The organism is Sulfitobacter litoralis (assembly GCF_900103185.1).
Taxonomy (GTDB): domain Bacteria; phylum Pseudomonadota; class Alphaproteobacteria; order Rhodobacterales; family Rhodobacteraceae; genus Sulfitobacter; species Sulfitobacter litoralis.
The window spans coordinates 56103-164853 of the sequence record NZ_FNJD01000002.1 but is presented as its reverse complement, the minus strand read 5'-3'; the positions used below and the strand labels follow the sequence as shown (position 1 = coordinate 164853).

Genomic DNA, 108751 nt, shown 5'->3' with positions numbered 1-108751 from the left:
ACAGCCCGTGGTCACCGCCGAAGGGCTTGAGGTCGTGCCGCTGAAGGTGGTCAAAGCCGTGCTGCCCGACCCGTCTACCCTTGCGCCGAACTATACTGGCAAGACCTGCATTGGCGATCTGGTCAAAGGCACCAAGGACGGCAAGGACGTAGAGGTGTTTGTCTACAACGTCGCCGATCACAAAGACGCGTATAACGAGGTCGGCAGCCAAGGCATTTCCTATACCGCTGGCGTGCCCCCCGTGGCGATGGCTATGCTGATTGTAGATGGCACCTATGATACCGGCACGATGCTTAACGTCGAAGAGCTGGACCCAAAGCCGCTCTTTGCCCTGCTCGACACCATCGGCCTGCCGACCCGTGTCAAACTGGCGGATCAGGACACTGGCTGGGACGAGGCTATCGCCTAAGTCTGTCGCTTTAGGCACCCACGCCCACAACCCGCGCGCCCTTGCACCCGCGCGGGTTACCTCGCCCCAAAGGGCAACTCCCTATAAAATCAGACAATTAAACACAAACAGCCCAGCGCGCGATCATGCGTGCAGGGTGATCAATTTGATTTTAAAATGAGGACTAGCATGCCGCCAATTTCAAAATCTAACGATGTTTGAAAGTGGCGGACCGAGGAGGATTCGAACCCCCGACCCCCTGATTCGTAGTCAGGTACTCTATCCAGCTGAGCTATCGGTCCGTTAAGGCGGGGTTTAGTTCTGGGCGCGGGGGTTTGCAACCCCTTCTTTTGCCGAACGCGAATTTTCTTTAAACAAATTTGATAGAGCCATCGCCCTTGGGTAATGTCAGGGTAAACACGGTGCCCGAGCCGCCCGTCTCTGACAGCTCCAACGTGCCGCCGTGACCGCGCACCAGCTCTGCCGCGATGGCGAGCCCCAAACCCGATCCGCCTTTGCGTGCACCGCCTTTGAATGCTGTAAAAAGATGTTCACGCGCTTTAAGAGGCAATCCCGGGCCGTTGTCACTGATGCGGATGATCCAATCGCTCGCTTCGTCCCTTGCGGTGATCAGAATTTCGCCCTGCTGCCCGGTGCCGATTATTGCCTGACGTGCATTGCGCACGAGGTTCGCAAGAACCCTGAACAAATGTTCTGGGTCGGCGCGCACATGCAGATCAGGCGGCACGTCACAGGTGAATGTCAGATCCGCCCCGTTAACAGCCAACCGTTCGCTATCAACGACATCATCTACAATACGCAGGAGCGGCGTCACTGTCAGCGTCGGGCTTGGTTCTTCAGCGCGCCCGAATGCCAAGGTGGATTCGCATAGATGCACGGCGCGGGTGATGGAGCTTACCAGCTTGGGAGCCATACGTTTGACCGTCGGATCCTCGGACATTTCGATGCGATCCGTAAACAGCTGTGCTGATGTGAGAATATTGCGTAAATCATGGCTGATCTTGCTGACCGCCTGGCCCAGCTGAGCCAAACGTTCCTTTTGCCGCAGGGCTTGGGTCAGCTCGGTTTCCAGCTTCATCAACGCTTCCTCGGCCTCGCGGACCTCTGTGACGCCGGCAGAGGGTGAAATGATCCGCCGCGCGTCTTCGGGGGCGAGCGCGTAATTCTGCATGTGCCCCACCACGCCCTTGATCGGCTTAAGAAGGAAGGCCCGCATCGTCAGGAACAGCAAGAAGGCTGTCATCATAGAGATCGCTGCCGACAGAACGAGGATCCGGATGCCATAGTCGATCATGGCAGTACGCAGAGACGCTGCCTCCATCGTGATTTCGATAAGCAAGCCTGCATCTTGCACAGGGGCACCGATCACCCGGATCACCCCCGGCTCTGTTTCCGCCAACTGGCGAAAAGCGTCGCGAATCAGCACCCAGGCAGAGGCGTCGCGCAGATCGTAAGTCTCTTTAATCGTCTGCGACATCGGGGATGACAGCGCCAATTGGCGAATCCGGTCCCGCCTCAGCACCACATTGAAAACCTGCGCAGTACGCAGCAATTCTGCCTCAAGCTCGGGGTCGATCATATCGCTCGCCAGCACGGTGAGCGATGCGATCTGCGCCCGCTCCAACCGGTTCATCATGTATTCTTCGCGAAACCGCGCGATAGAAGGCACAAAGATCAACACTTCAGCCAGCATCACAAAGATGGTGGTCAGAATAAGAAGCCGGCCAGAGAGAGATTTAAGCATTAATGCGCGCTTTATGGGATGAACCGCTGCACCAACCGAACGACAGTCTTGACCAAATCACTTTCGAACAGCCGCGGGCTGAAATATGCCCCTGCCGCACGTTTGTTGATTTCGCCGATGGTAGGGTAAGGTGCAACCATAGAGGCAATCTGGCTCATTTTCATGTTATTTGCCAGCGCCAAAGCCCATAGGTTGATCAACTCCCCTGCTTGGTAGCCAACAATGCTTGCGCCGACGGGACGCCCCTTGACCACCATGACCTTAATCAGCCCCTTGGTTTTGCGTTCAGCAATGGCGCGGTCGTTGTGGTTATAGTGAAACCGGACAACCTCAAGCTTGTCGCCATGCTTTTCCTTAGCTTGCGCCTCGCTCAGGCCGACCTGTGACAATTCAGGATCAGTGTAAGTGGCCCAAGGGATATGCGCCGTTTTCGCCTTGGCCGGCAGCGCGAACATTAGCGATCGGATCACGACCCCCCCGTGGTAACCAGCAACATGCGTAAACTGCATCCCACCGGCAACGTCACCAATCGCATAGACTTTGCGATTGGTGGTGCGCAGGGAATCGTCTACCTTGATCCCGTTTTTGATTGGCTCGATGCCTGCTTTATCTAGCTCCAGCCGATCCATGTTCGCTTTGCGGCCAACAGCGACCAAAAGATGCGACCCTTTGAAAACGCGCCCGTCCTTGGCTTCGACCTCAATCGCGCCGATGTCGCCCCGGATTTCTGCGGCCTGTGCGCCCTCGGCAATCTCTACGCCCTCATCCTTAAGGGTTTGCAACACGATCGCCGCGAGTTCCGGATCATCCTTGGACAGAGCTTTATCGCCCTCAATCACGGTGACTTTAACACCCATGCGAATATGCGCCTGCGCCATCTCCATGCCGATGGGACCGCCACCGATGATCAGCAGATGATCGGGCTTTTCGCGCAAATTGAACAGCGTCTCGTTTGTCTCATAAGGCGTTTTGTCCAAGCCAGAAATTGGGGGCACGAGGGGTGAAGACCCCGTCGCAATGACGATGCGTCGCGCTTTGATGATCGTATCGCCGGCCTGAACTTCATCATCCGAAATGAAACGCCCGTATTCACGGATGACCTTGACACCAAAGCCTTCAAACCGCTCTTGGCTGTCGACGGGCGCGATCTGCGCGATCACATCTGCCACATGGTCCTTGGCCGCGGCATAATCGACCTCGCCGCCCGCGTTGGTCACGCCAAATTGCGCACTATGCTGCTGGCCATAGGCGGCCTTGCCCGTGGCGATCAACGCCTTCGACGGCACGCAACCAAAGTTCAAACAGTCGCCGCCCATCTTATGCCCTTCGAGCAGGACAACGTCAGCCCCCATTTGCGAGGCCCCCGCCGCGACGGACAGTCCACCAGAGCCTGCGCCAATGATCAACAGGTCGGTTTTGATGCGATTCATTTCAAAAGTTCCTTTTTGCCGGTGACAGCTTTCAACACGACGGGCAGCACCGACAAAGCGCAGAGCCCCAGAATAGGTAGTAGAATATGCGGTTCAAAGATAATGCCAAAGTCTGGCGTTGCACCCTGTGCAAACACCGTCCCCAGCCCTGCCCCGATCGAGGTGAACACCAGCGAGCCCGGGATAATACCTAACAAAGTCGAAATTACAAAGCGATGGATCGGCACGCCAAGGAATGCAGGGATAAGGTTCGCCAGGAAGAACGGCACCACGGGGACCAGCCTCAGGAAGAACAGCATCGACCATTGGTTGTCGTCAATACCTGCCTTGATCCTACGCACCAGCCCGTCCGATGCGTCCATTCGCGCTTTTAATGCGGCCCCCAGCCCCATGCGCGCGGCAAGAAAGATCACAACCGCCCCCAACGTCGCGCCGGTCACATTAACCAGAACCCCGAACACCGTCCCAAATAGGAAACCGCCGGTGATCGTTGCGATGCTAGCCCCCGGAAGAGAAAATCCGACAATCGCAATATAAATGCCCAGAAAAACGAGAACCGTAAGCCCATAGTGCGAATCGCGGAATGCGATCAGCGCCTCGCGGTTGTCGCGCAATGTCTCGAAAGTGAGGTAATCGCGCAGGGCAAAGAACCCCAACACTGCGACCACCAGAATGCCCACAAAGGGTAAATAGCGAAACCATAAAGGTTTTTCAGAGGCTTGTGCGGGCATATTGTCGGGTCACTTTCAAAACACTATAAGCTGCTCCCTATTAGATGGGTCAAATATTGCCATTCAGATAGGGTCCTCACGTGTGGTTGATGTGGAGGCGGCTTTTAGGACCATGTTACGGCAATTCCCAAGAAAACTGTAACATCGGGCAGATAAGCTGGCTTAATTTGTTGCAAAGGTCGAAATATCGGCTCCAAGGGTTTGACTTGCCCGTGCTGCAGCTTTAGGAGCAGGGCTTGAAATGACAGTGACGCGCCGAATCTGGTGGCGTGCTAAAGTATAAAGTGGAGTCGGAGCGATGAAACGCACCTATCAACCTTCAAACCTTGTGCGCAAACGGCGCCACGGTTTCCGCGCACGCATGGCAACCAAAGCGGGTCGCAAGATCATTAACTCGCGCCGTGCACAAGGCCGGAAAGAACTGAGCGCGTAATACGCGACTTCGGTTTTTAAAAGATATGACACCGTCAGAGGCACCTATGGATGGCAGATGCGCCACACCAGAGGAAACGCTTCCGGCGGTTTCTTTTCGTTTGGAAACGCTGAAAAATAGGCCCGACTTCCAGCGGGCCTCGCGTGCCCCTCGGGCAGCGATGCCCGGCTTTATCCTTCAGATGCGCAGACGTGCTGACGGTGAAGCGGAGGGAATACGCGTAGGTTTTACGTGCTCCAAGAAAGTCGGCAACGCCGTCGCCCGCAATCGCGCCAAAAGGCGCTTGCGCGAGCTTGCCCGCCTGACGCTTCCACATCAGGGACGCGATGGTATGGATTATGTGCTCGTGGGCCGCAGTGGTGCCACTGCATCGCTCCCCTTCAATACGTTGCAATCGGATTTTGTCAAAGCTTTGGGTATTCTGCATGGCAAGCAGCGCAGTGGTCCTCAAAAGTGAGCCCTATGGCACGTCTATTGGCACTGCCTATCAGGGGGTACCGCCTAATTTTCAGCCCATGGGTCGGCTACAACTGTCGATACCACCCCACTTGCAGCGCCTACGCACTAGAAGCCCTCTCCAAGCACGGTGCTACTAAAGGGGGTTGGCTTACCCTGAAACGCATCGCTCGCTGCCACCCATGGGGGAGCAGCGGCATCGACAACGTTCCTGAGTAAACTAGCGACTGTCCTATTGCCTGGCGCTAGAGTTCGCCTGCACGACGTCGTAGTATCGATAACGACGCAGCGACGCTTGATCGGCCAACACAGTTGCACTAAGCCACCCACATGCTTGATCATCCCGAAGATATCCACCCGCTTTTCCATGGTGCACCACAAAGCACCGAATTTCGGAAGCTGCGCAAACGACTCGTGCGGCTAACCCGCGAGGCGATTGAGCAATACGGGATGGTCGAACCCGGTGGTAAATGGCTGGTTTGCATGTCTGGCGGGAAAGATAGTTATACTCTTCTGGCCATTCTACACGAGCTACAATGGCGTGGGCTCCTCCCGGTAGAGCTTATCGCGTGCAACCTTGACCAGGGTCAGCCCAATTTTCCGGCAACAGTCCTGCCTGCTTTCCTCGACAAAATGGGGGTAAAGCACCGTATTGCATATCAAGACACCTACTCAATCGTTACAGACAAGATCCCCGCAGGTCGCACATTCTGTGCGTTGTGCAGCAGGCTCCGCCGTGGGCATCTTTATCGAATCGCACGTGAGGAAGGCTGCACCGCCGTGGTTCTTGGCCATCACCGGGATGACATCCTAGAAACTTTCTTTATGAATTTGTTTCATGGCGGGCGCTTGGCGACCATGCCAGCGAAGCTTCTGAATGAAGAAGGCGACCTGTTCCTATACCGTCCGCTGGCTCTTGTCGCGGAAGCCGATTGCGAAAAATTTTCAACTGCCATGAATTATCCAATCATTCCGTGTGATCTATGTGGCTCGCAAGACGGGTTACAACGCCAGCAGGTGAAAGCGATTTTAGACGGCTGGGAAGCAAACAGTCCCGGGCGCCGTCAGGTGATGTTTCGCGCACTTATGAATGCGCGCCCCTCGCATCTTTTGGATCCGGAGCTGTTTGATTTTGCGGGCCTCGAACGGGCGAAGTAAACCCCGAAACTCTTCGGAATTTGAAGCAAATTATACAGACCAAAAGGCGAACATTAACCTTTTCATCAGACATGCCCCCTATTGCCTAAACCGGTAATATGTCAGTCGGGGGCTGCTTTGAAACAAGACGATATCAATGAGTTCGCCAAATCTTTTCTGCACAAAGGGAAACGCGTTTTCGCGCCCGCAGGCTTCACAATCGGGATTGCCTTGGCATTGGCATTCCTGTGGTTCGGATGGCAGGGGTTCGCCTTCGTGGGCGCGGTCTTGCTCCCGCTAATATATCTATTCTTAGGACGGTCCCGCGCTGTCGCTCAATCAACCTATGCCTCGCGGCAAGATGCAGTGAGGCCCGTTGCAGCGCCTGTGATCAATAGCATATCACGTTCACGTCCGGCCCGGCACCAGCATGATCCAGTGCTATTCCAACCACAAATTTCGACGCACTCGGGTGAGGTAAGTGGTTTTTGCGCAATACGCGCTTCATGTGTCGAGTCGATCATACCTCATCAACAAAATGGCACGTCGATGGGAGCACCAAGTGAGACGGATAGCGAGCCACTTTTCCCTCTCTCAACAATTCTTTTGGAAGCAAAGAAGCTGCCGCGCACCTGTCGTTCTTCAGTTCAGATAATCTACAACCTCGCGCCTTCACAGATGGATGATCCACTACTATTACAGAAGGTAGAATGGGAACTTGAGCGGCTCGATCTCCCTCCCCGCTTTTTGCGCATCGCGCTCCCATCCTATCTTTGTCAGCGCCAACCCGGGCCACCGGTGATCATGCTTCTTCGGAAGCTTCATGAGCTGGGCAGCCAAACCGGACTAAATGGATTCGGCAGCGGCCCTCGTTGTGTAGAGATCGTTCAGAAATATGATATAAACGTCGTAGCAATTGATCCATCGCTAACGACCGGAGCGAACTTAAGCATCAACCGTCGTCTCATTTTGTCCACTGTCCTCGCAATGGCACAAGATCTGGGCACCGAAACTCTTGCTTGCGGTGTGCAGACCTCAGGAGAACATGAACTATTGTCCCAACTTGGTTGCGACAACGTTCAAGGTCCCGGAATCGCGCAACCTATGCCCCCGGAACAGGTCGTCGGCTGGATGCATACGCACATCAAAAAACTCGATTATTTGCCACGGGCCTTCGGTGACATTGCCTGACAATAAGATCCACTTTACGGGAAGCGCTCGGATGCAAGGGCCGAATTTACTTGACCTTTGGCACCTTACTCTGTTGAACCCACGCTGATATTACAGGCATCAGGTGACGGTCAAATGGACGATCAAAACAAGAATCTCATTTTTGCGACGGTTCTCAGTTTCATAGTCATCCTAGGGTGGTTCGTTTTGTTCCCACCTCAGGAAACCGAAACCCTCTCTGAGCCTCCGCTGCAAACCACTGATGCAAACGCGTCAGAGGCTGTTGTTCCAGCGAACGCTGGGTCGGCGAGCATACCAGCCGAAGACAGCGCGTCTTCTACAGAGGCCCTAGATACAGCGCCGCGTATTGCTGTCGAGACTGCCCGTATCGCTGGCTCTATATCGTTGCTTGGTGGCCGAGTGGATGATCTGTACCTAAAAGACTATAACACAACGATCGAGGAAGACGCCCCGACTGTAAGATTGCTATCTCCCGCAGGCTCTACCGACGCTTATTACGCGCTTTATGGCTGGGCACCCGGCGCGGGCATCTCACCCGATCAAGTCCCCGGCCCGAGCACTCTTTGGTCGCTCAGCGATGGTGAAACGCTGTCGGTTGACGCGCCTGTCACGCTAACTTGGGATAATGAGGCCGGCCAGGTCTTTTCGCGCACAATTTCGATCGATGAGAACTATATGTTCAAGATCGACCAAACCATTACAAACTCGGCTGAAAACTCGGTTTCACTTGCACCTTACGGCCTTATCGCACGTCATGGTATCCCAAGCGACGCTCAGAACTTCTTCATTCTGCACGAAGGTTTAGTCACCATGAATAATGGTGAACTGCTTGAGACCGCTTGGGACGATATCCCCGATCTAGATGTTGTAAATGGCGTGCCCTCCAAACGCATTGACGGTGTTACCAATGGCTGGATCGGCTTTACCGGTCACTATTTCATGACCAATCTTATCCCTGATCCAGCCCAGCCAACCCGCTTGACGGTCAAGTACCTGCCTCGTACAGAAATTTTCCAGACCGAAGCAGTGATGCCGACACAAGTTGTCGCCAGCGGCCAAGCTGCCACTGTCTCAACGCAGCTTTTCGCTGGTGCCAAAGAATGGGAGATCCTGCGCGCGTATGAAGCTCAGGGTGTGTATAAATTCATCGACTCTATCGATTGGGGCTGGTTCTTTTTCCTGACGAAACCGATCTTCTGGGTTCTGCACCACCTTAACCTGCTGATCGGAAATATGGGAGTTGCGATCATCGGGCTGACGCTTTTGATCAAGGCCCTGCTCTTCCCGCTGGCGTATAAGTCATATGTGTCGATGGCGAAGATGAAAGAACTTCAGCCGCAGATGGAGAAGCTAAAGAAGGATGCTGGGGACGATCGCCAGAAGCTTCAACAGGGCATGATGGAGCTTTATAAGAGGGAGAAGGTAAACCCCGCCGCAGGGTGTCTCCCGATCTTAATGCAGATTCCGATTTTCTTCTCTCTCTATAAAGTGATCTTTGTGACGCTCGAGCTGCGCCACGCGCCCTTCTTCGGTCCGTTTCAGGATCTAAGTGCACCAGACCCCACCTCGATCTACAACCTGTACGGCCTTTTGCCATGGGGCGCTCCCGAAGCTGGGACAGTCCTTGCACTTGTCTTTATCGGTATCCTTCCGCTGTTGCTCGGTGTTTCCATGTTCTTGCAGCAAAAACTTAACCCGGCCCCCACCGACCCAACTCAGCAGATGATCTTCGCATGGATGCCTTGGGTGTTTATGTTCATGCTCGGCGGGTTTGCGTCCGGTCTTGTTGTTTACTGGATAGCAAACAACACGATCACCTTTACGCAACAATATCTGATCATGCGAAGCCAAGGGTATAAGCCCGATATTCTTGGCAATATTAAAGGGAGCATAAAGCTCGGACGTAAAGGCGACCCGAAATAATGACGACGGTTGCCCAGCTTTATCGCTACCCGCTCAAGAGCCATGGTCGCGAGGAGCTGGCCCACACTACGCTCACCGCAGGGCAGTCTATGCCATGGGACCGGACCTGGGCCGTCGTGCACGACGCCGCACGCACCGACGGAACCGAGTGGGCGCATTGCGCCAATTTTAGCACCGGATCCAAAGCGCCAGCGCTAATGGCCATAACAGCCGCCTTTGACAGCGCGCACGAACTGCTTACGTTGCACCACCCAGACCGCCCCTCACTTACCTTCCATCCCGATCGTGAAACCAGCAGATTTCTGGAATGGGTCGCACCCCTTGTCCCCGAAAACAGAGCACAACCAAGTGCAATTTTCAGGTTGGATGGGCGCGGGTTTACCGACACCCCATACCCGTCTGTAAGCCTATGTAATTACGCGTCCTTGCGTGCCGTGTCGGATGCGGCAGGAACACCGGTTTCGCCCCCATCGCTGGCGCGGCAACGTCTGGTTTGACACGGGAAGCCCGTGGGACGAACTAGATTGGGTCGGTAAAGAGGTCGCGATCGGCAGCGTGGTACTACGTATCCGTGAACGCACGGAAAGATGTCGGGCGACAACCGCGAACCCAAAAACTGGCGAACGCGATATCGAAATGTTACGCATATTGAAGGGTTGGGGTCACCAGGATTTCGGCGTATATGCCGAGGTTATTGAAACGGGTCCCGTCTTTATCGGTGACCAGGTAAAGGTACTTTAACATATGCAAGTTCAGTTCAGCATCGCCGATGAGCCTGATGCGCGCGCGCTCGAAAAAGGTCGCATGCTGTTTGCAGGCGAGACCTTGTTCGTAAAGGGCGTTGTCGCCATGGACGGCCTACCCCCTGCTGACCGAATGGAAGTTTGTTTTGCAGGCCGCTCGAACGTCGGGAAATCTACACTTATAAATGCGCTAACCGGTATGAAAGCCTTGGCGCGCGCATCGAATACCCCCGGTCGCACACAGGAAATCAACTATTTCACAGCTGCCGAGGAGCATTACCTCGTCGACTTGCCTGGCTATGGCTATGCGAATGCGCCTCTGCCCATTGTTGAAAAATGGCAGCGATTGTTGAAACAGTATTTATCCGGTCGCCAGACTTTGCGGCGTGCCTTCGTATTGATTGATGCACGCCACGGCGTAAAAAAGGTTGATGACGAAATCATGTCATTGCTGGATAGCTCGGCCGTGACATTTCAATGCGTGCTGACGAAAGCGGATAAAGTTAAAGAAGTCGAACGAGAAAAAATTCTGGAACAGGTGCGCGGCGCGCTTGCCAAACATCCAGCGGCTTACCCTGAAATCGTAGTCACCTCGTCTGAAAAGGGCTGGGGCATCCCTACGCTCCGTGCCATTATCGCTACGTTGGAGTAACGGTATCTCCGCGTTCACCGAGGCAGAGAATGAGAAAACGAGAAATGAACCGCGATTGGATCGCCACCGCGCGCACCCTGAGCCAAGCGCTCCCTTATTTGCAACGTTACGCTGATGCCACCGTTGTAATCAAACTTGGCGGCCATGCCATGGGCAGCGATGACGCCATGGAAGAGTTCGCGCGTGATGTAGCACTTATGCGCCAAGTCGGCGTGAATCCCGTTATCATTCATGGTGGCGGCCCCATGATCAATGATATGTTGGGTCGGCTGAATATCACATCCGAGTTTATCAACGGTAAACGCGTCACCGATGCCGCGACGATGGAAGTCGTCGAGATGGTTCTGTCTGGGTTGGTTAATGCACGTATCGTTCAGGCCATTACGGCGCAAGGCGGGCGCTGTGTGGGTGTATCGGGTAAGGATAGCGGGCTTATCATTTGTGACCAAGAAGACCCCGAGCTTGGATTGGTCGGTGCACCGACTGAAGTGAACCCACGCTTGCTGCGCGATCTAGCGGATAAAGGTATTATTCCAGTGATTGCCCCCCTTGGTATGGGTCGGAATGGCGAAACGTTTAATATTAACGGCGATACCGCTGCAGGCGCTATCGCCGCTGCGCTAAAAGCAGATCGGTTGCTTCTTCTCACAGACGTTGCAGGCGTAAAAAATGCTGAAGGGGACGTACTGACAGAGCTCACTGCGACGCAAATCCGTCAGATGGTTTCAGACGGCACTATTGCTGGCGGCATGATTCCCAAGACACAGACCGCGCTTGACGCAATCGACGGTGGCGTACGGGCAGCCGTTATTCTGGACGGGCGAGCCCCGAACGCCTGCTTGCTCGAGCTGTTCACCGAACATGGTGCTGGGAGTATTATCCGCGGTCAATAGCGGACCATTTATCAGTGTGTTACATATCGCTACCTCCCTGCTTTAGACACTCTGCCCCCTTGTTTATGCGAACGATAAATTAAGGAAGCGTTGATGCGACGGCTTATTTTAATGCGCCACGCTAAAGCTGGCTGGCCGGCAGGGGTATCCACTGATTTTGATCGACCTTTGGATGATAAAGGGCGACAAGACGCCGTATCAGTTGGCCAGTGGCTCGTTGCAGAGGGCTACAGGCCAGATCTTGCGCTTTGCTCAGCATCTCGGCGTACGTCGGAAACGCTCTCTCTTTTGGACATCCCGACTGATGTTAAGCGAATCTTTACAGACCGCCTTTATCTTGCTCATAGGGAACGTTTGTTGGCGCACATCCATGGCGCTGAGGGCACCACTGTGTTGTTGATCGCGCACAACCCCGGCGTGAACGAGATTGCGAACCTGCTGCCCCGTGCGGGCCTCACAGCGCAATATTCGGGTGCCACGCCTCCTGGTGCTACGCTGGTGTTAGCGTTCGACGTGGACGACTGGAAGAATGTGCATTGGGATAGCGGCGAGATAGAGGCGCATATCACACCGCGTATGCTTGCAGGGTAGAAAAAAGGGCGGGAACAACTCCCGCCCTCCTAGCTTAGTGCCCTAGAATCTGGCTAAGGAATAGCTTGGTCCTCGGACTTTGAGGGTTGTTAAAGAACTCTTCAGGTTCGTTTTGCTCAACGATTTGGCCCTCATCCATAAAGATGACCCGATTGGCGACCTGTCGCGCGAAACCCATTTCGTGCGTCACACACAGCATGGTCATCCCTTCTTCCGCGAGCTCAACCATCGTATCGAGCACTTCCTTAATCATCTCAGGATCTAGGGCAGAGGTCGGCTCATCAAACAGCATGATGCGAGGACGCATGCACAAGCTACGTGCAATGGCGACCCGCTGCTGTTGGCCGCCAGACAACTGACCGGGGTATTTGTCTGCCTGATCAGGGATTTTAACCTTCTCGAGGAAATGCATCGCGATTTCCTCAGCTTCCTTTTTCGGCGTCTTTCGGACCCAAATGGGTGCCAATGTACAGTTTTCAAGAATTGTCAGATGGGGAAATAGGTTAAAGTGCTGGAAGCACATCCCCACTTCGGATCGAATTTTATCGATATTCTTGACATCAGAAGACAGCACGGTGCCATCCACTTCAATTCGGCCTTTTTGGTGTTCTTCCAATGCGTTGATGCAGCGGATCAACGTTGATTTCCCCGACCCCGACGGCCCAGCGATCACAATGCGTTCCCCACGATAAACGGTCAGGTCGATATCCCGCAGTACGTGAAACGTACCATACCATTTATTCATGTTTTCGATGCTGATCGCGACCTCGTTCGAGACATTCAGCGCTTGAGCTTGTTCAGCCATGATTAAAGTCTTTCCTTAATGGTGGTCGGTCTGGAGTTGACGTTCCAGCCATTGTGAATATTGCGAGATGCCGTAGCAAACGACGAAGAACAGAAGGGCAGCAAAACCCCAGAGTTCCCAATAAACGCCATTCCAATCCGTAGAGGCTAGGATCGGGCCGCGGATCATCCCCACGAGATCGAACATCGAAATGATCGAGACCAGCGTAGTATCCTTGAACAGCCCGACAGCCACGTTCACGATCCCCGGGATCGAGATTTTCAGCGCTTGCGGCAGGATGATCAGGCGCATCGCCTGCGCATAATCGAGCCCGAGGCTATCTGCGGCTTCGTATTGCCCCCTCGGCAACGCTGCCAACCCGCCCCGGATAACCTCGGCAATATAGGCCGACGCGAACATCGTGATCATGATGATGACACGAAGGATCAGATCAAAGTTGGTGCCAGGTGGCAGGAAGTAGGCCAACACCACGTTAGCAACAAAGAGGAGCGTGATCAGTGGCACGCCACGAATAAACTCAATGAAAACAACGCAGATCAGCTTGATGATAGGAAGGCTCGATTGACGCCCAAGCGCCAGCAGGATTCCCAATGGCAGTGAAAGGGATACACAAATGACGCCCAGTATCATGTTGAGCATAAAGCCCCCCATGTTTCGCGAGGCCACCGGTTCGAGTGCGAGCACCCCCGAGAGTTGTGGCGTGATGAAGCTGAAGACCACCCACGCCACGCCGCCCGCAAGAAGACCTGCAAAAAATGCGCCAGCAAAGCTTTTTTTAACGATTCTGCTGTAGATCACATACCCGATAAGAGCCGCCAACAGCGCCGACAGCGGCACGAAAAGGGATCCGCCCCATATCAGCCAGAATGCAATGAAAGGATATAGAACGGTAAAGAGGATAAGCCAGCGCGGCAGATTGCCAAACAGCACCGGTGCCACCGCGACAAACAACAGCACAAACGCCGCTGTCGGGCGCCAGTAACCGTCTTGGGGATACGCAATCCCGAAAAGCAGTTGGTTCCAGCGCTCAGTCAGGACGGAGAAGCACCCTGCCTGTGCCCCATCCAATACTTCGCGACATTCCCGGATATTGGATGTCGTCCAAACGCCCCCCAGTAACCAGGGCAGGAAGCCGGAAAGGATCAGATAGATGACATAAAGCGCTGCGAGCGTCAGGATTGTATAAGGGATCGAAGAAAACAGACTTTCTCGAACCCATTTGACAGGCCCCTGTGCGGTCGAAGGGGGCGCGTTCTGTGGCAACATAGTGTCCCGCACATAAGGGACAGAGGCGGCGTGTGTATCTGACATCCTACCGTTCCTTCAAGCTGACAGAATTGTTGTAAACGTTCATTATTGCCGAAATCGACAGCGAAATCGTGAGGTAGAAAAGCATCAGCAAAAGCACGCATTCGATCGCGCGACCCGTCTGGTTAAGGGTGATCCCTCCCAGCGTCGCGGTGATATCGGCATACCCAACAGCGATCGCCAAGGAAGAATTCTTGGTGATGTTGAGGTACTGCGAGATCAGTGGTGGGATAATGACCCGAAGCGCCTGAGGCAAAACCACGAGGTTCATGACACGCTTTGGACGTAGCCCAAGTGAAGACGCAGCTTCAGTCTGACCTTTAGAAATGGCTTGAATACCGGCGCGCACGTTTTCAGCGATGAATGCACCAGTGTAGACCGACAAAGCCAACCACAACGCGATCAGTGGTGCGCCGATCTGCAAACCGCCGCGGAAGTTGAACCCTTTAAGCTCTGGGTAATCTAGTGCAATGGGACTACCCATGATGAAAAATATCAAGATGCTCGGAACAAGCAGGATGGCGATTGTCGGCCAGCCCATTGGCAACAGCTTGCCTGTCCGGAATAGAAGGCTGACGGCGTAGCGGCGGTATATAATCGTCGCAACGATCGAGAGGATGAAGGTCGCCACGACGATCATTGATCCGGGGCCCCAAACGGGCGCGGGGATGTATATACCGCGGTTGGTAAAGGCAAAGGCGTCAAACAGCATGCTTGAGGTAGCGTTGTCGCCGCGGAATTGATTTGGCGCTGGCAAAACAGCGGTCATCAAAGTGTAGATCATCAAAATCCAGATCAGCACCGGAATATTCCGGAATATCTCGACGTAAACCGACATCAATTTCGAAACGAGCCAGTTCTTGGACAACCGTGCTACACCGGCGATCACGCCGAGGATTGTCGCGGTTATGCAGGCCAGAAAGGCGACAAGAAGGGTGTTTATGATACCGACCATCGCCGCACGCAGGTTCGATGATTGGCTGTTATAGTCGATTAGTGATTGGTTAATGTCATAACCGGCAGGTACGTTCAAAAACCCGTAAGAGATGTTCAATCCAGCTTCAGCAAGATTTCGCACCAGGTTAATGCCCAGAAAAGCCATCAACGCGATAAGCAAAATCAGCGCGATGAACTGAAAAGTATAGGATCTATAGCGGGTGTCGTTTAGCAACATCGACAGCCGGAACGAGCCCTGTTGAGGGTCGGACATTGTCGTCATCAGATTTTCCCTGTGTGCCGGACCTGTTATTCACGCATCATTCGATGTCGCGGGCCGGGTTTATTTTTGGCGTCTTAAAGGCGCAAAGGGCGCGGAAATGCTCCGCGCCCTCCGACGAATGTGTTTAGCGGAAAGGAGGCGCGTACATCAGGCCGCCATCTGTCCACTGAGCGTTCAGGCCACGTGCCAGACCGATTGGGGTCTCTTCGCCGATGTTCTTGGCAAAGATTTCACCATAGTTACCTTGAGAAGCGATAGCTTTCTTCGCAAAGTCGGCTTCAAGACCCAGCATCTCACCCAATGTACCTTCAGTGCCAAGAAGACGGGCGACCTCAGGGTTGGTTGTGTTTGTGGTCATCTCTTCGACGTTTGCCGATGTGACGCCCAGTTCTTCCGCCGCGATCAGAGCATACAGCACCCAGCGGGTGACGTCGCCCCAATCGTTGTCGCCGTGTCGCACCAATGGGCCCAGAGGCTCCTTGGAGATGATCTCGGGGAGGATGATGTGTTCGCCTGGGTTTTCAAAGGTCGCACGTGTCGCGGCCAGACCGGACGCGTCGGTTGTATAGGTGTCGCACGCACCGGCCAGATACTGCTGTTGGCCTTCGGCGTTTGTTTCAACAGGCACGGGCTCGTAGCTGATGTTGTTGTTGCGGAAGAAGTCCGCAAGGTTCAGCTCGGTTGTGGTGCCGGTTTGGATGCAGACAGTCGCACCATCCAGATCCTTGGCAGAGGAAACGCCAAGCTCTTTTGGTACCATGAAGCCTTGGCCGTCATAGTAGTTAACGCCGATAAAGTCGAACTTGAGGTCGACGTCCCGGCTGAAGGTCCATGTGGTGTTACGTGCGAGGAAATCGATCTCGCCCGACGCCAGCGCGGTGAAACGGGTTTTGCCGGTTGTAGGAACGAATTCGACAGCGTTCGGGTCGCCCAGTACAGCAGCAGCTACCGCACGGCATACTGCAACGTCAAAGCCTTCCCATTCGCCATTGGCGTTGGGGGCAGCAAAACCGGCCAGACCTGTGGTAACGCCGCAGTTCAGCTTGCCGCGCGCTTTGACATCGTCAAGCGTGGACGCAGCAGCAGCGCCAGCCGCAAGGCCAGCTACTGTTAGCGCACCAAAAAATACGGATTTATTCATTTTAACCTCTTCCTGATTTTCCGCCACGTTTTAGGGCGGCTCAACCGGCACCTTTTCGGACCGGAGATGTTTTGGCGGGGTTATCCCCGTCAGTGGAAGAGAGTTTGGGCGAAGTTACGCCGGAACGTCAAGCCGCTGCGCCTAAAAAACGCCCACAACCGTTCGGATTGGGGTCACCGTGAAACCTATTCGGGCAAGCTCAGGTCAAACATCAACTTAGCGTGCAAAAAACTAGCCTTTTTCACTGCGGCCAACGCATCGGCTTCGTCGTCATTGCCCCATTGTTCGGCCTGCCAAAGCTCGTCCAGCCGCGAAAGGTCCCAAATTGATTCCGCGTCTCTGGCGTCAAGCGCGGCTGCAAATCCCAAGATGAGCGATCCTGAAAGGCTGACAAGATCATGAAATGCCGCCAATTGAAAATTGTTAAGCGAATGCGTACGCTTAGACATTATCTCTACATCCGATGGCGACTGCGGCGCGTGCATGATCCCCGTACGGGTCTGCAAGCCAACGCCTAGAACGTCCTGTGCCCACTCCAGAATCGGATCCCATCGGTCAGCCTGACGCGCCACCAACTCGGCCGGACTATCCGCACGGTAGCACAACAGATCACAATCTCCATATGCCGCCAGCATATCCGCCACTTCAGCGTGCTGGGCCGCGACTTTATCGATCGCCGCATTGGCGGTTTTCGTAGCTGGCATAGTGTCAGGTTTAATCACCCCGTCTTGCGCCTGCCATTCGTCAGCGACCTTCTCTGCCATGGCGCGGGTCGGGACCACCAGCAAACGCTTCGCCGGTGTCTTGATCCCCCGTCCATCCAGCTCGACGGTAAAGCCGCCGTCAGTTTCGACGACAGTCGCATCTTTCCAAAAGCGTTTTGCCTTCCAGTCGCTCACGCCCAATCCTCCTCGAACGGGTCGGCGGGCACATCTGAAGGCACCCACTGGAAGGTGTCCCAGGTGCGCGCCATGTGATCAGGCAACGGCGCAGTCAGGTTCAGACGCGCTTTAGTCACCGGATGCTCTAGCGTCAGGGACCGCGCGTGCAGATGCAACTTCTTAGAGATGTCCCCCCCCAGCTGCGCGCCCCAGCCATCGCCCATGTTTTCCTGACCGGATCCGCCATATTTGCCATCCCCAACAATGGGATGCCCGATTTCAGCCATATGCGCACGCAGCTGGTGTGTCCGACCCGTTACCGGGATCAGCGCCATCCAGCAGGTCCGTTTGCCAGCCTGTGCAAGGGTCGCATAATCGGTGGTGGCACGTTTGGCACCTTCGGTGGATTCCATGTCCTTCGGATGAACGCAGTACATCTTTTCACCCTCGCCACGAGCCCCGTGCCCAAAGGCTTTGACCAGACCGAATTTAATCGTTCCGTTCCTCGGATGCGGGACGCCTGCGACGGCGGCCCAGTAGATTTTGCGGGTCTCGCGGTGGCGGAACGACGACGTCAGGGACGCGGCAATCGACCGTGTCCGCGCCATGATCAAGACGCCCGAAGTGTCTTTGTCCAAGCGGTGCACAAGGCGCGGCTTCTCATCAAGCTCGAACATCAGGGCATCGGCAAGCGCGTCAACATGGCGGTCTGACTGGCCAGACCCGCCTTGCACGGGCAATCCGGGCGGCTTGTTCAAGGCAATGATATGATCGTCGCGGTATATGACGCAGGACCGGATAAACTTGGTGTCGGCGTCAGAAATTCGTGTCCGCTTTGGCGGCGGTGGTGCCTCTGCGTCGGGCAGCGGCGGGATGCGCACGGTTTGCCCCACCTCCAGCCGGGAGGAGGCTTTGACCCGCCCACCGTCAACGCGAATATCGCCCTTGCGGCACATCTTTTCAATCAGCCCTTGGCCAATCAGCGGAAATGTCCGTTTGAACCAGCGGTCCAACCGCTGATCCCCGTCGCCTTCTTCTACGACCAGATGTTGAACCCGGCTCATGCAAATACCCCTCTGGCCATCATAAGGCCCAGCATTAATCCCAGCACTGATAGCCCGACGGACAGTGCCATATATATCCCTGCCGCCCCGATCTGGCCGCGCTCGATCAAGGTTACCGTCTCAAGCGAAAACGACGAGAAGGTCGTAAAGCCGCCAAGCACACCGGTCATCACAAAAGGGCTAAACTGCGTGAGCCCTTTGTGTGCAGCAAACACTACAAACAGGCCCATAATAAACGACCCGATAATGTTGACCGTCAAGACTGCCAGCGGAAAATCGGACGGCCCGGTCAGCCGCATCGCTGCGACACCGAACAGATACCGCAAGGAGGCGCCGATCGCGCCACCCATGGCTACAAGTGACAGGGTTGAAATCATCTGCGGTCTCTCACGGTTCACGCCCCGAATGTCAAGTTTTCCGCGCTGCCCGCAGCTTTTCGAAATAATCGACCCGTTTTTTCAGATCCCGTTCAAAGCCGCGTTCGACAGGTTGGTAAAGCTGCGGCCGCTCCATCCCGTCAGGAAAATAGTTCTGCCCCGAGAACCCGTCTTCGGCGTCATGGTCATAGGCGTACCCCGCGCCATAGCCCTGCTCTTTCATCATCTTGGTGGGCGCATTCATGATATGTTTTGGCGGCGGGGCGGACCCGGTCTGCTTCGCTGCCCGCCGCGCCGCCTTATAGGCCACATAAGCGGCGTTCGATTTCGGGGCCAGCGCCAGATAGGTCAGCGCCTGCGCAATCGCCAATTCCCCCTCGGGGGACCCGAGCCGCTCGTAGGTTTCCCACGACTGCAGACACACAGACTGCGCTTGCGGATCAGCGAGCCCGATGTCCTCGACAGCCATGCGCGTGATCCGACGCATCAGATACCGCGGGTCCTCACCACCTTCCAGCATACGCGCGAGCCAGTAAAGCGCAGCATCCGGATCGGAGCCCCGAACGGATTTGTGCAGTGCAGATATGAGGTTATAATGCGCATCGCCGCCTTTGTCATACTGTGCCGCGCGGCGCATCAGACGCGCTGACAGCGCCTTACCGTCAAGCTTTCCGTCCACCTTCCACGCGGCGACCTGTTCGATCAGGTTCAGCAGGGCACGCCCGTCGCCATCGGCCATCTCCAGCAGGTTTTCCCGCGCAGGGCCATCCAGGGGCAGGCCCCGCCCGAGCTCTTTTTCGGCCCTTTGGGCCATACGTTCCAGATCAGACAGAGGTAAACGCTCAAGCACCAGAACCTGCGACCTGCTCAAGACAGCAGCGTTCAGCTCGAAAGACGGATTCTCAGTCGTGGCCCCGACGAGCAAGATCGTCCCGTCCTCCATATGAGGCAGGAACCCGTCTTGCTGTGCCTTGTTGAAGCGATGGATCTCATCGACGAACAACAAGGTGCCCTGCCCGTTTTGCCGCCGGATTTTCGCAGCATCAAAGACTTTGCGTAGCTCGGGCACGCCGCTGAATATCGCGCTGATTTGGACAAAATGCAGGTCTGTCTCATCCGCAAGCAACCGTGCGATCGTCGTTTTGCCGACGCCAGGTGGCCCCCAGAAAATCAAAGATCCCAGTGACCCCGACTCCAACATCACGGTCAACGGCGCATCCGCGCCCAACACCTGCGACTGGCCGATCACCTCGGCCAAACTTTGTGGACGCAACCTGTCCGCCAGTGGGCGGTGCCCGCTTTCTACAACAGGCGCGTCAGAGCCGAATAGATCCGCCATTATGCTACACTCGGAACTGCAGCGACAGTCGCTGCACGCCGCGCTGTACCACCATCGACACCTGACGGCTTCCTGCCATCTGGTCGCTCACGTCGGCAGGCGTTGCGACCGTTGCGCCATTTACCGCGAGGATCACGTCACCCTGTCGCAAGCCGACGCGCGCGCCATAGGGCCCGCTATCCATCACGGCTACACCCGTCACCTCAAGCGGCAAGTTCAATTCAGCCATTACCGCGGGGTTGATCCGCGCGAGCGTTAACCCCGGCAAAAGGCTACTTTCATGCAGCGCCAGCGTCTGTCGCGGCGGTTCGTCTGGTGCTGCGATCAAGGCCACAGCGACCTCTGCCGTTTTGCCATCCCGAAGTTTGGTAACGCGCGCCTGCGCCCCCATGTCCGCCACGCTCATGCGATAGATCATCTCGGCGGGGGTATGGACCTCTTGACCGTCAACGGCGGTGATTACATCGCCCACAGCCACACCTGCCTGCAAAAACGGGCTCGCCGGATGCATTCCCGACACGATGATGCCACCCGGGCGATCCAACCCCAAGGGGCCAGCCATATCCGCATCGACTGGCTGCCCGCTCATCCCCGCCCACGGACGGGTAAATTCAGCCGCCCCGTCGCGCGCCTGCGTCATGAACGCCGCGATCAGATTCGCCGGAATAGCAAAGCCGATGCCGTTGGACCCACCCGACCGCGTCAGAATAGACGTATTGATCCCGATCAACCGCCCCTGCACATCTATCAAAGCACCGCCCGAATTGCCCGGATTGATCGGCGCATCGGTCTGGATGAAATACCCCTGCCCGCCGCCGTTCATCCCGCCCGATCGCGCAAGGCCAGACACAATGCCACTACTTACGGTTTGCCCGACCCCGAAAGGGTTGCCGATTGCAAGCGTAAGCTCCCCTACCTCTACCGTATCACTGTCGCGCAACGGCAGATGGGCAAGCCCGGCTACGTCATCAATCTTCAGGATCGCCAAATCGCTTTCAGCATCACTCAGCAACACAGTGGCCGAGAACTCGCGTCGGTCGGCCAGTACGATGCGGATGTCGGTGGCCATACCAACGACATGATAGTTCGACACGACAATCCCGTCCTCAGACAAGATCACGCCGGACCCAAGAGAGTTTTGGACACGTGGTCTCCCCGAATCAGGTCGGCGGAAAAACCGTTCGAAAAACGGATCCGCCTGCAGCGGCGTTCGGCTTTGCTCTACGATGGTACGTGCATAGATGTTCACCACGGCCGGAGTCGCTTCGCGCACCAGCGGCGCAAAGCTCAACTGGACCTGCGCGGGCGAACTGGGCACAGTCTGCGCGGCGACGGGAAAGGATAAGATGGTCAGTAGTATCAGGAGTATTCTCATACCCTCAGATATGCGCAGCCCTTTGCGCTTGCGCAACACCCATGTTCCAAATGGGCCTAAATCCTCGCCGAAGGCATAAATGCAAAAAGCCCCTGCGCAGGCAGGGGCTTTTAAAATTCGCGACAAAAGCTGATAGCTTTAGTCTTCGGCAACCTCATAGGCCGCGACGCGTGCCTTATCGTTTGCACCCTTCGCGTCGCGGTCGCGATCTACGAATTCGATGATGGCCATAGGTGCCATGTCGCCATAACGGAAGCCGGCCTTCAGGACGCGGACATAGCCACCCTGACGGTCTTTGTAGCGTGGGCCCAGGATGTCGAAGAGTTTCGCGACATACTGATCTTGCTTCAGCTTGCTTGCAGCTTGACGACGCGCGTGCAGGTCGCCGCGCTTTGCCAATGTGATCATCTTTTCGATGATTGGCTTCAATTCTTTTGCCTTAGGCAAGGTTGTTTTGATTTGCTCGTGCTCAATGAGCGAGCCCGCCATGTTCGAGAACAACGCCTTGCGGTGTTCATGTGTACGATTCAGACGGCGGTAACCACGTGCGTGACGCATTTTCTAGTCTCCAATTTGATGCCCTCTACGGGCGGTTTTACTTTGTCTGGTTGGCGTGCGTAGCGCCAACTCTCCTTGGGGCAGGTGCCCGGTCGTATTGACGGGCGGGAACAACCCCACCCGTCAAATCTCTTAGAACGAATCCTCGAACTTCTTCGCGAGGTCTTCGATGTTGTCCGGCGGCCAGTCCTCGACGTCCATGCCAAGGTGCAGACCCATGCCCGACAACACTTCCTTGATTTCGTTCAAGGATTTGCGGCCAAAGTTCGGTGTGCGCAGCATTTCTGCTTCGGTCTTCTGGATCAAATCGCCGATGTAGACGATGTTGTCGTTCTTCAGGCAATTTGCCGAACGGACAGACAATTCCAGCTCATCTACTTTCTTCAGTAGCAGCGGGTTGAATTCCAGACCGTCGTCGTCGTCTTGACGCGATGCGGATTCCGGCTCGTCGAAGTTAACGAAAATGCCCAGCTGGTCCTGCAGGATCCGCGCGGCAAATGCCACGGCATCGTCAGGTGAGATGGACCCGTCGGTCTCGACTTTCATCGTCAATTTGTCATAATCAAGCACCTGACCTTCGCGGGTCGGTTGCACGTCATAGGACACTTTTTTGACCGGCGAATAGATGGCGTCGATCGGGATCAAGCCGATAGGCGCATCTTCTGGCTTGTTCTTATCTGCCGCAACATAGCCCTTGCCGGTGTTAACCGTCAGTTCCATGTAAACGTCAGCATTGTCATCCAAGTGGCAGATGACGTGATCGCGGTTCAGAATTTCGATACCGGCGCTTTCAGAGATGTCACCGGCAGTGACAACACCTGGGCCTTTGGCAGAGATCGACAGGCGCTTTGGCCCTTCGACTTCCATGCGCAGCGAAACGCCTTTGAGGTTCAGAACGATGTCGGTGACATCTTCACGAACGCCAGTAACGCTCGAAAATTCGTGCAAAACATTATCAATTTGTACGGAAGTAATGGCAGCGCCTTGCAACGACGACATCAGAACGCGGCGTAGCGCGTTGCCCATTGTCAAACCAAAGCCACGCTCGAGCGGCTCGGCAATGACAGTCGCCTGACGTGCTGGGTCATTGCCCGGCTTCACGTCCAACTGCTGTGGCTTAATCAATTCAGCCCAATTTTTGTGGATCATACGTCCCTCCATTCCTGTCCTGCGCCCCATGTCCAAATGGCGAAGAACTCCCGAGGTTTCAACAAAGCAGTAAGAGGCCGAGCGCGAACGCGCGGCCCCTTTTGTAACTTAATCTCTTAAACGCGGCGGCGTTTCGGAGGGCGGCAGCCGTTGTGCGCCATTGGGGTCACGTCACGGATGGATGTGATGTTGAACCCGGCAGCAGCCAGTGCGCGCAGGGCGCTTTCGCGGCCCGAACCGGGGCCTTGCACTTCGACTTCCAGCGTTTTCACGCCGTGGTCTTGAGCTTTTTTGCCTGCATCTTCAGCAGCCATCTGAGCCGCATAAGGTGTCGATTTACGCGACCCTTTAAAGCCCATGGTACCAGCTGAGGACCATGCAATTGCGTTGCCCTGAACGTCGGAGATCAGGATTTTCGTGTTATTGAAGCTGGAGTTAACATGCGCCACACCTGCGGCGATGTTCTTGGAAACCTTACGCTTCGTCTTTGTCTTTTCGCGTGCCATTGATCAGACCCTCCCTTACTTCTTCTTACCAGCAATGGCCTTTGCAGGGCCTTTGCGCGTACGAGCGTTGGTGTGAGTACGCTGACCACGAACCGGCAGGTTGCGACGGTGGCGCAAACCACGGTAGCAGCCAAGGTCCATCAGACGCTTGATGTTCATCTGCGTATCACGACGCAGGTCACCTTCAACGGTGTAGTTCTCGTCGATGAATTCGCGGATCTTCAGGATTTCAGCGTCCGAAAGTTCGTTGATACGACGGGTGGAATCGATGCCAACAGCTTCGCAAATAGCAGCTGCGGAGGAGTTACCGATACCGGTGATATATGTGAGGGCGATTGGAACCCGCTTTGCAGTCGGGATGTTTACGCCGGCAATACGTGCCACGTGGGTGCTTCCTTTTCGTTGCGGGTCCGTCATACCAGACCCTTTTTTCACAACGTGAAGCCCGAGGCGTTTGTGCCGTCGGGCTCCAGCTGATCAGGTGTTCATGCGCAGGGTATGATCGGTGCCCGTTGCAATTCGATTCTCATACGAGATACGGCTGGTTATGGGGAATTAACCGGCGCGTCAACCCATAGCGACGGCAGAGCGTATGGATTGGTATTGCGATCGAATACCCGCCTGCCCTGCCCCAAGAAACGGCAAAACGGCGCGTCGGAAAACGCGCCGTTGTCTACCATTGCTTGATGCTTGGATTATGCGTCCAAAACCTTCGTGATGCTGTCCTGAACCTCTTTGATATCGGCCAGACCATCAACGCGCGTGAGCATATTATGCGCGTAATAGTACCCCAACAGCGGAGAGGTTTTCTTGTAGTATTCCATCAAACGATTCCGGAGGCTTTCCTCGTTATCATCTGCACGGCGTTTGAAGTCGGATGCGCCGCATTTCTCGCATTTGCCGTCGGCTGGCTGTGGCTTGGTGACGTCGTGATAGACTTCACCACAGTTGCCACAGGTAGAGCGCCCGGAGATCCGTGCGACCAGCGCTTCGTCGTCGACGCCCAGCTGGATCACGTGGTCCAATGGCTTGCCTGTCGCTTCCAGCAGCTCACCAAGCGCTGTGGCCTGCGCCAATGTGCGCGGGAACCCGTCAAAGATGAAACCACCGTGGTCGGTCGTGTCTTCGAGTTTTTCGCGGATGAGGCCGATCACTATCTCGTCGGTGACCAAATCGCCGCGGGCCATGACATCGGCAACCATATTGCCCATCTCGGTCCCGCTGTCTTTGGCTTCGCGCAGCATGTCGCCGGTAGAGAGCTGAACCATGTTACGTGTCTCTACCAAGTGACGCGCTTGTGTACCTTTACCCGCTCCGGGTGGTCCTAAGAGAATAATGTTCATCGACGTACCGGGCTCCGTTTTTTCCGTGGTTTGCCAGACTTACCACGCAGTTGGGAACGTTCAAGCAGACCTTCATACTGATGTGCCAGCAAATGGCTTTGTACTTGTTGGATGGTATCCATGGTGACCGACACAACGATCAGCACCGATGTACCGCCGAAATAGAATGGGATTGCGAACTGACCCCGCAGAATTTCGGGCAGCAGCATCACCGCAACCAGATATGCAGACCCAAGTACCAAGACGCGGTTAACCACATATTCAAGATATTCGGCTGTTTTCTTGCCGGGGCGGATACCGGGAACGAAGCCGTTCTGGTTTTTCAGGTTATCCGCGACATCATCAGGTTTAAAGCTGACGTTGAAGGTATAAAAATAAGCAAAAAAGACAATCATCAAGACGAAGAATAACAGGTATAGGGGTTGCCCTGGTCCGAAATTTGCCAAGAGGACCGACATTACCGGGCCGGTGGAATTCCCAGAGAACGTGCTGATCGTGATCGGAAGCAACAGAAGCGAGCTTGCGAAAATCGCCGGGATAACGCCCGCCGGGTTCACCTTGACCGGAAGATGCGATGACCCTCCGTCGTACATCTTCTGGCCGACCTGACGGCGCGGATATTGGATGTGGATTTTGCGCAAGGCGCGCTCCATGAAGACGACGAACATGATCGTCACGATCACCATGACAAGAACACCGACGATCACCGCCGGGCTGATCGCACCGGACCGGCCAGACGAAAAGAACTGAGCGATTGCGGCTGGCACCTCGGCAATGATGCCGACGAAGATAATCAATGAGATACCGTTGCCGATGCCGCGTGCTGTGATCTGCTCGCCCAGCCACATCAGGAACATGGTCCCGCCGACCAGCGTAATCATGCACGCAATGCGGAAATACATGCCCGGATCGGCGGCGATATCACCAGCTTCTAGCGATACCGCAAGGCCATAGGCCTGCAGTGTCGCCAGTGCGACGGTGCCGAAGCGTGTGTATTGGTTGATCTTTTTACGCCCCTGCTCGCCCTCTTTCTTAAGCTGCTCAAGCGCGGGGACCATCGAAGTCATCAACTGAACGATGATCGATGCGGAGATATAGGGCATGATACCCAAAGCGAAGATACCCATACGGCCAAGAGCGCCGCCGGTGAACATGGACACCATGCCGCCGATCCCTTGACCCGCGCTTTCCATAAATTGGCGCAGGGCGGTGCCGTCGATCCCGGGAACCGGAATGAACGTGCCAAGGCGATAAACGATCAACAACCCCAGAGTGAATAGAATCCGGTTGCGCAGGTCTGTTGCCTTGCCCAACGCGGACCAACTGGTGTTGGCGGCCATGCTTTCGACGGCTGATACCATGATATAGGGCTCTTTCTTTGCAAAAACGCCGCCCAGGCCGTTTTCCGGCGGGCGGCATTTGGGAAAACTCGATTGACTATGTAAGCGGGACGCGTCCCGCTCACAAGGCAAAAGGTCGGGTTACGCGTCTGCGTTTGCCGCGGAAGGTGCTGCGACGGTCAGTTTGCCGCCCGCTTTTTCGACCGCTTCGACCGCGGATTTGGACGCGCCGTATACCTGAAGATCAACCTTGGCGTTGAAGTCGCCTTTCGCCAAAACACGGATGCCGTCCAGTTTGCGACGTACCAGACCCGAAGAGATCAGTGCATCTTCGGTGATCGCAGCAGAAGCGTCGATCTTTTTCGCGTCGATGAATTTCTGGATCAGGCCCAGGTTCACAACCGCATAGGACTTCCGGTTCGGCTTGGTAAAGCCACGCTTAGGAAGACGTTGGTACAAAGGCATTTGACCGCCTTCGAAACCTTTGATCGCGACACCCGAACGGGATTTTTGACCTTTGATACCACGGCCACCCATTTTACCGGTGCCGGAACCAGGACCACGGCCAACGCGCTTGCGTTTCTTGTTGGCACCTTCGTTATCAGACAGTTCATGAAGTTTCATGTCGCTTCTCCTTTTGCCGGATGTGGCCCCCAGCGACGGGAGTGGCCAAACGCGGCGTTTCATATGATTCTCGTGGCGGATTGGTGGCCACTGGGCGGCGTATAAACGGGAGAGACAGCGGTTTCAAGCCCCCTGCCCTCACCGGCACAACCCGGCTTAACGAAAAACGCCTCGCAGTGTTCTGCGAGGCGTTATAGATTGGCAAAAGGGCGTCATCGGAACCCTTCACTTTCAGGCGAAAGCGTTCAGCCTTTTTCTTCGATGATCTCTACCATGTGAGAGATCTTGCGGATCATGCCGCGAACGGAAGGTGTGTCTTCCAGTTCACGTACACGGTGCATTTTGTTAAGGCCCAAACCAATCAACGTAGCGCGCTGGTCGGCGGGGCGGCGGATTGGCGAACCAACCTGCTTGATAACGATTGTCTTAGCCATGCTTATGCCTCCTCAGCCACTTGTGCGGACGATTCAACATTGTCCTCACGCTTGGGCAGAATGTCTGCAACTTTCTTGCCGCGACGCTGAGCAACAGCACGTGGCGAGGATTCTTTTTTCAGACCGTCCATGGTGGCACGGATCATGTTGTAAGGGTTCTGCGTCCCGATGGACTTGGATACAACGTCCTTGATGCCCAACATTTCGAATACGGCACGCATCGGACCACCGGCGATGATCCCGGTACCTTCTGGTGCTGTCCGCATTACAACGCGACCGGCGCCGTGACGGCCTTCCATGTCGTGGTGCAATGTACGGCCTTCGCGCAGTTGAACGCGAATCATTTGGCGCTTGGCTTGCTCGGTGGCCTTGCGAATGGCTTCTGGAACCTCTTTCGCTTTGCCTTTGCCGAAGCCTACACGGCCCTTTTGGTCGCCAACAACGACAAGTGCAGCGAAGCCAAAGCGCTTACCACCCTTAACGGTCTTGGAAACGCGGTTGATCGCCACTAGGCGGTCGGCGAATTCGGGTGTCTCGTCGCGTTGGTTGCGGCGGTTACCACCCCGGTTGTCATCTCTTGCCATGCGGCATCATCCTTTTGGTGCTGCGCTTGCGCGCGTCATAATGTCAATCCAAGTGGGCCAAGCCCCCGGATCATCGAGGCGGCACGTGACCCGTGCCGCCTACGTTGGCTTAGATTTTCAGACCGCCTTCGCGGGCTGCATCGGCCAAAGCTTTGATTTTGCCGTGGAACAGGAAACCACCACGGTCAAAATATGCTTCTTTCACACCGGCCTTTTGAGCACGTTCGGCGATTGCCGAGCCAACCTTGGTCGCTGCGTCGATGTTGTTTTTGCCAACAACACCCAGGTCTTTTTCCATCGAAGACGCGGAGGCCAGTGTGACCCCGTTTACGTCGTCGATCAGCTGGGCGCTGATGTTTTTGTTCGAGCGATGCACGGAGAGACGAAGACGCCCCGCGTTGACCCGGCGAAGTTTGTTCCGAACGCGCAGGCGGCGTTTCAGAAACAGTTGTCTTTTGCTGTTTGCCATCTGAGCTATCCTTACTTCTTCTTGCCTTCTTTGCGGAAGACGAACTCACCCTTATAGCGGATGCCTTTGCCCTTGTAGGGCTCGGGCTTGCGCCAAGCGCGAATGTTCGCAGCGACTTGACCAACAAGCTGTTCGTCAATGCCTTCTACCACAATCTCGGTCTGTTTCGGGGCTGTGACTGTCACACCTTCAGGTGCGACATAGTCAACATCATGCGACAGGCCCAGGTTCAAGCGCAGCGTGTTGCCGTTCATGGCAGCACGATAACCAACACCCTGGATCTCAAGCTCTTTCTTGAAGCCGGCGGTAACACCGGTCACAAGGTTTTCGACCATCGTGCGGCTCATGCCCCACTGCTGGCGCGCGCGCTTGGATTTGCCGCGTGGTGTGATGGTGACCACGTTGTCTTCGACAGTCAATGTAACGTCGTCAGTCGCCTTGAAGGAACGGGTTCCCTTTGGGCCTTTGACTTCGATGGTCTGCCCGCTCACGGATGCTGAAACACCGCTTGGCAGGTCGACCGGTTTTTTACCAATACGAGACATTTTGTTCTCCTTAGAATACGGTGCAGAGCACTTCGCCGCCAACATTGTGGCTGCGTGCATTCTGATCCGACATCACACCCTTGGGGGTGGAGACAATCGACACACCGAGGCCCTGACGGACAACGGGGATGTCATTGACGCCCATGTAGACGCGACGACCGGGCTTGGAGACCCGCTTCAGTTCGCGAATAACAGGTTCGCCCTCGTAATACTTGAGGCTGATCTCGATGGCGGGATGGCCATCAACACCAGTTTTTGCTTCGTAGCCACGAATGTAGCCTTCGTCCGCAAGCACGTCCAGAACCCATGCACGCAGCTTGGAAGCAGGTGTCATGACGGTGGATTTGCCGCGCATCGAAGAGTTACGGATGCGTGTCAGCATATCTGCGATAGGATCGTTCATCTGATGCGCTCCTTACCAGCTCGACTTGACCATGCCGGGGATTTGGCCGCTCGAGCCAAGATCCCGCAGCGCGATCCGCGAAATTTTCAGTTTACGGTAATAAGCGTGTGGACGGCCTGTCAGCTGGCAGCGGTTGTGCAGACGCACAGCGCTGGAGTTGCGAGGCAGTTTCGCCAGCTTCAGGGAAGCGCGGAACCGCTCTTCCATGGGCTTGGATTCGTCGCTTACGATCTCTTTCAAGGCAGCGCGCTTTTCAGCGTACTTCTTGACCAGTGCTTCGCGCTTCTTTTCGCGCTCGATCATGGATTTCTTAGCCATATCTAAATCCTCCCCGCGCTTACGATGTGAAGGGCATGTTGAATGCTTTCAACAGTGCCTTCGCTTCAGCGTCGGTTTTCGCCGTGGTGGCGATCACGATGTCCATTCCCCAAGTCTCGTCAACTTTATCAAAGTCGATTTCGGGGAACACGATGTGCTCTTTCAAGCCCATGGCGTAGTTGCCACGGCCGTCAAAGCTTTTGCCGTTGATGCCGCGGAAGTCGCGGATACGAGGCATTGCGATCGTGATCAGACGATCCAGGAATTCGTACATACGTTCGCCACGCAGGGTAACTTTCGCACCCAATGGCATGTCTTCACGTACGCGGAAACCAGCGATGGATTTCTTGGCAACTGTTGTCAGCGCTTTTTGGCCGGCAATCGTTGTCAGATCTTCCTGTGCGGATTTTGCTTTCTTGCTGTCACGAACAGCTTCAGCACCACAGCCGATGTTCAGGACGATTTTATCCAGACGCGGGATCTGCATTTCGTTCTTATAACCGAACTCTTCCTTCAGCGTCGCACGGATCTTGTCCTTGTACTCGACCTTCAGGCGGGGTGTGTATGTTGCGTTATCAAGCATCGATCACGTCCCCCGTGGTTTTTGCAAAGCGCACTTTCTTGTCGCCTTCGATTTTGAACCCAACGCGCGTGGCCTTGCCGTTGGCATCAACCAACGACAGGTTGCTCAGGTCGATTGGCATCGCTTTGGGAATACGGCCGCCTTGCGACGTCTGGGACTGACGCGTGGCGCGGATTGCCATGTTGATACCATCTACGATTGCTTTGTTGGCCTTCGGGTCAACAGACGAGATGGAACCCGTCTTGCCCTTGTCCTTGCCAGCAAGCACGATGACTTTGTCACCTTTGCGAAGTTTAGCAGCCATTACAGCACCTCCGGCGCAAGCGAGATAATCTTCATGAAGTTTTTGGCGCGCAGTTCGCGAACAACTGGGCCGAAGATACGTGTACCTACGGGCTCATTCGAGTTGTTCAGAATGACGGCGGCGTTACGATCGAAACGGATGGCTGTGCCATCGTCACGACGAACTTCTTTGGCTGTGCGAACGACGACGGCTTTACGCACGTCACCCTTTTTCACACGACCGCGAGGGATGGCTTCCTTGACCGACACGACAATGATGTCGCCGACTGATGCGTATTTACGCTTGGAACCACCCAATACCTTGATGCACTGAACACGGCGAGCGCCGCTGTTGTCAGCAACATCCAGGTTGGTCTGCATCTGGATCATTTGGTTTCTCCCGACCTTCTGGGGGGCGATGCGTGCCCTATCCCCAGGGTTTCGATTAAGTTGGTCCGCCCGAAATGGGCTTCTCGCTCGTGCCTTTGCGCCTTGCTGCCCTCAGAGTCAAGGGAACAAGACGTTCAGGCCCGAGCGAGCAGCGCCTTAAGCCTCAGCGGCTTGCAGCACTTCCCAACGTTTGGTTTTCGACTTTGGTGCACATTCGATGATGCGAACGCTGTCGCCCACTTTGAATGTGTTGTTCTCATCGTGAGCCCGGTACTTTTTGGACTTACGGATGGTTTTCTTCAGAACCGGGTGTGTAAAGCGACGCTCTACGGATACGGTTACTGTCTGTTCGTTGGCATCGCTTGTCACGGTGCCTGTCAGGATACGTTTGGGCATACTCTCAGGCTCCTACTATTCTGCAGATGCCGCGGCAGCGGCTTTCTGGTTAAGAACGGTTTTGACACGTGCGACGTCACGCTTAACGGTCTTCAAACGTGCGGCATTTTCCAGCTGGCCAGTGGCTTGCTGAAAACGCAGGTTGAAGGATTCTTTCTTGAGGTTAACAAGCTCATCCCGGAGCTGGTCCGGCGTCTTGTCGTGTAGTTCTTTGGCGTTCATCGCCTCATCCTTTCGACATCACCAGTAGGCCCCTTATGGGTGACCATGATTCTGGTGGAGTTCATGTGAAAGGTTCCTCTACATGCCCTACCCCACTTTGGCAAGCGAGGTTTCTACGAAACCGTATCGCCACGCTGCGCAGGCTGATGTAGAACGGCCCTATGTCACAGATAGAATCCCTTTTCGTCACCCGTCTTTACCGCGCCGCTTTGTCAGAGCACGGTCAACCCGTCGACCCGTCCGAGCTTGAGGCCGCGTGCCTGTCCATTGCCGAGGATGACGAGGCCGGCCAGGAGTGGTGCGAGGAACATGATTTCCCCGGCTACACCAGCTATGCGTCCTTGACGGATCTGCCATGGCGGTTCCCGATCTTTAAGACGGTCAAAAAAGCGCTGGATAAGCACGTCAAGGCCTTTGCCAAGGATCTGGCGTTTGATCTGGACGGGCGCAAGCTCAAGCTTGAAGACATCTGGATCAATATCCTGCCCGAGGGCGGCATCCATACCGCGCATATCCACCCGCATTCGGTCATCTCTGGCACAACTTATGTGGCGATGCCCGAAGGGACCAGTGCGCTCAAGCTCGAGGATCCGCGTCTGCCAATGATGATGGCGGCCCCCGGTCGCCAAAAAGACGCACCCCAAGAGCTGCGCCAGTTCGTTTATGCGAAGCCCGTCGTCGGTGACGTGCTGCTCTGGGAAAGCTGGCTGCGCCACGAGGTGCCGATGAACATGTCTGAAGAAGACCGTATTTCGGTCTCGTTCAACTACGCTTGGGGTTAACCACGCTTGGGCGGCGTTGCCTTGCGCGCCGCCTCTTGCTCCTTCACGGCAGCCTTTTCCTCTTTGGTCAGCTTATTGCCCCACTGATTGTTGCTAAGCCCCAGATCATCCGGCATCGGCTTGGTCTTACCCTTTTTGATCGTACCCCCCTTATCAAGAAACGCTTTGATCAGGTCTTCGTCGGTGGTGGGCTTGGGCACATGTTTCATGTCAGCTCCTATAGGCGGGTTAACCCCAGCCTATGCGCCACGCCTTGCGCTGGCTAGACCCTGCCGCCGCTTATTCATCACGCATTAATGTTTCAAAAATCGCGGGCTGGATCACGTCACCGCGGGTTCAGCACCTTGTGACTAGGATTGCATGTATCTCGGTGCCATCTCGACCCCGTTACCGTAAACGATGCGCACATAAGGAAGCCCCACGTGGATAGACCAAACCAAAGCCCCCTGCCCGCTCTTGCCCTTGCCGGGCTGATTGGTGAACTCACCTTCGAAGCCTATGCATGGCTCGCGTCCCCGATCCTGTTCGGCGTCAAGCTAGAGCCGGCCAATCTTGTCATTGGTCTCGGCAAAAAACTTTTGAGCCTCGACCTGCCCTATGCCGCAGCCTTCGCCATCCACTTTCTGATCGGGGCATTGGGATTTGCAGCGGTAGTCTATCTGACCAAGCGGATTACACAGCTCGGCTATTTCGGCTCGGGTGCTTTGGCCGGAGTCATCTTATGGTTTGTCGCCCAAGGCATCTTGGCGCCACTGATGGGGCGTAGCTTTATGATGGGTTTTGGCACCTACACGCAGTCATCCTTTGTGGGCCACGTCGGCATGACGATTGTCATTGCGATGGTCTGGCAGAAACTGGCGCGCCGCCCCGCCAAGCTGTTTAACTAAACCCTGCACCGACCGACAAAAGAAAAAGCCCCCGCTGATGGATCAGCGGGGGCTTTTCTATTCATTCCTCCGACATGTGTCGAAGCGAAGGTCTTACCAATCTTCGCGTACAACGACGCGTGTTTTGATTGGCAGCTTCATCGCAGCAAGACGCAGAGCTTCTTGTGCAACGTCCTCGGCGACACCGTCGATTTCGAACATTACACGGCCTGGCTTGACCTTGCAGACCCAACGATCCACGGAACCTTTACCTTTACCCATACGAACTTCGATGGGCTTTGCGGTGACAGGTACATCCGGGAAAATGCGGATCCAGACACGGCCTTGACGTTTCATGTGACGCGTCATGGCACGACGAGCAGCTTCGATCTGGCGTGCGGTGACCCGCTCGGGCTCGAGAGCCTTCAGACCGTAGGTGCCAAAGTTCAGGTCAGACCCGCCCTTTGCCAGACCTTTGATCCGACCTTTGTGCTGCTTGCGGAATTTAGTACGCTTTGGTTGTAGCATCTCTCATTCCCCCTTAGCGACGACCGCCGGCACCGCGAGGTGCTGGGCCGTCTTGCATTTCTTGTGCCTTACGGTCACGCGCTGCCGGGTCATGTTCCATGATCTCGCCTTTGAAGATCCAGGTCTTGATCCCGATGATGCCATAGGCAGTCATCGCTTCGACATGTGCGTAATCGATGTCTGCACGCAGAGTGTGGAGCGGCACGCGGCCTTCACGGTACCATTCGGTACGCGCGATTTCTGCACCACCCAGACGACCGGCAACGTTTACGCGGATACCCAGGGCACCCATACGCATGGCGTTCTGTACCGCACGCTTCATGGCACGACGGAAAGAAACCCGGCGTTCCAGCTGTTGTGCGATGGATTCACCAACAAGGGCTGCGTCCAGCTCTGGCTTGCGCACTTCAACGATGTTGAGGTGCAGGTCAGATTTGGTGATCTTGGCGATTTTCTGGCGCAGACCTTCGATGTCTGCACCCTTCTTGCCGATGATCACACCGGGGCGCGCTGTGTGGATCGTAACGCGGCACTTCTTGTGTGGGCGTTCGATGATCACACGGGCGATACCAGCCTGTGCACATTCTTTCTTGATGAAGTCACGGATGGCAAGGTCTTCGAGCAGAAGATCACCATAGTCCTTCGTATCGGCGTACCAGCGGCTGTCCCAGGTGCGGTTGACCTGAAGACGCATACCGATCGGATTTACTTTGTTACCCATCAGGCTTGCTCCTCAACTTGACGCACGACGATCGTGATTTCCGAAAACGGCTTGATAATCTTGCCGAAACGGCCACGCGCACGTGGACGACCACGCTTCATGATCAGGTTTTTGCCGACATATGCTTCGGCAACGACCAGTTCATCCACGTCAAGGTTGTGGTTGTTTTCGCCGTTCGCGATGGCGGACTGAAGGCATTTCTTCACGTCCAGTGCGATCCGTTTTTTGGAGAAGGTCAGGTCCGTCAGAGCCTTGTCTACCTTCTTGCCACGGATCATCGCGGCGACGAGGTTCAGTTTCTGCGGGCTTGTGCGAAGCATGCGCAGTTTTGCGCGGGCTTCGTTATCGGCCACGCGGCGGGGATTCTTATCCTTGCTCATGGCTTATTTCCGCTTCGCTTTTTTGTCGGCTGCGTGACCATAATAGGTGCGAGTTGGCGAATACTCACCAAACTTCTGACCAATCATCTCTTCGCTGACGTTTACAGGGATGTGCTTATGACCGTTGTACACACCGAACGTCAGGCCAACAAACTGTGGCAAGATCGTGGAACGGCGCGACCAAATTTTGATCACTTCGCTGCGACCGCTTTCGCGGGAGGCTTCGGCCTTTTTGAGGACATAAGAGTCAACAAAAGGACCTTTCCATACTGAACGAGACATCTATTAACGCCCCTTCTTCTTGGCGTGGCGCGAGCGTAGGATAAGCTTGCTGGACGCTTTGTTCTTGTTGCGGGTTTTTGCACCCTTTGTGGGCTTGCCCCAGGGCGTAACAGGGTGACGACCACCCGAGGTACGGCCTTCACCACCACCGTGAGGGTGGTCGATCGGGTTCATAACAACACCACGTACCGAAGGGCGGATGCCCTTGTGACGCATGCGGCCCGCTTTACCGTAGTTCTGGTTGGAGTTGTCAGGGTTGGACACGGCACCAACGGTGGCCATGCATTCCTGACGCACCAGACGCAGTTCGCCCGAGGACAAACGGATCTGAGCGTATCCACCATCACGGCCTACGAACTGTGCGTAGGTACCGGCGGCGCGTGCGATCTGGCCGCCTTTGCCTGGCTTCATTTCGATGTTGTGAACGATTGTACCGATAGGCATGCCCGAAAATGGCATAGCGTTACCAGGCTTGATGTCGGCCTTGGCCGAGGAAATCACCTTGTCGCCGACAGCGATACGCTGTGGTGCCAGGATGTAAGCCTGTTCGCCGTCTTCGTACTGGATCAGTGCGATGAATGCGGTCCGGTTAGGGTCATATTCGATCCGTGCGACAACAGCGGACATGTCCAGCTTGTTGCGTTTGAAATCGACGATACGGTAAAGGCGCTTTGCCCCACCGCCTGTGCGACGCATTGTGATCCGTCCGGTGTTGTTCCGACCGCCTGATTTGGTCAAACCCTGTGTAAGGGATTTGACCGGGCGGCCTTTCCAAAGCTCCGAACGGTCGATCAGTACCAGCCCACGCTGGCCTGGCGTCGTCGGTTTGTACGACTTGAGTGCCATGTTCTCTGTCTTCCGTTTTGCTTGTCCCCGGCCCCGTCGTGATGGTGCCGAGATGGTTGTAGGGCCCCGAAGGTCCCCAATTTGAAATGCCAGACAAAGAACCCCTTTGCCGGACGTTGCGTGCGGCTAGAACCTACCAACGCGCAAAACGACACAGCCCCGGACGAATCCGGGGCACTGCCGATGGGGTCGTTTAGGGTAGGATCACCCGAGGGTCAAGGGAGCGTCGGGGAATAGTCGGCAAAAGCCGACCGACCTGACCCTGATGCGTCTTACTGTGCCATCGACTTGATCTTGCGCGCCACGCTTTGCACGGACGGATCAGCTGCCTTCGGGACAATCCGGTACACTGCGTTCACGAAGCAAAACAACGAGAACATCAGTAGCCCTGCACAGAGAAGCCCCACCAGAATGCGCCCATAGGCCTGCTGGTGCAACCATTCAAAAGCCGCATCAATGCCACCGGTATCCGATGCATTCGCGCTCATCGCGGCGTAAACGATCAGACCGCCGATGATCAGCACAACAACCCCCTGCGCGGCGACACCGATACGCAAAGCCGGGTTCCAGTGCATGGTAAAATGGTTGGCTTCCAGATGTTCACGGTATGACTGCGTCGCAGCTTTGTAGAAATAGTAGAATCCGGTGCCCATTGTGACCAACCCTATCCCGCCGACAACCCAGACGCCTGCCGGCGTTTGAAGGAACTGGTTCAAGAGCTCTTTGCTGCTCGACCCCGAAGACGAAACCCCCAGCACAGTGACGGCCAAGGCACCGATTGCGCCGTGGATAATACCGGTGACCAGCATCCCAATGCGCGCGACAATACCTTTCGCGCCGGACCCGTAAGCCTCAAGATCCCAAAAGCTATCGACAGCGCGCCAGATCGCATAGGCAAACATGCCCGTAGCAATGGCAAAGATCACGGCAAAGCCGGTCGCCCCATCCAACGACTGCAGCGTTGATTTCGTGCCCTCGGCCTGCCCGCCCGACAAGACGGACCACAAGGACAATCCAGCAACCACCAGATAAACCAACCCGCGTCCGGCATAGCCAGTGCGCATAATCGGCACGGCCCAGGAGAAGTCATCTGGGTCGATGTGTGATAGAATTTCCGATCGGGTGGATTGATGGCTATTGGCCGACATTGTGACGATACCCCTTCGCGCAAAGCCGGCACCGGAAAGCGGGGCCCTTACTTTGATGACATGTGGGACAACAACGCACCGCTGGTCGGCAAGTTCCCGCGAATGAGCCCAAATAGGCATCGTCACTCCAAACGCAATCGCCAAATAGGAAAAGGCCCCCCACCTTGCGGTGAGGGGCCTTTCATTTTTCGCGTCCAGTCTGACTTACAGACCGGTGGATACGTCGATGGTGTTACCCTCTTCGAGCATAACGTAAGCCTTCTTAACGTCCTTCCGGCGCCCCATCTGGCCGCGGAAACGCTTTGCCTTGCCTTTGGTGATGGACGTGTTCACGGCCTTCACCTTGACACCAAAGAGAGCTTCAACAGCTTCTTTGATCATTGGCTTGTTGCTGTCGATCGCGACTTCGAAAACGACGGCGTTGTGCTCGGAAGCCATTGTCGCTTTTTCAGTGATGATCGGCTTGCGGATCACATCGTAATGTTCGTGCTTGGCGCTCATTTCAAACGGGCCTCCAGTGCTTCGATCCCTGCTTTGGTGATCACGAGTGTATCACGCTTGAGGATGTCATAGACGTTTGCACCCATCGTTGGCAGGATATCCAGACCTTCGATGTTGCGCGCGGCTTGCAAGAAGTTCTCATTTACCGAGGCACCGTCGATGATCAACGCGCGTTTCCAGCCCAGGTTCTTAACCTGTTTGGCCAAAGCTGCGGTTTTCCCATCCGAGTTTACATCGTCGATGATAACCAGGCTGCCTGTTTTTGCCTTGGCAGACAAAGCGTGGCGCAGACCCAGTTTGCGGAACTTCTTGGTCAGTTCGTGGCCGTGGCTACGCGGGGTCGGACCCTTGTAGATACCACCCTTACGGAAGATCGGTGCAGAACGTGCGCCGTGGCGTGCGCCGCCGGTGCCTTTCTGACGATAGATCTTCTTGGTCGAATAGCTGACCTCGGACCGTGTCTTGACCTTGTGCGTACCCTGCTGCGCGTTGTTACGCTGCCAGCGGACAACACGGTGCAGAATGTCGGCGCGTGGCTCAAGACCGAACAGGGCCTCGTCCAGGTCTACCGAACCGGCTGCGCCGCCGTCGAGTTTGATGACATCAAGTTTCATTCGTCACCTTCCTTCTTGTCCGACTCAATGGATGCTTCGGCTTCTGCAAGGGCGGCAGCTTCGGTTGCTGCTTGCTCTTCAGCCAAGCGTGCTGCTTCGGCTTCGGCTTCTGCGGCTGCTGCTGCGGCGGCTTCTTCAGCTGCTTTAGCGGCTTCGTCTGCAGCAGATTTCAAAGCGGCGGGCAGGATTGCGTCTTCGGGGAACGGCTTTTTCACCGCATCCTTAACAGTCACCCAACCACCTTTGGAGCCTGGAACGGCACCTTTGACCATGATCAGACCACGTACGCTGTCCGTTTTGACAACCTCGAGGTTCTGAGTTGTTACACGAGCGGAACCCATGTGACCGGCCATTTTTTTGCCTTTGAAAACCTTGCCCGGATCCTGACACTGACCGGTGGAACCGTGCGAACGGTGAGATACAGAAACACCGTGTGTCGCACGCAAACCGCCAAAGTTGTGGCGCTTCATCGCACCGGCAAAACCTTTACCGATAGATGTGCCTGCAACGTCAACATACTGACCAGCAAAGTAATGATCGGCGATGATTTCTTCGCCGACGTTCAACATGGCTTCTGGGTCGATGCGGAATTCCGCGACCTTACGCTTTGGTTCAACCTTTGCTGCTGCAAAGTGACCGCGCATGGCTTGCGACGTCCGTTTAACCTTGGCTGTACCTGCGCCGAGCTGAACAGCTGTGTAGCCGTCCCGTTCGATGGTACGCTGAGCAACAACCTGAAGTTTGTCGAGCTGAAGAACGGTCACAGGGATCTGCTTGCCGTCTTCCATGAACAAACGGGTCATGCCCATTTTTTTTGCAATAACGCCTGAGCGCAACATAATATTACCCTCCTACGCTTATGACTGCAGCTTGATCTCGACGTCCACACCAGCGGCCAGGTCGAGCTTCATCAGCGCGTCCACGGTCTGGGGGGTCGGATCAACGATATCCAGCAGACGCTTGTGCGTGCGGATTTCGAACTGGTCACGGGATTTCTTGTCAACGTGTGGGCCACGCAGAACAGTGAATTTCTCGATCTTGTTCGGCAGCGGAATTGGGCCGCGAACAGATGCACCGGTACGCTTGGCGGTGTTGACGATTTCTTGTGTGGACGCATCCAGCACACGGTAATCGAACGCCTTCAAACGGATGCGGATGTTTTGGCTTTGTGCCATATGTCATCATCCCTCATTGGGAGTAGAAACGAAGAGGAAGAGACGCCTCATCACGGCCCTTCATTGCGTTTTGTCGTAAATCAAACGGGGCGCGTAAAAACGCACCCCGCTGAGACTTGCGCTCTATAGGTCAGGTCACGCCATGTGGCAAGGGGTGAATCAGACGTTTCGCGCAAATCCGCCCTGTTCGCATGGCCTAGGGTGATCGTCAAAGTAGGAAAAAAGGCCAAATATGGCGCAGCGCAAGCACGATAAACGACAGGACTGTCGCAACGAGCGCAACAATAAAGCGCGCGCGTTTTTGCTCGCGTAGTTTGGACACCATCAACAGCTCATAAGCGAGCTCGTCTTCCCAATCCACCTCGGCCACGGCGGACCTAAGCGATTCGACCGTGGGATAACGCGAGGTCTGGACATAAAGCGCGCGACACACGCCTGCAGCTCCGCCGTCCGGCACCTTCGAAACAGATCGCCGCGATGGGTAAAGCACATAGCCAAATAGAAACAGCGGGGCCATGACCACGGACCAGAAGACCAGTACGTACATGATCCCGGACTGGTCAGCGCCGGGCAAGCCACCCACAACCGCCGCAACGATGTTCAGAGTAAATGTATATCCGATACCGACAATTTGAGCTTTTGTATCATAACCCCGCACCGTGGCCTGCGCCTCTTCCAGTGCGATCTGAAAATACTGCCGGCGGTGCGCAGCGCTGCTGGCATCAGAGCTGGGAAACATCATGGCTGCCTCTTCCTAGGGTAAAGATCTCTATGCGACACAATACAGCTTGGCCGCAGGTCGCCCGCAAAAAAGGCCGCCCCCTTGCAGGAGCGGCCTTCGTTTTGTCAGCTGTCAGCGGGGTAACCCGCTGATTGGCTTATTCGTTGATCTTGGAAACAACGCCCGCGCCAACGGTGCGGCCGCCTTCGCGGATCGCGAAACGCAGACCGTCTTCCATCGCGATGGGGGCGATCAGCTCAACGTCGAACTGCAGGTTGTCGCCGGGCATAACCATTTCAGTGCCTTCTGGCAGCTGAACGGTACCGGTGACGTCTGTTGTCCGGAAGTAGAACTGTGGACGGTAGTTCGCGAAGAACGGCGTGTGACGGCCACCCTCTTCCTTGGTGAGGATATAGGCTTCGGCTGTGAACTTGGTGTGCGGCTTAACCGAACCTGGCTTACACAGAACCTGACCACGCTCAACGCCTTCACGGTCAACGCCGCGCAGCAGCGCACCGATGTTGTCGCCAGCTTCACCGCGGTCCAGCAGTTTGCGGAACATTTCAACGCCGGTACAGGTGGTTTTCTTGGTGTCGCGGATGCCAACGATTTCGATTTCGTCGCCAACGTTGATCACGCCACGCTCAACACGGCCCGTCACAACTGTACCACGACCGGAGATCGAGAACACGTCTTCCACTGGCATCAGGAACGGCTGGTCAACAGCGCGTGCTGGTGTCGGGATGTATTCGTCAACAGCGGCCATCAGCGCGCGGATGGATTTCTCGCCGATTTCCTCATCGCGACCTTCCATAGCTGCCAGAGCGGAGCCAGGGATCACAGGCATGTCGTCGCCTGGGTAGTCGTAGGAAGACAGCAATTCGCGGATTTCCATTTCCACCAATTCCAGCAGCTCTTCGTCGTCAACCTGGTCAACTTTGTTCATGTAGACGACCATGGTTGGAATACCAACCTGGCGGCCCAGCAAGATGTGCTCGCGGGTTTGTGGCATGGGGCCATCAGCCGCGTTCACAACCAAGATCGCGCCGTCCATCTGAGCCGCACCGGTGATCATGTTTTTCACATAGTCAGCGTGGCCGGGGCAGTCGACGTGGGCGTAGTGACGTGCTTCGGTTTCATATTCAACGTGAGCGGTCGAAATAGTGATACCGCGTGCTTTTTCTTCGGGCGCGCCATCGATTTGGTCATAGGCGCGGAAGTCGCCGAAGTATTTCGTGATCGCAGCGGTCAACGTCGTTTTACCGTGGTCAACGTGACCAATGGTACCGATGTTAACGTGTGGTTTATTACGTTCAAACTTTGCCTTAGCCATGGTGCAGCCCTTTATATTAACGAGGGCCTGAAACCAGACCCAAACCTATCTGGCGGGCGATGTATTGGGTCTGGCGCATAAAATCAAGCACCTGTTGGCCAAACACCCCCCGAGAATTCATGTAAATGCGCGCTAGTTTTCAGTTACTGCCGGCGTAGAGGCGACTTCAGCCCGTTTGATGATCGCATCTGCAGGCCGCTCGAACCATCCTTCGGCCTTATTTTGCTTGACCAAATAATTTTCGATCGACTTTGCCGCATTCTGGCTGAGGTTCTTAAGCTGCTCTTCAGCAGTCTTGGTATAGCCTGACCCGACGATAGGGCCCTGATCCAAAGATTCGAACACGGTGATCTGATGCGGCTCGTCGGTGAGCTTCTTACCTGCGGCGTCATCCCAGACGGTGAGGTTCAGAATCATGATCGACTTGGGCGCAAGTACAAGCGGAATACCAGGAGGTGCCAAAACATACCCCTCAACACTGACGCCGAAATGATAGTTTCGCGTCCCGTCGTATCGGTCAAACCGTTCAGCAATGGCATCTTTGATGGCTGTGGTCAGAACATCTTTGCTGACTTCGCGGCTGATCGGCAGCTTCTGCACCTTCGGTGCGACGACAATATTATGATACAGGTTGAAATCTCCCAGCGGCACTGCCGGCTTGTCGAGATCAGACGCCCCGTTACACGCCGTAAGAACAACAATACTGATCAAAGCTGATAAAATTCGAACCACTTCAAGCCTCCTCGGCGCATTCATGCCTTCTGCGATACCCTAAGGCTGGTTCAGGTTCAACGTTTGCCACAGTGGCAGGGGCTGCTTTGCGTGCTACGGTGTGATCGCCTGTCCGAGGAGCAATATCATGGATCGTCCCCTGCCCGCCCGTGTGGCTTTGATTAACCGTCCCGTAGGCCTGCTTCGCAGCCTCGCGATGGCGCGTCGCAACGTGTTGAGCATTATTCCGGAGCTTGCTGTCAAACAGCCTATGGTATCGGGGAAAATGGGCAAACGCTGGCACATGGTGATGGACCCTACTGCTATTCGCGAAATGTTGCTTGATCGGGTGGATGACTATCCCAAGTCGCAAGTGACAAAGAACCTGTTACGTCCGGCCATTGGGGATTCGCTGTTCATCGCAGAGGGCGCACAGTGGCGGTGGCAACGCCGCGCAGTGGCACCCGCCTTTTCCCATCGAAATATGTTAAACTTGGCGCCAATTATGACTGCAGCGGCGGAGCGTTCAGCTGATCGGATTTCTTCCGCCGGACCAGCAGCCATAAACCTGCTGGACGAGATGGTGACGACGACGTTTGATGTGATTTCGGACGTAACATTTTCCGGTGGTGATGGTTTCGACCGTGGTGCCGTTCATCGGGCGATAGATGCCTACATCGCAGAAGCTGGAAAAATCAGCCTGTTCGACATTCTCGGGTTCCCCGATTGGCTACCGCGGCCTGGGCGCGCGATGTCTGGTCGCGCTCTTCGGGACATGAAGCGGATTGCCGATGACGCCATACGCGCGCGCGCGCAGCGTGGTACTAGCAAGATGCCGGACCTGCTGGACCTGCTGCTTGGCGGTGTCGATCCCGAGACCAAACGCCAAATGAATACGGCAGAGCTACGGGACAACTTACTGACGTTTATCGTCGCCGGACACGAGACGACCGCGCTCACCTTGTCATGGGCACTGTATCTGGTCGGGTTCGATCAAAAGGTTCAGGACAAAGCCCGCGCCGAAGCCCAGAGTGTCTTGGCAGGACGTGCGGCAACCGGCACGGATGTCGAACATCTGCCCTATATCCGTCAGATTATCGACGAAACGCTCCGCCTGTATCCGCCAGCCGGCATCATATCACGTACGGCACAAAAGCACGACATTCTGAGCCACAGGGAGGTCAAGCCAGGCGATACGGTGATGATTCCGATCTACGCACTTGGTCGCCATCGGCTGCTATGGGAAAACCCTGATGCTTTTGACCCTGACCGGTTCCGCAATCGCAAGGCAATCGATCGCTACGCCTATCTCCCTTTTGGCGACGGTCCGCGAATTTGTATCGGGGCCTCCTTCGCGCAGCAGGAAGCCGTGATCATCCTTGCAACATTGCTATCACGTTTCCGTTTCGCCCCAGTCGGCGGCAAAGATCCTGAGCCGGTTATGATATTGACACTGCGTCCCGAGGGCGGCGTCTGGTTAATAGCAACGCCCGTTTAACCAATGTCCTGCGACCGGCCACTTCCAACGCGGCCCCTACGGCAAGATAATACAAAATTGATACGGCAGAATGCTCACGGGTACTCCCCGGGGCGCCTACTGAGGCGTTTTAAGAATGTTCTTCGCTTCGTCAAAAGCTCCCGCGGACCTGTCGGTTATAATTCCAAGCCGTTTCACTATGGTAGTACGATACTGTCAAAAATCGCCTTCACCTCACCAGGGTGCCGTTCGGTGAACAAATCTGGCGCATTGCGTCCGTGAGGAAATTACCGTGTGGGAACAGGGACATCACCGCGATAGTCATAAAAGCCTCTTTGCGATTTGCGCCCCAACCATCCAGCTTCAACATATTTGGTAAGCAAGGGACAAGGGCGATATTTCGTATCAGCCAGACCGTCATGCAACACGTTCATAATGGCCAGACAGGTGTCCAGTCCGATGAAATCGGCAAGCTCTAGCGGGCCCATTGGGTGGTTCGCGCCAAGCTTCAAGGAGCTGTCAATCGACTCGACCGACCCCACCCCCTCATAAAGCGTATAAACAGCTTCGTTGATCATCGGCATCAAGATACGATTTACGATAAATGCCGGAAAATCTTCGGCCGATGCCGCCGTTTTTCCTAATTTTTCAACGACAGCACGGCAAGCCGCAAACGTTTCTTTATCCGTCGCGATCCCACGGATAAGCTCGACAAGCTGCATCACCGGAACCGGGTTCATGAAATGGAAACCCATGAATTTTTCGGGGCGGTCGGTTCGGCTTGCCAGTCTCGTGATTGAAATCGAGGACGTGTTCGACGTTAGGATTGTCGTCGGCTTGAGGTGGGGGATCAGATCTTCGAAGATCGCTTGTTTGACTGTTTCACGTTCGGTCGCCGCTTCGATCACAAGATCACTTTGCCCTAAATCAGCAAGCGCCTGTGTTGTAACGATTCTTTTCAAGGTTGCGTCACGGTCGGCTTCTGACACTTTCCCCCGCCCGACCTGCCGGTCCAGATTACCGGTGATCGTATCAACAGCCTTTTGCAGGGCCTCTGCGCTCACGTCAGTCAGCAGAACGTCATAGCCTGCCAAAGCCATTACATGGGCAATGCCATTGCCCATCTGGCCCGCGCCGACGATGCCTATTGTCTGGATATCCATGCGCTGTCCCCTCTTGTTTCGCTGCAGCATAAAGCGGGCGGGGTAGCAGCCGCAAGGGCCGGAATTCATGACAGCTTTTCATAAATCCGAACTTTAAGGGAATCGAAAATACTTAAGGCCATCCTATGCCCAGAATGAGTTGGCATAGGGCGTTAGCTATGAGTTGCGAAATAAGGAAGCTGGGGGGGCTTGACTATGCGTTGTGTCGCTATGGCGGGTCGAAGCTCAAATTTAGGGGACCGCGCCGGAATACCTCGGTCCCCTACGTGGCCTTTATGGGGGGGGCGAATACCTTTGGCCGTTATATAGCGCTGCCGTTTCCGACGCTTGTCGAACGTCAGGTGGCTTTGCCTTGCGTGAATCTTGGCACCCCAAGCGCCGGTGTTGACGTATTTATTCGCGACGACGAGATCATGCGTCTCGCCAGCGCAGCACAGGTCACTGTAGTGCAGATCATGGATGCGCATAATATGACCAACCGATACTATTCGGTTCACCCCCGACGAAACGACCGTTTTATAGCCCCGTCTGAACTCCTTTGCTCGATCTATCCAGAAGTCGATTTTGCGGAGTTTCATTTTACCCGCCACCTTTTGAACGCACTATGGACAGTGTCGAACACACGTTTTGAACTTGTGGTTAATGAATTGCAGGAAGCCTGGGTCGCACGCATGAGGCACCTTATTGGGCGCATGACCGGACCTTGCGTTCTGCTATGGCTGAGTGCCCATGACGAGGTACCAACGAACGATCCCGCCATCGGGTCCGCCCCCCTATTTGTGACACGCAGGATGATTGAACAGGTTGAACCCATGGCTGCAAAGCTGATTCAGGTTTCACCATCACCGCATGCCGTCTCTGAGGGCACAACGGGCATGGTCTTTCCGAAAGAGGAGAGAAAACAGGCGACCCAACTGGCTGGCGTTCGAGCACACCGTGAAATTGCAGATATTCTGGTGCCAGCAGTACGACGCTTTGCATAAAAAAAGGCCCGCCAAAATAGGCGGACCTTTTAGTTCATAATCCGGAAGGATTACAGTTTTTCAATAAGTTCCGGAACCGCTTCAAACAGATCAGCGACCAAACCATAATCAGCAACCTGAAAGATTGGTGCTTCTTCGTCTTTGTTGATGGCGACGATGATCTTGCTGTCTTTCATACCCGCCAAATGCTGGATCGCACCGGAAATGCCAACTGCGACATACAGCTCGGGTGCGACGACTTTGCCGGTCTGCCCGACCTGCCAGTCATTCGGAGCGTAACCGGAATCAACTGCGGCGCGCGATGCCCCTACAGCGGCACCCAGTTTGTCAGCCAGTTTTTCGATCAAAGCAAAGTCTTCTTCGGAGCCGACACCACGGCCGCCAGAAACAACAACGCCAGCCGATGTAAGCTCGGGCCGATCGCTTTCTGCGACATGATCTTCAACCCAGGAAGAAAGTCCAGGATCAGCCGCCGCAGAGACGGTTTCAACTGAAGCAGAGCCGCCGCCAGCCGCCGCATCGAATGTGGTAGTGCGGAAAGTGATGACTTTTTTCGCGTCCGATGACTTCACGGTTTGAATCGCGTTACCGGCATAGATCGGGCGTTCAAAGGTATCGGCATCTACAACACCGGACACATCTGACAGCAACATCACGTCGAGCAAAGCTGCAACGCGTGGCATAACGTTTTTGGCGTCTGTCGTCGCGGGTGCCGCGATGTGATCATACCCATCGGCGAGAGATACGATCAATGCTGCAGTTGATTCCGCAAGGCGATGGCCGAGTGTTTCATCTTCAGCAACCAAAACCTTGGAAACGCCGTCGATCTTGGCGGCCGCTTCACCCGCAGCTGCGGCAGAGCCGCCCGCGCAAAGTACAGTGACGTCGCCCAACATCTTGGCCGCGGAAACGGCCTTCGATGTCGCGTCGAGCGCCAATTCGCCGTCAGTTACTTCTGCAAGGAGTAGAACAGCCATTATACAGCCCCCGCTTCTTTAAGTTTGGCAACCAGTTCGTCAACCGACTCCACCTTGATGCCTGCAGCACGCTCTGCCGGCTCAACCGTCTTGATGATCTCCAAACTGTTGGAAACCTCAACGCCATAATCGGCGGGTGTTTTCTCATCCAAAGGCTTTTTCTTAGCCTTCATGATGTTAGGCAGCGACGCATAGCGTGGTTCGTTCAAACGCAGGTCCACGGTGACAACTGTAGGCATGGAAACCTTAATAGTCTGCAAACCGCCATCGACTTCACGTGTAACAACGGCGCTGTCCCCATCGATGTCGACTTTGGACGCGAATGTTGCTTGCGACCAACCGAGCAGAGCGGAAAGCATCTGGCCGGTAGCATTCATATCATTGTCGATCGCTTGCTTGCCACAAAGCACAAGGTTCGGCTGCTCTTCGTCGACAACACCCTTCAAGATCTTCGCGACGGTCAGAGGCTCGATGTCGTTGTGCACATCATCTGCAGCGACGATCAGAATGGCGCGATCTGCGCCCATTGCGAGTGCCGTGCGCAGCGTTTCCTGCGCCTGTTTCACGCCGATGGAGACGACCACAACTTCTTCGACCTGGCCGGCCTCTTTCATGCGGATCGCTTGTTCGACGGAAATCTCGTCAAACGGGTTCATCGACATCTTTACGTTGGCAAGATCAACACCCGTGCCGTCCGCTTTGACGCGTACTTTCACGTTGTAGTCGATCACGCGCTTTACAGGTACCAGTACCTTCATGAGCGTTCTCTCTCCTCAGTTGACGATCAAAGCCATTACGACCCAGATCATGTGAACTCTTCGTCGGTGTAACGAAGCAATCGAATGCAAAACAGTCAAAAATAGTAATTTATTGTCTTTCGACGCGGCGTTCCTGACTGTCAGCTTTAGCGATTTGCCCCCGGCACCCACAATACATCGTCTTTGCCGCCATTGTTTGACACTCGGGCAGCGACGAAAAACCAATCGCTGAGCCGGTTGAGATATTTGACGGTGGCGGGATTGATAGAATCTCTGTCTGCCAAGTGCACCGCAAGCCGTTCGGCGCGGCGGGCAACTGTCCGGCACACGTGCAAATGTGCGGCAAGTGCGGTGCCGCCAGGCAGAATAAAGCTGCGCAGCGGCGACAGATCAGCGTTCATCACGTCAATCTCACGCTCAAGCCTGTCGACTTGCTCGGCCGCGAGGCGCAGAGGCGGGTATTCGGCGTCTGCATCCGTTTCCATATCGGGGCGGCACAGGTCAGCGCCCAGGTCGAACAGGTCGTTCTGGATACGCGATAAGGCGGCATCGGTTTCGCCTTTCGCCTCAAGCCGCGCGACACCAACAAAACAGTTCAATTCGTCGGATGTGCCATATGCCTCGACCCGCAGGTCGTGTTTAGCCACACGGTCCCCATTCCCCAACGCGGTTTCGCCTTTGTCGCCGGTGCGGGTATAGATTTTATTAAGAACAACCATCAGCCAGCGTCCTTTCGCAGGTACACATATATGACGATGAGAACGACAGCGATGAACTGTGCGACGATGCGCATGCGCATAAGTTTATTTGAATTGCGCTTATTGAATTCTCCGCCACCAGCGAAGCCCCCAAGCCCAAAAATCAATACGATAACAACCGCGATCACGGCGATAACGGTTAGGATATACAACGGGTCAGCGAACATAAGCATCCTTTGTGTTGCTGAAAGATGTAGCGGGGTCATTCTTTAGCGCAACCCGAATTTATCGAGACAGCACCCAATCAAGGGCGCGTGTAGGTAAAATGCGCCTTAAAATGCCCGAGATATGTGTAGGCGTCGTGACATAATAACGCGGTCGGGGCCTGTCGGATTCAAGCGCATGGATGAGTTTGTCGACTACAGCTTGCGGCGGAAGTTCGAACCGGTCCGGCTCTCGCTGCGTATACAGCCTATCCAAAAGCTGCTTTTCGTACTGTGTTTTTCGAGGTGACGTTTCCCAGCTAATCCAGCGCTCGAAATGCGGAATAGAATTCGCGCGAATATTAGAGGTGATTGGTCCAGGCTCGATTAAACTCACGTGAATTGGAGTGTCGCGAAGCTCAATTCGCAGGGTATCGGTCAACCCTTCCAGCGCAAACTTGGTCGCATTATATGCACCACGCCATGGCATCGTGACCAGACCAAGGACTGACGAACACTGAATAATTCGTCCGTGACCCTGCGCCCGCATGACAGGAAGTATGCTGCTTGTCAGCTCGTGCCAGCCGAAAAAATTGCTTTCAAAAATCTCTCTTAAAGCGGCTGTTGGCAAATCTTCCACTGCCCCTGGAGTTGCGTGGGCACCATTATTATAAAGGGCATCCAGCCTACCACCCGTGAGTTCAAGAACGTGATTAACCGCGGCAGAGATGGTAGCCGTATCAGTATAGTCAAGCTGCGGCGCATCGAACCCTTCGGCGATAAGCCGATCGCAATCCCGCTGCTGACGGCACGACGCAAAAACGCTCCAACCACGTTTCCGCAAGGCGTGCGCCGCAGCATATCCGATACCCGACGAGCATCCGGTAATCAGTATAGAGCGTTGCGCCGCTCCGCCGCTAATTCTGGTCACGCCTGCGATCAGCCGCTCGAGAGGAGAAAATCAGCCATCCACCCTTCTTGGCCACCACCCAATGAACGCATCTTCACCCATCCGTCGCCGTTGTCGTGGATCACTTCCACCGAATCGCCACGACCGAGTTTGGTAACAACCTGATAATCGGTTCCCGGACCACCGCGTACATTTACACGATTCCCTGATACGGAGCGGATAGCGGTGTCGGAACCAACTTCAATTAAGGTCGTCTCAGTATCACCGGGCGCGATCAAGCTTGGAATAACAATCGGTGCAGTGTTCGCAGTGATGTCATTGTTGCCAGGCTTAGCTACATTGTCGTCTAGGGTGCGCAACGAGGTCAGCGAGACGGAAACATTTTGCACCTCTGATGCATTACCGGAACTTGATCCTGGCACGAAAGATGCGGGTGTCGGTGCAATAGGAGCAGATGCGACTGCTCGGGAGATAACAGCGGGCTCGACCACATTCCGAGTTCTGTCCGCGGCAACTTTCTGAATCACAAGCGAGGGCTCGCCATCACTTGCAGCGATGCGCGCACTGGCTGGCTGAAAATCAACGCCGCCGCTCATTTCGAAGAATGCCCAACCCAGAAAGCCAAAAGTTAGAAAAATAAACCGTTTCATCGCACATCCCCCGAAGTATTGACTGGCACCGTGTCGGTGCGAGGCTTTCTAAGCCCTCTTGTGAGGCATAACACAAATGCTGGGTAAAACGTTCCAACATGATTGAAACATTAGCTGCTAAGGGCCATGCGCATCGGACGAAGCATGCACACTCCAAACAGTCGCTTGCCGCGTCGCGCGCCCTTAGCTAAACAAGGAAAATGTCAGATATAACCACCCCCGCCGATCAAAATTCTCGCAATTCGTCAGAGCCATTGCGCCGCGCCCTGGGGGACCGGTATCTGACCTATGCGCTTTCCACCATTATGCACCGCGCGCTGCCCGATGCGCGCGATGGTTTGAAGCCCGTACACCGACGCATCTTATTTGCAATGCGTGAACTGAGGCTTAACAGCACCGGGGGATTCCGGAAGTCCGCAAAAATTTCCGGTGATGTGATGGGGAACTATCACCCCCACGGTGACGCCGCGATTTATGATGCGATGGCGCGTCTCGCTCAAGATTTTAACGTGCGTTATCCGTTGGTTGACGGGCAAGGTAACTTTGGCAACATCGATGGCGATAACCCTGCCGCAAGCCGCTACACCGAAGCGCGGATGACAGCCGTTGCCGAAGCCATGCTCGAGGGCTTGAACGAAAATGCTGTCGATTTTAGGGAAAACTACGACGGCACGCTGACAGAGCCCGTTGTTTTGCCGGCGCAGTTCCCGAACCTTTTGGCGAATGGGTCGTCGGGCATTGCGGTCGGGATGGCGACCAACATACCGCCGCATAACATTTCGGAACTCGTCGACGCGTGCATTCACCTCATCAAGACACCCGACGCGCGTGATGATACTTTGCTTAATTTTGTCCCGGGCCCCGATTTCCCCACCGGCGGTATCATCGTCGAACCCCCTGAAAACATTGCAAACGCATATCGCACTGGCAAAGGCGGCTTCCGCCTGCGGTGCCGCTGGGAGACCGAAGATCTAGGCCGCGGTGCATGGCAGATCGTCGTTACCGAAATCCCCTATCAGGTACAAAAATCGAAGCTCATAGAGAAGATCGCCGAGCTGATTCAGACCAAGAAGATCCCGATTTTGGGCGATGTGCGAGACGAATCGGCAGAGGATATCCGGCTGATTATTGAGCCCCGCTCGAAGAACGTCGATCCCGAGGTGCTCATGGGCATGCTGTATCGTAGCTCGGATCTCGAGGTGCGGTTCTCTCTCAATATGAACGTGCTGATCGATGGCGTGACACCCAAAGTGTGCTCGATGAAGGAAGTGCTGCGCGCGTTTCTGGATCACCGTCGTGAAGTGCTGCAGCGACGTTCTGCGTATCGCATGGAGAAGATCGATCATCGGCTTGAGGTCCTCGAGGGCTTCATCATCGCCTTCCTGAACCTCGATCGCGTCATTGATATCATTCGCTATGACGATGACCCGAAATCCGCGCTGATGATGGAAGATTGGGGCAAGGAACATGCGCGTGCGTTGAACGAGTCCAGCTATGTGCCGCCTGCCCCGTCTACCGAGCACTCTCTCTCCGAAGTTCAGGCCGACGCCATTTTGAACATGCGTTTGCGGTCATTACGACGCCTGGAGGAAATCGAACTTCTTCGCGAACAATCCGCGCTGATCGCGGAACGCGCTGGCCTCGAAGACCTGTTGGAAAACGAAGCGACCCAGTGGACAACGATCGTTGACCAGTTGCGCGAGACTAAAAAGAAGTTTGGCAAGGATTGGACACTAGACGGCAAAAACGTTGGTCGTCGCAGAACAAGCTTTGCCGAGGCCGGCGTGGTCGAAGAAGTCCCACTTGAGGCGATGATCGACCGCGAGCCGATCACTGTGGTCTGCTCGCAAATGGGGTGGATCCGCGCAATGACCGGCCACATCGATCTTAACCGAGAGCTGAAGTTCAAAGACGGCGATGGGCCCCGCTTTATCTTTCACGCAGAGACAACAGACAGGTTGCTCGTTTTCGGCACGAATGGGCGATTCTATACACTTTCTGCCTCCACCCTGCCCGGCGGGCGTGGAATGGGAGAGCCGTTGCGCTTGATGGTTGATCTGCCGAACGAGGTTCAAATTGTCGATATCTTGATCCACAAGCCCGGGCGCAAGCTCTTGGTCGCGTCATCAGCCGGTGATGGCTTCGTTGTGCCAGAAGACGAGGTGTTGGCGCAAACTCGGACCGGCCGACAGGTTCTGAATGTGCGCGGAGACGTCAAAGCGATGATCTGTGCGCCTGTGGCGGGAAACGCAGTTGCTGTCGTTGGTGAGAACCGCAAGGTCTTGGTCTTTGGCTTAGATGAGCTCCCAGAGATGGGTCGCGGCAAAGGCGTTCGACTGCAGAAATACAAAGATGGTGGTATGTCAGATGCAATCACCTTCAATGCCGAGAATGGCCTAAGCTGGCAAGATCCGGCGGGTCGCACGCGCACTGAACCCGACTTGACTGAATGGACTGGAAAACGGGCTACTGCGGGGCGAATGGCCCCACGTGGTTTCCCGCGTGACAACCGCTTCGGTTGATCGTGTGGTGCGCGTCATCTCGGAGCAATCTTTGTCTAAGCGTATTTGACGAGCACCTGTCGTCAACAACTGCGCCGATCAGACCTGACGAACACCGCCCCACAGGAGCACGCCGCACAACTTGATTTATCAAATTAGATCAGAAGGTTACTCTTCAAGCGAAAGCGTATGCGCCCGAAGCCAAGCCATAAAGCCACGCGGGTCATCTATGTTCGCGCTCATCTGTTCCGGCGTCAGCGCATGACCTACGATCGGACCCTGGGGCTTATTGCAGGCATGGACGATCTCGTGCAGTAGCAACCCCTGCCGCAAAATTGGCGATATTCTATTTGCGATTTGATAGGCGCGGCTGTTTTCACCGGGAAACCGCATCGGCACAACCTTTGCCCCCGATCGGCGGATCATTTTCGCGGTAAAGACATTCCACTCTGCTTCGATCGCCGGACCAAACATGGTATCAGAGGCGGCGACGACGCCTGACGGGAAAAGCGCGACAACGCCGCCCGCCTTCAGGTGTGCCATCGCTTTCGCGCGCATTTCGACACCCTTACGTTGTGCATCGGGATCGTGAGCAAACGGCACCGGGATCATATAGCTGCCCGCGACTTCGTCGATTGAGGTTAACAACGATCGAGTGAGGATGCGGTAATCGGGCCGGACCCGACCGATAAGATCCGCGAAAATCATGCCGTCGACCATTCCGTGCGGGTGGTTCGCAACGACGACGACGGGTCCGCTTTTCGGAATTCGGTTCAACTGCTCCTGCGGCGTTGTCAGGTCGATGCCCATGGTATCCAGCGCAGCGCGCCAGAATCCCTGCCCAGTCGGTGCCCCTTGTTTTTCAAACTGACGGATCAGGCGGAGCACTTTGAGTTTGCCGGTGAACAGCTCAATAGCGCTGATGAGACCTGACTTTACCGGGTGATCGAATGTAGAGGCATAGGAAAGGCTGCTGCGATCATATTTGGTGAAGGTTACCGGCTCGCCGGTTCCATCATTTAACAACGGCGCGGGTCCGCTTTGCGCATTCTCCGTCATATTTTCAACCTTATACCCTTCAAGGCAACCGACAACGGCCATGGCAAACCGGCGATCAGTTGCCCTCACCGAACTTATCAGCCACCAAGGCTGTCAGGGCATCTGCGAGCGCCTCCTGATCAGGGCCAGACGTCTGCACATCAATCATGCACCCTTTCGAAGCCGCGAGCATAAGCAAGCCCATAATGCTGTCACCCGACGCCGACATGCCGTCTTTGCTGACTTCCGCACGTGCGTCGAACGCTTCGACAACTTCGACCAATTTGGCAGAGGCGCGCGCGTGCAAGCCTTTTTCATTTACAATTTTCAGTGAAACTTGAGTCATATAATAGGGCCTTACTATTCCGCACTAACGTTCTGGCTATCAATGTACTTCCTACCAGCCGCCAAAGCTGCGCGCACCGCTTCGGGCACTTCCAAGTCACGGGACTTGGCCAGCTTGATCAACATGGGGAGGTTTGCGCCATAAAGGATGCGGCGATTTTCGGGGCGACACGCAAGCAAGCTAAGGTTCGAAGGTGACCCGCCAAAAAGATCGGTCACGACAACCACCCCGTTACCAGTGTCCACGGCATCGGCGGCCTGACAGATTTCTTGCTGCTTCTCGGTGCGATCGTGGTCCGCGTAAATCGCAATAGCGCGCACACCATTTTGCGACCCGACGACATGCTCGATCGCGGCCAAATACTCCTTGGCCAACCCGCCGTGTGCAACAATCACAATACCAATCAACGCGATGTCTCTTCCCGTTTGCTACGATCTAATTCGCGGTGCCTAACCGAAACTTGCCAGCCGTCTTTCGACAGGCTGGATGCGAGATATTCGGCCAAAGTTACGGACCGGTGTTGCCCCCCTGTGCAGCCGAACGCAAGAGAGATATGTGATTTCCCTTCGGTCTTGCAGGCGGGCAGGACCAATTGACACAGAGATTTTACCTGTGTCGCAAAGTTTGCGAACAAGGGATCGGCACCAACGTAGTCAGCCACAGGTTGCTGGGTGCCATTCATGCTCCGCAGCGCGGGTTCCCAATAGGGGTTTCGCAGGAAGCGGCAGTCGAAGACCATATCAGCACTGCGCGGTAACCCGCGTTTATACGAGAATGACTGGACCGATACAGTCAAGTGCCGTGCGCCATCAGGCGAGAACCAGCGCTCTACCTCTGATCTGAGCTGATGCACATTCAGGTCTGATGTATCAATTAAAACGTCCGCGATCGCTAAAACCGGTTCAAGCAGTTCTTTCTCACGCACGATACCCTCAATAGGTGTCGCGGACGCAGCCATCGGGTGGCGCCTGCGCGTTTCCGAAAACCGGCGTAGCAGTACGTTGGTATCGCAATCGAGGTAAAGAAGTTCGATGTCGATGTCAGGACGTGATCGCATGTCCGCCATTAACTCAATAACGCGGTCCGTCGAAAAATCGCGATTGCGCAGGTCAACGCCAAGAGCCATCGGACGCAGTTGGCCTGGTGCCTCGATCAACGCACGCAACATCCGCATCGGGCTATTATCAATCGCTTCGAAACCGGCATCCTCCAACACATTCAACGTGGAAGACCGCCCTGCCCCTGCCGGACCGGTCACAAGCACAATTCGCCGATTGGATGTCATTGCCTCAGTCATCTGCTGGGTAGTCCATCATATTTGCCATCAAGTAAACAGAAGCAGCGAAATGTGGCCCATCGCACCGCCTAAGACATCGTAGAGCGACGCCCATTACCTCTTCGTAGCGTATTTCGGGAAGGCGGTCGGGTTCATCGTTGTCCAGATCTATTAAGAGGTAGATCGGAATTTCAGTTTCGTATTTCAAGGCCAGTATCCCGATGCCGCGCGCTTCGATCAGGCCTTGTATCGCGTCGGGCGGGCTAGCGATGAGCCGATTATCGTGCTTAATCAGCCCTGTACGGTCATCCGACACAAGCTCGGCCCCCATTGCAATCAGCTGCAATGCCAGCGCAGATTTCCCGCTGCCCGAAGCACCGCGTATCATCACACCACGCCCCTTAACGGACACGGTCGTGGCGTGGATCGTGGTCGTCGGTGACATCGGCTTCAGATCGGCAATCCAACCACAAAGCGCGCGCCAAGAGGGTCAGAGGTGATATCGGCATCGGTCGGCCGAATATTTTCGGCCCAGATGACACCACCATGCGCCTCTACGATTTGCTTCGAAATCGCGAGCCCTAGCCCAGAGTTATTACCAAAATGCTCTTCGGGGCGCTCCGAGTAGAAACGTTTGAAAATCTTCGAGAGCGCTTGTTCCGGGATGCCCGGACCGGTGTCTTCTACGACAACGAGAATGCGATTTTCACGCATGCGCGCCCAGACACGTATTGCATCGCCATCTTCACAAAACGACACGGCATTGCTGATCAAATTCACAAAAACCTGCGCCAAACGGGCTTCGAGGCCATGAACGATAATCGGCTGTTCTGGCAGATCAGTTATAAAGTCGATGCCGCGTTTGCGTGCGTCTTCCCCCAGATACTGACCCAAATTGCCGATCATCATGAGCAAATCAAAGGGCTCTTCCTCTTCTTTGACCAGCTCACTGTCCAGACGCGACGCGTTCGAAATATCGCTAACCAGACGGTCCAATCGGCGCACATCGTGGTCGATGACGTCGAGCAGCTTTTCGCGTTGGTCTTCTCGCTTGATCAAGCGCAACGTGCCAACAGCCGATCGCAAAGAGGCGAGCGGGTTTTTAATCTCATGCGCGACGTCAGCCGCAAATTGCTCGTTTCCGTCTATTCGGTTGTAAAGCGCCGACACCATACCGCGCAGCGCCCCTGAGAGCCGACCGATTTCATCGGGGCGTGCCGTCAGATCCGGAATACGGATTCGGCCGGGATTCATTTTTCGCGCATCTTTGTCGCGCCCCAGCTCGGCGGCTGCCGCCAAATCTGATAGCGGGTTCGCAATGGTCGAAGCCAGCACGATACTCAGACCGATAGAGACCAGCGTCGCAATGACAAACATCTGGAGGACCCGCTCGCGCTCATCCCGCACAAGCCTATCGATTTCCCCCGCTGCCGAGGTAACGGCGACTACACCTATTGGCATACCATCATGAACGATAGGCGTTGCGACCGAGAAAAGCGTTCCCCCCGCGCCAACAAGATCATTCCCCATCCGGGTGCCACTGACGAGAGCACCAGAGACCAGCGGCCGCAACTGCTCTGCTACCGGGACAGTCTCAGCCAGCGTGGCTGCACCAAAGGATGCGGACAGCACACCCCAAAGCCAGCTTAGCCCATCAGAAATGAGGGCTGTATCCCCAGGATCCGAAATCTCAGAGATCGTATCGCTTTGCCCTGCGTTTTGAGCAACCAAATCGACGGATGTATCAAAGATAAAAACTTCGATCCCACTACGCAGGTCAAGCCGCTCAAGGCTTGCCCGCGCGTTCTCCGCCCCCGCCAACCCGTCAGGAATGCCCCCCGCCGCTAGCTGTGCCTCGAACACATCTGCAATAAGTTCTGCCTCAGAGATAAGCGAGGCACCCCGTTGTACGGCCAAGCTATCTCGGGAGGAATTAAGATAGAGTATACCGGCGGCCAAAACATTCAGCGCAATTAAGTTGAATGTGATTATTTTTCGGGTCAACGGCGACGCGCGCAACGCAAACAGGCCGCGCCGTGCACGTTTTCCGCGCAATTCATCTGTCGCGATTTTGTCCGGAGCGACCCAGTCGTCACCCAATACAACATCACCGTCCCGATTAGGCGTGGTCATGTCCCGCACAAAATTCCTTTCGACAATGGCCATGGCTCAGATCACTCTTCGTTGTATCTGTAACCGATGCCGTACAGCGTTTCGATCGCGGAAAACTCCTCGTCCGCTGACCGCATCTTTTTACGCAAGCGCTTGATATGGCTATCGATGGTACGATCATCGACATACACTTGGTCATCGTACGCAACATCCATCAGCTGGTCGCGTGATTTTACAAAACCAGGACGTTGAGCCAACGCTTGTAATAGCAAAAATTCAGTTACAGTCAGCGAGACATCCTTGCCCTTCCAACTGACAGCATGGCGCAGCGGGTCCATCCGCAAGTCGCCACGCTCAATTACTTTAGTTTCTTCAGTGTCGCCAACTTCGTTCGTTTCAACAGCATCTTGGCGGCGCAACAACGCACGAATACGCTCAACCAAAAGGCGTTGGCTGAAAGGCTTTTTGACATAATCGTCGGCCCCCATTCGCAGGCCAAGCACTTCATCGATTTCGTCGTCTTTGGACGTCAGGAAGATCACGGGCATCGCAGTTTTCTGCCGCAGCCGTTGCAACAGATCCATACCGTCCATGCGAGGCATTTTGATATCCAGCACCGCCATATCGGGCAGCTTTTTGTTGAATGCGTCCAACGCGGCCTGACCGTCATTATAGGTTTCGACCTCAAAACCTTCGGCTTCTAAAGTCATAGAGACCGACGTTAGGATATTCCTATCGTCGTCCACCAATGCAATTTTTGACATTGCCTGTTCCCTTTATATTCTGCTCAACTGCTAAATATTTTTTCTTCTACTGATCATCAATTTACGCGGGCGAATCAATCGGAAACTGAGAATCGCTCCTTATCTTAGCCTTAATCGTGCCACAATTTGTTAAGAAATGGCTAAATTGCCGCACATACGGGGTTAGCTCTCATGATATTCGGCAGGCCTTTACGTCGGATTAAGAAGAGTTTCCGCAAACAGTTGGATGATGGCGCTAACTGAGACAAACCTACCTGTTCATACTGTAAATCAACGTGCTAAGAGGCAGTCACGGCCCCAAAGGGTCGAGCCATTTGTGCAAGAATTGGCATCTTTCTGATGCAGCTACAGGAGACATCACATGACGTTAGGCCGCGTAAATCCGCAATTTCGCCTCGAAGACCAAGGCATTAGCGGGCTGGGTGATGTCTATTACAACCTGATCGAGCCCGCACTGGTCGAGGCCGCGCTTAAGCGAGATGAAGGCACCTTGGGCAAAGGCGGTGCGTTTTTGGTCACAACGGGTAAGTTTACCGGCCGCTCTCCCAAAGACAAACATGTCGTGAAGACTGAAAGTGTCGCTGACAAAATCTGGTGGGAAAATAACGCGACGATGTCCCCCGAAGGGTTTGACGCGTTGCATCAAGATATGCTCGCTCACATGCAGGGACGGGACTACTTCGTACAGGATCTCGTGGGCGGTGCCGACCCCAAACATGCAATCAATGTACGCATGGTGACCGAACTTGCTTGGCATGGTCTGTTCATTCGCCACATGCTGCGCCGTCCGGATCGCGACGCACTGGATAGCTTCATTGCAGATTTCACTGTGATCAATTGCCCCAGCTTCTCTGCTGATCCGGCAAAACATAACTGCCGTTCTGAGACGGTTATCGCGATGAATTTCGACAAAAAGATGATCCTCATCGGCGGCACCGAATATGCAGGTGAAAACAAGAAATCGGTATTCACGCTGCTAAACTATCTGCTGCCAGAGAAAGGCATCATGCCGATGCACTGCTCTGCCAACCACGCCACCGGCAACCCCGTTGATACCGCGGTGTTCTTCGGACTGTCAGGCACAGGTAAGACCACCTTGTCCGCCGACCCCGGCCGTACGCTTATTGGCGATGACGAACATGGGTGGTCCGACAATGGCACCTTCAACTTTGAGGGCGGATGTTATGCGAAAACGATCAACCTGAGCAGTGAAGCCGAACCCGAGATTTACGCGACCACCGAAAAGTTCGGTACCGTCATTGAGAACATGATCTTTGACCAAGACACAAAAGAGCTTGATTTCGATGACGATAGCCTGACCGCCAACATGCGCTGCGCCTACCCGCTGCACTACATCTCGAACGCCTCCGCCAAAGCGACCGGCGGGCATCCCAAGAACATCATCATGTTGACCTGCGATGCGTTCGGTGTACTTCCTCCGATCGCGCGTTTGACTCCTGCGCAGGCAATGTATCACTTCCTGTCGGGCTTCACGTCCAAGGTAGCAGGCACAGAGCGTGGTGTAACCGAACCCGAGCCTACATTCTCAACCTGTTTCGGTGCCCCCTTCATGCCACGTCGCCCTGAAGTTTACGGCAACCTCCTGCGCGAGAAAATTGCCACGCATGGCGCGACATGCTGGCTGGTGAACACCGGCTGGACCGGGGGCGCTTATGGCACCGGTAGCCGCATGCCAATCAAGGCCACCCGCGCATTGCTAACCGCAGCGCTGGAGGGATCACTCGCAGGTGTTGAATACCGCAAAGACCCTAACTTCGGCTTTGACGTTCCGGTCGCAGTGACGGGGGTTGCTGATATTCTTCTGGACCCGCGCAGAACTTGGGACAATCCTGCTTCCTACGATCGTCAGGCAGCCAAACTGGTCAAAATGTTCGCGGAGAACTTTGAACAATACCTCCCCTATATCGACGAGGACGTGAAAGCGGCCGCAATCGGTTGATCTTAACAGAGCCGCGCGAAAAGCGCGGCTCTCTATTCTTAGCGCCCTCTATGCCGCCCTCGACGATCGATCTGACAGAGGCATGTCCAGAATAAACCGTAGATCCTCTCGGTCCATATAGGCCATAAAGCCTTCAACGGGCGCATCTTGCCCATTAATGAACCATCGCAACGTGCCTGGCTCAGTATGCATATAACCATGGCGTGCAGGGAACCCCTTATACACAACTGCATTTGTCATGAACGCAATGATGTGGTCTGGATCCCAATGCTGCATTGCCTGCCAGAAGGCATAGCGCCCCAATAGTGACGATAGACCAGCGGTCTTAAATTCACGCGGCGTCGCACCGACCCAAAATTCGCCATGATAGCACACGTCGCCAGCGATGCGGTGCGATCCCGGCCCCGCGCGATACCTCGAGCGGTGGAAATCAATATCAACGCCCGGAGGTGGAAACTCTACGAATGACCGACGCAGGTACTCGGCCAGCTTTGCCCCTTTCAAGGCCAACATACGCATCGCCTGCGTATGCATAATTTCACCTTTCGAATTCCGCCCAACGACCCAAAAGGCGTTATTTTCGCTCAGATCATGCGCGACAGGGTCGAAGGGCAGCCCAATTAAGTGATCCGGTCGCGCATCCTCTAATAGTTCCTTGTAGACCCTAAAGTCATAACCGACCGTTAACGTGATCCCAGCTTTGCGCAGGGCCTCTGAACTACTGGCGATAAAACGTTCGCCGCTCTGAAAACTCAACAACGTCATACTGAACTCTCCTCTGATGAAATTCCAACAAAGGGTAGCCTATTTGACAAAAGTTAGCTTCGAATTTTAGATAGATGGCTAAAAGCGCACTATGGCGTCGTCGGGCATGCCTGACATCGCGGCTTGATCTAGGCCGGAAATGGTCACATGGCGCGATCTATCTACTGCCGAGATCAAGGCGAAACTACCGTCAGGAAATCGGCTCGCCATTAAAAGTCTTTTATATGCCAGTGGGATAAGCTCTCCGCTGGCTGTGTCGCGCGGTATTTGCGTCACAATTTCATCCAAGCGCACCCCGCCGTTCGCCTGCACCTCCCGAAAAGGGAAATCCAGCATTGCCTCAAACTCGGGACCGCCCGGAAAATTAGCGAGGGGCCGCCCAATGCTACTCCGCGCATTCTCCCAACCCCACCAATTTGTATAAAATGATTCCTGCCCCACCTCGATGCAAATCCACCCGCTCGGGGAGTCTCGGTACACCAGAACATACGGACGAATTTTCTGGAAATTTTCGTGCTCCAACCGTCCCTCGCTATTCACCCAGGCGACAAATGCTTCTTTTATCATCGGCGACTCGCCATCCCAAATCTGCGTTAAGGGGCGTTGCTGCTGATAGAAATTCCACCCGTTTGGCGTTTCGTGCGACAGGCGCAACAGGCCGCCGGAACTTCGTGTATTACCGCCGATCCACACCTTACCGCGCGCGAGAAACTCTCGCGCCTCGGGCAATGCTTCTTCACCACGTTGAGTAAGGCGATATCGGCGTTCGTCGACATCGAACAATGGGGCATCCAAATAGTCTTCAATCTGGGCAATATGGCGCCGCACTGTCTGCCTCGTACTTCCCAACAGGCGCACGGCTTGGCTAAGATTGAGTGTGTCCGCGAGAACGATAAAAGATCTAACCATTTCATATAGTAACGGCGGAATTTTGGCCGCTTCGGTTTCAACTAATCCTGCGTTGTCGACACTATTCATTGGCCACCAATGGTAAGTTAATCATACATTAAGGCATTATTCATAATACATCAGTGGACACTTTGTAACCACAAATTGAATAAATCTATCCAATTGATCGGAAAGAGAGATTTGGGGATGACTAGGTACAACAACAACCGGAGGTATCAGAATGTCGCATCCCGTAGACATCCACGTCGGCAAAAAACTAAAACAGATTCGTACGCTGCGTCGTTTTTCTCAAACCGATGTGGCCAAACGGTTGAATCTATCCTTCCAGCAAATCCAGAAATACGAAATTGGCTCGAACCGTGTCGCTGCCAGCCGTCTGTTTGAATTGTCTCAAATTCTAGACGTCGCACCCGCGTATTTTTTCGAAGGACTGCATGACGATACAAATGCCACGCCTAAGGCCGACCCGAGCATCGAGATCGTTAGCGCTTTGGCCGCGATAAATGATGATGCGCTTAAAACACGCATCGTGACATTTATCGAAGATGTATCAGGATTGACCGTCGCGCGGCAAAGTTAAGCGTTAGCCAAATAGACCGCGGCGGACTAGATTTGCCCCCGCAATTAACAGGATGACCAGTGTCGCTTTCTTAAAAGACGCTTGGTCAATCTTGTCCATCACCAGGCTGCCTAGCCACATGCCGATCAGCGATGGTACGATCATCACGGTCGAAAAAGGCACCGTCTCCGCGCGCAATACACCAGATCCAAAATGCGAAATCAGCAATAGGATTGCACCTAATCCGTAGATGACCCCTTGCACGCGCATTTGATCATGCTTGGGCGTTCCAAGCGCAGTAAGGTAGGCGACTGTCGGCGGCCCCCAGACGGCCGAAACGCCGCCAATGGCCCCAGCGAACACCCCGATAGCGGCCTCTAGTCTTGTGGATCTATGCGAGAGGGTAAAACTGCGTCCCGTGACCTGCCACAAAGCAAATAGCGTTATCGGCACACCAATCACCAGCATCATCGTATCAGCGGCGAGAAACCGCACAGTCTGGGCAGACAGGCAAAGTGCGACGCCTCCGGCGATCAGGAAAACTTTAAACATTTTCATGCTGCCCCACGCAGCGGCTACGCCCTGCCGTAAGGCCTGAAACATATTCGTGATGACCGTTGGGAAGATCAGCCCGGCCAGCGCGAGCTCGGGCGTTAGAAACATCGTGAGCCCCGATATGAGGACCAAGGGCATCGCGAAGCCCACCACCCCCTTAATAAACCCAGCTACAAGTCCGACCCCGAAGGCAAAAGCCCATTCTCCCGGTGTCATTAAGGTAAAAAGCATGTCCATGGGCATGTTCATATCAAGTTTACCAAGAGGCGCACGCGAAATCATCGACGAAATTTTAAACCAATTTGTCGCATCGAAACGTATCTTTATTGTGCTGCAACTGCGAAAGGTCTATGTCGTCCTTAACCAAATAAGGGAGCTTACAGATGGCACATGATGGACAAGACGTAATTGCTGGCACCGAAGTTGTTATCGAAGACTTGCTTGCGATTACCAAATCAACGTTGGCTCCCGTGGATCGTCTCTTAGATGCAGCGAAAGCCGCGGTACGCGCGATTGTGTCTCAAGACGGAAAAGTGGCGAACGCACTTGTCGAAGAAAATCAAACCGCGGCACATGGGCTTGCTTGGCTCGCTACCTATGCGCAGTCTCTTCATCAGATGCAGCTATGGGCAGAAAAACTTCAGTCCGAAGACAAGTTTACCGAGACCGAACAGCTAATTCATCAGATCGCCTTCGGTGAATATCTCTGCCAGATGACCGGCGGCATTCAGATGAACCAAGGTGAAATTCTGCGCCTGCACGATCTCGGTGTAGCGACCGAGGATCAGACCGCATTCGTGAACGCTGGCATCACTTCATTGCAAAAGCAGGGCAATACGCAAGCCGCACGCACACGTCTTGTTGAACTGATGCAAGAGCAATCCGCTAACATCACCGTGGGTCGGTCCGGCCTCGATGAAGAGCTAGAGATGATCCGCGAGCAGTTCCGCCGCTACGCTGTTGAAAAGGTCGAGCCCTTCGCCCACGAATGGCACCTCAAGGACGAGCTGATCCCGATTGAGGTCATCAATGAGCTCGCAGAAATGGGCGTTTTCGGCCTGACAATCCCCGAGGAATACGGCGGCTTTGGCCTGTCCAAAGCCTCTATGTGCGTCGTCTCCGAAGAATTGTCGCGCGGCTATATCGGCGTTGGGTCTCTGGGGACACGCTCGGAAATCGCAGCGGAGCTTATCATCGCGGGCGGGACGGACGCCCAGAAAGAAAAATGGCTTCCCCGGATTGCGAGCGCTGAGACCCTGCCCACGGCCGTATTTACAGAGCCGAATACCGGTTCGGATCTCGGCTCCCTGCGTACCCGCGCAGTGAAGGACGGTGACGATTATAAGGTGACAGGCAACAAAACATGGATTACCCACGCGGCGCGCACCCATGTCATGACCCTTTTAGCACGGACTGACCCTCAGACGACAAACTACAAAGGCTTGTCGATGTTTCTGGCCGAAAAAACGCCCGGCGATGACGCAAACCCCTTCCCGTCCGAAGGCATGACCGGCGGCGAGATCGAAGTGCTGGGCTATCGCGGCATGAAAGAATACGAACTCGCGTTCGATGGTTTCCATGTCAAAGGTGAAAATCTGTTGGGCGGCGAAGAGGGCAAAGGCTTTAAACAGCTAATGGAAACCTTTGAAAGCGCGCGCATCCAGACGGCGGCTCGTGCCATTGGGGTTGCGCAGTCCGCGCTCGATATCTCCATGCAATACGCTATCGACCGCAAGCAATTTGGAAAGTCCCTGATCAACTTCCCTCGTGTGTCTTCAAAACTTGCGATGATGGCGGTCGAGATTATGATTGCACGTCAGCTGACCTATTTCTCTGCCTTCGAGAAAGATGAAGGTCGTCGTTGTGACGTCGAAGCAGGTATGGCGAAGCTACTCGGCGCACGTGTCGCCTGGGCCGCGGCTGACAACGGTCTGCAAATTCACGGCGGCAACGGCTTTGCGCTGGAGTATAAGATCAGCCGTGTCCTCTGTGATGCGCGAATCCTCAACATCTTTGAAGGTGCCGCAGAGATCCAGGCGCAGGTCATCTCTCGCCGCTTGCTAGGATAGTGTCACAGCGGCCTGATGGCTAACACCGTCGGGCCGCTTTCGCACCGAGTATGTTCAAATTCATCCCTCTTCTAATTCTTGCTGCTCTGACAAATCTGTGCAGTCGGAATGAAACCGCTTGGGCATATGGCGGGGCAGACCGTCTTTGGGATCTACAAGAGATAAACGGCGTCCCGTTCCCGGCAACTACGACGCTGTCCTTTCTAGACGCAGAAACAATCGCCATCCAAGGTCCGTGCAACCGTATCACTGCGTCGAATACCGTGCCCTATCCGTGGGTCACACTCACGATCATATCCTCCACCAAAATGTTCTGCCCGGACCTGCAGTACGAAAAATCACTCACCAACGCGCTTATACGCACCACCATCATCGAAATACTGGATGATGTGATGATTCTATCTAACACCGAGAACCTTAATATGGTGTTTATCGCTGCCGACTGAAGGCCTCCACGTATCGCGTTCTCGCCTCAGGCAAAGACCTTGCGCCAAGGTCTCGTGCCAGATGTCGTTCTAGAAAATAGCCCGTGGTTTTAAACGCCAACACAATATCTGCGTTGCTCGCATCACCCTCACCACGGAGCACGGGCGAAAGCGGCAACATTTTGTCCACCCACTCTCCAGCCCCCTCCCGCGTGACGGCACGACCCGTTTTTGGCGACACAAAGATCAGCCCGCTTGTTCGTCCGGTGACAGCACAAACGCTAAGATCAAGCCCGTAGCCCAGCTCGTCTAACAAACTGATTTCCCACTGAAGATAGGCGAGCGGCCACAGGTCCCCCTGCCCTAAAAGGTCCAGCAGAGCTTCCGTTCGCCGATACAGCGGTGCATGGGGCTCGCGTTCAGGCAGGGCGAAAACCAGCAGACCGGTCACGGCGTTCAATCCCGCGAGGCTCATCCGGTCGTTCATCGCCAATGCCGCCCGACTTCGTACCGGCTCGACGGTAAAAGCACCGATGTGGTCTTCTAATCGTGCACGCCATGAGACATCCAATTGAGCACCCGGCTGCAAGATTGGCGCAATTTTACGGCTGGTGCCGCCGCGCACGATCCCGGCGTGACGCCCACGTTCTGGCGTAAAAACTTCGATAATCGCCGATGTTTCGCCGTGGCGGCGCGTGCTCAGCAAAATGCCCTGATCGCGCCATTCCATCAACTCAGCCCATCCTCGTGCAACAGATGGCGGCCTTGGCGGTCTTCAACCTCGATCACCCATAGATCCGGGTCAAAGCCGCGCTGTCGACTGATCGATTCATCCACATCAGGCTCTTGGCCGCTCGTCATCTCGACCCAAGTTCGTTCACCACTGATCAAATCAAAGCTTTTATGAAAAAGCTGCGCATTTCCATCCAATGTGGCCAGCTTCACCAGAACCGCGCCGCCAGTGTCATCCCCGTGCGCGACAACAAATGCCGGTATATCATAGACGCGCAGCCGCGCGAGGTAGGCGTCGACCCAGAACCGCGCCGTCAGCCGGGCCATGACAAGCCCTTGCTTCCAAATGGTGAAAATTCCTCCCCGAAGGGTCGGATCGCACCAAACCTAGACATTGCCGTCTTTGAACTCCAACCCCATTTCAGAGTAGCGCTCCGCCTCATCGAGCCAGTTCGGGCGCACCTTGACCTGCAAGAACAGGTGAACCTTTCGGCCCAAAAACTCTTCGAGCTCTTCGCGCGCGGCTTTGCTGACGGACTTGATTGTCTCGCCCTTATTGCCCAGCACAATACCTTTGTGCCCGTCACGCACCACATAGATCAGTTGATCTACCCGCGCCGACCCGTCCTTGCGCTCTTCCCAATTCTCGGTTTCAACCGTCAGCTGATACGGCAGCTCTTGGTGCAGGCGAAGGATGAGCTTTTCGCGGGTCATTTCGGCAGCAATCATGCGCATCGGCAGATCTGCGATCTGATCTTCGGGGTAAAGCCATGGGCTCTCGGGCAACTCAGCTGCGAGCCATTGGCGCAATGTATCGACGCCATGCCCGCGCTCCGCTGAAATCATAAAGGTCTCGACGAAATTAAATCGGTCATTGATCTCTTTGCTGAGACCCAGCAAAACCGGTGCGTCAACGCGGTCGATTTTATTGATCGCCAGCGCAACTTTACGTCCCTTACCGATGTCGGCCAAACCTTCGAGAATGCGTTCCACACCTTCGGTGATCCCGCGGTTGGCCTCAATCAGCAGAATGACAACATCGGCATCTGCAGCACCGCCCCAAGCAGCAGCCACCATGGCGCGATCCAGCCGACGACGGGGTTGGAACAGACCGGGCGTGTCGACGAACACAAGCTGGCTTTGCCCTTCCATCGCAACGCCGCGGATCCGGGCGCGTGTGGTTTGCACCTTATGGGTCACAATCGACACTTTCGCGCCCACCATGCGGTTGAGCAACGTCGATTTGCCCGCGTTGGGCTCGCCTATCAGGGCGATAAATCCGGCGCGCGTGGTCATGAGGGTCTCTCCAATTGGGCCAAGAGCGTCTTGGCAGCGGCCTGTTCGGCTTGACGTTTCGACGGGGCGGACGCAACGGCGCTGGCCCCGCTTTCAATACGGGCAGTGATGGTAAACACAGGGGCGTGGTCTGGCCCCTGCCGGTCAGTCTGGACATAGGCGGGTGGCGGCAAGCCGCGCGCCTGTGCCCATTCCTGCAACGCGGTTTTGGCATCGCGGGCGTCTTGCTTGACCTGCAGCACCCGCGTCCCCCACAGCCGCAGGATCAACGCTCTGGACTCGTCAAACCCGCCATCCAGATAGACAGCTGCGATTATAGCCTCGATCGCGTCGCCCAACAATGCTTGCTTGCGCCGGCCGCCTGATAGCATCTCAGAGCGACCGAGCTTGAGCACAGCGCCCATATCGATCTCGCGCGCGACCTCCGCACAGGCTTCTTTGCGTACCAGTGCATTGAACCGCGGGGCCAGCTGGCCTTCGGTCGCGGCAGGATCAAGGTTAAGCAGCGCTTCGGCCATCACCAGCCCCAAGACGCGGTCGCCCAGAAACTCAAGCCGCTGGTTATCGTCGCGGTTGGCCGACGACATAGAGGCGTGGGTCACCGCACGGTTCAACAGCTCGGGCTTGGTAAAATGGTACCCGATACGGCCCTCAAAGGCCCGGAGATCAGCGTTTAACTTCACTTGACCGCCTTAAAGAAACGATCGCCCCGCCACGTCCAGAAGAACAGCATAGACCGCCCCCCCGAACTGAACATGATTCGATCCGCGCGCCCAATCAGATTTTCGAACGGGACAAAACCCACGCCACCGGCTTGCTGCGCAAGACGGCTATCGGCCGAATTGTCGCGGTTATCGCCCATGAAAAAGTAATGCCCTTCCGGCACCGAATACACGCCGGTGTTGTCCGACGCTTGATTGCCAATGTTCAAGATCGGGTGCTCTACCCCATTGGGCAGAACTTCAATCTGGCGGGTCTTTTTGCACATCCCACCAGCACCGACCGCACCATTTTCACAGCGTGGACGCATACCCTGCGGTCCTTGACGGTCCATGACTTCTTCGAAAACGCCATCCTCACGTAGCTCGACCGCGGTGCCATTGATGCTGACAGTACCATCGGTGATCTGGACCTTATCGCCCGGCAACCCGATCAAACGTTTGATATAGTCACGGCCCGATACGGGGTGACGGAAAACAACAACATCGCCGCGCTCAGGTTCCGATCCGAACAGACGTGTGTTGTCGCCGTCAAACACGCCGCAGATATCCTTTGCGTCCACTTCGATGCCGAAACGGGGCATCATCACGCTAGGGCAGGACGCGTAGGAATAGCCGTAGGCCATTTTGTTCACGAACAAGAAATCACCAATCAACAACGTCTCTTTCATCGACCCGGACGGAATCCAGAACGGCTGGAAAAACAGGGTCCGGAAGACACCCGCAATCAACAGCGCATAGACAATCGTTTTGATGGTTTCGACAAAGGCGTTGCCGGTTTTCTCTTTGGCGGCCATTTTGGCGCTCCTGTTCATGCGTTCGAGCGTTACATGCGGGTGCCATTGCCGCAAGTCAAGCAACCCCGCCCCCGATCGATCGACCGATTGGGCCATGATTTGCCGTTGCGGCTAGATCCCTGCCTTGGGGCGGGCTTCGATGACGACAAATGCCTGGGCCCAAGGGTGATCGTCGGTCAGCGTGACATGAATGATCGCCTCATGTCCTTCGGGTGTCATTTCGGCCAGACGTTCTGCGGCCCAACCGGTCACTTCCATCACGGGCTGGCCGGTTCGAAGATTGCTCACGGCCATGTCCCGCCATGCGATCCCCATGCGCAGTCCGGTACCAAGTGCCTTTGAACAGGCTTCCTTGGCCGCCCATCGCTTGGCATAGGTCCCCGCGATATCGCGCCGCCGTTCAGCCTTTTGCTGTTCAACTTCGGTAAATACGCGTTTTCTAAAACGGTCCCCAAAGCGGTCCAGCGTGCCTTGAATCCGTTCGATATTCGCAAGGTCAGTCCCAATGCCCAAAATCATGCTGCGCCCTCAGCCCTTGCGGGCGTCATCCATCAGGCGGCGCATCTCGGCGATGGCGGGACCAAGCCCCAGAAAGATAGCCTCGCCGATCAGAAAATGTCCGATGTTCAGCTCTTGCACTTCAGGGAAGGCGGCGATCGGGCTCACGGTGTCATAGGTCAGCCCGTGGCCTGCGTGCACTTCAAGCCCTAGATCATGCGCAAATTTCGACATCTCCTCGAGCTTTTGAAGTTCTTTTTGCGCCTCCTCCCAATGCCCTTCGGCATAGGCGTCGCAATAGGCACCGGTGTGCAGTTCAATCACTTCGGCCCCGATGCGGTTCGCGGCTTCGATCTGACGCTGGTCGGCGGCGATAAAGATGCTGACGCGGCTACCTGCTTCGCGCAAAGGCGCAATGAAGTGCGCCAACCGGTTTTCTTCGCGCGCCACTTCCAAACCGCCCTCCGTGGTCCGTTCCTCGCGCTTTTCGGGCACGATGCAAACCGCATGGGGTTTGTGGCGCAAGGCGATAGCCTGCATCTCTTCGGTGGCTGCCATTTCAAAGTTCAGCGGCACGGTCAGCACTTCTTGCAGACCCTCGATATCGGCATCCGTGATGTGACGGCGATCTTCGCGCAGGTGCGCCGTAATTCCATCGGCCCCGGCCTCTTGCGCGGCCCGAGCGGCACGCAGCGGATCAGGATATCCACCACCGCGCGCATTGCGCACAGTTGCCACGTGATCAATGTTTACACCCAGCCGAAGCTTACCTTGTGCCGCCATGGTCTTTCCCCTCCAGAGCCGCCTGCTCTGCCTTGCGTTTCGCCTCTGCCTTGGCCGAGGCTTTTTTCTTCAACGAGTCAAACTTGGCCTTAATCGCGCCCTTGCGTCGTTTTTGATAGGCCCGAAGTAACGGTACAGCCAGATAATACGCGATTGTCGCGCAGATCATGCCGGGCACAATGCCCCCGATCAAATACGGATAAAACACCTGATGCCAGAATACCTCAAGCCCGGACCAATCCATATCGCGGTTGGTTAGGATCGCGACAAAATTGGCCAATAAATCGTGTCCGGCGTCAAAGAACTTGCCGCCGAATGACCGGTGTTCCCCCGTCTGCATCTGAGACCCGAGTATCCAGTGCCCCATTGACAGCGATGACAAGCCAATCGGCACGTAGGTTAAGGGGTTGCCAAAAAACGTCCCCATCAGCGCCGCCAGCAGATTGCCCCGCATCACCCGTGAGACCAACGCCGCTACGATAAAATGCATTCCGTAAAACGGCGTGAATGTCGTGAAAACCCCAGCCCAAATCCCGCGTGCAATCCGTTCGGGTGTATCAGGCAACCGGCGCATACGGTGTTTGACATAATGGAACGCCCGCGTCCAACCACCCCGAGGCCACATGAATTCAGCCATCGCGCGCACTGTCGGCTTGGGGTCGCGGCGTTTGAAAATCAACAGTTCGTCCTTGGGTCAGCGCAGTCCGGGCGGATCATGCGTCTTTGCTGCCTGCCTTGAACAAATCGGGGTTCCGATATCGGCTGATCTCGGCCACTTCGCTCTCGGCCTCCAGCATGGGGATCAAAGAATGCAGATGTGCAATGTCTCGCAGCTCTACGTAGATCAGCAACCGGAAAAAGTCAGGCTTGCGGTCCAAAAATTCCAAATCCGCGATATTGGCCGAGGATTGACCGATCAAGGTACAGATCCGACCCAAAACCCCAACGCCATTGCCGATGGTCAGCTCCAGCGTCGCGCCATAGATCGCCGGATGCGGACCATCGTGCCACCGCAAATCCAGCCACCGTTCGGGCTGGTCCTCGTAATGAGACAGGCGTTCACAGTCGATCGTGTGTATTTTCACGCCCTGCCCGCGGAAGGTAATGCCGACAATGCGTTCCCCTGGAAGCGCCTGACAGCACGGGGACCGGTCAAAGGACTGACCCGCTTCCAAGCCTACAACCGCCCGTTTGCGGTCGACATGTTCGCCGGGTTTCGGACGCAGGTTGGGGTAGACGGCTTGCACCACTTCTTGGCCCGACAGCTCCGCCGACCCAAGCTGCGCCAGCAGTTCTTCCTCATTGGACAGCCGCAGGTTGCGCGCGGCGGTGCGCAATACTTTCTCTGTCGCAGATTTATTCATCTGCTCAAAAGCCGAGCGCGCCAATTCGCGCCCCAAACTCACAAAGCGCGCGCGATCCAATTCACGTAGCGAGCGACGAATCGCTGTTTTCGCCTTTCCGGTCGTCGCAATATCCAGCCACGTTGCCTGCGGTGTTTGACCTTGGGCGGTAATAATTTCGATTGACTGACCGTTTTTCACCCGCGTCCACAAAGGAACGCGCATACCGTCGATCTTAGCCCCGACGCAGGCAGCGCCGATTCGCGTGTGAATCGCATAGGCGAAATCGATCGGCGTGGCCCCACGGGGCAGTTTGACCACCTCGCCCTTGGGCGTAAAACAGAACACTTGGTCGGCATACATCTCGAGCTTGACCGCCTCGAGGAAATCTTCGTGATCCTCCTCTGAATCAAGCTGCTCTGTCAGCTGTGCAACCCATTTCACTGGGTCGACTGCGAACGGGTTTCGGGACCGTACACCGTCACGATAGGACCAATGCGCCGCCACACCGGATTCGGCGACATCATGCATCTGCCGCGTTCTGATCTGCACTTCGACCCGTTTACCATCACGACCTGAAACGGTGGTATGGATCGACCGGTAGCCATTGGTTTTAGGCTGGCTAATATAATCCTTGAACCGTCCCGGAACAGCCCGCCACCGTCGGTGGATTGTTCCAAGGGCGCGGTAGCATTCATCCTCCGACGTGGTGATAACGCGGAAACCATAAATATCTGATAAACGGGAAAAGGATTGCTGCTTTTCCTGCATTTTCCGCCAGATAGAATAGGGCTTCTTTGCCCGCCCGAATACCTCAGCCTCGATTCCAGCCTTCTCAAGCTCGTGACGCATGTCGCCGGTAATGCGCTGGATCACATCGCCGGTTTCACGCTGCAGCGTGATGAACCGCCGGATGATGGATTGCCGCCCTTCGGGGTTGAGCACCCGGAACGCTAGATCTTCGAGCTCTTCGCGCATCCATTGCATCCCCATACGCCCTGCAAGAGGCGCATAGATATCCATTGTTTCGCGTGCTTTCTGAATCTGCTTATCAGGGCGCATCGACTTGATCGTGCGCATATTATGCAGCCGGTCCGCCAACTTAACCAAAATAACCCGCAGGTCTTTCGACATTGCCATAAACAGCTTGCGAAAATTTTCGGCCTGCTTGGTCTCGTTAGAATTCAACTGCAAGTTGGTCAGCTTGGTCACGCCATCAACCAGCTCGGCCACGTCACGCCCGAACTTTTCATCGACGCTGCGGTAGGACGCTTTCGTGTCCTCGATCGTGTCGTGCAGCAATGCGGTAATGATAGTCGCGTCATCCAGCTGCTGTTCGGTCAAAATAGCCGCAACAGAGACCGGATGCGTGAAATAGGGCTCGCCTGAATGGCGGAACTGCCCGTCATGCATCTGCTGGCCATATTCATAGGCCAGCCGAATATGATTTTCGTTTGTCTTAGGGTTATAAGCGCGCACAAGCGCGATAAGGTCTTCAGCCGTAATGTCGGCGGTGTTCATGCCTGTCCTGCCTATAAGCCCCGAAGGGCGCGGGCCTTAGCCCTGCCCTTGCGCCGCCATCAACTGCCGCAGCAGCATTTCTTCGGACATGCTGTCCTCTTCGGGCTTATCTTGTTCTGCCCCCATAAGAAGCGCCATCGCGTCCTCTTCGGGTTCATCGACTTCGATTTGGTTCTGATTGCTTTCGATCAGACGTTCGCGCAGATCGTCAGCCGACTGCGTTTCATCTGCAATCTCGCGCAGGGAAACGACAGGGTTCTTGTCGTTATCACGATCAACAGTGACCGGCGAACCAGCCGCAATTTCGCGGGCACGGTGCGCGGCAAGCATGACAAGCTCGAACCGGTTTGGCACTTTATCTACACAATCTTCGACAGTGACGCGGGCCATGGGGATGCTCCAATCATGAATGCTGCAAGAAGCCGACTATTTAGAAGCCATCGGCGGAATTTACAAGGCCCTATTCCATGGGCCATACCCCCTTTTTATCTGCCTCAGGTAGGTCATTCAACATCTCTTGAACTGTTTTGCCAATCAGCGGATGACGCCAGTCCGGCGCGATGTCGGCAAGCGGCACCAGTACGAAGGCGCGATCTTGTAAACGAGGGTGTGGCAGGATCAGTTCATTTGGTGCGCGAACCGACTGTTGGTCGAATGCAAGCTTGCGCCAGAGGGCCTGTGTCTTTGCATCGGGCAGCACCGTATCCCCCATCGCGATCAAATCCAGATCCACCGTACGGGGGCCCCAACGGTTTGTCCTTTCGCGCCCCAACTGCCCCTCTACAGCGTGAAGAATGGCTAAAATCTGATCGGCCTCGCCGTCGAATCTAATCCTTGCGGTTGTATTTACAAAGTTTGGGCCAGACCCTGGCGGATACGCATGGGTTGAGTAGAGCGGACTAACAGCGACGACTTGTACCGCCATATTCTCTAGTATTTTAAGCGACTTCATCACCGTATCAGCGGGCCCTCCCGCAACCGAAGATTGATTCCCCCCCAAGGCGATCAGCGCTTCCCTGCCGATTTGTGCCCCATCGTCACGGGCCTTGCCGAATGTCTTCACTTGCTGCCCCCTCAAAAACTCTTAGGTAGTATGTTATTAAAGTCGGAAACTCATTTTGAAACATTTCGTTTTATAGCAGCGCTACACGACGCAGTTTTCCGAACGACGTGTATTAGGAAGGCATTTCATGTTCTACAAGGACGAACGCTTAGCTTTGTTCATTGACGGCTCTAACCTCTACGCCGCCGCCAAGAACCTGGGCTTTGATATCGACTACAAGCTGTTGCGGCAGGAATTTATGCGGCGCGGGAAGCTATTGCGTGCATTTTATTACACTGCCCTTCTCGAGAATGACGAATATTCGCCGATACGACCATTGGTCGACTGGCTGAACTACAACGGGTTCTCGATGGTGACCAAGCCCGCCAAAGAATACACGGATAGCATGGGTCGCCGCAAGGTTAAGGGAAACATGGATATCGAGCTTGCGGTCGACGCGATGGAGCTCGCGCCACATCTTGACCATATCGTGATCTTTTCCGGTGACGGGGATTTTCGCCCGCTGGTGGAAAGCCTGCAACGGCAGGGTGTCCGCGTGTCTGTTGTCAGCACAATCCGCAGCCAACCGCCTATGATCTCTGACGAATTACGCCGTCAGGTCGACAATTTCATCGAGCTCGAAGACCTGCGCGACGTTATTGGCCGGCCTCCACGTGAAACACCGGACGAATAAGCCGCTACCCCGCGCCTACATCTCCGCAGCTGCCATGCCCCTGCGATAGGTGCGCCTGCACTCGAAGCAGCAGACTGTGCCGCCGCCGGTCTGGACGATGCGCGGCGCAACCCTTACCTATGGCCCCAGCCCGAGGAGAGATTGATGACCAAACCGCCTTTGACCCTATACCTTGCCGCACCGCGCGGGTTCTGTGCGGGCGTGGACCGTGCGATCAAGATCGTCGAAATGGCCATCGAAAAGTGGGGCGCACCAGTCTACGTGCGCCACGAAATCGTGCACAATAAATTTGTCGTTGATGGATTGCGCGAACGCGGCGCAATCTTTGTCGAAGAGCTTTCGGAATGCCCCGATGACCGACCCGTGATCTTCTCAGCTCACGGGGTACCCAAGGCCGTGCCTGCCAAAGCGGAAGCGCGCAATATGGTGTATGTCGACGCCACCTGCCCGCTTGTTTCTAAGGTTCATATCGAAGCACAGCGACATGCCGATGCGGGTTTGCAGATGATCATGATCGGTCACGCGGGACACCCCGAAACCGTCGGGACGATGGGACAACTGCCACCGGGCGAGGTTCTGCTCGTTGAAACCCCGGCCGATGTTGATACCGTCGATGTGCGCGATCCGACAAAACTGGCATATGTCACCCAGACCACGCTGAGCGTTGATGACACCGCGGAAATCGTCGCCGCACTGAACCGCCGTTTCCCCCAAATCATCGGGCCTCACAAAGAAGACATCTGCTATGCCACCACCAACCGCCAAGAAGCGGTCAAGGCAATGGCTCCGAAATGCGATGCGATGCTGGTGGTTGGCGCGCCGAATTCGTCGAATTCCCGCCGTCTTGTCGAGGTTGGATCGCGTGCTGGGTGTGAATATGCGCAGCTGGTACAGCGCGCGACGGATATTGATTGGCGCAGCCTTGAAGGCATCGCAAGTATCGGCATCACGGCGGGTGCTTCCGCCCCCGAGCAACTGATCAATGAAGTAATCGACGCCTTCAAAGACCGCTATGAGGTGACCACCGAATTGGTCGAAACCGCCGTTGAAAACGTCGAGTTCAAGGTCCCCCGCGTTCTGCGCGTGCCCGCATGACCGGCATTCCCCGCGCACCGCTCTGGCTTGGCCTTGCCGGTCTGATCCCGTTCATCTGGGGGGCGCTGACCGGGCTGGTTGACCCCTTGGCCAATTGGGGGGCTACGACCTTAGGCGGGCGCTTTGTCGGGCCTTATATTCAATTATTCTATGGCACCGTTATCCTTTCCTTCATGTCTGGCGTGCTATGGGGGTTCGCAACAAAGACCAGCGGGGCCAAGGCCACTGCTGGGTATATCCTTGCTGTACTCCCGGCGCTGTGGGCATTTTTCATGACCAGCGGCGGTCCTGTCGGGTCTGGGTTGAACCTGATGTTCGGTTTTGCCGGTCTGCTCGTCTTGGATGCAGCGTTCTGGCACTGGCGTCTTGCGCCGCGCTGGTGGTTGAAACTGCGCACGCTGCTGACTGTTGTGGTGCTGGCCTGTCTCGCCGTGGGCGTCTTTCTTTAACGACAAAAGTCGCCTATCCAAGTCAAAATAGACTGGACGCCCCCACGCCAGACTGGATAAGGCAGCCCTATGACAAAGCTAATTGCATATACTGACGGTGCCTGTTCGGGCAATCCCGGTCCTGGCGGCTGGGGAGCCCTAATGCGGGCGATGGAGGGCGACAAGATCGTCAAACAACGCGAGCTCAAAGGCGGCGAACCCGATACGACCAATAACCGTATGGAACTCATGGCCGCCATCAGCGCCCTCGAAGCGCTGGCCCGCCCAACCGAGATTACGATCGTCACAGACAGTAACTATGTCAAAAACGGGATCACCGGCTGGATTTTTGGCTGGAAGAAAAACGGCTGGAAAAATGCCGCGAAAAAGCCTGTAAAAAACGCAGAACTTTGGCAGCGCCTCGACGCCGCGAATGCGCGGCATCAGGTGACATGGGAGTGGGTCAAAGGCCACGCGGGGCATCCGGAAAACGAACGTGCGGATGAACTGGCCCGGACTGGCATGGCCCCGTTCAAGACAAAATGAGCCTGCTCACCCTGCTCGAGTACGCCTCCGTGCTGGTCTTTGCGATCACGGGTGCTCTTGTGGCCAGCCGCGCGCAGCTTGATCTGGTGGGCTTTGCCTTTATCGCCTGTTTGACGGCACTGGGTGGCGGCACTCTGCGGGATCTCCTGCTCGATCGAAACCCGATTTTCTGGATCGCGAACCCCACGCATCTTGCCCTGGGTGTGACCGCCGCGCTGGTGGTCTTTCTATCAGCGCACCTTTTGGAAAGCCGGTATCGCGCCTTGCTTTGGCTTGATTCCATCGCCCTTGCCGTGGCCGTCGCCGCTGGTACGGGCATCGCGATTTCGCTGGATCAATCGGCCGTCGTCGTTGTCTTGATGGGAATGATCACAGGCTGCATGGGTGGCCTGATGCGCGATGTCGTCGTCGGCGAAGTGCCCTTGGTCTTGCGCCAGGGTGAGCTTTACGTGACAGCAGCCTTTGCTGGTGCCGCCACCGCTGTTATCACCCGCAGCATACTAGGGGATGATTCGATTTCATTGTTTGTCGGGGCCTGCGTAACATGGGTTCTACGTGCCGGATCGCTGTATTTCGGGTGGCACTTGCCGGTGTACAAAAGCCGTCCACCGCGGGTGTAACCCTATTTCCGACGCCAATGAAACGGTACGATAATCAGGGCCCCAATAGACGACGCGATGGCGTTCATACCGGCGGAATTAAACCCAAAGCCAAACATCAGGCGGACAAAATAGAATAAGAACGCCCCACCAACGCAAATGATAATCGACGCAAGATATCCGTTGCGGGTAAAGCCGGACTTTTCGGCGAAAAAGCCCACAAGACCCGCAATCACAACCGTGCCGATAAGCGTCGGAAACATGTTTACCCTTTGCTCAGAACTGTGCCCGCCGCGATCTGCGCGCCACGCTGGAATGTCTCGGCATCTTGCGCCGCTTTTCCCGCACGTTGCAAGCAGATCAACCGAACGGCACCTGTCCCGCAGGCGACTGTCAGACTGGCATCCAATACCTCCCCTGCCGAACCGCCCCCCTCCGCAAGCGCAGAAGCCAACACCTTTACCCGCGTATCATTCAGTTCAAACCAAGCCCCCGGAAACGGCGACAAGCCCCGGATCTGACGGTCGACGTCCGCAGCGGGGCGGGACCAATCGATGCGCGCCTCAGCTTTATCAATCTTGCTGGCATAGCTCACGCCCACGTCAGGCTGCTGCTCTGGCGCAAGCTGCGGCAGCTGGCGTAGCGCCTCCACAATCAATTCTGCACCCAGAGTACTTAACCGGTCGTGAAGTTCGATCGTCGTCTCAGTACTGCGGATCGGTGTCGTTGAACGCATCAACACCGGACCTGTATCCAACCCAGCCTCCATTTGCATGATGCAAACGCCGGTTTCTTCATCACCGGCCATGATTGCACGATGGATCGGCGCAGCTCCGCGCCAGCGCGGCAGTAGGCTCGCGTGGATGTTCAGACACCCGGATTTGGGCGCATCCAGAACCGCTTGCGGCAGAATGAGGCCATAGGCAACAACAACCGCGACATCAGCCTCAAGCGCGGCAAACTCGGCCTGCGCCTCGTCCGTTTTCAACGACACAGGGTAACGAACAGGCAGGCCAAGCGCCTCGGCCCGCTGCTGCACCGCGCTCGGACGATCTTTTTTACCACGCCCTGCTGGTCGGGGCGGTTGACAATAGACAGCGGCGATTTCGTGGCCGGCCAGCACCAATGCGTCCAAAACAGGCACCGAAAACTCGGGCGTTCCCATAAAGATCACACGCATCACACACATCCTCTTAAAACCTAAAGGTGACTAAATCTTGAATTTTCGAGCTTTGCGAAGCAGCATATCGCGGCGCGTTTTACTTAGATTGTCGAAAAACATCTTACCGGCGAGGTGATCAATTTGATGCTGCACGCTGGTCGCTTCCAAGCCGACAAAGTCACGGGTCACTGTATCGCCTTGTTCATCCAGATACTGCACCTTAACGCCACGTGGACGGCGAATTTTCGCAGAGATCCCGGGTAGGTTCGGGCTCGCTTCATCGTATTCATTCATGATCGCGGAGGCATCGATCACAACTGGGTTCGCCAATCTGATCCGCTTGTCCCGACCCTTCGAGGCATCTACAACAGCCACCTGTAACGCCACCCCGATCTGAGGCGCGGCCAAGCCGACGCCGGGCATCGCATCCATCGTGGTGATCATATCGTCCCACAACTTTCTTATTTCATCATTAATTTCAGTCACTTGGGCAGCGGGGGACCGCAGGCAGGCATGGGGCCACGGGATGATGCGACGAACGGTCATTGGCTTTTCTCCTGCTCTACCCGATCATAGATGACGACCCCATCAAGATGGTCATATTCATGCTGCACAATCACGGCCTCAGCCCCGGCAAAATCTCGTTCGTGGGTGCCATTCGCATCTGTCCACCGCAAGGTTACCTGTGTCGCACGGGGGATATTCATCGGCACGCCAGGGATGGACAAGCACCCCTCCTCGCCGATAGCGCGGGTGTCAGACAGCCTCAGAATCTGCGGGTTGATACATGCCACGGGCGTAGGCGTGCCCGTTTTCCAGCCCGCATCGAACACGAAAATTCGCTCGGTCCGGCCAACTTGGGGCGCGGCCAAACCGCGACCGGGGGCGGCATACATCGTCTCGAGCATATCGGCGATCAACCGATCTATTTCAGGCGAACGCGTTTCAACTGGATCGCAAACCGTTGTCAGACGTACATCGGGCCATGTGACGATTTCCAGCACGCTCATTCGCGCGCCAACTCTCGTTTCAACTTGGTCATTTTGCGGGTAATCATCTGACGTCGCATCGGCTTGAGGTAATCGATAAAAAGCTTGCCGTCCAAATGATCGATTTCGTGCTGCACGCAGGTCGCCCAAAGCTTGGTGAAGGTCTCTGTTCGCTCATTCCCGTCGGCATCGACCCACCGCACATCTACATCAGCCGGGCGCGTCACATCAGCAAAGTGCTCAGGTATCGACAAACACCCTTCTTCGTAGGTGTTAAGCTCGTCCGATGAGGCAACGATTTCAGGGTTGAACATTACCAACGGACGCGGCGTTTCACCCTCTTCCTTGACACAATCCATGACGATCAGACGGTTCATCACCCCGATTTGGGGTGCCGCAAGACCAATCCCTGGCGCATCATACATCGTTGCAAGCATATCATCGGCCAAGCTGCGCAGATCCTCCGTCATATTGGTCACGGGGGCGCATGGCTTTTTAAGCCGAGGATCAGGGTGTAATAAAATATTGCGTATCATTTAGATGATTTAGGCCAACACATACGCCGCTGCAACCTCGGGCCTTGCGGTCCGGTCGATTAGGTTTAGCGTGACGGCCAAATCTGACAGGAGAACCCCATGAGCTTTGACGAAATCATCGACCGGCGTGGCACCCATTGCGCGAAATGGGACAAGATGGAGCAGATCTATGGCGTCCCCGCAGATACCGGAATCGCGATGTGGGTTGCCGATATGGATTTTCGTCCGCCGCAGGTGGTTCAAACCGCGCTGCAAGACATGTTGGATCATGGCGTCTATGGCTACTTCGGCGACGATAGCAAATATCTGGGCGCCATCCAGTGGTGGATGGAGAACCGCCATGGCTGGAAAATCGCAACAGAGTGGATTTTCACCACCCACGGATTGGTAAACGGGACGGCAATGTGCGTTGATGCCTTCACCAAACCAGGGGACGGCGTGGTTCTTTTCACGCCCATCTACCATGCATTTGCGCGGGTGATCTCGGCCGCGGGTCGGCAGGTTGTAGAATGCGAAATGGCGTTGGAAGGCGGCCAATACACATTGGATTTCGATGCCTATGACGCCCAAATGACCGGCAATGAAACGATGCTGATTTTCTGTTCGCCACATAACCCGGGGGGCCGTGTATGGTCCAAATCCGAGCTAGAGGACGTCGCTGCATTTGCCAAGCGCCATGACCTCATCCTCGTGTCAGATGAAATCCACCATGATCTTGTGATGCCCGGCCATAAGCATACAGCAATGGCGCTCATCGAGGGGATCAACGATCGGCTGGTCATGATGACCGCGACGACGAAAACCTTCAATATTGCTGGCTGCCATTCTGGCAATGTCATTATTCCAGACCCCAAGTTACGTGCGATCTTTGCCCAACGTGTCGCGGCGATGGGGCTGTCGCCGAATTCATTTGGCCTTTTTATGGCCACCGCAGCCTATTCGCCGGAAGGCGCGGCGTGGGTCGATGATCTGGTGAGTTATCTTGACGGCAACCGGCAGATTTTTGACGCCGCCATCCAGAGCATACCAGGGCTGCAATCCATGTCGCTACAATCAACTTACCTTGCCTGGGTCGATTTCAGCGGGACCGGTATGGATAGGTCTGAATTCACTCAGCGGGTCGAAAAGTCCGCAGAGATCGCGGCGAACCATGGGCCCACTTTCGGCAAGGGCGGTGAGAACTTCCTTCGGTTCAACATCGCCACACCGCGCGCCCGCGTAGAGGAAGCCTGCGACCGTTTACGCGACGCGTTCAAAGACCTGCAGTAGACTCAATGAGGTGCGTCGGTGCCAATCAACCCTGCCGGCGCATCCCTCGCCCGTTCGAAATCCAGCGCAGCTGTTTTTGCAACGCGCGTTGCTCGCTTGAAATCAAAGAGCATCTCGTCGCCCTCTTGCGCGACAGCAACGATGAGGCACTGACACAGATGTGCAGCCCCATCATACAGGTCCACGCGCCCACGTAGCTGCGGTGCGGTTGCTGACTCCAGCGAGAACCCTGTGTCCCAAAACCGCAAAACCTTGTGCTGCGCCCCATCAGCCTCAACATGCAAATGAGATGACTTTCGCATACTATCTAATCGTGCGGCGTCCAGCCCTGCCTGGATATTTTTTGGCAACATCGCTTCCACAGCATATTCCCCTCTGTGCTGACTAATACCGAGCGTGACGTATAGCGATTTAAAATCAAGAGATTCCTTCAATGTATTCTAAGTGCACGACTGCAGCCCCCCCTGTGCACCAACCGCTATAGCCATTCGCTGGCTTAGCCTTACCTTGACCATAAGTATGTAAAGGAATTGTGTATGGGACAGTTGATTGACGGAGAGTGGCACGACAAATGGTATGATACCGACGCCACAGGCGGGAAATTCGAGCGTTCGGCCTCCAAATTTCGGAACTGGATAACGGCCGATGGCAGCGCTGGCCCATCTGGAAAATCAGGCTTTGCCGCCCAGTCCGGCCGCTACCACCTGTATGTTAGCTATGCCTGCCCGTGGGCACATCGCGCATTAATTTTCCGCGCGCTCAAAGGGCTTACCCCTCACATAGACGTTTCGGTCGTCCATCCAGATATGCTGCAAGACGGTTGGACTTTTGCGACAGACTTCGAGGGTGCTACCGGCGACGCCCTCTCGGGTGAAAGTTACTTGCGTGACATTTATGTCAAAGCCGATCCACTTTTCTCAGGTCGAGTGACGGTACCTGTGCTTTGGGACAAGGAGCGAGAAACGATCGTTTCGAACGAATCGGCTGAAATCATCCGTATGCTTAACAGCGCCTTTGACCATATATCCGGCAATACGGAAGATTATTCGCCGGCATATCTGCAAACGCGGATCGACCAAGTGAATCAACGCGTCTACGACACTGTGAATAACGGTGTCTACAAGGCGGGATTTGCGACGACACAAGAGGCCTACGATGATGCAGTTCACCGATTATTTGATAGCCTAGAGTGGCTAGAGGAAATTCTCAGTCATAATCGCTTCCTGATCGGCGTTACCCCGACCGAGGCAGACTGGCGTCTATTTACAACGCTTGTACGTTTTGACCTCGTCTACCACACGCATTTTAAGTGCAATCACAAGCGCTTGACTGACTACCCGAACCTTTGGGCCTATACCCGTCAGCTGTATCAACACACTGGTGTAGCAGAAACCGTTCACTTTGATCACATCGTCCGGCACTACTACTACAGCCAGAAAACGGTGAACCCCCATCAGATCATACCAATTAACCCGACAGTCGATTTTAATATGCCTCACGGGCGTGATTGAACAACGGCTCCGTCCGGCGCTAGGCGACCAGGGTCTCTGCTTTCTTCAGATCAACAGAGACCAGTTGGCTGACACCCTGTTCCGCCATCGTAACGCCAAATAAGCGATCCATCCGCGCCATCGTCACGGCATGATGCGTGATGATTAGGAACCGGGTGTCAGTCTGTCTGCACATTTCATCCAAGAGGTCGCAAAACCGCGAAACATTCGCATCATCCAAGGGCGCATCGACTTCATCCAAAACGCAGATTGGGGCGGGATTCGCGAGAAAGACCGCAAATATCAGCGCCAATGCGGTTAGGGTTTGCTCCCCTCCCGACAATAGGCTGAGCGTACTCAGCTTTTTTCCCGGAGGCTGGCACATGATCTCTAGCCCGGCATCTAAGGGGTCGTCAGATTCGACCATCACCAGATTGGCTTCTCCACCGTTAAAGAGGTGTTTAAAGAGCATAGAAAAGTTGCTGCTCACCTGTTCAAAAGCGGTGAGCAATCTTTCTCTCCCCTCCTTGTTCAAGCTCGCTATGCCGCTACGCAGCGTCCGGATCGCCTCCATAAGATCGGCCTTTTCGTCGATCAAGGTATCGTGCTCAGCCTTCACATTCTTAACGTCTTCTTCAGCACGCAGGTTCACGGCACCCAATGCCTCACGCTGGCCCTTCAAAAGGCTCAACTGATTTTCGAGCACCCCGATCTCGGCTGCATCATCCGCGCCCAAATCAAGCGATGCCAAAAGCTGATCTGGCGTCATATCGCGCTCATCATCGATGCGCTCAGCTGCAAGTGCTGCAGTCTCCTTCGCTGCATCTGCCCGCGCTTCAGATTTCGCTCTGGCTTCTCGCGCCTCCGACGCCTGCCGTTCGGCGTCGCGTTCCGCCCTGGTTGCGTCGCGCAAAGCCGCGTCACCGTTCGAAAGCTGCCGCGCTGCGGAAAGCTTGCGCGTTTCGGCAGCAGCAATATCGAGCGTTAGCTTTTCGCTTTCCGCTGCGATCCTCCCAGGTGCAAAACTGGCTTCATCAAGCTCCTGTTCAGACGACGCTTTTCGCTCAGCAAGCTCGGCCCCGCGTTTTCCCGCAGTGCCCAAGCGATTCCGCCACCCGCCCAACTCGGTTTTGACGTCTTGAATGCGCTTCAGCCGCGCGGTGCCCTCGCGACGTAATTCGTCCAATGCAGAGCGATGCGAGATCATGGCAATACGTGCGCCTTCAACGGTCTCGCGCAGCGTTTCCACGCCCGCGCGCGCGGATGCAACGTCTTCAAGCCTTGCAAGCGCGATTTCCGCCTCAGTCACCAACCGACGTCCCTCGGTGGCTTCCGCTTCGTGTCGCGCCACGGCCAAGCCCAAACTTTCTAGCCGGCTTTGAGCCAAATTACGGTCAGCCTCGACCCGACTTAACGCACGGCCGGCATCTGCAACTGCCTTATCTGCATCGCGGCGCAGGGTCCGGGCGTCCCTATCAGCCTCAGCCTGAGTAAGAAGAAGCTTCTGCAATGTTTCATGTGCATCGCGTGCTCCCTCTGCGCGCTGAGTCGCCTGCTCCAAGCCCTGCTTTAATACCTCCAACCTGTTAATTTGTTGTAACCGTAGGGCCGAGGCAGAAGGCGCATCTTCTGCCCACGCCCGGAAGCCATCCCATCGCCATAGATCCCCCTCAAGAGAGACAAGCCGCTGGCCCGGCTGGAGAAGCTGTTGCAGTCGCGAACCATCATCGGCATCGACCAATCCGATTTGGCTCATTCGGCGGTCTAACACGTCGGGCACAGAAACATGCGCCGTCAACGGCGTGATCCCCTCGGGTAGAGGCTGGATATTGGAATAGGGCGGCAGGAACGCCCATCCTGATGGTCCGTCCGGCTCGACATCGGGGGCGCGCAAATCGTCGGCCAACGCAGCACCGAGTGCTTTTTCAAAGCCGTGCTCAACTTGCAAGCGATCTAAGATCTGCCCGCCCTCGGCCGTGTCCCGTTCCACCAATCTCGCAAGCGCGCCGGCCTCCGCACTGATCGCATTCAGCTCACCTTCCGCTTGCGACCGTTCGGCCCGCGCGTCTGCCTCGCGGTTCTGCGTAGCCGCGCTTGCTTCTTCTGCTTTTAGCAAGGCCTCCTCTGCGGCCGCGGATGCGCCATGGGCCTGAGCTTCCGCAGCTTTGGCCGTGACGAAATCTGCGGAAGCTTTCTCGACTGCAGCGCCGCTTTGCTGCACTGCGTTACGCGCTTTGGCTGCTTCTGCCTCGGCTTTGATCAGGGTTCCCCGATAGTCACTGAGAAGCCGTTCTGCAGAACTGTGGCGCGCCACCAAGCGGGCGACATCTTCGGTCAACTCAGACAATTCGGTTTCCCGCGCCTCTAGGACACTTGCCGCCTCCTGCGCCGCATCTTCTGCATTCGCGACGGCGGCTTCATGCCCTTTACCAGATTTGTCCAGTTCACACCCTTCCCGCTCCAATCGAGAAATCGTCTCTTCGGCGTCGCGGTTCAGCTCGTTTTCTCGGTCGAGATCGCGGGACAACTGGGCAATGCGCTTCTTAAGTGTATCGATAGCGGCATGGGCGCGGTTTTCTTGATCGCTCAACGCATCTCGCTGCGCTTTCAACCGCTGGAGGATAGCAGTTGCGATCGCCTCTTCTTCCCGCAAGGGCGGGAGAGCTTCTTCGAGCTGCTGGCGCGTAGCAGAAGCCTGCCGCACCGCCCCTTCGGCCTCAAGCGCGACGGCCACCTGTGCCCTCAGGCCTTCTGTCGCGACGAGCCTTGCGTCCTCTGCAGCACGCCAGCGGCGGTACAGCAGGACCCCCTCGGTGCGGCGGAGCGTTTGGCCGATATCCCGGTACCGCGCCGCTTGGCGTGCTTGGCGCGTCAATTGGGCAAGCTGGTTGGCCAGTTGGTCAACGACATCATCGACCCGTGCAAGGTTCGTTTCCGTGCCATTCAATTTAAGCTCGGCCTCGTGCCGGCGGGCATAAAGCCCCGAGATTCCGGCGGCTTCTTCCAGAATGCGACGCCGACTTTTGGGTTTAGCATTGATAAGCTCGGAAATCTGGCCCTGTCGGACCAACGCGGGAGAGTGCGCTCCAGTCGAAGCATCAGCGAAAAGCATTTGAACATCGCGTGCGCGCACGTCCTTGCCTGCCGCCTTATACGCGCTTCCGACATCACGGGTGATCCGTCGGACAATTTCGATACTGTCGCCGTCGTTGAAACCAGCGGGTGCCAAACGTTCGGAGTTATCGATGTGCAACGCGACTTCGGCAAAGTTTTTGGCAGGACGCGAAGATGCACCGGCAAAAATCACGTCCTCCATCCCGCCGCCCCGCATCGCAGTCGGGCGATTTTCCCCCATTACCCAACGCAGCGCCTCGAGAAGGTTGGATTTGCCACAACCATTGGGGCCGACCACGCCGGTCAGACCATCCGTAATGATCAAATCTGTAGGGTCTACAAAGCTTTTAAAGCCCGTCAGCCTGAGTTTAGAAAACCGCAATGTTCGTACCCGCCTGATTCTTTTGGACAGTTAGGATTGCGGGTCATTGCCTTTACTGTCAACGTAACGCCGCTAGGTAGAGCGGGAAGCAGCCGCTTTATCCACAAGATATTGTAGTTTGAGGTACCTCCTCGCTTCCTCCCGCTTCCTAATCAATGATTTGGCCACTCCCATTAGCCACAATCCAGTTTTCCTATCGCAACCGCCTGGTCCCCCACCACATGTGTAACCTTGCAGCCGCTCGCCTGCACCATGGCCCGCGCGGCACGGTCGCGGATCGGGCCAAACCTGGGGGCGTATTCCATATTGATGCGTATGGCCTCTGCTTGAGCCCCGTTTACGCGAACATCAAATACCGATCCATCCACGATGATCTGTTGGACCGGCAGGCCGCTAAAGCCGGCGCTTGGCATGTTGCAACCAGCAGCCATGAGCATCACCAAGGTGCAAATTAGGACGGGCAGCAAACGTATATCTGTCAACATAGCAACACCCTGCGCGACAAATGCTAATCGACCGTTAAAGCGCCCCTTGGTCTTCGAAAATAATTGCATTGCTCCCCCATGCCGCTGGTCATATAATTTGACCAATCCAAGGAACCACCAATGCCCTTTCACCCTGTCGCCTCTGAAAAACTATTCGCCGCCGTCGTCCGGCAGGTTGAACAGTTGATCCTCCGGGGCATTCTTCGCCCGGGCGAAAGGTTGCCCGCGGAACGTGAGCTGGCCGAAAGGCTTGCCGTGTCACGCCCTTCCCTGCGAGATGCCATCGCGCAGCTTCAGGCCAGCGGATTGTTGACTGCAAAGCCCGGCGCAGGCGTCTATGTCGCCGATGTCCTAGGCAGCGCTTTTTCACCCGCGCTGACAGAGCTTTTCGCACGTCACGACGAGGCGGTTTTCGACTATCTATCGTTCCGCCGTGATATGGAGGGACTGGCTGCCGAACGGGCAGCGCGGCTGGCCTCTGACACAGATCTGGGCGTGATTCAGGCAGTTTTTGACAAGATGGAGGCCGCACACCACAAGCGCAACGCCGACGACGAGGCCCAGCTAGATGCGCAGTTTCACATGGCAATTATCGAGGCGAGCCATAACGTCATTATGCTGCATATGATGCGGTCGATGTACGATCTGCTACGCGGTGGCGTGTTCTATAACCGCGAAGTTATGTTCAAACAACGTACCACCCGCACCGCCCTGCTGAACCAACACCGCGCCATCAACAATGCACTACAGGCGCGCGATCCGGCTGCGGCGCAGGCCGCGGTAAAGACGCATCTGACCTTTGTCGAAAACGCGTTGAGGGAACATCAAAAGGCGGAACGGAACGAAGACGTCGCCCGCCAGCGGTTGCAACACGAGACGATGACAAAACCTTGAAACGCAAAAAAGGCCCCGGATGATACCGAGGCCTTTTAGAGTAAGTCCGTTAAAACTTAGTGAAGCTTTGCGTCGACTTCGGCTATTGCACTGTCAATCAACGCGTTGCCTTCGGCGGCGGTCATCTTCTTGGCGATAACATCCTTGGCAGCGGCGATGGCCACAACAATCGCTTGATCGCGCACTTCCTTAACGGCAGCGGCCTGAGCGGAGTCGATTTGCTCTTCGGCTGCGGTCAAACGGCGCGCGATGGATTTCTCCAGATCGGCACGGGCCTGATCCGCAGCTTCGGTTGCTTCGGCCTTGGCCGACGTGACAATACGGTCCGCTTGTTCTTTCACTTCTTGCTGTTTGCGCTCGTAGCTGGCGAGAAGCGTTTGGGCCTCTTCACGCAGCGCACGGGCTTCATCCAGCTCAGACTTGATGCCAACGGCACGATTGTCCAGCATGCTGCCGATCATCTTGGGCACTTTGAAATACATCAAAACGCCAACGAAAAGAATGAAGGCAAGCAGAACGATAAAGTCGGTGTTGCTTAGCGAAAAGAACACGTCACCAGCTGCAAATGCAGGGGAAGCGACCAGACCGGCGATGAGGGCTGAGAAGGTCAAACGCATGGCTTATCCTTTCATCCGGGCATCGACAGCCGCGGAAATAGTTGTCGCGTCAGCGCTGCCACCGACGGCGGCGATGATGGCCTCGGCGGTGTCTTTGGCAACGGCTTCAACGTTCTCCATCGCGGAGGCGCGGATTTCGCTGATGGCTTTTTCAGACTCGGCGGACTTTGCTGCGATCTCGGCGTCGGCCTTGGCAATCGCTTTGTCCAGATCAGCCTGAATGTCAGCTTTCGCGGCGGCGATGATCTGCTGCGCTTCTGCACGGGCATCGATCAAGGCTTTGTCGTAAGCGGCCTCTGCCTCCGTCGCCTTGACCTTCAGGTCTTCGGCGGCGGCGATATCATTTGTAATGGTGCCCTGGCGTTCCGCCAGAACAGCGCCGATGCGTGGCAGGGCAACGCGCGACAGAATAAAGTAGATTGCGACCAGGGCGACGATAAGCCAGAAAATCTGGTTGCCGAACCAATCAATGCAAAGCTGTGGCATACCAATGGCGCTGCCAAATTCGTTGACGCATGCGCCAGCGATTTCCGTAGTAATCGGTTCCGTCGCCATAGCGGGCTCCTGTCAATGCGTGGAAATCTTTCGGGCAGCGCGCATCTGCGCACTGCCCGAAGCGTAAGGACTTAGGTGTCTTAAGCTTAGACAGCGAACATCAGCAGCAGAGCGACGAGGAACGAGAAGATCCCCAGAGCTTCTGCAAAGGCGATGCCGATGAACAGAGTTGCTGTTTGACCAGCAGCAGCAGATGGGTTGCGCAGTGCGCCAGCCAAGTAGTTGCCTGCAACGTTGCCCACACCGATGGCTGCGCCACCCATGCCGAATGCTGTCAGACCTGCGCCAATGAATTGGCCCATTTGTGCGAGTTCGCCTTCCATGTCATTTCTCCTTACAATGGAATTGAGGTGATTGGTCAGGCAGGGATACCCTGCCCTGGTGTTAGTGGTGCGGGTGCAATGCGTCTTTCAGATAAACGCATGTGAGGATCGCGAAAACATAGGCCTGGATGAAGGAAACCAACACCTCAAGGCCATACATCGCCGTGATCGCAAGAACCGAGAAAGGGGCGATTGCAGCAAGTGCAGCGAAGCCCGCGAAAACTTTGATCACGGCGTGACCCGCCATCATGTTACCCGCAAGACGGATAGAGTGGCTGACCGGACGTACAAAGTACGAGATCAGCTCGATCACGGCCAGAACCGGACGCAGTGCCAGTGGCGCGCTGCTGACCCAGAACAGGCTCAGGAAAGACGCGCCGTTCTTGACGAAACCCAGAATGGTCACACCAAAGAATACGGCAAACGCCATCACAGCGGTGACAGAGATATGCGACGTAGGCGTAAACGCCATCGGCAGCAGACCAAGGAAGTTCGAGAATACGATAAACATGAACAGTGTCATGATGTAGGGGAAGTATTTCACCCCTTCTTTACCGCAGATGTCTTCAACCATCTTGTAGATGAAGCCATACGCAAGCTCGGCCACAGACTGCATGCGCGACGGGATCACCGACCGCTTGGACGTGCCCAAAACCAGCAGCGCAAAGATCGCCAGAACAGCAATTGCCATCCAGACCGTTGCGTTGGTGATCGTGTACCAGGATACAGCGCCTTCGCCAAAGAATGGCTTAACGATGAACTGATCCATCGGGTGAAAAGCCAAACCGCCTGTTTCTTCGCCGTGTGCTTCTGCCGCCATGTCAGGGCCCTTTTTCTTCATCGGCCACATCGGCCATCTTCTTTTCCTGGATTTCCTGCGCAGAGCGGAGCATCGTCTTTACCCCAGCCGCAAGGCCCAGCATTACAAACAGCACCATGAAAATCGGGAGCGTTCCTAAGAACCAGTCCAACGAATATCCGATGCCAAAACCGATCCCAAGACCGGCGCAAAGTTCGATCACCATCCGCCAGGCCAGCGATGCCTGAGAATAATGTTCATCCGCCCGGGGTTTCGGTGCTTGCGCCCGCTTGGCTGCCTCGATCTTTGCCTCAAGCTGCTTTAGCCGCTGCTGTTGGTCTGGATCGGTCACGCCAAAATCCCTGTTGAATGTGTTGCGCAGTAGCTACTTTCACACCGCCACAGAGTCAACTCCGAACGCGAGACTGTTATCTATCTGAAAACGCTAGGAAATGTGCAGGGCGGATCACCTAAATCACTGTCAAAGCGGGGCCAGCCCTTGCAAACTCAGCCTGCAATCATATTCAACCTTTTGGTTAAGCGTGGTTTCCGCTACCTCTAGGAAGTCACCCTTACGTGCCCTGCAAGGACATCCATAAACGCCGTGCCCCGACCACCCACCGCCCAGCTTGATGCGATCTTTGCCGCGCTCGCCGATCCGACACGGCGCGCGATTTTGTCGATGCTGCTAGAGGATGATATGGCGGTGACAGACGTGGCTGAACCATTCGACGTGTCGCTTGCCGCGATCTCAAAGCACCTGTCGGTGCTCGAACGGGCGGGACTGATCGTGCAGGAGAAACGCGGCCGGCTCAAATGGTGCAAGCTCGAACCTGCAGCGTTGAAAACCCCATCCGTCTGGATGCAGGGCTTTGGCCAGTACGAGCCTATCAATCTTGATGATTTTGAAAGATTTCTGGCCGCAGAAATTAAAGGGATGTCAACAGATGCGGCACAGGATGATCTGGGGACATAGGCAGAGCAGTGTATTGTTGGCCCTCCTGCGACGAGGTTTTACACAGAAGGGCCAAACTTGATGTTGTTAGATGACGCCGAACGCAAAGCGCAAGATCGCCAAAACAACAACAATCAAACCAATCAGATAAAGAATGCTACGCATTAGAATAGTCCCTTCATAAACTTTATGTGATGCTAACGCAGGATAGATCAGATCGGTTCCCGCTATTGTGATCAAATCTGTTTTGTGTCGTCCCGTAGCAGCAGATACAGGGCGATGATCGTCAGCCCCACGCCCCCCAAAATAAGCGGTCGCGGTGCGCCATTGCCTAATGCGATCTCCCATAGGATCACCCAACTGGGCGTTAGATAGGTATAGGCCATGACCTTGGCCGACGGCAGCCGCAGAGACGCAAATTGCAGCAAGACAAAGGTAGCAGACGAGGCCGCGACAGCGACATATATGATCGTGATCCACACGATGGCGGGCAGCGCAATCCAGTCGGCCCCCAGCACATCGCGCCATCCGTAGACAAACAACAACCCGCCCCCGGCAATCAGCGTGCCCAGGGTGAACACAACCGCCGGTTCGCCGCGATTCAGCTTGCGAACCATCGGCGTATAAAGCGCGTGACAGATAACGCCGACGAAATAGACGGCCTCGCCATAGCCGATCTCGAACCGGCGCAGGGCCGCTAAATCTGCGCGGAAGATCACCCAAAGCGCCCCAACCGCTCCGATCGTCAGGGCCAACGCCATACGTGCCGTCGTGACCTGCCGCAGCAGCAGCCAGCCAAACCCCGCAGCGATCACCGGCGTCAACGTAAACACAGCTGCCGCACTGACCGGGCGCGCCGTCTTCAGCCCCTCGAACATCAGCACAAAATAGACAGCGAACAGGCCGCCAAGCACCAGATAGCGCCAAGGGGACTGCGTTGCCCCTTTGGGCACACCGGTCGTCGCGGCCACAGCCACCGCAATCACCATACCCGCGATCACGAACCGTGCCGCATTCAACGCCGTGGGCGAGATCAGATTGGCCGACAGCGCCCCCAGTGAAAATGACCCCGCCACCAAGGCCGAAAATACCAGCATCGCCAGATGCCCCTGCATATCAGGCCGCATCACATTTCTTTCTTTACTGCTTTTTTCAGAAAAGACAGCAACGCCTGTACCTTCGGCGTACGGTGCAGATCAACATGGGTCACCAGCCACAACGTCGAATCCCACTCGGGCAGATGCGGGTGCACTTCGACCAGGTCAGGGTCGGCGCGACCTTCCGTCAGCTCGATGAACCCGATCCCCGCGCCCTCAAGCACCGCGACCCGCAGCCCGCCCGCATCAAGCCCGCGAAACGAGATCGCTTGTGCCGGCACGATATCGCGCATCCACTTAAAGAACGGTGCACGCATCTGCGCGTCGTCATGCCCGACAAAACGGTGGTTCCCATAGTCGTCAGGGCCCGAAGGCATCCCATGTGCCGCAATATAGCTTTTATGTGCGAACAGCCCCATCTGCAGCATATGAAACGGCTGCACCACATTATCTGGCTGTTCTGGCACCTGTCCGGCGCGGATCGCGATATGGGCTTCACCATATTCCAGCCGGAACAGGCGCTCTCCGGTCAGAAAACGCACGGTCACATCCGGGTTTTTCTTCTGGAACGCGACCAACAGCGGCGTCATCCAGCTCGACAGTTCCATCAGGGACGTGACGACCAGCTCGCCCGACACTGCCTCCCCGCGCCCCTTGATCCTGCTCGCCAACTGGCTGAACTGATCGTCGGTGGCAGCGGCCACACGCAGCAAGTCTTCGCCCGCCTCGGTTGTCTTGTACCCGCGCGCATGACGCTGAAACAATTTGACGGCAAGCCGGCTTTCTAGCGCATCGACGTGGCGGATTACGGTGGCATGGTGCACGCCCAACACCTCCGCCGCGCCGCTGACGGTCCCCATACGCGCCACCTGATAGGCCGTTTTGATTTCGTCCCAGTTATCCATCCACAGCCCCTTATGCCCACGCCTGTGCATTATTGAACACATCACCTGCATTTTCACCAGTTGCGTTCGCACAAACAAGGGTCATGTTGAGGCCACAAAGCAAACCCGAAAGGATATCCTCCCATGTCTATCTTGCGCATCGACTCCTCCGCCAACACCACCAGCTCTGTGACCCGTGGCCTAACCGACCGGATCATCGCGCAACTGGGCGACACTGATGTCACCGTGCGCGATCTCGCCCGTGAACCCCTGCCCCAGATTACGGAAACATGGGCCATCGCCCGCGCCACACCCGAGACCGACCGCTCCCCCGAGCAAAGCGAAGCGCTGGTTGAATCCGACAAGCTCGTCGCTGAACTGCTAGCCGCCGACACCATCGTCATCGGGGCCCCCATCTATAATTTCAGCGTGCCCGCGTCGCTTAAGGCTTGGATCGATCTCGTCGCCCGCGTCGGCGTCACCTTCCGATACACCGAAGCCGGCCCCGAAGGCCTGGTCAAAGGCAAGCGCGTCATCGTCGCGATGGCCTCCGGTGGCGTCCCTGCTGGCTCCGAAGCCGACTTTAACACTGGCTACCTCAAGGCGGTACTGGGCTTTATGGGCATGACCGATGTCACCATCGTCGCCGCCGACGCGCTGGCCACCGATGCCGAAGCCACCATCGCCCGCGCCAATGAAGCGGTCGACGCGCTCAAGGCAGCCTGACCCTAGGGGCGCGCGGCGGGTTGACTCAGCCCCGCCGCTCGCCTAAACGGTCCGCAATCTCCGGAAGCATCATGTCTTCCGGTCTCTGGCGCGGCCAGAGATCGCCCCCCACCAGCGTGTTACGCCCGTGGGGGCATTTGCGTATTTAACGCGGGCATCCTATTTCAAGGGAACCGCAACCGATCGAAGGGGGCCATGGCCCATGTTTGAGAATCTTTCCGAACGTCTCTCTGGCGTCTTTGACCGTCTGACCAAACAGGGTGCCCTCTCCGAAGAGGATGTGAAAACCGCCCTACGCGAAGTCCGCGTCGCCCTGCTTGAAGCCGACGTATCCCTGACTGTCGCCCGCGATTTCGTCAAAGCCGTGCAAGACAAGGCCACAGGTCAGGCGGTCACCAAATCGATCACCCCCGGCCAGCAGGTCGTCAAGATCGTCCACGACGCGCTGATCGACACACTGAAGGGCGAAGGCGAACCGGGCGCGCTGAAGATCGACAACGCGCCTGCGCCGATCCTGATGGTCGGCCTGCAAGGCTCCGGTAAAACCACCACCACGGCCAAGCTTGCCAAACGCCTGAAAGACCGCGACGGCAAGCGTGTGCTGATGGCCTCGCTTGACGTCAACCGTCCCGCCGCGATGGAACAACTGGCGATCCTCGGCGTGCAGATCGGCGTCGATACCCTGCCGATCGTCAAAGGCGAAAACCCCGTCCAGATCGCGAAACGCGCGAAAACGCAGGCATCCATGGGCGGCTATGACGTCTATATGCTTGATACCGCGGGCCGCTTGTCGATCGACGAAGAGCTCATGCAACAGGTCGAAGCGGTACGCGATGTCGCCAACCCGCGTGAAACCCTGTTGGTTGTCGATGGCCTGACCGGGCAAGACGCCGTACAGACTGCTGAGAACTTCAACGACCGCATTGGCATTTCCGGCGTCGTGCTGACCCGCATGGACGGCGACGGCCGCGGCGGTGCAGCGCTGTCGATGCGCGCCGTCACCGGCAAACCCATCAAGTTCGTCGGCTTGGGCGAAAAGATGGACGCGCTTGAAACGTTTGAGCCAGAACGCATCGCGGGCCGTATCCTAGGCATGGGTGACATCGTCGCCTTGGTTGAGAAAGCGCAAGAAACCATCGAGGCCGAACAAGCCGAAAAGATGATGAAGCGCATGGCCAAGGGTCAGTTCAATATGAACGACCTGAAAATGCAGCTTGAACAGATGCTCAAAATGGGCGGGATGCAGGGCATGATGGGCATGATGCCCGGCATGGGGAAAATGGCGAAGCAGGTCGAAGACGCGGGCTTTGACGACAAGATCCTCAAACGCCAGATCGCCCTGATCCAGTCGATGACCAAGAAAGAGCGCGCTAACCCGGCTCTCCTTCAAGCCAGCCGCAAAAAGCGCATTGCCAAAGGCGCGGGCATGGAAGTGTCCGAATTGAACAAGCTCATGAAGATGCACCGCCAGATGGGCGACATGATGAAAAAGATGGGCAAAATGGGCAAAGGCGGCATGCTCAAACAAGCGATGAAGGGCATGATGGGCAAAGGCGGCATGCCCGGTGGCATGGACCCGTCCCAGATGGACCCCAAGGCGCTGGAAGCAGCGGCCAAACAGATGGGCGGCAAACTGCCTGGCGGCATGGGCGGCGGCGGTTTGCCTGCCAGCCTCTCTGGCTTCGGGAAAAAGAAATGATCCGCACTTCATTTTGCCAGATAAACTCCCGCCGGAGGCACTTGAACGTGCAACGCGTCCTGCCCTTTGCCGTGAAAGGAGCCGCCGCATGACCGACCCCGTCACCCGCGCTGCCGAGGTTCTGAAAGAACACCGCGCGTCCATCGACCGTCTGGATGCGATCCTGGTGTACACTTTGGGCGAGCGGTTCAAACACACTCAGGCTGTGGGGAAACTCAAAGCCGAACACGACCTTCCCCCCTCTGATCCGGACCGCGAAGCGAACCAGATCAAGCGGCTCGAAGATTTGGCGAAAGAGGCTGACCTCGATCCCGAATTCGCCAAGAAGTTTCTGAACTTCATCATCGCTGAAGTCATTCAGCACCACAAACAACAGCAATCATAGGTCCGGGTGCGTCCCTGACCTCAGTACCAACCTAAAGGAAACTACTCATGTCCATGAAAATTCGTCTCGCCCGTGGCGGTTCCAAAAAGCGCCCCTTCTACCGCATCGTTGCCGCTGACAGCCGCATGCCACGCGATGGCCGCTTCATCGAAAAGCTGGGCACATACAACCCGCTGCTGGCGAAAGACAGCGAAGAGCGCGTAAAAATGGACGTCGAGCGCGTTCAATACTGGATCGGCCAAGGCGCACAGCCAACGGACCGCGTTGCACGTATGCTGGAAGCTGCTGGCGTGAAAGACAAGACCGAGCGGAACAACCCCAAGAAGGGTACCCCCGGTAAGAAAGCGCAAGAGCGCGTAGAAGAAAAAGCAGCCAAGGCCGCCGCCGCTGCCGAAGCCGCCGCTGCTCCTGCAGAAGATGCCGCCGAAGAATAATCGGCCCTCTCTCGGCGCGGCTTTGTTCGCGCCGAGAGATTCAGGTACATGCGACAGCCCGCATCTTTGCGCGTGCAGCCTGTCCGATGTACGTGCTACATAAATGAGACGTCCCGCCGGAACGGCCTGCGACCCTTTGGCCTTCGCGGCCTACCTTTGGACCAGAATGAAAGCTGACAATGTTTCGTCTTCTTCGCCTTCTTCTTATCCTCGGGATCGGCGCTGCCATTGGCATCTGGTTTGAACGCAACCAGATGAAGTCGGAATGCCGCGCGGGCGAAGGTCAGTGGACCGGTACAATTTGCTTAAACTCGGAGCTTTTGCAGTGAGCGATAAAATTTCAGTGGGCGTGATCTCTGGCTCCTATGGCGTCCGCGGAGAGTTGCGGATTAAAAGCTACTGCGCTGTCCCAGAAGATATCGAAAGCTACAGCCCGCTCTCCAGCGAAGACGGCACCCGCAGCTACAATCTCGCGCTGGTCCGCCCTGTCAAAAACGGATTTGTCGCCCGCATCACTGATGCCACCTCCAAAGAAGAGGCTGACGCCCTGCGCGGCACCGTTCTTTTTGCGCAGCGCGATCAACTGCCTTCGCTGCCCGACGATGAATTCTATCACACCGACCTCATCGGGCTAGAGGTCTATGACACTGGCGGTGCGCTGATCGGCAAGGTCAAGACGGTCCAGAACCACGGCGCTGACGATTTGCTTGAAACGCAACTCGCGGGCAGTTCGCAAACGGTTTTCCTCCCCTTCACCAAGGCTGCGGTCCCCACTGTCGATTTAGCGTCGGGCCGCATCATCGCGGACCCGCCCGAGGGCATCCTGCCCGATGAAAAAGACGCTTAGGTCAGAACCGAAGGCCACCATGCCAAAGGCCGATATCACATGAACACTCCTTCACGTTCTCACGGACGGCAAACTGTTCGCCCCGCCCTCAAGCCGCGTGCGTTGATGCAGGACACCCCTGACTACGCTGACGTTTGGCGCGCCGAGATCGCGACCCTCTTCCCCGAATTGTTCCCAGGTGTGCTGGGTGCCAGCCTTACCGGGCGCGCCTTGCAAGAAGGTACATGGCAGCTAAATACCCATGATCTGCGCGGCTATGGCGTGGGCAAACACCGCAATGTCGACGATACCCCCGCGGGCGGCGGTGCCGGCATGGTTATGCGCGCTGATGTGGTCGGCCCTGCAATAGAGGCCGCGATGGCCAGTGCGTCCGGACGTTGGCCGATCCTTTATATGTCCCCCCGCGGACGGCGCTTTGATCAAGCCATGGCCCAAGATCTCGCCACCTGTTCCGGCGTGACCATCCTGTGTGGCCGGTTCGAAGGCGTCGATGAGCGCGTGATGGAGCACTATGGCATCACCGAAGTGTCCCTTGGCGACTTTGTTATGACAGGCGGAGAGTTGGCCGCGCAGGCTATGATTGACGCCACCGTGCGCCTGCTGCCCGGCGTCTTAGGCAACGCCGACAGCGTGGTCGAGGAAAGCCATTCCTCAGGCCTGCTGGAGCATCCGCAGTACACCCGCCCCGCCGACTGGAAAGACCGCCCCATCCCCCCGGTCCTCATGTCCGGCAATCACGGCGAAATCGCCAAATGGCGGCAAGCCCAGTCCGAAACTCTGACAGAACAACGGCGCCCCGATATGTGGGCTAAATATACCTCCAAGAAGTGACCCTCACGGAAGGCAGACCATGACAGACCTGACCCGCACCCTTGATCACGCCCGCATCGATGAGCTGCCTAACCCTTATTTCGGCAAGGTGCGTGACTGCTATGATCTGCCGGATGATCGGCGTATTCTCGTGTCATCGGACCGGATTTCGGCCTTTGATCGTATTCTCACCTCCATCCCGTTCAAGGGTCAGGTGTTGACGCAGACCGCGCGGTTCTGGTTCGACAACACCAGCGACATTTGCCCCAACCACGTGCTTGAATATCCCGACCCCAATGTGGTGATCGGCAAGCACCTGACCATTTTACCTGTCGAGATCGTGGTACGCGGCTATCTGGCGGGCTCAACAGGCACTTCGGTGCTGACGCTATACAAGAAAGGTGAACGAGAAATGTACGGCCATCATTTTCCTGATGGCCTGCGCGACAATCAGGCGTTACCTGCGCCGATCATTACCCCGACCTCCAAAGAGTTCGACGGCGGCCATGATGCTCCGATGACGGCCCAAGAGATCGTTGACCAAGACCTGCTCACCCAAGCGCAATGGGATCAAATCAGCGAAATTGCCCTGAAACTCTTTGCCCGCGGGCAAGAGATGGCGGCGAAGAACGGGCTGATCCTAGTCGACACAAAATATGAATTCGGCACCGATGCGCAGGGCAATATCCTGCTGGCTGATGAAATCCACACGCCCGACAGTTCGCGGTTCTGGCTGGCCGAAGGCTATGAGGCTGCGTTGGAAAACGGCACCCGCCCACCGTCTTTTGACAAGGACGTGATCCGATCTTGGGTTGATGCGCGCTGCGACCCCTATCACGATGATATCCCCGAAATTCCCGCCGATTTGATCGCTGCCACCTCGCAAGTCTATATCGACGCTTTCGAGGCGATTACCGGCCAGCGTTTTGTGCCCGATCTGAATGGCGACACCGTGCTGGACCGGGTCCGCAGCAATCTTCGCCCCTATTTTAGCGGCTGAAACGCGCGGCACTTTTTGTGATCGGGACTTGATCTGCGAAGGCATCCCGCCTATACGACGCGCAGGTCTGGAATCGTGTGTAAGCGGCTCCAGTCATTTCTGCATCCGCAGATGATAAGTAAAGATGACCCTATCTTCGATGGGCTGCTGCGGCAGGCCCGCCAAACAGACCGAAGCTCTTGGATCGCACAAAACTTCGTGGACTAACCGCGAGCATTTATAGGAGACGATCAGATGAACCTGATTGCTGAGATCGAGGCGGAACAAATCGCCGAACTGGGGAAAGAAATCCCTGACTTCCGCGCCGGTGACACCATCCGCGTGGGCTTTAAAGTGACCGAAGGTACACGTACCCGCGTTCAGAATTACGAAGGCGTCTGCATTGCACGTAACAACGGCAAAGGTATTGCCGGCTCGTTCACCGTGCGCAAGATTTCCTTTGGTGAAGGCGTAGAGCGCGTATTCCCCCTGCACTCCACCAACATCGAGAGCATCACAGTTGTCCGTCGTGGCCGTGTGCGTCGTGCGAAACTGTACTACCTGCGCTCGCGTCGTGGTAAGTCGGCACGCATCGTCGAAAACGTACATTACAAGCCAAAATCTGGCGCGAACGCGTAAGGAGAGCTGTCATGAAAGCCGATACACACCCCGAATACCACACGATCAACGTCAAAATGACAGACGGTACGATCCTGGAAATGAAATCGACCTACGGCAAAGAAGGCGATCAACTGTCGCTGGATATTGACCCCTCCGTGCACCCTGCATGGAACGGCGGCACATCCCGCTTGATGGACACCGGTGGCCGCGTTTCCAAGTTCAAAAATAAATACGCAGGTCTGGGCTTCTAAACCCTTTCCATTGCGAAATTCAGAAATGGCGTGCCCCGAGGGGCGCGCCATTTTTTATTTGATCACAGTATTTTAGTCAAAGAAGCGGCATCTCGCCCCTGCCCCAAGGTTACCTCGCATTTTACGGAACAAACTGGCCGATGTTTAGGTTTTGGAAAGCAACTACGGTCCATAGTCCCCTCAGCTCTCCACGAAAGGTTCGCTGATGCCCGCTTTCCCCCTCTCTGATTCAGGTCAGCCTCGCGCTGGCGCAAACCGCACAACCGCCCCCCTGTCGCAAGTAGACAAGCCCCCCCTCCCGCCGGAGGATTTGATCGCGGCGCATGACCTCGTCGAACGTAATTGCTTTGCGCAGGCACTGGTTCTGACAGGCGCGCTTGAACGGTTGCACGGGCCCCATGATGAACTCCGCCAGCTTGCATCGACGTGTCGCGCAAAGCTGGCAGTAAACGACGTCAGCGGCGTTACGATTGACACTGGACGTATGGGGGCACATGACCGCTCGCTACGGCGCTCGGGTTAGCTGTGCCTTGCGGATGGGCCGCTTGCCGCTGCGGGTGAATTTCGCAACAATAACCACAATCTAGAGCCACAAACGCTTTCAAAAGCGCCATGTGTGCCATATGGTTTTTCCCAATGTGGCCCCGACAAAAACGGGGAGTGAAAGGGACAAAACGCAATGGCGCATATTATCGTCGTCGGGAATGAAAAAGGCGGGGCCGGAAAATCAACCGTCTCTATGCATGTGGCAACAGCCCTTGCACGCATGGGTCACAAGACCAGCGTTCTGGATCTGGACCTGCGCCAGCGCACATTCGGGCGATACGTCGACAATCGCAAATCCTTCCTTGCAAGCGCTGAGCTGGACCTCCCATCCCCCGAGATGCACGAGCTCCCCGAGATCGAGGCAAGCAGTCTGCAACCGGGCGAAAACATCTATGACAACCGCCTCAGCGCCGCCGTGGCAGAGCTTGAACCCACGTCGGATTTCATTCTGATCGACTGCCCGGGGTCGCACACCCGTCTCAGCCAGGTTGCACATTCGCTGGCCGACACGCTTATAACGCCTCTCAACGACAGTTTTATCGACTTTGACCTTCTGGCACGCACGGATGCCATGGGTGACAAGATTACCGGCCCATCCGTCTATTCCGAAATGGTCTGGAATGCGCGCCAGCTGCGCGCGCAGGCAGGCCTTGCCCCAATCGACTGGATCGTCGTGCGTAACCGCATGGGTGCACAGCGCATGGTCAACAAAGACAAGATGGAACGGGCCATCGCCAACCTGAGCAAACGTATCGGCTTTCGCATTGCGCCCGGTTTCAACGAACGCGTTATTTTCCGCGAACTTTTCCCCCGTGGCCTGACCCTGCTTGACCTCAAGGATATCGGCGTCAAACAACTCAATATCTCGAATGTAGCCGCCCGTCAGGAATTGCGTGACCTGATGAAAGCGCTGAACCTGCCCGGTGTCGATATCAACTTCTGACCGTCAGTGGCGGGCCATAGGCCCGCAGCCAACCATCAGATGTCGCCGCCCTGCCCGGCGGCGAGTTTGACCAGCAACCCCTTTAGCGTTTCGCGCTCGGCTGTGGTCAGGTCTGCTGTCAGACGAGCATCATAGGCTTTGGCCACCTCGAACAGATCATCATACGCGGCCCGCCCTGCGGCCGTGAGCGACAACAGCTCTGTCCGCCGGTCCTGATCTCCGCGCAGCCGTGTGACGAACCGCCGGTCGGTCAGCTTTTGCACGGCGCGACTGATCTTGGTCTTATGCATATTGGCGCGTTGCCCGATTTCGCTAGCGGTCATCTGACCATAAAGCCCCAGATGGAACAGCACCCGCCACTCGGTTCGCAGCATGCCATAGCGGTCTTTATAGGTACGCTGGAACGCAAGACTGCTCACTTCAGCGGCCTGATTCAGCAGATAGGGCAAGAAATGGGTCAGCTCGAAGTTCTGGTCTGGCATCGGTGCAATCGCTTGTTAGGATGAGCTAAGGTCTATTACCAACCGCCCAGATTTTGCAAGGGAGCCGCCACAAGCCCCCGCTCCGAAGCCGGCAACCGAGCGCCCATCACATCAGCTTGACGGGTTTGAAATTGGCATCGAAACATCATACCGGTTCCCTATCGGCATACCGACCCGCGCCACAAACGTCACCGTGTACAGAACGACATGCAAGGAACACCTATGACACTGCTCACTTCTTGGATCGAAAGCGCGAACAGCGCCGACACTGACTTTCCGCTTAACAACCTGCCCTATGGGGTGTTCTCGACGGACACGCTTGAACCACGCTGCGGTGTGGCGATCGGTGATATGGTGCTCGATATGGCCGCGATTGAGGCCGAAGACCTGATCTTGCTGCATTTCGACCCCGTCTTTGACGTGCCCTATTGGAATGACGTGATGGATTTGGGTCCCGAAGCCTGGGCCACCCTGCGCAGCCGTCTGATCGAATTGCTATCGACCGACAGTCCGGATCAAGCCAAAGTCGCGTTGCACCTGATCCCCATGGCCGACGTCCGCCTGCATATGCCGATTGTTGTCTCTGAATACACCGATTTCTATGCGGGCCGGCACCATGCCACCAATGTCGGCACAATGTTTCGCGGTGCCGAAAACGCGCTGCCGCCGAACTGGCTGCACATGCCGATTGGCTATAACGGGCGCGCGTCTACTGTGGTTGTGTCAGGTACCGACATCCATCGTCCCAACGGCCAGATCAAACCTGCAGATGCAGACCGCCCCTATTTCGGCCCGAGCGAACGCCTTGATATAGAGCTTGAGCTTGGCGCCATCGTTGGCACCTCTACCGACCTGGGCGACACCCCCAGCGTGGCCCAAGCGGACGAGATGATTTTTGGGTATGTCCTGCTGAACGACTGGTCCGCACGCGACATCCAAGCGTGGGAGTATCAACCGCTTGGCCCGTTTCAGGCCAAGGCCTTCGCCACCAGCATTTCGCCGTGGATCGTGACCAAAGCCGCGCTAGAGCCCTTCCGGACCTCCACCCCCGAACGCGAAGTCGATCTGCTGCCCTATCTGGCAGAGCCTAAACCGATGCTTTACGACATTAACCTATCGGTCATCCTCCAGCCCGACGGCGGTGAGCAACAGGTGATCGCACGCACCAATTACAACACAATGTATTATTCAGCGCCGCAACAACTGGCGCATCACGCGTCCTCGGGCTGTGCCATGAATGCGGGCGATTTGCTGGGGTCCGGCACGATTTCAGGGGCACAGAAAGATGCCCGCGGCAGCTTGCTTGAACTCAGCTGGGGCGGCGCGGAACCGATCACCCTGAATGACGGCACCACCCGCAGCTTTGTGCACGACGGCGACACGATGATCCTGTCGGGCCACGCTGCGGGGGACGGCTACCGCATCGGCTTTGGCGCATGCGCCGGCACCATCCTCCCCGCCAAGCCCACGGCATAACCGCGCTTCATTTTGCCTTTTAAACTCCCGCCGGAGGCATTCTTTGCCTTCGGTCCTCACGAACAAGAACGACGCGGGCTCGCACCAGCCCCCCGCCGCGAACCACCGCGGGAGGTGCTTGAAATGCCTGAAAACATGCTAGGTATTGAATCAAAGAGAAACAGCGGGCGACACCCGACCAGAGAGGAAGATCATGACGTTCTTAACCCGTATCGGAACACCGTTGCCCGCGGCCATTCATGCCTCGGCCGAAGCCGCCAAACGCGATCCGGTCAACCGCCGCGAATTTCTCGCTCTGGCCAGCGCCTTTGGGGCTACAGCAGCAACAGCCTATGCGATGATCGGCATGGCGGCACCGGCTCAGGCCGCCGCGCATAAATCCGGCGGTACGGTCCGGATGCAGATGGAAGTCCGCGCCCCGAAGGACCCGCGCACCTATGACTGGTCCCAGATCGCCAACGTGACCCGCGGATGGCTTGAATACCTATGTATCTGGGAAAACGACGGCACCTTTACCCCCGCCTTGCTTGAAAGCTGGGAGATCAACGACGATGCCACCGAATATGTTTTGAACGTGCGCAAGGGGGTCACCTGGAACGACGGCACGCCCTTTACTGCCGATGATGTGGCCCGGAACATTACCGGCTGGTGCGATAAATCGGTCGAGGGCAATTCGATGGCCGGTCGCTTTGCCAGCCTGATCGACGCGAAAACCGGGCGGGCGATCGAGGGGGCCATTAAGGTCGTGGACGACCACACCGTCAAACTCTCACTGCCCAAGCCTGATATCACGCTCATTCCCGGCATGGCGGACTACCCTGCCGCCATCGTGCCCAAAGGGTTTGACCCCGAGACCATGCTCGACAATCCGGTCGGCACAGGCCCCTATCTCCCCGAGATGGTCGAGGTAGGTGTCAAGGCCGTGCTGGTGCAGAACCCAGATCACACTTGGTGGGGTTCCGAGATATATGGCGGGCCTTATATCGACCGTCTGGAATACATCGACTATGGTACCGACCCGTCGGCCTTTGTCGCCGCAGCGGAAGCTGACGAAATCGACGCCACCTACTCTGTCGAGGGCGAGTTCATTGATGTGTTCGGCACACTTGAGGATTGGAACCAGAACGAAATCGCAACCGCCGCGACCATTGTGATCCGCACCAACCAGCTCGCCGAGGTCGATGGCAAAACGCCCTATGCCGATGTCCGCGTACGTCGGGCCTTGGCGATGGCAGTCGATAACGCTGTCCTGCTTGAACTCGGCCATGCCGGCCGTGGTTTGGTTGCTGAAAACCACCACATCGGCCCGATGCACCCCGAATACGCCGAGCTTCCCCCGCGTGTACCAGATCCCGAAGGGGCCCGCGCTTTAATGGAAGAAGCCGGTATGGCTGACTTTGAACACGAGCTTTTTTCGATCGATGATGCGTGGCGCAAAGATACCACCGATGCGGTCGCCGCACAGCTGCGCGATGCGGGCATCAAGGTAAGGCGCACCATCCTGCCTGGTGCTGCCTTCTGGAACGGCTGGACGAAATACCCGTTTTCGTCGACCAACTGGAACGCACGGCCATTGGGCATCCAAACCTGGGCGCTGGCGTATCGGTCAGGCGAAGCGTGGAATGAATTCGGCTGGTCCAACCCCGAGTTTGACGCGCTTGTCGCCGAAGCACTGTCGGTGGCCGATGTTGAAAAACGCCGCGCGTTGATGGCAAAAGGCGAGGAGCTGATCCAGAATGAAGGGGTCACGATACAGCCCTATTGGCGCTCCTTGTACAACCATACCCGCAAAGGTCTGGTCGGGGCCGGACACCACATCGGCTTTGAATATCATCCCGCTCGGATGGCGTGGACGTCTTAAACTGCGCATAGTTTCGATACAAAAAGGGCCGCGTCTAACGCGGCCCTTGCTTTACGCGCCACCAGGTCCGCTTTAGGGGAGCAGGAACAGCGTGATCGCTGGGAACATCACCAATATCACCACGCGGACGATGTCCGAGCCGACGAAATACATCACGGCTTTATAGGTCTCTGTCATCGGGGTTTCACGGTCCATCGAATTGATGATGAACAGGTTCATCCCCACCGGCGGCGTGATCAGCCCGACCTCTACTACAATCAACACAAGAATACCGAACCAGATCGCCAGATGCTCGGTGCTCATCCCGAAATCCATCGCCGAGATGACGGGAAAGAAAATCGGCACCGTCAGCAGGATCATCGACAGGCTGTCCATAAGGCAGCCGAAGATCAAATAGAATACAAGGATCACGACCAGTACGAACCACGGGCTATAGCCCTGCCCCACGACCCAATCGGCCATGAACTGTGGCACCCCTGACAGCGCCAGAAAGCCGTTATAAAAACCGGCCCCCAACACTATGAAAAAGATCATCCCTGTGGTTTTGGCCGTTCCCAACAGACTGTCACGCAACACCGCCCAATTCAGGCTGCCTGCCAGCAATGCGGCCAGACCGGTTCCCGCGGCGCCCACAGCCGCTCCTTCGGTCGGTGTGAACCACCCCAGATAGATACCGCCCACAACGACGAAAAAGATCACCATCACCGGCCACGTGTTCGCCAATGCCTTGAACCTTTCGCCCATGGGGACCGCAGGGCGCACCCCCGCCGACTTGGGGTGCAAGCGCACATAGATCGAAATGGTGATGACATAGCCGATGGCAGCCAGAACACCGGGCAGAAACGCCGCCAGAAACAGCTTGGCGATATTCTGTTCTGTCAGGATCGCATAGATCACCAGAATAACCGAAGGCGGGATCAGGATACCCAAGGTGCCCCCTGCCGCCAGTGTCGCCGTGGAAAACCCGCCGGAATACCCATAGCGCCGCAGCTCGGGCAGCGCGACTTTCGACATGGTCGCCGCCGTCGCCAGCGAACTGCCACAGATCGCGCCAAAGCCCGCACAGGCCCCTACGGCAGCCATCGCCACGCCGCCCCGCCTGTGCCCCAAAAAGCTTTCGGCGGCCTTGAACAGCGCTTGGCTCATCCCAGAGAGGGTCGCAAATTGCCCCATCAGCAGGAACATCGGAATGATGCTCAGCGAATAGCTGGAAAACGTCGTATAGGTCTCTGACTTCAGCTTTGCCAGCAGCGGCGTGGGGTTGCCCCCCATCGCCAGAAACCAACCACCAAATCCGCACAGCAGCATCGCCAACCCGATCGGCGCACGCAGGAAAATCATCAACAGCAGCACTGGAAACGACCAAAAGCCCAGTTCTAGATTGGTCATCAGTGTGCCCCTTGTTCGCTCGGTAGGATGTCGATGCCGCGCGCGGCCTCGATCACACGTATCACGGCGCAATAGACAGCCACGACACAGGCAATCACGCCCGAGGCAAAGCTCGCGGCATAGGCCCACCACACGGGGAATTGCAGAAACAAGGTCGTCTCTCCATTGCCCAGATAGCGCTGCATCCCCTCGTACAGCCGCCAGATGACCAGCAAGATTACTGCCGCCAGCACGATCTCCCAAAAGGCGATGATCCAACGGTTCGCACTGCGCGGCAGGAACGACGTGAACACATCCACAGAGGCATGCGCCCCATAATACTGGCAGACCGGCAGGAACGAGAAAATCGCAAAGGCGACGCCTGCCTCCAGTACCTCGTAATTTCCGTTGATTTCGCCGACGCCAAGGTCGATCAGCCCTTGGGACAAGCCCGTCAGCTGCTCTTGAAAGAACGTGCTGTGCAGCATCTTGTTGACCGTGCGCCCGATGATTGAGGCCGTGGTCATCAGCACCAGCGCAATCAGCACCAGCCCTCCGATCACCGCGGTGAACCGGGCAAGAAAATGTATCAGCTGACGCATGGGTCTCTCAGTCTTGTCAGGGTATTTTGATGGCATCAAGCCATCAGGCCCGCAGCGCAGGGATGCGCTGCGGGCCTGTTTCACGCGCTACGGATTACTTACCGTAAGCGTCCATCAGCTCTCGCGCTTCGTCGATCAGCGCTTGGCCGTCGATGCCCTTGCTGTCCATATCGGCAATCCAGCTGTCATAGATCGGCTGCGACGCATCGCGCCACACGCGCGTTTCTTCTTCGTTCAGCTCGATCACGTTGTTACCTAGATCGACAGCGACCTGACGCGCAGGCCCATCAGCATCCGCCTGTGTGCCACCGGCAAAGACAGAGAATTCGAGGCCCGAGTTGTCATCCAGAACTTTCTTCAGTTCGTCCGACAGCCCGTCATAGCGGTCCTTGTTCATCGCCAGCACAAAGGTCAGCGTATAAAGCGCGGCACCGTCAAATTCGGTGTGGTTCTTCACCAGCTCGGGCACTTTCAGCGATGGCGTCACTTCCCACGGGATCGTGGTGCCGTCGATCACACCCTTGGACAGACCTTCGGGAATCGCCGGAACCGGCATGCCCACAGGTGTCGCGCCGGTAATCTCAAGCAGCTGGTTCACCAGACGCGACCCGCCGCGAATTTTGAGGCCCTGCATATCGTCTGGCGACCGGACTTCGGCGTTCGTGTGCAACAGGCCGGGACCGTGGACCCATGTTCCCAGAATATGCACATCTTTGAACTCGGTGTCTTTCATGTGCTTTTCGAACATCTGCCAATAGGCAGAGCTCGCCGCGCGAGCGTCCGTCACCATAAAGGGCAGCTCGAACACTTCGGTCGTCGGATAGCGACCCGGGGTATAGCCCACCACGGTCCAGACGATATCGGCCACGCCGTCAATCGCTTGGTCGATCAGTTCTGGGGGTTTCCCGCCAAGCTGCATGGAGGGGTAACGTTCAATTTTGATTTTGTCGTCACTGGCGGCTTCGACCTTATCAGCCCAGACATCCAGAATAAGTTTCGGCACATTGGCCTGTGGCGGCAGGAACTGGTGCATCCGCAGCGTGACCTCTTGCGCCAGTGCGCCGGTCGCGCTCATGCCAACGGCAAGGGCCGCACCCGCGATCCCCATCAGGGTTCTTCTCATCATCATCTAACTCTCCCAAGTTCAGTCAAAGACGGACCCCTCTGTTGCCGAGCGGTTCCGAGCATCTCGCTGAGCATCACTTGACACCAGCAACTCGCGTTTATCAATCATCTGTAACGCCGACCGATGGAAAAACACCCGACCGGACGAATCCGGCGGATGGGCGCAAAGCGATCTTTGATAGATTTAGGGAGGGTGATGGTGGCGTTACCTGGATTTGAACCAGGGACCTAACGATTATGAGTCGTTCGCTCTAACCA

The 108751-nt window shown here is 56.0% G+C and carries 133 protein-coding genes, 2 tRNA genes and 2 pseudogenes (2 of these 137 only partly in view); 44 read left to right on the top strand and 93 right to left on the bottom strand.

The genetic code is table 11. From position 1 onward, the window contains the following. A protein-coding gene (locus BLQ98_RS02730) for a saccharopine dehydrogenase family protein (protein ID WP_093731810.1) crosses the window boundary here: on the top strand, positions 1-409 show its 3' portion. 839 nt of this gene lie to the left of the window's left edge; the window shows 409 of its 1248 coding nt (coding positions 840-1248); the start codon falls outside the window, past its left edge; its stop codon occupies positions 407-409. Positions 410-613: 204 nt separating this feature from the next. Here BLQ98_RS02730 and BLQ98_RS02725 read toward each other — a convergent pair. From BLQ98_RS02725 to BLQ98_RS02710, 4 genes are all read right to left on the bottom strand, one after another. Next, a tRNA-Arg gene (locus BLQ98_RS02725) sits at positions 614-690 on the bottom strand. 68 nt (positions 691-758) lie between these two features. After that, on the bottom strand, positions 759-2153 hold the full coding sequence (locus BLQ98_RS02720; protein WP_093731809.1) for a sensor histidine kinase: 1395 nt from the start codon (positions 2151-2153) through the stop codon (positions 759-761). An 11-nt stretch (positions 2154-2164) separates the two neighbouring features. Continuing rightward, positions 2165-3583, bottom strand: coding sequence for a dihydrolipoyl dehydrogenase family protein (locus BLQ98_RS02715; protein ID WP_093731808.1), 1419 nt, complete (start codon positions 3581-3583; stop codon positions 2165-2167). Next, on the bottom strand, positions 3580-4314 hold the full coding sequence (locus BLQ98_RS02710; protein WP_093731807.1) for a TVP38/TMEM64 family protein: 735 nt from the start codon (positions 4312-4314) through the stop codon (positions 3580-3582). The genes BLQ98_RS02715 and BLQ98_RS02710 overlap by 4 nt, the downstream gene beginning before the upstream one ends. A gap of 298 nt (positions 4315-4612) precedes the next feature. Here BLQ98_RS02710 and rpmH point away from each other — a divergent pair, with 298 nt between their 5' ends. The 11 genes and pseudogenes from rpmH to BLQ98_RS18415 all read left to right on the top strand — a co-directional run bounded on the left by rpmH (position 4613) and on the right by BLQ98_RS18415 (position 12333). Beyond that, on the top strand, positions 4613-4747 hold the full coding sequence (rpmH, locus tag BLQ98_RS02705) for a 50S ribosomal protein L34 (RefSeq protein ID WP_093731806.1): 135 nt from the start codon (positions 4613-4615) through the stop codon (positions 4745-4747). Between the two features lie 46 nt (positions 4748-4793). Next, entirely contained in the window at positions 4794-5204 is a 411-nt protein-coding gene (gene rnpA, locus BLQ98_RS02700) for a ribonuclease P protein component (RefSeq protein ID WP_093731805.1), read from the top strand. 5 nt (positions 5205-5209) lie between these two features. Continuing rightward, a complete protein-coding gene (gene yidD / locus BLQ98_RS02695; RefSeq protein ID WP_272903335.1) occupies positions 5210-5422 on the top strand; it encodes a membrane protein insertion efficiency factor YidD in 213 nt (70 codons plus the stop codon). A 111-nt stretch (positions 5423-5533) separates the two neighbouring features. Further along, positions 5534-6361 carry a tRNA 2-thiocytidine(32) synthetase TtcA gene (gene ttcA, locus BLQ98_RS02690; protein WP_093731803.1) on the top strand — a complete coding sequence of 276 codons (828 nt, stop codon included), beginning with the start codon at positions 5534-5536 and terminating at the stop codon, positions 6359-6361. A gap of 117 nt (positions 6362-6478) precedes the next feature. Further along, positions 6479-7531, top strand: a complete 1053-nt coding sequence (locus tag BLQ98_RS02685; RefSeq protein WP_167354499.1) for an EAL domain-containing protein — start codon at positions 6479-6481, stop codon at positions 7529-7531. A 114-nt stretch (positions 7532-7645) separates the two neighbouring features. Then, positions 7646-9454, top strand: a complete 1809-nt coding sequence (gene yidC, locus BLQ98_RS02680; protein ID WP_093731801.1) for a membrane protein insertase YidC — start codon at positions 7646-7648, stop codon at positions 9452-9454. Further along, positions 9454-10195: pseudogene (locus tag BLQ98_RS02675) on the top strand (MOSC domain-containing protein). Before yidC ends, BLQ98_RS02675 begins: the two are co-directional and overlap by 1 nt. Positions 10196-10198: 3 nt before the next feature. Further along, a complete protein-coding gene (yihA, locus tag BLQ98_RS02670) occupies positions 10199-10849 on the top strand; it encodes a ribosome biogenesis GTP-binding protein YihA/YsxC (RefSeq protein ID WP_093731800.1) in 651 nt (216 codons plus the stop codon). 29 nt (positions 10850-10878) lie between these two features. Next, positions 10879-11742, top strand: a complete 864-nt coding sequence (argB, locus tag BLQ98_RS02665; RefSeq protein WP_208596006.1) for an acetylglutamate kinase — start codon at positions 10879-10881, stop codon at positions 11740-11742. 93 nt (positions 11743-11835) lie between these two features. Next, positions 11836-12063, top strand: a pseudogene (locus BLQ98_RS18420) (SixA phosphatase family protein); the annotation flags it as partial. 36 nt (positions 12064-12099) lie between these two features. Beyond that, positions 12100-12333, top strand: a complete 234-nt coding sequence (locus BLQ98_RS18415) for a hypothetical protein (RefSeq protein WP_244148365.1) — start codon at positions 12100-12102, stop codon at positions 12331-12333. Positions 12334-12367: 34 nt separating this feature from the next. Here BLQ98_RS18415 and BLQ98_RS02655 read toward each other — a convergent pair whose 3' ends face one another. The 27 genes from BLQ98_RS02655 to rpmC all read right to left on the bottom strand — a co-directional run bounded on the left by BLQ98_RS02655 (position 12368) and on the right by rpmC (position 31988). Beyond that, positions 12368-13138 (bottom strand): amino acid ABC transporter ATP-binding protein, encoded by a 771-nt coding sequence (locus tag BLQ98_RS02655; RefSeq protein ID WP_093731797.1) that lies wholly within the window; start codon positions 13136-13138, stop codon positions 12368-12370. Between the two features lie 15 nt (positions 13139-13153). Then, entirely contained in the window at positions 13154-14449 is a 1296-nt protein-coding gene (locus BLQ98_RS02650; RefSeq protein WP_093731796.1) for an amino acid ABC transporter permease, read from the bottom strand. 1 nt (position 14450) lies between these two features. Next, on the bottom strand, positions 14451-15665 hold the full coding sequence (locus tag BLQ98_RS02645; protein ID WP_093731795.1) for an amino acid ABC transporter permease: 1215 nt from the start codon (positions 15663-15665) through the stop codon (positions 14451-14453). Between the two features lie 124 nt (positions 15666-15789). Then, complete coding sequence (locus BLQ98_RS02640) at positions 15790-16806, bottom strand: amino acid ABC transporter substrate-binding protein (protein ID WP_093731794.1); 1017 nt, start codon at positions 16804-16806, stop codon at positions 15790-15792. A 185-nt stretch (positions 16807-16991) separates the two neighbouring features. After that, entirely contained in the window at positions 16992-17705 is a 714-nt protein-coding gene (locus BLQ98_RS02635; protein ID WP_093731793.1) for an ATP12 family chaperone protein, read from the bottom strand. Next, positions 17702-18751: an RluA family pseudouridine synthase gene (locus tag BLQ98_RS02630; RefSeq protein ID WP_093731792.1), complete on the bottom strand. Its 1050-nt coding sequence runs from the start codon at positions 18749-18751 to the stop codon at positions 17702-17704. Before BLQ98_RS02630 ends, BLQ98_RS02635 begins: the two co-directional genes overlap by 4 nt. Continuing rightward, entirely contained in the window at positions 18748-19128 is a 381-nt protein-coding gene (gene crcB / locus BLQ98_RS02625; protein WP_093731791.1) for a fluoride efflux transporter CrcB, read from the bottom strand. Before crcB ends, BLQ98_RS02630 begins: the two co-directional genes overlap by 4 nt. Before the next feature lie 31 nt (positions 19129-19159). Beyond that, a complete protein-coding gene (locus BLQ98_RS02620; protein WP_093731790.1) occupies positions 19160-20467 on the bottom strand; it encodes a replication-associated recombination protein A in 1308 nt (435 codons plus the stop codon). Between the two features lie 4 nt (positions 20468-20471). After that, positions 20472-21842, bottom strand: a complete 1371-nt coding sequence (locus BLQ98_RS02615; protein ID WP_093731789.1) for a trypsin-like peptidase domain-containing protein — start codon at positions 21840-21842, stop codon at positions 20472-20474. 138 nt (positions 21843-21980) lie between these two features. Beyond that, complete coding sequence (gene rplQ, locus BLQ98_RS02610; RefSeq protein ID WP_005849785.1) at positions 21981-22400, bottom strand: 50S ribosomal protein L17; 420 nt, start codon at positions 22398-22400, stop codon at positions 21981-21983. Between the two features lie 132 nt (positions 22401-22532). Continuing rightward, complete coding sequence (locus BLQ98_RS02605) at positions 22533-23549, bottom strand: DNA-directed RNA polymerase subunit alpha (RefSeq protein WP_093731788.1); 1017 nt, start codon at positions 23547-23549, stop codon at positions 22533-22535. Positions 23550-23665: 116 nt separating this feature from the next. Next, positions 23666-24055 (bottom strand): 30S ribosomal protein S11, encoded by a 390-nt coding sequence (gene rpsK, locus BLQ98_RS02600; protein WP_093731787.1) that lies wholly within the window; start codon positions 24053-24055, stop codon positions 23666-23668. A gap of 15 nt (positions 24056-24070) precedes the next feature. After that, entirely contained in the window at positions 24071-24439 is a 369-nt protein-coding gene (gene rpsM / locus BLQ98_RS02595; protein ID WP_093731943.1) for a 30S ribosomal protein S13, read from the bottom strand. Between the two features lie 311 nt (positions 24440-24750). Continuing rightward, the gene (locus BLQ98_RS02590; RefSeq protein ID WP_093731786.1) at positions 24751-25398 is read right to left on the bottom strand and encodes an adenylate kinase; all 648 of its coding nucleotides are present in this window, start codon (positions 25396-25398) and stop codon (positions 24751-24753) included. Next, positions 25395-26759 (bottom strand): preprotein translocase subunit SecY, encoded by a 1365-nt coding sequence (gene secY, locus BLQ98_RS02585; protein ID WP_093731785.1) that lies wholly within the window; start codon positions 26757-26759, stop codon positions 25395-25397. Before secY ends, BLQ98_RS02590 begins: the two co-directional genes overlap by 4 nt. Positions 26760-26879: 120 nt before the next feature. Further along, positions 26880-27362: a 50S ribosomal protein L15 gene (gene rplO, locus BLQ98_RS02580; protein ID WP_093731784.1), complete on the bottom strand. Its 483-nt coding sequence runs from the start codon at positions 27360-27362 to the stop codon at positions 26880-26882. Between the two features lie 245 nt (positions 27363-27607). Then, positions 27608-27796, bottom strand: coding sequence for a 50S ribosomal protein L30 (gene rpmD / locus BLQ98_RS02575; RefSeq protein WP_005849797.1), 189 nt, complete (start codon positions 27794-27796; stop codon positions 27608-27610). A 2-nt stretch (positions 27797-27798) separates the two neighbouring features. Next, positions 27799-28380 (bottom strand): 30S ribosomal protein S5, encoded by a 582-nt coding sequence (rpsE, locus tag BLQ98_RS02570; RefSeq protein WP_093731783.1) that lies wholly within the window; start codon positions 28378-28380, stop codon positions 27799-27801. A 109-nt stretch (positions 28381-28489) separates the two neighbouring features. Continuing rightward, complete coding sequence (gene rplR / locus BLQ98_RS02565) at positions 28490-28849, bottom strand: 50S ribosomal protein L18 (protein WP_093731782.1); 360 nt, start codon at positions 28847-28849, stop codon at positions 28490-28492. Positions 28850-28860: 11 nt separating this feature from the next. After that, on the bottom strand, positions 28861-29394 hold the full coding sequence (gene rplF / locus BLQ98_RS02560; RefSeq protein WP_093731781.1) for a 50S ribosomal protein L6: 534 nt from the start codon (positions 29392-29394) through the stop codon (positions 28861-28863). 10 nt (positions 29395-29404) lie between these two features. Further along, positions 29405-29797: a 30S ribosomal protein S8 gene (gene rpsH, locus BLQ98_RS02555; protein ID WP_093731780.1), complete on the bottom strand. Its 393-nt coding sequence runs from the start codon at positions 29795-29797 to the stop codon at positions 29405-29407. A gap of 12 nt (positions 29798-29809) precedes the next feature. Then, positions 29810-30115 carry a 30S ribosomal protein S14 gene (gene rpsN, locus BLQ98_RS02550; protein ID WP_007118851.1) on the bottom strand — a complete coding sequence of 102 codons (306 nt, stop codon included), beginning with the start codon at positions 30113-30115 and terminating at the stop codon, positions 29810-29812. Positions 30116-30134: 19 nt separating this feature from the next. Next, positions 30135-30698, bottom strand: coding sequence for a 50S ribosomal protein L5 (gene rplE / locus BLQ98_RS02545; protein WP_093731779.1), 564 nt, complete (start codon positions 30696-30698; stop codon positions 30135-30137). Beyond that, the gene (gene rplX / locus BLQ98_RS02540) at positions 30691-31002 is read right to left on the bottom strand and encodes a 50S ribosomal protein L24 (RefSeq protein WP_093731778.1); all 312 of its coding nucleotides are present in this window, start codon (positions 31000-31002) and stop codon (positions 30691-30693) included. The genes rplE and rplX overlap by 8 nt, the downstream gene beginning before the upstream one ends. Then, the gene (gene rplN / locus BLQ98_RS02535) at positions 31002-31370 is read right to left on the bottom strand and encodes a 50S ribosomal protein L14 (RefSeq protein WP_093731777.1); all 369 of its coding nucleotides are present in this window, start codon (positions 31368-31370) and stop codon (positions 31002-31004) included. The genes rplX and rplN overlap by 1 nt, the downstream gene beginning before the upstream one ends. A 156-nt stretch (positions 31371-31526) precedes the next feature. Beyond that, positions 31527-31766, bottom strand: a complete 240-nt coding sequence (gene rpsQ, locus BLQ98_RS02530; RefSeq protein WP_008224956.1) for a 30S ribosomal protein S17 — start codon at positions 31764-31766, stop codon at positions 31527-31529. Positions 31767-31781: 15 nt separating this feature from the next. Then, complete coding sequence (rpmC, locus tag BLQ98_RS02525; RefSeq protein ID WP_093731776.1) at positions 31782-31988, bottom strand: 50S ribosomal protein L29; 207 nt, start codon at positions 31986-31988, stop codon at positions 31782-31784. 161 nt (positions 31989-32149) lie between these two features. On the opposite strand from rpmC, the gene BLQ98_RS02520 reads away from it, so the two are divergent. Then, positions 32150-32770 (top strand): TIGR02466 family protein, encoded by a 621-nt coding sequence (locus BLQ98_RS02520; RefSeq protein ID WP_093731775.1) that lies wholly within the window; start codon positions 32150-32152, stop codon positions 32768-32770. Here BLQ98_RS02520 and BLQ98_RS02515 read toward each other — a convergent pair. Beyond that, positions 32767-32979, bottom strand: coding sequence for a hypothetical protein (locus BLQ98_RS02515; protein WP_093731774.1), 213 nt, complete (start codon positions 32977-32979; stop codon positions 32767-32769). The genes BLQ98_RS02520 and BLQ98_RS02515 overlap by 4 nt on opposite strands. A gap of 213 nt (positions 32980-33192) precedes the next feature. On the opposite strand from BLQ98_RS02515, the gene BLQ98_RS02510 reads away from it, so the two are divergent. Continuing rightward, positions 33193-33657, top strand: coding sequence for a hypothetical protein (locus BLQ98_RS02510; RefSeq protein ID WP_093731773.1), 465 nt, complete (start codon positions 33193-33195; stop codon positions 33655-33657). A 93-nt stretch (positions 33658-33750) separates the two neighbouring features. On the opposite strand, the gene rplP is transcribed toward BLQ98_RS02510, so the two are convergent. The 13 genes from rplP to BLQ98_RS02445 form a co-directional block, all read right to left on the bottom strand. Beyond that, positions 33751-34164, bottom strand: coding sequence for a 50S ribosomal protein L16 (rplP, locus tag BLQ98_RS02505; RefSeq protein WP_093731772.1), 414 nt, complete (start codon positions 34162-34164; stop codon positions 33751-33753). A gap of 13 nt (positions 34165-34177) precedes the next feature. Then, entirely contained in the window at positions 34178-34885 is a 708-nt protein-coding gene (gene rpsC / locus BLQ98_RS02500) for a 30S ribosomal protein S3 (RefSeq protein ID WP_093731771.1), read from the bottom strand. Further along, positions 34885-35265 (bottom strand): 50S ribosomal protein L22, encoded by a 381-nt coding sequence (gene rplV, locus BLQ98_RS02495; RefSeq protein ID WP_093731770.1) that lies wholly within the window; start codon positions 35263-35265, stop codon positions 34885-34887. The genes rpsC and rplV overlap by 1 nt, the downstream gene beginning before the upstream one ends. 3 nt (positions 35266-35268) lie before the next feature. Then, positions 35269-35547, bottom strand: coding sequence for a 30S ribosomal protein S19 (rpsS, locus tag BLQ98_RS02490; RefSeq protein WP_005849833.1), 279 nt, complete (start codon positions 35545-35547; stop codon positions 35269-35271). A 3-nt stretch (positions 35548-35550) separates the two neighbouring features. Next, positions 35551-36393, bottom strand: a complete 843-nt coding sequence (rplB, locus tag BLQ98_RS02485) for a 50S ribosomal protein L2 (protein ID WP_005849835.1) — start codon at positions 36391-36393, stop codon at positions 35551-35553. Between the two features lie 272 nt (positions 36394-36665). Beyond that, positions 36666-37541 (bottom strand): DUF1206 domain-containing protein, encoded by an 876-nt coding sequence (locus tag BLQ98_RS02480; protein WP_093731769.1) that lies wholly within the window; start codon positions 37539-37541, stop codon positions 36666-36668. A 204-nt stretch (positions 37542-37745) separates the two neighbouring features. Then, positions 37746-38042 carry a 50S ribosomal protein L23 gene (locus BLQ98_RS02475; protein WP_093731768.1) on the bottom strand — a complete coding sequence of 99 codons (297 nt, stop codon included), beginning with the start codon at positions 38040-38042 and terminating at the stop codon, positions 37746-37748. Then, a complete protein-coding gene (gene rplD, locus BLQ98_RS02470; RefSeq protein WP_093731767.1) occupies positions 38039-38656 on the bottom strand; it encodes a 50S ribosomal protein L4 in 618 nt (205 codons plus the stop codon). The genes BLQ98_RS02475 and rplD overlap by 4 nt, the downstream gene beginning before the upstream one ends. Then, a complete protein-coding gene (rplC, locus tag BLQ98_RS02465) occupies positions 38653-39495 on the bottom strand; it encodes a 50S ribosomal protein L3 (RefSeq protein WP_093731766.1) in 843 nt (280 codons plus the stop codon). Before rplC ends, rplD begins: the two co-directional genes overlap by 4 nt. 18 nt (positions 39496-39513) lie before the next feature. After that, a complete protein-coding gene (rpsJ, locus tag BLQ98_RS02460) occupies positions 39514-39831 on the bottom strand; it encodes a 30S ribosomal protein S10 (RefSeq protein ID WP_005849850.1) in 318 nt (105 codons plus the stop codon). 208 nt (positions 39832-40039) lie between these two features. After that, positions 40040-40573 carry a Pycsar system effector family protein gene (locus BLQ98_RS02455; protein ID WP_093731765.1) on the bottom strand — a complete coding sequence of 178 codons (534 nt, stop codon included), beginning with the start codon at positions 40571-40573 and terminating at the stop codon, positions 40040-40042. A 136-nt stretch (positions 40574-40709) separates the two neighbouring features. Next, on the bottom strand, positions 40710-41885 hold the full coding sequence (gene tuf, locus BLQ98_RS02450) for an elongation factor Tu (RefSeq protein WP_093731764.1): 1176 nt from the start codon (positions 41883-41885) through the stop codon (positions 40710-40712). Between the two features lie 132 nt (positions 41886-42017). Further along, the gene (locus BLQ98_RS02445; protein ID WP_237271219.1) at positions 42018-42641 is read right to left on the bottom strand and encodes a hypothetical protein; all 624 of its coding nucleotides are present in this window, start codon (positions 42639-42641) and stop codon (positions 42018-42020) included. Positions 42642-42744: 103 nt separating this feature from the next. On the opposite strand from BLQ98_RS02445, the gene BLQ98_RS02440 reads away from it, so the two are divergent. Further along, entirely contained in the window at positions 42745-44094 is a 1350-nt protein-coding gene (locus BLQ98_RS02440) for a cytochrome P450 (protein ID WP_093731762.1), read from the top strand. Between the two features lie 266 nt (positions 44095-44360). On the opposite strand, the gene BLQ98_RS02435 is transcribed toward BLQ98_RS02440, so the two are convergent. Next, a complete protein-coding gene (locus BLQ98_RS02435) occupies positions 44361-45236 on the bottom strand; it encodes a 3-hydroxybutyryl-CoA dehydrogenase (protein WP_093731761.1) in 876 nt (291 codons plus the stop codon). A 125-nt stretch (positions 45237-45361) separates the two neighbouring features. Here BLQ98_RS02435 and BLQ98_RS02430 point away from each other — a divergent pair, with 125 nt between their 5' ends. Further along, the gene (locus BLQ98_RS02430; RefSeq protein WP_336885945.1) at positions 45362-46219 is read left to right on the top strand and encodes a DUF6473 family protein; all 858 of its coding nucleotides are present in this window, start codon (positions 45362-45364) and stop codon (positions 46217-46219) included. 50 nt (positions 46220-46269) lie between these two features. Here BLQ98_RS02430 and BLQ98_RS02425 read toward each other — a convergent pair whose 3' ends face one another. From BLQ98_RS02425 to BLQ98_RS02400, 6 genes are all read right to left on the bottom strand, one after another. Beyond that, positions 46270-47196: an electron transfer flavoprotein subunit alpha/FixB family protein gene (locus tag BLQ98_RS02425; RefSeq protein WP_093731760.1), complete on the bottom strand. Its 927-nt coding sequence runs from the start codon at positions 47194-47196 to the stop codon at positions 46270-46272. Continuing rightward, a complete protein-coding gene (locus BLQ98_RS02420; RefSeq protein WP_093731759.1) occupies positions 47196-47954 on the bottom strand; it encodes an electron transfer flavoprotein subunit beta/FixA family protein in 759 nt (252 codons plus the stop codon). The genes BLQ98_RS02425 and BLQ98_RS02420 overlap by 1 nt, the downstream gene beginning before the upstream one ends. Positions 47955-48100: 146 nt before the next feature. Continuing rightward, entirely contained in the window at positions 48101-48673 is a 573-nt protein-coding gene (locus BLQ98_RS02415; protein ID WP_093731758.1) for a cob(I)yrinic acid a,c-diamide adenosyltransferase, read from the bottom strand. After that, the gene (locus BLQ98_RS02410) at positions 48673-48879 is read right to left on the bottom strand and encodes a twin transmembrane helix small protein (protein WP_093731757.1); all 207 of its coding nucleotides are present in this window, start codon (positions 48877-48879) and stop codon (positions 48673-48675) included. Before BLQ98_RS02410 ends, BLQ98_RS02415 begins: the two co-directional genes overlap by 1 nt. A gap of 58 nt (positions 48880-48937) precedes the next feature. Continuing rightward, entirely contained in the window at positions 48938-49786 is an 849-nt protein-coding gene (locus BLQ98_RS02405) for an SDR family oxidoreductase (protein WP_237271217.1), read from the bottom strand. Positions 49787-49794: 8 nt separating this feature from the next. Continuing rightward, on the bottom strand, positions 49795-50415 hold the full coding sequence (locus BLQ98_RS02400; RefSeq protein ID WP_093731756.1) for an SH3 domain-containing protein: 621 nt from the start codon (positions 50413-50415) through the stop codon (positions 49795-49797). A gap of 200 nt (positions 50416-50615) precedes the next feature. Here BLQ98_RS02400 and BLQ98_RS02395 point away from each other — a divergent pair, with 200 nt between their 5' ends. After that, entirely contained in the window at positions 50616-52937 is a 2322-nt protein-coding gene (locus tag BLQ98_RS02395) for a DNA topoisomerase IV subunit A (RefSeq protein ID WP_093731755.1), read from the top strand. 147 nt (positions 52938-53084) lie between these two features. Here BLQ98_RS02395 and BLQ98_RS02390 read toward each other — a convergent pair whose 3' ends face one another. The 7 genes from BLQ98_RS02390 to BLQ98_RS02360 are packed head-to-tail and all read right to left on the bottom strand — an operon-like array spanning position 53085 to position 58452. Continuing rightward, positions 53085-53975 (bottom strand): lysophospholipid acyltransferase family protein, encoded by an 891-nt coding sequence (locus tag BLQ98_RS02390; RefSeq protein WP_093731940.1) that lies wholly within the window; start codon positions 53973-53975, stop codon positions 53085-53087. 55 nt (positions 53976-54030) lie between these two features. After that, positions 54031-54300, bottom strand: a complete 270-nt coding sequence (locus tag BLQ98_RS02385) for an HPr family phosphocarrier protein (protein WP_093731754.1) — start codon at positions 54298-54300, stop codon at positions 54031-54033. Positions 54301-54314: 14 nt separating this feature from the next. Beyond that, a complete protein-coding gene (locus BLQ98_RS02380; protein ID WP_093731753.1) occupies positions 54315-54707 on the bottom strand; it encodes a PTS sugar transporter subunit IIA in 393 nt (130 codons plus the stop codon). After that, positions 54704-55597: an RNase adapter RapZ gene (gene rapZ / locus BLQ98_RS02375; RefSeq protein WP_093731752.1), complete on the bottom strand. Its 894-nt coding sequence runs from the start codon at positions 55595-55597 to the stop codon at positions 54704-54706. The genes BLQ98_RS02380 and rapZ overlap by 4 nt, the downstream gene beginning before the upstream one ends. Continuing rightward, positions 55590-56021: an HPr kinase/phosphorylase gene (locus BLQ98_RS02370; RefSeq protein WP_093731751.1), complete on the bottom strand. Its 432-nt coding sequence runs from the start codon at positions 56019-56021 to the stop codon at positions 55590-55592. Before BLQ98_RS02370 ends, rapZ begins: the two co-directional genes overlap by 8 nt. Before the next feature lie 5 nt (positions 56022-56026). Beyond that, positions 56027-57709: a sensor histidine kinase gene (locus BLQ98_RS02365; RefSeq protein ID WP_244148364.1), complete on the bottom strand. Its 1683-nt coding sequence runs from the start codon at positions 57707-57709 to the stop codon at positions 56027-56029. Between the two features lie 41 nt (positions 57710-57750). Beyond that, complete coding sequence (locus BLQ98_RS02360) at positions 57751-58452, bottom strand: response regulator transcription factor (RefSeq protein ID WP_093731749.1); 702 nt, start codon at positions 58450-58452, stop codon at positions 57751-57753. Positions 58453-58813: 361 nt separating this feature from the next. Between BLQ98_RS02360 and BLQ98_RS02355 the strand changes: the two genes are divergently transcribed. Further along, on the top strand, positions 58814-60412 hold the full coding sequence (locus BLQ98_RS02355) for a phosphoenolpyruvate carboxykinase (RefSeq protein ID WP_093731748.1): 1599 nt from the start codon (positions 58814-58816) through the stop codon (positions 60410-60412). A gap of 48 nt (positions 60413-60460) precedes the next feature. Here the strand turns inward: BLQ98_RS02355 and BLQ98_RS02350 are convergent, their stop codons facing one another. Next, entirely contained in the window at positions 60461-61177 is a 717-nt protein-coding gene (locus BLQ98_RS02350; RefSeq protein ID WP_093731747.1) for a hypothetical protein, read from the bottom strand. 78 nt (positions 61178-61255) lie between these two features. Then, positions 61256-62155, bottom strand: coding sequence for a helix-turn-helix domain-containing protein (locus tag BLQ98_RS02345; RefSeq protein ID WP_244148363.1), 900 nt, complete (start codon positions 62153-62155; stop codon positions 61256-61258). A gap of 151 nt (positions 62156-62306) precedes the next feature. Between BLQ98_RS02345 and BLQ98_RS02340 the strand changes: the two genes are divergently transcribed. After that, positions 62307-62666 carry a helix-turn-helix domain-containing protein gene (locus BLQ98_RS02340; protein WP_093731746.1) on the top strand — a complete coding sequence of 120 codons (360 nt, stop codon included), beginning with the start codon at positions 62307-62309 and terminating at the stop codon, positions 62664-62666. 3 nt (positions 62667-62669) lie between these two features. Here BLQ98_RS02340 and BLQ98_RS02335 read toward each other — a convergent pair whose 3' ends face one another. Further along, the gene (locus tag BLQ98_RS02335; protein ID WP_093731745.1) at positions 62670-63437 is read right to left on the bottom strand and encodes a sulfite exporter TauE/SafE family protein; all 768 of its coding nucleotides are present in this window, start codon (positions 63435-63437) and stop codon (positions 62670-62672) included. Between the two features lie 146 nt (positions 63438-63583). Here BLQ98_RS02335 and BLQ98_RS02330 point away from each other — a divergent pair, with 146 nt between their 5' ends. Both BLQ98_RS02330 and BLQ98_RS02325 read left to right on the top strand, forming a co-directional pair. After that, complete coding sequence (locus BLQ98_RS02330) at positions 63584-65269, top strand: acyl-CoA dehydrogenase family protein (protein ID WP_093731744.1); 1686 nt, start codon at positions 63584-63586, stop codon at positions 65267-65269. Positions 65270-65319: 50 nt separating this feature from the next. Continuing rightward, the gene (locus BLQ98_RS02325) at positions 65320-65715 is read left to right on the top strand and encodes an META domain-containing protein (RefSeq protein ID WP_093731743.1); all 396 of its coding nucleotides are present in this window, start codon (positions 65320-65322) and stop codon (positions 65713-65715) included. On the opposite strand, the gene recO is transcribed toward BLQ98_RS02325, so the two are convergent. The 11 genes from recO to folK all read right to left on the bottom strand — a co-directional run bounded on the left by recO (position 65699) and on the right by folK (position 74446). After that, entirely contained in the window at positions 65699-66424 is a 726-nt protein-coding gene (gene recO, locus BLQ98_RS02320; RefSeq protein WP_093731742.1) for a DNA repair protein RecO, read from the bottom strand. The two genes, BLQ98_RS02325 and recO, sit on opposite strands and share 17 nt — an antisense overlap. Further along, positions 66424-66753, bottom strand: a complete 330-nt coding sequence (locus BLQ98_RS02315) for a DUF1491 family protein (RefSeq protein ID WP_093731741.1) — start codon at positions 66751-66753, stop codon at positions 66424-66426. The genes recO and BLQ98_RS02315 overlap by 1 nt, the downstream gene beginning before the upstream one ends. Before the next feature lie 60 nt (positions 66754-66813). Continuing rightward, on the bottom strand, positions 66814-67722 hold the full coding sequence (gene era, locus BLQ98_RS02310; protein WP_093731740.1) for a GTPase Era: 909 nt from the start codon (positions 67720-67722) through the stop codon (positions 66814-66816). Beyond that, positions 67719-68405 (bottom strand): ribonuclease III, encoded by a 687-nt coding sequence (gene rnc, locus BLQ98_RS02305; RefSeq protein ID WP_093731739.1) that lies wholly within the window; start codon positions 68403-68405, stop codon positions 67719-67721. Before rnc ends, era begins: the two co-directional genes overlap by 4 nt. Continuing rightward, positions 68402-69238: a signal peptidase I gene (gene lepB / locus BLQ98_RS02300; RefSeq protein ID WP_093731738.1), complete on the bottom strand. Its 837-nt coding sequence runs from the start codon at positions 69236-69238 to the stop codon at positions 68402-68404. Before lepB ends, rnc begins: the two co-directional genes overlap by 4 nt. 111 nt (positions 69239-69349) lie before the next feature. Further along, on the bottom strand, positions 69350-69757 hold the full coding sequence (gene acpS, locus BLQ98_RS02295) for a holo-ACP synthase (protein WP_093731737.1): 408 nt from the start codon (positions 69755-69757) through the stop codon (positions 69350-69352). Between the two features lie 9 nt (positions 69758-69766). Then, positions 69767-70519, bottom strand: a complete 753-nt coding sequence (locus tag BLQ98_RS02290; RefSeq protein WP_093731736.1) for a pyridoxine 5'-phosphate synthase — start codon at positions 70517-70519, stop codon at positions 69767-69769. Beyond that, positions 70503-71198, bottom strand: a complete 696-nt coding sequence (locus BLQ98_RS02285; RefSeq protein WP_093731735.1) for a DUF2062 domain-containing protein — start codon at positions 71196-71198, stop codon at positions 70503-70505. The genes BLQ98_RS02290 and BLQ98_RS02285 overlap by 17 nt, the downstream gene beginning before the upstream one ends. Positions 71199-71232: 34 nt before the next feature. After that, positions 71233-73383, bottom strand: a complete 2151-nt coding sequence (locus BLQ98_RS02280; RefSeq protein ID WP_093731734.1) for a RelA/SpoT family protein — start codon at positions 73381-73383, stop codon at positions 71233-71235. A 36-nt stretch (positions 73384-73419) separates the two neighbouring features. After that, entirely contained in the window at positions 73420-73773 is a 354-nt protein-coding gene (gene rpoZ, locus BLQ98_RS02275) for a DNA-directed RNA polymerase subunit omega (RefSeq protein WP_093731733.1), read from the bottom strand. Positions 73774-73843: 70 nt separating this feature from the next. Continuing rightward, positions 73844-74446: a 2-amino-4-hydroxy-6-hydroxymethyldihydropteridine diphosphokinase gene (gene folK / locus BLQ98_RS02270; RefSeq protein WP_093731732.1), complete on the bottom strand. Its 603-nt coding sequence runs from the start codon at positions 74444-74446 to the stop codon at positions 73844-73846. A 127-nt stretch (positions 74447-74573) separates the two neighbouring features. Here folK and BLQ98_RS02265 point away from each other — a divergent pair, with 127 nt between their 5' ends. The 5 genes from BLQ98_RS02265 (at position 74574) to BLQ98_RS02245 (ending at position 77808) form a co-directional block, all read left to right on the top strand. Next, positions 74574-75119, top strand: a complete 546-nt coding sequence (locus BLQ98_RS02265) for a LabA-like NYN domain-containing protein (protein ID WP_093731731.1) — start codon at positions 74574-74576, stop codon at positions 75117-75119. Between the two features lie 144 nt (positions 75120-75263). Beyond that, positions 75264-76214, top strand: a complete 951-nt coding sequence (gene ispH / locus BLQ98_RS02260) for a 4-hydroxy-3-methylbut-2-enyl diphosphate reductase (protein ID WP_093731730.1) — start codon at positions 75264-75266, stop codon at positions 76212-76214. Next, positions 76211-76663: a DUF3429 domain-containing protein gene (locus tag BLQ98_RS02255; protein WP_093731729.1), complete on the top strand. Its 453-nt coding sequence runs from the start codon at positions 76211-76213 to the stop codon at positions 76661-76663. The genes ispH and BLQ98_RS02255 overlap by 4 nt, the downstream gene beginning before the upstream one ends. A 69-nt stretch (positions 76664-76732) precedes the next feature. Further along, on the top strand, positions 76733-77188 hold the full coding sequence (gene rnhA / locus BLQ98_RS02250) for a ribonuclease HI (RefSeq protein ID WP_093731728.1): 456 nt from the start codon (positions 76733-76735) through the stop codon (positions 77186-77188). After that, complete coding sequence (locus tag BLQ98_RS02245) at positions 77185-77808, top strand: trimeric intracellular cation channel family protein (RefSeq protein WP_093731727.1); 624 nt, start codon at positions 77185-77187, stop codon at positions 77806-77808. Before rnhA ends, BLQ98_RS02245 begins: the two co-directional genes overlap by 4 nt. 2 nt (positions 77809-77810) lie before the next feature. Here BLQ98_RS02245 and BLQ98_RS02240 read toward each other — a convergent pair whose 3' ends face one another. From BLQ98_RS02240 to def (BLQ98_RS02220), 5 genes are read right to left on the bottom strand one after another with little or no spacing between them, the layout of a single operon-like run. Next, a complete protein-coding gene (locus BLQ98_RS02240; protein WP_093731726.1) occupies positions 77811-78050 on the bottom strand; it encodes a hypothetical protein in 240 nt (79 codons plus the stop codon). Between the two features lie 2 nt (positions 78051-78052). Beyond that, positions 78053-78967 carry a methionyl-tRNA formyltransferase gene (gene fmt / locus BLQ98_RS02235; protein WP_093731725.1) on the bottom strand — a complete coding sequence of 305 codons (915 nt, stop codon included), beginning with the start codon at positions 78965-78967 and terminating at the stop codon, positions 78053-78055. Between the two features lie 30 nt (positions 78968-78997). After that, positions 78998-79495: a peptide deformylase gene (gene def / locus BLQ98_RS02230; protein WP_093731724.1), complete on the bottom strand. Its 498-nt coding sequence runs from the start codon at positions 79493-79495 to the stop codon at positions 78998-79000. Beyond that, positions 79492-79959, bottom strand: a complete 468-nt coding sequence (gene def / locus BLQ98_RS02225) for a peptide deformylase (RefSeq protein ID WP_093731723.1) — start codon at positions 79957-79959, stop codon at positions 79492-79494. Before def (BLQ98_RS02225) ends, def (BLQ98_RS02230) begins: the two co-directional genes overlap by 4 nt. Beyond that, a complete protein-coding gene (def, locus tag BLQ98_RS02220) occupies positions 79956-80474 on the bottom strand; it encodes a peptide deformylase (protein ID WP_093731722.1) in 519 nt (172 codons plus the stop codon). Before def (BLQ98_RS02220) ends, def (BLQ98_RS02225) begins: the two co-directional genes overlap by 4 nt. A 99-nt stretch (positions 80475-80573) precedes the next feature. Between def (BLQ98_RS02220) and BLQ98_RS02215 the strand changes: the two genes are divergently transcribed. Next, on the top strand, positions 80574-81743 hold the full coding sequence (locus tag BLQ98_RS02215) for a MalY/PatB family protein (RefSeq protein WP_093731721.1): 1170 nt from the start codon (positions 80574-80576) through the stop codon (positions 81741-81743). Positions 81744-81745: 2 nt separating this feature from the next. Here the strand turns inward: BLQ98_RS02215 and BLQ98_RS02210 are convergent, their stop codons facing one another. After that, positions 81746-82105: a hypothetical protein gene (locus BLQ98_RS02210; protein WP_093731720.1), complete on the bottom strand. Its 360-nt coding sequence runs from the start codon at positions 82103-82105 to the stop codon at positions 81746-81748. 174 nt (positions 82106-82279) lie between these two features. Here BLQ98_RS02210 and BLQ98_RS02205 point away from each other — a divergent pair, with 174 nt between their 5' ends. After that, on the top strand, positions 82280-83254 hold the full coding sequence (locus tag BLQ98_RS02205; RefSeq protein WP_093731719.1) for a glutathione S-transferase family protein: 975 nt from the start codon (positions 82280-82282) through the stop codon (positions 83252-83254). A gap of 19 nt (positions 83255-83273) precedes the next feature. Here the strand turns inward: BLQ98_RS02205 and smc are convergent, their stop codons facing one another. Together smc and BLQ98_RS02195 are read right to left on the bottom strand one after the other, a co-directional pair. Beyond that, on the bottom strand, positions 83274-86729 hold the full coding sequence (gene smc, locus BLQ98_RS02200) for a chromosome segregation protein SMC (RefSeq protein ID WP_093731718.1): 3456 nt from the start codon (positions 86727-86729) through the stop codon (positions 83274-83276). Positions 86730-86902: 173 nt separating this feature from the next. Beyond that, complete coding sequence (locus BLQ98_RS02195) at positions 86903-87283, bottom strand: hypothetical protein (RefSeq protein ID WP_237271202.1); 381 nt, start codon at positions 87281-87283, stop codon at positions 86903-86905. Positions 87284-87334: 51 nt separating this feature from the next. Here BLQ98_RS02195 and BLQ98_RS02190 point away from each other — a divergent pair, with 51 nt between their 5' ends. Then, positions 87335-88108, top strand: coding sequence for an FCD domain-containing protein (locus tag BLQ98_RS02190; protein ID WP_093731717.1), 774 nt, complete (start codon positions 87335-87337; stop codon positions 88106-88108). A 56-nt stretch (positions 88109-88164) separates the two neighbouring features. On the opposite strand, the gene BLQ98_RS02185 is transcribed toward BLQ98_RS02190, so the two are convergent. From BLQ98_RS02185 to BLQ98_RS02165, 5 genes are all read right to left on the bottom strand, one after another. Beyond that, positions 88165-88725 (bottom strand): F0F1 ATP synthase subunit B, encoded by a 561-nt coding sequence (locus BLQ98_RS02185; protein WP_093731716.1) that lies wholly within the window; start codon positions 88723-88725, stop codon positions 88165-88167. A gap of 3 nt (positions 88726-88728) precedes the next feature. Next, the gene (locus BLQ98_RS02180) at positions 88729-89280 is read right to left on the bottom strand and encodes a F0F1 ATP synthase subunit B' (protein WP_093731715.1); all 552 of its coding nucleotides are present in this window, start codon (positions 89278-89280) and stop codon (positions 88729-88731) included. A gap of 86 nt (positions 89281-89366) precedes the next feature. Continuing rightward, positions 89367-89603, bottom strand: coding sequence for a F0F1 ATP synthase subunit C (locus BLQ98_RS02175; protein ID WP_005849971.1), 237 nt, complete (start codon positions 89601-89603; stop codon positions 89367-89369). A gap of 61 nt (positions 89604-89664) precedes the next feature. Continuing rightward, positions 89665-90423 carry a F0F1 ATP synthase subunit A gene (locus BLQ98_RS02170; protein ID WP_093731714.1) on the bottom strand — a complete coding sequence of 253 codons (759 nt, stop codon included), beginning with the start codon at positions 90421-90423 and terminating at the stop codon, positions 89665-89667. Position 90424: 1 nt separating this feature from the next. After that, a complete protein-coding gene (locus tag BLQ98_RS02165; RefSeq protein ID WP_005849975.1) occupies positions 90425-90754 on the bottom strand; it encodes an AtpZ/AtpI family protein in 330 nt (109 codons plus the stop codon). Between the two features lie 252 nt (positions 90755-91006). Here BLQ98_RS02165 and BLQ98_RS02160 point away from each other — a divergent pair, with 252 nt between their 5' ends. Next, positions 91007-91378, top strand: a complete 372-nt coding sequence (locus BLQ98_RS02160; protein ID WP_093731713.1) for an ArsR/SmtB family transcription factor — start codon at positions 91007-91009, stop codon at positions 91376-91378. Between the two features lie 215 nt (positions 91379-91593). Here BLQ98_RS02160 and BLQ98_RS02155 read toward each other — a convergent pair whose 3' ends face one another. Next, entirely contained in the window at positions 91594-92484 is an 891-nt protein-coding gene (locus tag BLQ98_RS02155; RefSeq protein ID WP_093731712.1) for a DMT family transporter, read from the bottom strand. Next, positions 92484-93359 (bottom strand): LysR family transcriptional regulator, encoded by an 876-nt coding sequence (locus BLQ98_RS02150; RefSeq protein WP_093731711.1) that lies wholly within the window; start codon positions 93357-93359, stop codon positions 92484-92486. The genes BLQ98_RS02155 and BLQ98_RS02150 overlap by 1 nt, the downstream gene beginning before the upstream one ends. A gap of 123 nt (positions 93360-93482) precedes the next feature. On the opposite strand from BLQ98_RS02150, the gene BLQ98_RS02145 reads away from it, so the two are divergent. From BLQ98_RS02145 to BLQ98_RS02095, 12 genes are all read left to right on the top strand, one after another. Then, positions 93483-94064, top strand: coding sequence for an FMN-dependent NADH-azoreductase (locus BLQ98_RS02145; protein WP_093731710.1), 582 nt, complete (start codon positions 93483-93485; stop codon positions 94062-94064). Between the two features lie 202 nt (positions 94065-94266). Then, positions 94267-95763, top strand: coding sequence for a signal recognition particle protein (gene ffh / locus BLQ98_RS02140; RefSeq protein ID WP_093731709.1), 1497 nt, complete (start codon positions 94267-94269; stop codon positions 95761-95763). 88 nt (positions 95764-95851) lie between these two features. Continuing rightward, a complete protein-coding gene (locus BLQ98_RS02135; RefSeq protein WP_093731708.1) occupies positions 95852-96148 on the top strand; it encodes a chorismate mutase in 297 nt (98 codons plus the stop codon). A 47-nt stretch (positions 96149-96195) separates the two neighbouring features. Next, positions 96196-96582: a 30S ribosomal protein S16 gene (gene rpsP, locus BLQ98_RS02130; RefSeq protein ID WP_093731707.1), complete on the top strand. Its 387-nt coding sequence runs from the start codon at positions 96196-96198 to the stop codon at positions 96580-96582. 179 nt (positions 96583-96761) lie between these two features. Beyond that, entirely contained in the window at positions 96762-96911 is a 150-nt protein-coding gene (locus BLQ98_RS18200; protein ID WP_167354498.1) for a hypothetical protein, read from the top strand. Next, the gene (gene rimM / locus BLQ98_RS02125; RefSeq protein WP_093731706.1) at positions 96908-97429 is read left to right on the top strand and encodes a ribosome maturation factor RimM; all 522 of its coding nucleotides are present in this window, start codon (positions 96908-96910) and stop codon (positions 97427-97429) included. The genes BLQ98_RS18200 and rimM overlap by 4 nt, the downstream gene beginning before the upstream one ends. A gap of 39 nt (positions 97430-97468) precedes the next feature. Further along, positions 97469-98260, top strand: a complete 792-nt coding sequence (gene trmD / locus BLQ98_RS02120) for a tRNA (guanosine(37)-N1)-methyltransferase TrmD (RefSeq protein ID WP_093731705.1) — start codon at positions 97469-97471, stop codon at positions 98258-98260. 19 nt (positions 98261-98279) lie between these two features. After that, positions 98280-99239: a phosphoribosylaminoimidazolesuccinocarboxamide synthase gene (locus tag BLQ98_RS02115; RefSeq protein WP_093731704.1), complete on the top strand. Its 960-nt coding sequence runs from the start codon at positions 98280-98282 to the stop codon at positions 99237-99239. 234 nt (positions 99240-99473) lie between these two features. Then, positions 99474-99857 (top strand): 50S ribosomal protein L19, encoded by a 384-nt coding sequence (gene rplS / locus BLQ98_RS02110; RefSeq protein WP_093731703.1) that lies wholly within the window; start codon positions 99474-99476, stop codon positions 99855-99857. Positions 99858-99868: 11 nt separating this feature from the next. Further along, positions 99869-100090 (top strand): 50S ribosomal protein L31, encoded by a 222-nt coding sequence (rpmE, locus tag BLQ98_RS02105; protein ID WP_093731702.1) that lies wholly within the window; start codon positions 99869-99871, stop codon positions 100088-100090. Positions 100091-100295: 205 nt separating this feature from the next. Beyond that, entirely contained in the window at positions 100296-100613 is a 318-nt protein-coding gene (locus tag BLQ98_RS02100; protein ID WP_093731701.1) for a hypothetical protein, read from the top strand. A 156-nt stretch (positions 100614-100769) separates the two neighbouring features. Continuing rightward, positions 100770-101579, top strand: a complete 810-nt coding sequence (locus BLQ98_RS02095) for a division plane positioning ATPase MipZ (protein ID WP_093731700.1) — start codon at positions 100770-100772, stop codon at positions 101577-101579. Positions 101580-101614: 35 nt separating this feature from the next. Here BLQ98_RS02095 and BLQ98_RS02090 read toward each other — a convergent pair whose 3' ends face one another. Further along, entirely contained in the window at positions 101615-102061 is a 447-nt protein-coding gene (locus tag BLQ98_RS02090; protein WP_093731699.1) for a MarR family winged helix-turn-helix transcriptional regulator, read from the bottom strand. Positions 102062-102283: 222 nt separating this feature from the next. Here BLQ98_RS02090 and fahA point away from each other — a divergent pair, with 222 nt between their 5' ends. Both fahA and BLQ98_RS02080 read left to right on the top strand, forming a co-directional pair. Further along, positions 102284-103537: a fumarylacetoacetase gene (fahA, locus tag BLQ98_RS02085; protein ID WP_093731698.1), complete on the top strand. Its 1254-nt coding sequence runs from the start codon at positions 102284-102286 to the stop codon at positions 103535-103537. A gap of 193 nt (positions 103538-103730) precedes the next feature. After that, entirely contained in the window at positions 103731-105398 is a 1668-nt protein-coding gene (locus BLQ98_RS02080; RefSeq protein ID WP_093731697.1) for an ABC transporter substrate-binding protein, read from the top strand. A 72-nt stretch (positions 105399-105470) separates the two neighbouring features. Here the strand turns inward: BLQ98_RS02080 and BLQ98_RS02075 are convergent, their stop codons facing one another. The 4 genes from BLQ98_RS02075 to BLQ98_RS02060 form a co-directional block, all read right to left on the bottom strand. After that, a complete protein-coding gene (locus tag BLQ98_RS02075) occupies positions 105471-106787 on the bottom strand; it encodes a TRAP transporter large permease (protein WP_093731696.1) in 1317 nt (438 codons plus the stop codon). Beyond that, the gene (locus BLQ98_RS02070) at positions 106787-107368 is read right to left on the bottom strand and encodes a TRAP transporter small permease (RefSeq protein ID WP_093731695.1); all 582 of its coding nucleotides are present in this window, start codon (positions 107366-107368) and stop codon (positions 106787-106789) included. Before BLQ98_RS02070 ends, BLQ98_RS02075 begins: the two co-directional genes overlap by 1 nt. Positions 107369-107462: 94 nt before the next feature. Beyond that, positions 107463-108497 carry a TRAP transporter substrate-binding protein gene (locus BLQ98_RS02065; RefSeq protein ID WP_167354497.1) on the bottom strand — a complete coding sequence of 345 codons (1035 nt, stop codon included), beginning with the start codon at positions 108495-108497 and terminating at the stop codon, positions 107463-107465. Between the two features lie 193 nt (positions 108498-108690). Next, a tRNA-Met gene (locus BLQ98_RS02060) sits at positions 108691-108751 on the bottom strand (it continues 16 nt past the right edge of the window).

What these genes read in the sequence shown, in the direction of transcription:
- BLQ98_RS02720 (WP_093731809.1), bottom strand. Translation starts at nt 2,153, where the DNA reads ATGCTTAAATCTCTCTCTGGCCGGCTTCTTATTCTGACCACCATCTTT.
- BLQ98_RS02715 (WP_093731808.1), bottom strand. Translation starts at nt 3,583, where the DNA reads ATGAATCGCATCAAAACCGACCTGTTGATCATTGGCGCAGGCTCTGGT.
- BLQ98_RS02710 (WP_093731807.1), bottom strand. Translation starts at nt 4,314, where the DNA reads ATGCCCGCACAAGCCTCTGAAAAACCTTTATGGTTTCGCTATTTACCC.
- rpmH (WP_093731806.1), top strand. Translation starts at nt 4,613, where the DNA reads ATGAAACGCACCTATCAACCTTCAAACCTTGTGCGCAAACGGCGCCAC.
- rnpA (WP_093731805.1), top strand. Translation starts at nt 4,794, where the DNA reads ATGGATGGCAGATGCGCCACACCAGAGGAAACGCTTCCGGCGGTTTCT.
- yidD (WP_272903335.1), top strand. Translation starts at nt 5,210, where the DNA reads ATGGCACGTCTATTGGCACTGCCTATCAGGGGGTACCGCCTAATTTTC.
- ttcA (WP_093731803.1), top strand. Translation starts at nt 5,534, where the DNA reads ATGCTTGATCATCCCGAAGATATCCACCCGCTTTTCCATGGTGCACCA.
- yidC (WP_093731801.1), top strand. Translation starts at nt 7,646, where the DNA reads ATGGACGATCAAAACAAGAATCTCATTTTTGCGACGGTTCTCAGTTTC.
- yihA (WP_093731800.1), top strand. Translation starts at nt 10,199, where the DNA reads ATGCAAGTTCAGTTCAGCATCGCCGATGAGCCTGATGCGCGCGCGCTC.
- argB (WP_208596006.1), top strand. Translation starts at nt 10,879, where the DNA reads ATGAGAAAACGAGAAATGAACCGCGATTGGATCGCCACCGCGCGCACC.
- BLQ98_RS02655 (WP_093731797.1), bottom strand. Translation starts at nt 13,138, where the DNA reads ATGGCTGAACAAGCTCAAGCGCTGAATGTCTCGAACGAGGTCGCGATC.
- BLQ98_RS02650 (WP_093731796.1), bottom strand. Translation starts at nt 14,449, where the DNA reads ATGTCAGATACACACGCCGCCTCTGTCCCTTATGTGCGGGACACTATG.
- BLQ98_RS02645 (WP_093731795.1), bottom strand. Translation starts at nt 15,665, where the DNA reads ATGACGACAATGTCCGACCCTCAACAGGGCTCGTTCCGGCTGTCGATG.
- BLQ98_RS02640 (WP_093731794.1), bottom strand. Translation starts at nt 16,806, where the DNA reads ATGAATAAATCCGTATTTTTTGGTGCGCTAACAGTAGCTGGCCTTGCG.
- BLQ98_RS02630 (WP_093731792.1), bottom strand. Translation starts at nt 18,751, where the DNA reads ATGAGCCGGGTTCAACATCTGGTCGTAGAAGAAGGCGACGGGGATCAG.
- crcB (WP_093731791.1), bottom strand. Translation starts at nt 19,128, where the DNA reads ATGATTTCAACCCTGTCACTTGTAGCCATGGGTGGCGCGATCGGCGCC.
- BLQ98_RS02620 (WP_093731790.1), bottom strand. Translation starts at nt 20,467, where the DNA reads ATGGCGGATCTATTCGGCTCTGACGCGCCTGTTGTAGAAAGCGGGCAC.
- BLQ98_RS02615 (WP_093731789.1), bottom strand. Translation starts at nt 21,842, where the DNA reads ATGAGAATACTCCTGATACTACTGACCATCTTATCCTTTCCCGTCGCC.
- rplQ (WP_005849785.1), bottom strand. Translation starts at nt 22,400, where the DNA reads ATGCGTCACGCACGTGGTTACCGCCGTCTGAATCGTACACATGAACAC.
- BLQ98_RS02605 (WP_093731788.1), bottom strand. Translation starts at nt 23,549, where the DNA reads ATGATCCACAAAAATTGGGCTGAATTGATTAAGCCACAGCAGTTGGAC.
- rpsK (WP_093731787.1), bottom strand. Translation starts at nt 24,055, where the DNA reads ATGGCACGCGAAAAGACAAAGACGAAGCGTAAGGTTTCCAAGAACATC.
- BLQ98_RS02590 (WP_093731786.1), bottom strand. Translation starts at nt 25,398, where the DNA reads ATGAACATTATTCTCTTAGGACCACCCGGAGCGGGTAAAGGTACACAA.
- secY (WP_093731785.1), bottom strand. Translation starts at nt 26,759, where the DNA reads ATGGTATCAGCCGTCGAAAGCATGGCCGCCAACACCAGTTGGTCCGCG.
- rplO (WP_093731784.1), bottom strand. Translation starts at nt 27,362, where the DNA reads ATGAAACTTCATGAACTGTCTGATAACGAAGGTGCCAACAAGAAACGC.
- rpmD (WP_005849797.1), bottom strand. Translation starts at nt 27,796, where the DNA reads ATGGCTAAGACAATCGTTATCAAGCAGGTTGGTTCGCCAATCCGCCGC.
- rpsE (WP_093731783.1), bottom strand. Translation starts at nt 28,380, where the DNA reads ATGGCAAGAGATGACAACCGGGGTGGTAACCGCCGCAACCAACGCGAC.
- rplR (WP_093731782.1), bottom strand. Translation starts at nt 28,849, where the DNA reads ATGGCAAACAGCAAAAGACAACTGTTTCTGAAACGCCGCCTGCGCGTT.
- rplF (WP_093731781.1), bottom strand. Translation starts at nt 29,394, where the DNA reads ATGTCTCGTATTGGTAAAAAACCGGTCGACCTGCCAAGCGGTGTTTCA.
- rpsH (WP_093731780.1), bottom strand. Translation starts at nt 29,797, where the DNA reads ATGAACGATCCTATCGCAGATATGCTGACACGCATCCGTAACTCTTCG.
- rpsN (WP_007118851.1), bottom strand. Translation starts at nt 30,115, where the DNA reads ATGGCTAAGAAATCCATGATCGAGCGCGAAAAGAAGCGCGAAGCACTG.
- rplE (WP_093731779.1), bottom strand. Translation starts at nt 30,698, where the DNA reads ATGCTTGATAACGCAACATACACACCCCGCCTGAAGGTCGAGTACAAG.
- rplX (WP_093731778.1), bottom strand. Translation starts at nt 31,002, where the DNA reads ATGGCTGCTAAACTTCGCAAAGGTGACAAAGTCATCGTGCTTGCTGGC.
- rplN (WP_093731777.1), bottom strand. Translation starts at nt 31,370, where the DNA reads ATGATCCAGATGCAGACCAACCTGGATGTTGCTGACAACAGCGGCGCT.
- rpsQ (WP_008224956.1), bottom strand. Translation starts at nt 31,766, where the DNA reads ATGCCCAAACGTATCCTGACAGGCACCGTGACAAGCGATGCCAACGAA.
- rpmC (WP_093731776.1), bottom strand. Translation starts at nt 31,988, where the DNA reads ATGAACGCCAAAGAACTACACGACAAGACGCCGGACCAGCTCCGGGAT.
- BLQ98_RS02520 (WP_093731775.1), top strand. Translation starts at nt 32,150, where the DNA reads ATGTCACAGATAGAATCCCTTTTCGTCACCCGTCTTTACCGCGCCGCT.
- BLQ98_RS02515 (WP_093731774.1), bottom strand. Translation starts at nt 32,979, where the DNA reads ATGAAACATGTGCCCAAGCCCACCACCGACGAAGACCTGATCAAAGCG.
- rplP (WP_093731772.1), bottom strand. Translation starts at nt 34,164, where the DNA reads ATGCTACAACCAAAGCGTACTAAATTCCGCAAGCAGCACAAAGGTCGG.
- rpsC (WP_093731771.1), bottom strand. Translation starts at nt 34,885, where the DNA reads ATGGGTAACAAAGTAAATCCGATCGGTATGCGTCTTCAGGTCAACCGC.
- rplV (WP_093731770.1), bottom strand. Translation starts at nt 35,265, where the DNA reads ATGAGCAAGGATAAGAATCCCCGCCGCGTGGCCGATAACGAAGCCCGC.
- rpsS (WP_005849833.1), bottom strand. Translation starts at nt 35,547, where the DNA reads ATGTCTCGTTCAGTATGGAAAGGTCCTTTTGTTGACTCTTATGTCCTC.
- rplB (WP_005849835.1), bottom strand. Translation starts at nt 36,393, where the DNA reads ATGGCACTCAAGTCGTACAAACCGACGACGCCAGGCCAGCGTGGGCTG.
- BLQ98_RS02480 (WP_093731769.1), bottom strand. Translation starts at nt 37,541, where the DNA reads ATGTCGGCCAATAGCCATCAATCCACCCGATCGGAAATTCTATCACAC.
- BLQ98_RS02475 (WP_093731768.1), bottom strand. Translation starts at nt 38,042, where the DNA reads ATGAGCGCCAAGCACGAACATTACGATGTGATCCGCAAGCCGATCATC.
- rplD (WP_093731767.1), bottom strand. Translation starts at nt 38,656, where the DNA reads ATGAAACTTGATGTCATCAAACTCGACGGCGGCGCAGCCGGTTCGGTA.
- rplC (WP_093731766.1), bottom strand. Translation starts at nt 39,495, where the DNA reads ATGTTGCGCTCAGGCGTTATTGCAAAAAAAATGGGCATGACCCGTTTG.
- rpsJ (WP_005849850.1), bottom strand. Translation starts at nt 39,831, where the DNA reads ATGGCACAAAGCCAAAACATCCGCATCCGTTTGAAGGCGTTCGATTAC.
- BLQ98_RS02455 (WP_093731765.1), bottom strand. Translation starts at nt 40,573, where the DNA reads ATGATGTTTCCCAGCTCTGATGCCAGCAGCGCTGCGCACCGCCGGCAG.
- tuf (WP_093731764.1), bottom strand. Translation starts at nt 41,885, where the DNA reads ATGGCTAAGGCAAAGTTTGAACGTAATAAACCACACGTTAACATCGGT.
- BLQ98_RS02445 (WP_237271219.1), bottom strand. Translation starts at nt 42,641, where the DNA reads ATGAATGCGCCGAGGAGGCTTGAAGTGGTTCGAATTTTATCAGCTTTG.
- BLQ98_RS02440 (WP_093731762.1), top strand. Translation starts at nt 42,745, where the DNA reads ATGGATCGTCCCCTGCCCGCCCGTGTGGCTTTGATTAACCGTCCCGTA.
- BLQ98_RS02435 (WP_093731761.1), bottom strand. Translation starts at nt 45,236, where the DNA reads ATGGATATCCAGACAATAGGCATCGTCGGCGCGGGCCAGATGGGCAAT.
- BLQ98_RS02430 (WP_336885945.1), top strand. Translation starts at nt 45,362, where the DNA reads ATGCCCAGAATGAGTTGGCATAGGGCGTTAGCTATGAGTTGCGAAATA.
- BLQ98_RS02425 (WP_093731760.1), bottom strand. Translation starts at nt 47,196, where the DNA reads ATGGCTGTTCTACTCCTTGCAGAAGTAACTGACGGCGAATTGGCGCTC.
- BLQ98_RS02420 (WP_093731759.1), bottom strand. Translation starts at nt 47,954, where the DNA reads ATGAAGGTACTGGTACCTGTAAAGCGCGTGATCGACTACAACGTGAAA.
- BLQ98_RS02415 (WP_093731758.1), bottom strand. Translation starts at nt 48,673, where the DNA reads ATGGTTGTTCTTAATAAAATCTATACCCGCACCGGCGACAAAGGCGAA.
- BLQ98_RS02410 (WP_093731757.1), bottom strand. Translation starts at nt 48,879, where the DNA reads ATGTTCGCTGACCCGTTGTATATCCTAACCGTTATCGCCGTGATCGCG.
- BLQ98_RS02400 (WP_093731756.1), bottom strand. Translation starts at nt 50,415, where the DNA reads ATGAAACGGTTTATTTTTCTAACTTTTGGCTTTCTGGGTTGGGCATTC.
- BLQ98_RS02395 (WP_093731755.1), top strand. Translation starts at nt 50,616, where the DNA reads ATGTCAGATATAACCACCCCCGCCGATCAAAATTCTCGCAATTCGTCA.
- BLQ98_RS02390 (WP_093731940.1), bottom strand. Translation starts at nt 53,975, where the DNA reads ATGACGGAGAATGCGCAAAGCGGACCCGCGCCGTTGTTAAATGATGGA.
- BLQ98_RS02385 (WP_093731754.1), bottom strand. Translation starts at nt 54,300, where the DNA reads ATGACTCAAGTTTCACTGAAAATTGTAAATGAAAAAGGCTTGCACGCG.
- rapZ (WP_093731752.1), bottom strand. Translation starts at nt 55,597, where the DNA reads ATGACTGAGGCAATGACATCCAATCGGCGAATTGTGCTTGTGACCGGT.
- BLQ98_RS02370 (WP_093731751.1), bottom strand. Translation starts at nt 56,021, where the DNA reads ATGTCACCGACGACCACGATCCACGCCACGACCGTGTCCGTTAAGGGG.
- BLQ98_RS02365 (WP_244148364.1), bottom strand. Translation starts at nt 57,709, where the DNA reads ATGACCACGCCTAATCGGGACGGTGATGTTGTATTGGGTGACGACTGG.
- BLQ98_RS02360 (WP_093731749.1), bottom strand. Translation starts at nt 58,452, where the DNA reads ATGTCAAAAATTGCATTGGTGGACGACGATAGGAATATCCTAACGTCG.
- BLQ98_RS02355 (WP_093731748.1), top strand. Translation starts at nt 58,814, where the DNA reads ATGACGTTAGGCCGCGTAAATCCGCAATTTCGCCTCGAAGACCAAGGC.
- BLQ98_RS02350 (WP_093731747.1), bottom strand. Translation starts at nt 61,177, where the DNA reads ATGACGTTGTTGAGTTTTCAGAGCGGCGAACGTTTTATCGCCAGTAGT.
- BLQ98_RS02345 (WP_244148363.1), bottom strand. Translation starts at nt 62,155, where the DNA reads ATGAATAGTGTCGACAACGCAGGATTAGTTGAAACCGAAGCGGCCAAA.
- BLQ98_RS02340 (WP_093731746.1), top strand. Translation starts at nt 62,307, where the DNA reads ATGTCGCATCCCGTAGACATCCACGTCGGCAAAAAACTAAAACAGATT.
- BLQ98_RS02335 (WP_093731745.1), bottom strand. Translation starts at nt 63,437, where the DNA reads ATGGACATGCTTTTTACCTTAATGACACCGGGAGAATGGGCTTTTGCC.
- BLQ98_RS02330 (WP_093731744.1), top strand. Translation starts at nt 63,584, where the DNA reads ATGGCACATGATGGACAAGACGTAATTGCTGGCACCGAAGTTGTTATC.
- BLQ98_RS02325 (WP_093731743.1), top strand. Translation starts at nt 65,320, where the DNA reads ATGTTCAAATTCATCCCTCTTCTAATTCTTGCTGCTCTGACAAATCTG.
- recO (WP_093731742.1), bottom strand. Translation starts at nt 66,424, where the DNA reads ATGGAATGGCGCGATCAGGGCATTTTGCTGAGCACGCGCCGCCACGGC.
- BLQ98_RS02315 (WP_093731741.1), bottom strand. Translation starts at nt 66,753, where the DNA reads ATGGCCCGGCTGACGGCGCGGTTCTGGGTCGACGCCTACCTCGCGCGG.
- era (WP_093731740.1), bottom strand. Translation starts at nt 67,722, where the DNA reads ATGACCACGCGCGCCGGATTTATCGCCCTGATAGGCGAGCCCAACGCG.
- lepB (WP_093731738.1), bottom strand. Translation starts at nt 69,238, where the DNA reads ATGGCCGCCAAAGAGAAAACCGGCAACGCCTTTGTCGAAACCATCAAA.
- acpS (WP_093731737.1), bottom strand. Translation starts at nt 69,757, where the DNA reads ATGATTTTGGGCATTGGGACTGACCTTGCGAATATCGAACGGATTCAA.
- BLQ98_RS02290 (WP_093731736.1), bottom strand. Translation starts at nt 70,519, where the DNA reads ATGGCGGCACAAGGTAAGCTTCGGCTGGGTGTAAACATTGATCACGTG.
- BLQ98_RS02280 (WP_093731734.1), bottom strand. Translation starts at nt 73,383, where the DNA reads ATGAACACCGCCGACATTACGGCTGAAGACCTTATCGCGCTTGTGCGC.
- rpoZ (WP_093731733.1), bottom strand. Translation starts at nt 73,773, where the DNA reads ATGGCCCGCGTCACTGTCGAAGATTGTGTAGATAAAGTGCCAAACCGG.
- BLQ98_RS02265 (WP_093731731.1), top strand. Translation starts at nt 74,574, where the DNA reads ATGTTCTACAAGGACGAACGCTTAGCTTTGTTCATTGACGGCTCTAAC.
- ispH (WP_093731730.1), top strand. Translation starts at nt 75,264, where the DNA reads ATGACCAAACCGCCTTTGACCCTATACCTTGCCGCACCGCGCGGGTTC.
- BLQ98_RS02255 (WP_093731729.1), top strand. Translation starts at nt 76,211, where the DNA reads ATGACCGGCATTCCCCGCGCACCGCTCTGGCTTGGCCTTGCCGGTCTG.
- rnhA (WP_093731728.1), top strand. Translation starts at nt 76,733, where the DNA reads ATGACAAAGCTAATTGCATATACTGACGGTGCCTGTTCGGGCAATCCC.
- BLQ98_RS02245 (WP_093731727.1), top strand. Translation starts at nt 77,185, where the DNA reads ATGAGCCTGCTCACCCTGCTCGAGTACGCCTCCGTGCTGGTCTTTGCG.
- BLQ98_RS02240 (WP_093731726.1), bottom strand. Translation starts at nt 78,050, where the DNA reads ATGTTTCCGACGCTTATCGGCACGGTTGTGATTGCGGGTCTTGTGGGC.
- fmt (WP_093731725.1), bottom strand. Translation starts at nt 78,967, where the DNA reads ATGCGTGTGATCTTTATGGGAACGCCCGAGTTTTCGGTGCCTGTTTTG.
- def (WP_093731724.1), bottom strand. Translation starts at nt 79,495, where the DNA reads ATGACCGTTCGTCGCATCATCCCGTGGCCCCATGCCTGCCTGCGGTCC.
- def (WP_093731723.1), bottom strand. Translation starts at nt 79,959, where the DNA reads ATGAGCGTGCTGGAAATCGTCACATGGCCCGATGTACGTCTGACAACG.
- def (WP_093731722.1), bottom strand. Translation starts at nt 80,474, where the DNA reads ATGATACGCAATATTTTATTACACCCTGATCCTCGGCTTAAAAAGCCA.
- BLQ98_RS02215 (WP_093731721.1), top strand. Translation starts at nt 80,574, where the DNA reads ATGAGCTTTGACGAAATCATCGACCGGCGTGGCACCCATTGCGCGAAA.
- BLQ98_RS02205 (WP_093731719.1), top strand. Translation starts at nt 82,280, where the DNA reads ATGGGACAGTTGATTGACGGAGAGTGGCACGACAAATGGTATGATACC.
- BLQ98_RS02195 (WP_237271202.1), bottom strand. Translation starts at nt 87,283, where the DNA reads ATGCAATTATTTTCGAAGACCAAGGGGCGCTTTAACGGTCGATTAGCA.
- BLQ98_RS02190 (WP_093731717.1), top strand. Translation starts at nt 87,335, where the DNA reads ATGCCCTTTCACCCTGTCGCCTCTGAAAAACTATTCGCCGCCGTCGTC.
- BLQ98_RS02185 (WP_093731716.1), bottom strand. Translation starts at nt 88,725, where the DNA reads ATGCGTTTGACCTTCTCAGCCCTCATCGCCGGTCTGGTCGCTTCCCCT.
- BLQ98_RS02180 (WP_093731715.1), bottom strand. Translation starts at nt 89,280, where the DNA reads ATGGCGACGGAACCGATTACTACGGAAATCGCTGGCGCATGCGTCAAC.
- BLQ98_RS02175 (WP_005849971.1), bottom strand. Translation starts at nt 89,603, where the DNA reads ATGGAAGGCGAACTCGCACAAATGGGCCAATTCATTGGCGCAGGTCTG.
- BLQ98_RS02170 (WP_093731714.1), bottom strand. Translation starts at nt 90,423, where the DNA reads ATGGCGGCAGAAGCACACGGCGAAGAAACAGGCGGTTTGGCTTTTCAC.
- BLQ98_RS02155 (WP_093731712.1), bottom strand. Translation starts at nt 92,484, where the DNA reads ATGCGGCCTGATATGCAGGGGCATCTGGCGATGCTGGTATTTTCGGCC.
- BLQ98_RS02150 (WP_093731711.1), bottom strand. Translation starts at nt 93,359, where the DNA reads ATGGATAACTGGGACGAAATCAAAACGGCCTATCAGGTGGCGCGTATG.
- BLQ98_RS02145 (WP_093731710.1), top strand. Translation starts at nt 93,483, where the DNA reads ATGTCTATCTTGCGCATCGACTCCTCCGCCAACACCACCAGCTCTGTG.
- ffh (WP_093731709.1), top strand. Translation starts at nt 94,267, where the DNA reads ATGTTTGAGAATCTTTCCGAACGTCTCTCTGGCGTCTTTGACCGTCTG.
- BLQ98_RS02135 (WP_093731708.1), top strand. Translation starts at nt 95,852, where the DNA reads ATGACCGACCCCGTCACCCGCGCTGCCGAGGTTCTGAAAGAACACCGC.
- rpsP (WP_093731707.1), top strand. Translation starts at nt 96,196, where the DNA reads ATGTCCATGAAAATTCGTCTCGCCCGTGGCGGTTCCAAAAAGCGCCCC.
- BLQ98_RS18200 (WP_167354498.1), top strand. Translation starts at nt 96,762, where the DNA reads ATGTTTCGTCTTCTTCGCCTTCTTCTTATCCTCGGGATCGGCGCTGCC.
- trmD (WP_093731705.1), top strand. Translation starts at nt 97,469, where the DNA reads ATGAACACTCCTTCACGTTCTCACGGACGGCAAACTGTTCGCCCCGCC.
- BLQ98_RS02115 (WP_093731704.1), top strand. Translation starts at nt 98,280, where the DNA reads ATGACAGACCTGACCCGCACCCTTGATCACGCCCGCATCGATGAGCTG.
- rplS (WP_093731703.1), top strand. Translation starts at nt 99,474, where the DNA reads ATGAACCTGATTGCTGAGATCGAGGCGGAACAAATCGCCGAACTGGGG.
- rpmE (WP_093731702.1), top strand. Translation starts at nt 99,869, where the DNA reads ATGAAAGCCGATACACACCCCGAATACCACACGATCAACGTCAAAATG.
- BLQ98_RS02100 (WP_093731701.1), top strand. Translation starts at nt 100,296, where the DNA reads ATGCCCGCTTTCCCCCTCTCTGATTCAGGTCAGCCTCGCGCTGGCGCA.
- BLQ98_RS02095 (WP_093731700.1), top strand. Translation starts at nt 100,770, where the DNA reads ATGGCGCATATTATCGTCGTCGGGAATGAAAAAGGCGGGGCCGGAAAA.
- BLQ98_RS02090 (WP_093731699.1), bottom strand. Translation starts at nt 102,061, where the DNA reads ATGCCAGACCAGAACTTCGAGCTGACCCATTTCTTGCCCTATCTGCTG.
- fahA (WP_093731698.1), top strand. Translation starts at nt 102,284, where the DNA reads ATGACACTGCTCACTTCTTGGATCGAAAGCGCGAACAGCGCCGACACT.
- BLQ98_RS02080 (WP_093731697.1), top strand. Translation starts at nt 103,731, where the DNA reads ATGACGTTCTTAACCCGTATCGGAACACCGTTGCCCGCGGCCATTCAT.
- BLQ98_RS02075 (WP_093731696.1), bottom strand. Translation starts at nt 106,787, where the DNA reads ATGACCAATCTAGAACTGGGCTTTTGGTCGTTTCCAGTGCTGCTGTTG.
- BLQ98_RS02070 (WP_093731695.1), bottom strand. Translation starts at nt 107,368, where the DNA reads ATGCGTCAGCTGATACATTTTCTTGCCCGGTTCACCGCGGTGATCGGA.
- BLQ98_RS02065 (WP_167354497.1), bottom strand. Translation starts at nt 108,497, where the DNA reads ATGATGATGAGAAGAACCCTGATGGGGATCGCGGGTGCGGCCCTTGCC.